Origin of the sequence: Agrobacterium sp. V1 (genome assembly GCF_030518355.1) — a bacterium.
In the GTDB taxonomy this organism is placed as follows: Bacteria; Pseudomonadota; Alphaproteobacteria; order Rhizobiales; family Rhizobiaceae; genus Agrobacterium; species Agrobacterium cucumeris.
In genome coordinates this window covers 911600-1026195 of the sequence record NZ_JAULSF010000001.1, presented here as the reverse complement: position 1 = coordinate 1026195, position 114596 = coordinate 911600, and the positions used below count along the sequence as shown (strand labels likewise).

Sequence of the window (114596 nt, the reverse complement as noted above, 5' to 3'; positions counted from 1 at the left end):
GGTGTGAGGTAGCTTACGCCTTCCTGACCCAGTCGCATCAACTCACGCCCGTAGGCAGGGTCGACAGCCAATGGAATTGTCTGGGCAACCCACTGCGGCAACTCATGATAGGCTTTGGCACCATAGGTCGGGAAAAATATCCAGAAGGTGATGCTGGCCATCGCGCCAATCACGCCTGTGATGAGAAAATGGTGCAGCATCCTGTCCTTACCGGTGAAACCCAGCGTGATGATGATCAGCAGGAGTTGCGGTAAGGAGGTGGCGTAAACCATGAACAGCGTTTTGCCGATCCAGGGATATGTGGCTGCCCAAATAACGATATCCGGCCAGCTATAACCAAAAGCCGCATCCACGCGGAAAAGCGCCTGATCGATGACCGGAAAGGCGACCGGCAGAAACATGTAGTTGAAAACCGAGGCGACGAGCGAAAACAGGATGAATAACCCGCTCGAAATCAGGGCAGTGGCGATGCGAAGATCACGCCCGCTTTTGCGATAGAACTGACCAAGGACGAAAACGCCCGAGCCCGCCAGCGCACATAAAAAATATCCGGCATAGTCGACGCTGACGCCTTTGACGGCGATCAATGTCGCATCGATGACGAATAATATGGCTATAACGCCAAGTACAAAACGTTCTGCCGCAAATAGTCGCATGGAATTGCCGCCCCGGTTCCAGTCAGCGGCAAAGTAGGGCAGTGGGCTTAATATTCGGATAAGGCGTGTATTAAAAATCGAGTACAAAAAGCCCGCCGGCCAGAAGCACGATCGGGACAGCCACGCCGACGATGACACGCTGGCCGGCCAGCAGGAATGCGATGAAACCGAGGGCCGCCGCACCGATGCGCAGCCACATGGGTGTGGCTTCCAGCGTTCCGGTTGGAAAGACGATCAGCTTGGCGGTAACGGCCATGACCAGCGAGGTAGCGACCGCCCTCACCCAATAAAGCGCCTCGGAATCTTCCTTCAGGCGGTTGCCGGCGAGAACGCCGAGCCAGCGCCACAGATCGGTCGCCAGCCAGCCGGCGATTGCAATGAACAGATAGGGCGCCCACCAGTTTTCGGTCATCATGGCTCACTCTCCGGCGACACGGGTTTGATCTTTCGGCGGAAGACGAAGCGGTCGATCATATAGGCAAGCGTGCCTCCGCCGATGCCGGCATAGAGAATATCGAATTCGGGAGCGATAACCGCAAAGGCTGGCCCGGCGATCACGCCGATGACAAAAGCCACCTTGACGACGGAATGGCGGGCTGACGCCCAGATCGATGCCACAAAATAGACCGGTGTCAGGAAAAACAGCACACCGGCAACCAGCGGCGGAAAGGCGGCGACGACGCCATAACACAGGCCGACAATGATGGCGTTGATGACGGTAAGCGTGATGCCGAAACCGGCAAACCAGGCGGCGCGTGCCTCACGCGGCACTTTCGAGAGGTTTTGCGTGGCGAAAACCCAGGCCGTGATCGCGACGAAATGCGAGAGAAACAGCAATATCCATGTCGGCGTCTTCGCACCGCGCATCTCCGGCACAATGGAGGCGACCATCGGCATCATTCGGACCGACGATAACGTGACCGCCAGAAAACAGGCGGCGAGATTGGCGCCGCCAACCATGGAGCCGATAAGGATCATCTTGGCCGGCAGAGCCCAGATCACCAGCGTCATGAACACCGCCTCGCCGCGTGGCACGCCGGATTCCAGCGCGAAGGCGCTGAAACCGACAAAGGATGTCATGAGAATGAGCGAGGGCAGCGAGAATATGCCCCGCATTCCCCTGAAGAACCAGCCACGCAGGGGGATGGTATTGCTATCGGCCGTTTGCATTCACGATCCACTACACATGAAAATGCCGGGCTTTCGCCCGGCATCGGTTTATCGGTCGTGTCACCGCATCATTTCTTCTTCGGCACCTTTGGCACCGTATTGGCCTTGCGGCGCGGTTTGTTCTCTTCGCCGGGCTTGTCCGCCTCAGCGACCAGAACATCCGCCTCCTCATTGACTGTCGCCGCCTTCGAGGCGGGTTTCGCCTTGGCCTTCGACGCCTTGCCTGGCGACTTTGCAGCCTTCAGTTCCGCTTCCGGCTTCGGCTTTACGGGCGCAGTTTCCGGCAGAACCTCGAGCATGAGGCCATCGGAACCGTCGTCCTTCTTTCCAACGGTGACGCTGACGACGCCACCCTTCTTGAGCTTGCCGAAGAGGATTTCATTGGCGAGCGGCTTCTTGATGTGTTCCTGGATGACGCGCGACAGCGGGCGAGCACCCATCTTTTCGTCGTAACCCTTGTCCGCCAGCCAGGAGATCGCATCCTCATGCAGATCGAAGGTGACATTGCGTTCGGACAGCTGGGTTTCCAGCTGCATGACGAACTTCTGCACGACCTTGTGGATGACGGCAGTCGGCAGCGGCGAGAACGGAATGATCGCATCCAGACGGTTGCGGAATTCCGGCGTGAACAGGCGGTTGATCGCCTCTTCATCCTCACCGGTGCGGCGTGAAGAACCGAAACCGATGGCCGACTTGGCCATTTCGGACGCACCCGCATTGGTCGTCATGATGAGGATGACGTTGCGGAAGTCGATCTTCTTGCCGTTATGGTCGGTCAGCGAGCCATGGTCCATCACCTGCAACAGAATGTTGTAGATGTCGGGATGCGCCTTTTCGATTTCGTCCAGCAGCACCACGGAATGCGGATGCTGATCGACGCCATCGGTCAAGAGACCGCCCTGATCGAAGCCGACATAACCGGGAGGTGCGCCGAGCAGGCGCGACACGGTATGGCGCTCCATATACTCCGACATGTCGAAACGCAGCATCTCGACACCGAGCGAGGCGGCAAGCTGCTTGGCCACTTCCGTCTTGCCCACGCCCGTCGGGCCGGAGAAGACATAGGAGCCAATCGGTTTGTTCGGTTCACGCAGGCCTGCACGGGCGAGCTTGATGGCCGTTGCCAGCGCCTCGATGGCGATGTCCTGACCATAAACGACCGAGCGAAGTTCCTTTTCGAGATTGGCGAGAACCATCTCGTCGTCCTTGGACACCGTCTTCGGAGGAATGCGGGCCATCGTTGCGATGGTGGCCTCGATCTCTTTTTCGGTGATCAGCTTGCGGCGCTTGGAAGCGGGCAGCAGCATCTGCGCGGCACCGGTTTCGTCGATCACGTCGATCGCCTTGTCCGGCAGCTTGCGGTCGGAGATGTAGCGGGCCGACAGTTCAACGGCAGCCTTGATCGCCTCATTGGAATATCTGAGGTGATGATAATCCTCGAAATAGGGCTTCAGACCCTTCATGATCGCGATGGTGTCGTCAATCGACGGCTCGTTGACGTCGATCTTCTGGAAACGACGCACCAGTGCGCGGTCCTTTTCGAAGAACTGCCGATATTCCTTGTAGGTCGTCGAACCGATGCAGCGGATCGCACCCGAAGACAGCGCCGGCTTCAACAGGTTCGATGCATCCATCGCGCCGCCTGAAGTGGCGCCAGCGCCGATGACGGTGTGGATTTCGTCGATGAACAGCACCGCGCCCGGAAACTCTTCGAGTTCCTTGACGACCTGCTTCAGACGCTCCTCGAAATCACCGCGATAACGGGTGCCAGCAAGCAGCGTACCCATGTCGAGCGAGAAGATCGTGTCGTTGGCGAGCGCTTCCGGCACCTTGCCTTCAACGATGCGCTTGGCCAAGCCTTCGGCGATCGCCGTCTTGCCCACGCCGGGATCCCCCACATAAAGCGGGTTGTTCTTGGAACGGCGGCAGAGGATCTGGATGGTGCGGTTGACCTCTTCATGGCGGCCGATCAGCGGGTCGATCTTGCCGTTGCGCGCCTTGTCATTGAGGTTGACGCAATAGGCCTTTAGCGCGTCCTGCTGCTTTTTGGCGGACGGACCCTCTTCCTCGGGATTGCTGCGGCTTGCCTTGTTGTCGCTTTCCGGCTCATCGGCACCACGCGGCGCACGTGTCTGCGACGTGCCCGGACGCTTGCCAATACCGTGGGAGATGTAATTGACCGCGTCGTAACGGGTCATTTCCTGCTCCTGCAGGAAATAGGCGGCATGGCTTTCGCGCTCGGCGAAAATCGCCACAAGCACGTTGGCGCCGGTCACTTCCTCGCGGCCGGACGATTGTACATGAATAACGGCCCGCTGGATTACCCGTTGGAAGCCGGATGTGGGTTTGGAATCCTCGTCGTAACCGGTCACGAGGTTGGTCAGTTCATTGTCTACATAATCGCTGACGGTCTTGCGCAGCGCATCGAGATCGACGTTGCAGGCGCCCATCACGGCGGCGGCATCCGCGTCGTCGATCAGCGCCAGAAGGAGATGTTCAAGCGTCGCATATTCGTGGTGACGCTCATTTGCAAAGGTCAGTGCCTGGTGCAGCGCCTTCTCGAGACTCGGGGAAAAAGTTGGCACGTTGCGATCCTCATTTCTTTTCCATGACGCACTGCAGCGGATGCTGGTGCTGTCGGGCGAAATCCATGACCTGGCTTACTTTCGTCTCTGCGACCTCATATGTAAACACCCCGCATTCTCCCACGCCGTGCTGGTGCACGTGCAGCATGATACGGGTTGCCGCTTCGCGATCCTTCTGGAAAAAACGCTCCAGAATGTGGATGACGAACTCCATGGGAGTGTAGTCGTCATTCAGTAAAAGAACACGGTACAAATTCGGTCTTTTCGTCTTTGCCTTGACGCGGGTGATAACGGAGGTGCCGCGGTTGTTGCCGCCTTCTTCCCCGTCGCCCTCGCCCTGCATGTAGATCGGCCTAGCGATCATCTTTCATCATTCTCCACACTATTCTCGAACCGACAGCTCATCGCCAGCAGGGAGAACTTCGCCTCTTCATATCTAGGTCGTCGTGACGTGATTTTAAGCCCCTTGCGCAACGGCGCAATCACTATTGCGTTTGGGACGGGGCAAACCTCGGGAAAAGTAGGGATGTGACGGCTTCCTGAGGGTGGGCGCAGACAAACCGGCGATGGCGGCGAGTTTTCGGCCCATCGGAAAGGGCAACAGTGACCAACAGTGGAAGCGAATCTCTGTCGCACCCCCCCTGCCGTTACTCCCTCTTACCCGGCGTTGTCACCCGGCATTGTCATCCAGCATTTCGCGCACGGCGATCGCCAGCTGCTTCAGGGAGAACGGCTTCGGCAGGAATCCGAATTTGGCATCTGCCGGCAGGTTTTTCGCAAAGGCGTCCTCCGCATAACCGGACACGAAGATGAACTTCAGGTCGGGATAGGACTTGCGCAGTTCCCGCAGCAACGAAGGGCCGTCCATTTCAGGCATCACCACATCGGAAACGACGATATCGACCTTGCCCTCCAGCTCCTCCATCACCTCCAGCGCCTCGGTGCCGGAGCCTGCCTCATGCACGGTGTAGCCACGGGTTTCCAGCATGCGCTTGCCGCCGCGTCGCACCGCCTCCTCGTCCTCCACCAGAAGCACGACAGCGGAGTTGCCGGTGAGGTCTAGCGGTTCTTCCTTTACCGGTTCAGGTGTCGCGACCGGGGCGAGCGCTGCTTCACCGGGCTGCTGGCCCGCAACGGCTTCCACCACATGGCGCGGCAGGTAGATGCGGAACGCAGTGCCCTTGCCCACTTCCGATTCGGGATAGATGTAACCGCCGGACTGCTTGACGATGCCATAGACCATCGACAGGCCGAGACCTGTGCCCTTGCCGACTTCCTTGGTCGTGAAGAAGGGTTCGAAAATCTTGTCCATGATTTCAGGCGGAATGCCGGTGCCGTTATCGCCGACCTCGACCATGACCATGTCTTCCGCCGGAACTTCCGGACGGCCAAGCGCAGCCGCCTCCTTCGCATCCACATTGCGGGTGCGGATGGTGATCTTGCCACCATCAGGCATGGCATCACGCGCATTGACGCAGAGATTGATCAGCACCTGCTCGAATTGCGACAGGTCGGTCTTTACCGGCCAGAGATCGCGGCCATAATCCACCTCGAGCTTGACATTGGTGCCGGAAATCAAACGGTCGACCAGCATGCGCAGATCGCCGATCACGTCGGTCAGGTTCAGCACCGCCGGGCGCATGGTCTGCTTGCGCGAGAAGGCCAGCAGCTGGCGCACCAGAACCGCCGCGCGGTTGGCGTTGCGCTTGATCTCCATGAGGTCGGCAAAGCTCGGATCGGCGGGCCGCGCCTGCAGCAGCAGATGGTCGGACGACAGCAGGATGGCAGTCAGCACATTGTTGAAATCATGGGCGATGCCACCCGCCAGCGTGCCGACGGCGTTCATCTTCTGCGTCTGCGCCATCTGGGTTTCGAGCGCCTTCTGCTCCGTCACCTCGATGGCATAAACGATCGCCACTTCTTCCGGCGCCTCGTCGTCCTGATCGATGACGGCGTTGACGTAGAAACGGAAATGCCTGGTCTCGTCGCTCGGGTGGCGCGAATCGAACGGCGCGATATCGCCCTGACGATCCTTCGCCTCGGCGAGAGCCTGTTCCAGCCGCGGCTTCTCATTGTCGTGAAGGACGGTTTCGAGCGCCACACCGCGGTCGATATCGTCACGTCCGACAACGCCGGAAAACAGCTTGAGGAAGGGTGCGTTGATGCGCAGAATGCGGCCTTCGCCATCCAGCGAAGCGATCGCCATCGGCGTATTGTTGAAAAAGCGCGTGAAACGCATGGCGGAGGAGGATTCCGTATCCTCCTGTCCCTTGGGGCGCATCAGAACGATCGTCCGGCTCTCGCCCGGTGCACCGTCCTTGGAACTGACCTGATGCACAAGGCGGGCCGGCATGCTCTGGCCGTTCACCCGGCGCATGTCGAGATCAAGGATTTCGGTGCGCTTGGCGCTGCCCTGCGGATGGACGGATTCGATCAGCGCCATGCCTTCGCCAGCGACGATGTCGGACACAGTCATCGAACCGGGCGAAAACTGCGCCAGATCGATGCCCAGCCATTCCGACAGGGTGGCGTTCAGATAAACGATCTCACCCTTGCGTCCGGCGGAAAAGAAACCGGCCGGCGCGTGGTCGAGATAATCGATGGCATTCTGCAATTCGCGGAAGAACCGTTCCTGATCCTCACGCTCCGGCGTGATGTCGGCGATCTGGAAAACGTGCAGCCCCTCACCGCCCGCATCCTTCAGCACACGGCCTTTAAGCCTGTACCAGTGCGGCCCGGCGCTCGCTTCCTCGCCAAGCGGCTTCTGCAGCCGGAACTCCTCGTAACCGTCACGGCCTTCCCGCAGCACATTGATGAGCCGGTAAAGCGCCTCGGTCGATTCCCGGCTGCGCGACAAAAGCGTTTCAAGGCTCTGTATATCGCTCGCCCTGGTGGTGCCGCTCATGCGGCAATAGGTGGCGTTGGCATAAACCATATGCCCCTTGGCATCGGTGATCAGTGTGCCTTCGGGATGGGCCGACAGGAAACGGCGGGCAAGCCCGTCCGACTGCGACTGCGGCATGACCTCGATGAAACCGATGATCGACGAAACCAGAAAAAAGATGCCCATCATCGCCAGCACGCCAAGAATGCCGAGCACGATTTCGTTTTCCAAAGAGTTCTTGAAATACACGAAGGCGGCGGCAGCGGCGATCAGTACCAGCGCCAGAAGCAGGATGCGCAAAACCGTGCCGGAACGGGCACGCCTGTCCACCAGCGGAAGGTCGTTGTCGCTTGTCTCGCGCACCCGTGTCATCTTGGCCTCGCAGTCGTGCAGGTCGTCATTCGGTCAGCCACGGTCCTCGACGGAATCGGGCGTTAAAATTTCTTGTAGCAACTCGCTTGAGTATCAAAAAGCTCCGCCGGGCCACAAAGGCTTAAAAACGCACAGGGAAAACGGCCTGAGAGGCGCAATACACAGGCGTTTCAGTCGACGAGGGAACCGAAAGCCACACCAACCGGTTTTGTGTTCCAGGGGGACGGTGGCGGATAAACCTTGTATCGCGTCCAAAAAAATCGTCTTTTCCTGCTTGACGTTCACACTATAAGAACCACGGCAATATTAATTGCTCGAAAAAATCTGAAGGGATGATCTCCATGATGGATGATTTTATCGGCACCTATGGAAACAATCTCATCGTCGCCGTCGTCGGTGTGGGTGTGGCGCTTCTCGTTCTGGCGATCGCTTTATGGCTTCTGCGCAGGCGCAGCGGCTCGTCGCCGTTTATCCGTGGTGGGCGCAACCGGCAGCCGCGCCTGCAGGTTCTCGACGCGACGGCCGTTGATGCGCGCCGCCGTCTGGTGCTGGTTCGCCGCGACAATGTCGAACATCTGGTGATGATCGGCGGGCCGACAGATATCGTCATCGAAAGCGGTATCGGCGCAATCCCGATCGTCAGGGACGTGCAGGAGCCGGAACTGAAGGCACTGCCGCGTCAGGAAAGCGAGCCGAAGAGAGCCGAGCCGTCCATTCCCCAGGAACGCCGCGCCGCCCTGCCGCAACAGCAGCCCGTCGCAGCACCAGCCGCAGCCACAGCACCAGCCCCGGCTCCCGTGTCACAGGAACCGGTAAGGCCGCCGCAGCAACGGCCGGAGCCCACCGCACCTGCTCCTCGCCCCCCACAACCGGCCGCAACAACGTCGCTATTGCCGCCGCGTCCATCGACACCGCCGCAACCCGTATCGCCGCCGCCGGTCGCAGTTCGCGAGCCCGCTCCGCCGGCGAGACAGGCCGCGCCCGAGAGGGAGATCCCTCGCCCAACGCCGCAGCCGTCAGCAGTGGCTGCGGCTGTTCCTGCAGCCACCATTGTGCCAGCCGTCGCCGCATCGCTCGACACGGCCGGCGAACGCAGCGAACCGCGTCGTGCGGAACCCTTCACGCCCGCTCCGGTACAAACACCGATACCGGTCGTTGCGCCGGCTCCCGTGCAGGTGACGCAGGCAAAGGTGGAGGAAGAACGGCCAACGGTCATCGCTCCATCGGTTTTTGCCGCGCGTGAGCCGGTGCTCGATCAATCCAGCGCCGCAGATTTTCTCGACGCGGCGCGCGAGCGGGTTCTTCCCGGCCTCAAGTCCGAGCAGAATGCCCCGCCGGCCCCTTTCCCGCCGAAACCGGAAACTCCAGCTTTTGCGTCCAATGACGCCGAGCCGAAATTTTCCGACGAGTTGGCCAGCGATTTCGAGAGTTTTCTCGAAGCCGAGATAGCCAAGAGCCGGGATGCGGACAATGAACCGTCCATTGCTGCTACCCCGGAAAAGCAGCAGAAAAACGAACCCGTTTCGCCACCAGTTACCGGAGCGTCGCCAGATGGTGACGTGCAGAAAGAAATGGCGCGTATTTTCGGTGAGCTTTCCGTTACCCGCGACCGCTGAGGCGGCGCGCATGAAGCTTCAATGCAAAAGGGCACGGAATAATTCCGTGCCCTTTTTGTATGTCCGGTGCTTGAGATGGCCGGTTCGCGGTAGCGTCCGGCACAGCAGCCTTGTTATTCGTCGCGATAAACTTTTTCGCGACGCTCGTGACGTTCCTGCGCCTCGATGGAAAGTGTCGCTATCGGGCGGGCGTCAAGACGCTTGAGGCCGATAGGTTCACCCGTTTCCTCACAGAAACCGTAGGTGCCGTCTTCGATCCGCTGAAGAGCCGCATCGATTTTGGAAATCAGCTTGCGCTGACGATCGCGGGCGCGAAGTTCGATCGCCCGGTCTGTTTCGGATGAAGCCCGGTCAGCGAGATCGGGGTGATTGGCGCTTTCTTCGGCGAGATGTCCGAGGGTCTCGCGCGCTTCTCTCAGGATGTCATTTTTCCAGGCGACCAGCTTCGCGCGGAAGTAGGCCCGCTGGCTGGCATTCATGAACTCGTCGTCTTCCGAGAGTACATATTTGCTAAGATCGATCTTCTCACTCAACGCGATTCTCCTCGAAGAACATCTCAATGCGGCGGTGTATACTCCAATGATATAGGCCGGTTCAAGTCTACAGATCAGTTTTCAGGCATTTTTAAAACTGACACAAAAATCATCTAAATGACTAATTTTTATCCTTTATTGGCGTCGAGGCGATCTGTTCTTCGATCACTTCAATGCGACTTGCCAACAGGAAAGAGGACTTGCGGTCCCTTGATCCTATCCTGTAGCATCCGGCTGTACCCAGAGTTTCGAACGCCGGTTCCTGCCCTTGACAGATTCTCATCCGAAGCGAGTTTATCTTTTGCGCCACGCCAAAGCCGCCTGGGCGGCGCCGGGGGAACGCGATTTCGACCGTGGATTGAACGAAGCAGGTTTTGCCGAGGCGGAGATCGTTGCCGACCTTGCCGCCGACCGGCGTTACCGCCCCGACGTGCTCTTATCCTCCACCGCCGCACGCTGCCGGCAGACCACGCAGGCCTGGCAGCGCGCCTTCAACGAAGGCATCGAAATCGCCTATGTCGATGAGATGTATAATGCGCGCAGCGAAACCTATCTCTCCCTCATCGCAGCGCAGACGGATGCTGGTTCGGTGATGCTGGTGGGTCATAACCCCACCATGGAGGCGACACTGGAAGCGATGATCGGCGAAGATCTGCTGCACGCCGCCCTGCCCTCCGGTTTCCCGACAGCAGGGCTTGCCGTACTCGATCACGATGGCAGTGCCGCAAATGGCGCGGATCGCTGGCGACTGGTCGATTTTCTCTCACCCGGCAAGTAGCCGCCCATTACATCATGGCGCTATCGCCGACGATATCACTCGTGAAAATCCACCAGAGCGCTTCTTTTTTGGTCAGCCGCGACTTCCTATATTGCAGCCGTGATCATGAACCACAGCCGGGAAACTGCCATTGCCGCCTTCTCTGACGTCCCTGACAGACAGTGCGCTTATCGCGCTCGATAATCTGGCCGACCGTGCGAGCAACCTTACCCATCCGACATTGCGGCTTGGCGTTACAGGCCTTTCGCGGGCGGGAAAGACGGTTTTCATTTCCTCCCTCGTCCACAACCTCCTGAATGGCGGCCGCCTGCCCTTATTCGAGGCCATGCGGTCAGGCCGCGTCTCGAATGTGCGCCTCGAGCCGCAGCCGGACGATGCCATTCCCCGTTTCCAGTACGAAGACCATATTCAGGCGCTGGTGCGCGACAGGCTGTGGCCGGATTCGACGCGGGCAATCTCGGAACTCAGGATCACGCTGGATTACCAGAGCGCCAGCGGCTGGGGCCGGTGGTTCTCTGCCGGCAAGCTATCCATCGATATCGTTGATTATCCCGGCGAATGGCTGCTCGACCTGCCGCTTCTGTCGCAGGATTATAAACAGTTCAGCGACGCGACCATCGCACTTGCCGGGAGCGGCATCCGCGCCGAGCTGGCGCAGGAATGGCTGGCGATAGCCTCTTCGCTGGATATCAATGCACCTGCCGATGAGATGACGGCGCGGCGGCTGGCGGAAAGTTTCGCGGCCTATCTGAAAGCCTGCAAGTCCGACGAGAGATCGCTCTCCACCCTGCCGCCCGGCCGTTTCCTGATGCCGGGCGATCTGGAAGGTTCTCCGGCGCTGACCTTTGCGCCCCTGCCGGGGCTGACCGGCGAAAAAGCGCCAAAGGGTTCGCTGCGGGCGATGATGGAGCGGCGTTACGACGCCTATAAGTCGATAGTGGTCAAACCTTTCTTCCGTGAGCATTTCGCCCGTCTCGACCGTCAGATCGTGCTGATCGACACGCTGCAGGCCGTCAATCGCGGACCGGAGGCCGTTCAGGATCTGGAACGGGCGCTGGGCGATGTGCTTGCCTGTTTCCGCCCCGGCACCAATAGTCTGTTATCCTCGCTGATCGGCCGGCGCATCGACAAGGTGCTGATTGCCGCCACCAAGGCCGACCATCTGCATCACGAAAGCCATGACCGGCTGGAGCGGCTGACCCGTCGTCTGGTGGACCGCGCCATCACCACCATCGGCATGAATGGTGCCGGCATCGAGGTCATGGCACTGGCCTCCGTGCGCGCCACCAGAGAGGCAAGCGTGCGTCAGGACGGCCACGAGCTTCCGGTTATCGTCGGTACGCCGATGGCTGGAGAAACCATCAATGGCGAGACCTTCGACGGCAATCGCAAAACGGCGATCTTTCCCGGCGACCTGCCCGAAGACCCGGAGCCGTTGTTTCGCAGCATAGACGAGGATGGCGACAAGGCGACGCTGCCGGATGTCAATGTCGTGCGCTTCCGCCCGCCCAATGTGGACGAGCCGGGCAGCGGCGGCATCCGGCTTTCCGTTCCCCATATCAGGCTCGACCGCGCCATGCAGTTCCTGTTCGGAGACAAGCTCGCATGAAGGCTCCCACACCAAACGATCCGCAGGCCCGCCGCCCGGCGGCTTTCACGCTCGAGACAGAGGAGACGGCACGGCCGTCGCCGGCGCAAAAACGTGCCCCGCGCAGCTTCGATACCGAGATTTCATTGACGCCTGACGAGGACGATCCGTTTCTGGCACCTGAAGAGATCGATGCGGCCGCATTGCCGGTGGCCTCGCCGAAGAAAAACCGCTTCTCTTTCGGCAAGCTCGCGCTCGGCGCGCTTGGCGTCCTGTTCTCGCTGGCCTTCGGGCTTTGGGCGGACCAGCTTATCCGCAACCTGTTCTCCCGCTCCGACTGGCTGGGTTACACGGCGAGTATCGCCCTTATCGTCGCGCTCTTCGCCGTTCTCGTCCTTGTCGGGCGGGAAGTCTTCGGCATCATGCGGCTCAACGCCGTGCAGTCGCTCAAGGCCGATGCCGAGACGGCGAGCCTCGACAAGAGCCCGAAACCTGCCCGCGCCGTCATCACCCGTCTCAATGCCGTTCTCTCCCACCGGGCCGAAACGGCCAAGGGCCGGGCGGCGCTGAAAGATACGGAAAACGATGTGATTGACGGCCCGCATCTCATCGAGCTTGCTGAGCGTGAATTGCTGGCGCCGCTCGACCGGCAGGCACGGGCGTTGATTCTCAATTCCTCCAAGCGTGTCTCCGTGGTCACCGCCGTCAGCCCGCGTGCAATCGTCGATCTCGCTTATGTGCTTTTCGAAGTGACGCGACTGGTTCGGGGCATGGCGGAGCTTTATGGCGGCCGCCCCGGTACGCTCGGCATGCTGCGGCTGCTGCGCGATGTCGTCGCCCATCTGGCCGTCACGGGTTCGATCGCGGTTGGAGATGGTCTCGCCCAGCAGGTGCTCGGACACGGGCTTGCCTCGAAGCTTTCCGCCCGCCTCGGCGAAGGCGTCATCAACGGCCTGATGACGGCGCGAATCGGTATTGCGGCGATGGACCTTTGCCGCCCGCTGCCGTTTCGTGCGGTGAAGCGGCCGGGGATCGGTGATTTCATGTCCGACCTCACGCCCGATTTAAGCGGCGGAAAAAACGGTGAAAAAGCCTGATCGGCCGGACAAGCGCGGTTCAAAAGGTTACGAACGAAACCGCAAATGCGGGTGAAATAAACCAAGCATTAACCATTCCGCCGGTAGATTGCCGCCTATCGAACAGGCTTCTTCGCCGGGGAAAGTATCATGTATTCGCGCTTCTTTTCGCTTGTGGGCGGACTTGCCGCCATATTGTCCGTCAGCGGCGGTTTCGGCCTGTCTGACGTCCATGCCGCATCGCGTGATCGCGACGACGTGTTCTTCCGCTCGGTGGCCGGCGTCTGGAAAGGTCCGGGCGAAATCGTCGCGGGCAAATACAAGGGCACCAAATTCACCTGCGATCTGACGGGCGAACCGCTTGATGACAAAAAGACCGGCATCAAGCTTGGCGGCACCTGCCGCGTCGGCGTCTTCAGCCAGCCCATGTCCGCCATCATCAGCCAGAAGGGCAGCAGCTACGAAGGCAAGTTCCTCGACGGCGCCGAAGGCAAGGGACTGGACATCACCTCCGGACAGGTCAACGGCGACAAGGTCGTCGTCGGCATCAACCGTTCCAAGCTCAATGGCGCCATGGTTGCCCGCGTCTCGAGTGACAACTCGATGAACATCACCATTTCCGTCAAGGTCGCCGACCAGATGATCCCCGTCATCGGTGTGACGCTGGCGCGCGATATCGATCAGCTCGCCGTCGGTTCGATCAAGCCCTAAGCGCGATAATCCTATCAGTCATTGCCGAGCAGGAGTGTCCACCACTCCCGCTTTTCGTTTGTGCGGACAATACCGCTTCTATCCGCCTGCTGAAGCCATTCCCGCACCGGCTTTCCCTTCACCTCGATATCCGGGGCAATCTCGGCGAGCGGCATCAGCACGAAAGCCCGCCCCGTCATGCGCGGATGCGGCACTTCGATGCTTTCCGTTACGATAGATTCATTGCCGTAGGTCAGCACATCGATATCGATGGTGCGCGGGCCCCAGCGTTCCGTGCGTACCCGCTTCATGCCCCTTTCAATGTCGAGGCATAATTGCAGCAGCGCGGGCGCCGTAAGCGAGGTTTCGACCAGCGCGCAGCAATTGAAGAAATCCGCCTGATCCGTCTTGCCCCAGGGAGGCGTGCGATAAAGACCGGAGACGGCCAGCAGGCGGCAATTTTCATGCATATCCAGTTCGTGCAAGGCCTTGGCCATCGCGGCGGCGGGATCGCCGATATTGCCGCCAAGACCCAATGCGGCGACGGTCATCTTTTCAGGCACGGTGTTCAACACTCACCTGCGCGTAGTCGAGAATGCCGGGAACGGGAGCGGATGGTTTACGCACCGTGATGCGCAACCAGACGATCTGCGGGTACCGGGCGCGTAGCGCCTTGGCGATGTCGTTCGCCAGCGCCTCGATGAGATAACGGCGCTGCCCGACGACTATTTTTTCGATGACGGCGAAGGCCACACCATAATCGACGGTATTTTCGATTTCGTCGGTTTCCAGCGCGTCACCCGCCTCGACCTCCATCTCGGCATCGACGAAAAAGCGCTGGCCCAGCACCTCCTCCTGCTCGAGAAGGCCATGACGGGCGAAAAAGGAACAGTTTTTCAGGATGATGGTATAGCGGCTCATCGCATCGCCTCCATGGCAGGAATGTTTCGCCCGAAAGCCGCGCCTTCATGGGGACACGGCGCTCCGGCACTCGTTGATCTACGCATCGGCCTTTGCCGACGCTTTGGCAAGAACCGCATCGGCAATTGCCAGTGCATCGCGTGTGGCAATGACATTGTGCACGCGAAAAATCGAAGCACCAGAAAGGCGCAGGATCGCTGTCGTCGCAGCCGTTCCGATATCGCGTTCGTGGGCCGCATCCCGGCCCGTCAGCGACCCGATGAAACGCTTGCGCGACGTGCCGGCCAGAACCGGCAGGCCGAAAGCGGCAAGCTCACCGAATCGCGCCATAAGCTCGACATTTTCGCGCTCGTCCTTGGCAAATCCGAAACCGGGATCGAGCACGACGGCATCTCGGGCAACACCCGCATCCTGCGCAATCTCGAGCGAGTGATTGAGGAATTCAAACTGGTCCTCGATGACATCGGCGAGCTTCTGTCTGTCGCGGCCGGTATGCATGATGCAGACGCCGGCGCGTGTGGCGGCGATCACGCCGGCCATTTCCGCATCCTTCTGCAAGCCGAAGACATCATTGACGATATGCGCGCCCGCTTCGATCGAAAGCCTTGCCGTCGACGCACGATAGGTATCGACGGAAATCAGAACGTCCGTCTCGTGGCGCAGCCTCTCGATGACCGGCAGTACTCGATCCTGCTCCTGCGCCTCCGTTACCTCCGCCGCACCCGGCCGGGTGGATTCGCCGCCGATATCGATGATGTCAGCCCCCTGTTCCACACAGCTCAACGCATGGGAAAAAGCCGCATCGACGGCGAGAAAACGGCCGCCATCGGAAAATGAATCGGGCGTGGCGTTGACGATGGCCATAATACGGCCACGCCCATCAAGTTTCAGGGAGCGGCCATGGGCCGCTTGCCACACGTTGCTGCCGGCTGTTATCACGTAACACGCGCCTTTCGGAAATAACGGAATGTTATGCCAATTCTTATAGGTTCCGCTCCGCCTATGCAGCAAACGATTTTCAAGTTCAACCGGAAGGCCGGGTCATGACCAAATCATCACGTGCTCTTTGCGCCGCCCTTGCGGGCGCGCTGGCACTTTCTTCGGCCGGGCCAGCTTTTTCCGACACCATCGTCCGCAAGACCTATTCCTATTTTTCGATCACCGGCAAAACCGCCGCCGATCTCGACCAGCAGCTTTCCAAGCATGGCCCGCTGACGCGCAACACCGGCGCGCGCCATCCCGGCGCGACCGAGATTAAATTCGGCGGCGAACTCACCTATGTGGAAAAAAACGGCCAGTGTAGCGTTGGAACGGCCAAGGTTCTTTTGAACACCCGTATCCTTTTGCCGCGATGGAAAAACCGCCGCCGCACCACGGCGGAGCTGGCCTTCATCTGGGATACGCTGCTGGCCGATATCAAGCGCCACGAGGAACGGCACGCGGAAATCGCCCGCACCCATGCCCGTTCGCTCGAAAGGCAGCTGGCAGCCCTTCATCCGCAGAAAAATTGCGAGACGCTTCAGGAAATGGTCGGCAAGATCACCCAGACGGTGATGGATGAGCATGACAGGGACCAGCTGCGTTTCGATGTAGTGGAATCGAAAAATTTCGACGCCCGCATGACCCGGCTTTTGAAAAACCGGCTCGAACAGGGGCAGAACAGGCGGTAAACCGCCTTCGCCGCACCTCCCATTAAAGGCGCAACGCAACGGAAACATGACGTTACGTCATGTCCGATCTCACCCGTGACTTCTCGTCATGGTGCCGCCGCCGAGACTCATTGTAGCTTGTTCATGTGGTTTTTAACGGTTGTGGCCCGCAGCGGGTCCGGCGCTTGAAACCCTCTCCGGTTCTCCCGGTGCGCACTTGAGGGCTCGCAGGTGTTTCCTCCCTCGCCTGCATGCTGCGTACCCGCCTCGCCCCGCTCTCCTCTATCTGGTGAGCGGGGCTTTTTCTGCGGCCGACAAAGTGGAGAGCCTTCAGCCCTGGCGTTCGGGAATGTGAACGACAAGACCGTCAAGCTCGTCATTCATCTTGATCTGACAGGAGAGACGCGAGGTGGGGCGCACTTCGAAGGCGAAATCCAGCATGTCCTCTTCCATCGGCTCCGGCCCGCCGACACGCTCCGCCCAGGCGTCATCAACATAGACATGACAGGTCGCGCAGGCACAGGCGCCGCCACATTCCGCATCGATGCCCGGAATGGAGTTGCGCACGGCGTTCTCCATGACGGTGGAACCGTTGCTCACATCGAGTTCATGGGGCGTGCCGTCAAAGGCAACGATGGTCAGTTTTGTCATGCCGGAATCCAAAATGGTGATCTAAGAACTGTTCTAAACACATAGAAAGGCCGGTTCGCCTTGGCAACCCGCTTCAAGGGTGCACAGGCGGAACCGGCCTTGTAAAATGACAAATTTGATGAACTCCGCCTCAGCGGCAGAGCTTGAGGATGAAGTTTTCCGCCTCGACGATGGTTACCGCGAGTTTCGCAATCGCGGCGCTGTCCTTGCCCTGGTCCTCCACAGCAGCTGCGGCGGCGGAAACGGCCGGAGCGCCGACGGCCTGTGCAGCGCCCTTCAGGCGGTGGGCGGTTGCCCTCACGGCCTTGTCGTCAGCATCGGCAATTTCATGCAATGCGGCGCGGGCGTTGCGGCTGAACAGTTGCAGGACTTCGATTTCCAGATCCTTGTCACCCATCGTCTGACGGGCAAGATGATCGAAATCGATCGGCTTTTTCGTAAAGGCCGGCGCACCGCCGCAATTATCCGGAGCTTCGAAAGCAATACTGACCGCTGCCATGGCTGGAATTCCTTGTCTCGCCGTTTCCTGTTTCGTGTCACATCTGTGTCGTATTTACGCATCCAAACCGGTGCTATCGGCTTAAATTACGGCGTGACGCGGGCGAAAATCTTCTGCTATGGTTAATTTATGTTAAACTTATGCGAAACAAGGCGTTCAGAGCGAAACTCAGGTTTAAAAACTGTTAAAAAGCCGACACTTCGCTGCTGCCGTAAATCCGCATTAATTGTTTCGAACACCTAAATGTGTCACTACGGTACTGCCGTTAAGACGAGGCTTAAGTGCAAGCTTTGTTATTACGGCACAGTGATGTAATTTCGCCCGAAAGCTGGACCACCAGCAATTCGGGATTTGGTAAATGGCGGAATTGTTCCCTTTAACGGGATAATGTTCCGCCGGCATGATGGCGGCAGTCCGCTTGCAGGTTGCAAGTGGTCCAACGGCATGAAGCCGGGCGTATGTGTAACGAGGCGTAACCGCATGGCGAATAACAAGATCAGCGACTCTGTCGACGAGACTGCATTTCAGGCGTTGGAAGACGCCCTGCAGCTCGGTGCTTTCGAAGAAAAGCCGGAATCGCGGAAGACCGCAGCGCCAAAGCAGCCGGAGGCCAGATTGAAGGAAGCAAGCAGACAGACCCCTGCTCCCGAGGCCGCGCGCGCGCCTGCCGAACAGGCACCCAAATCCCCCAATCTGGAAGCCGCCAATGACGGCTCCAAGCGCAGCCCGGCGATGATCCTGAAATCGCTCGAAGGCGGCTCCATCGGCGGCGCACTCAGAAATGCGACGATCATGTCGGTGATCTGGGCGCTGGGTGGTCTCGGTGTGGCACACCTGCTTTACGGCAATGCGCTCTGGAACATCGCCTCGCTGGCCGACCTCACCGCAATTCCCGGCCTGATGGCGATCGTCGTCGGCATCCTTGTTCCCGTCATGCTGTTCTTCGCCTTCGCGATCATGATGGCGCGTGCCCGCGATCTGCGTAACGCCGCCCGCTCGATGGCCGAAGTCGCTCTTCGCCTTGCCGAGCCTGAAACCGTTGCCTCCGATCGCATCATGTCCGTGGGCCAGGCGGTTCGCCGTGAAGTTTCGGCCATGAATGACGGTATCGAGCGCACCATTGCACGTGCGACGGAACTGGAAACGCTGGTCCATTCCGAAGTCAACGCGCTTGAGCGCAGCTATGCCGACAATGAACTGCGCGTCCGCAGCCTTGTGCAGGAACTGACCGCCGAGCGCGACGCCATCGTCAACCATGCCGAGCGCATCCGCTCGTCCATCGTTGGCGCACAGGAACAGATCAAGGAAGAGCTTTCCATCGTTGGCGAAGAGCTTTCGATGCGGCTTGCCACGACAGGCGAAGCCTTCGCCTCGATGATCGATACGCGCTCCGCCGCCCTGCTTGAAAAATCGCGCGCTTCCACCGAAGCCATGGGCAGCCTGATCGCCGCCAAGACCGAAAACCTGCTTCAGGCATTGAATTCCTCAGGTTCGACCCTGTCGAACGAATTCGACATGCGCCTGCACAATCTTGCCTCGACGCTGGATGAGCGCGGCGAAGTGCTGCTTGAGCGGTTCGCAATCCATGCTTCGACGCTGGATAGCGGTGCCGAAAGCCTCAACAGCGCGCTTGAGGAGCGCACCCGCCAGCTCAACGAAACGCTGTCCACGCGCACGCTGGAACTCAACCGCAATATTGATCGCGGCCAGCAGATCATCGGCGGATCGCTGGATACCGTGCTCGACAAGCTTTCGACGACGCTTGAGGAAAAGGGTCTCTCCTTCCGCCAGAGCCTGCAGAGCACGGCTGATGATGCGATCATGGATCTCGATCTGCGTTCCGGCCTCTATGAAGAGCGGCTGCAGGCGACGGTTGGCCAGGTCAACTCGGCCTTCGACGAGCATGTGGCGGAATTTGCCAGCGCCTTCGACCAGCGCGCCGGCAGCCTCGACAGCAAGTTGATGGAAAGCCTCGCCCGCATCAACGAAACCGTTGCCGGCGGCTCCGAAGCCCTCGATACCATGCTGAACAGCGGTCTTGAGCGCATCGGCAATACCATGACCGATCAGTCTCTGGCGCTTGCAACCGCGCTGGGCACCGGCCAGGAAATGCTTGAAAGCGCGCTGGAAACCCGCACCCGCGAGTTCAGCGACGCGATTGGCCAGCGCACTGCCGAAATCACCAATGCCTTCGCCAATTCGCACGAGAAGATCGACAACGTGCTGGCGGAACGCAGCAATGCCCTGTTCGGCGCACTTTCGGCCAGCCAGGATCGTTTTGACGAAGCGCTTGCCAGCCGTTCGCTGGCCATTACCGGCTCTGTTTCCGGCACGGCCGAACGCCTCGCAGCGATGCTTGACGAACGTGCAGCCGCAATCAACAGCGTTGTCGCCGATGTCGAACGCCGTCTGTCGGAAACGCTCGAAACCCGGGCCGCCGCCATCACCGGTGCCGTCTCCGGTATCGAGGACCGTATTTCCGACACGCTGGAAAGCCGCACGGCTGCCCTGCACGACGTTGTCTCCGGCGCGGAGAGCCGTATCGCCGAGACGCTTGACGGTCGCACGGCTGCTCTTTCCAGCACGATTTCCGGTGTCGAGGAACGCATCGCCGACACGATGGACAGCCGTACCCTGTCGCTCGACATGACCTTCGCCAATGTAGAGGAAAGGCTTTCCGAAACACTCGACAGCCGCACATCCGCCCTTACCGGCATTGTCGCCAGTGCCGAAGAGAAGATCGCCGGCGCGCTCGACAGCCGCACGACCACCTTCGGCGACGTTGTTGCCGGCGCCGAGACCCGTATCGCCGAAACGCTTGACGGTCGTACCGCTGCGCTTAACGCCGTGGTTTCGGGTGCGGAAGAACGCATTGCCGATACGCTTGACAGCCGCACCATGGCGCTCGACATGGCATTTTCCGGGGCAGAAGAGAAAATCGCCGATGCGCTCGATACGCGCACCGCAGCTCTTGGCGAGCTGGTGGCAAGCGCCGAGACCCGTATTGCCGGCGCGCTCGACAGCCGCACGGATTCGTTGAAAAACGTCGTTTCCGGCGCGGAAGAGCGGATCACAGACGTACTCGACAGCCGGACCATGGCGCTCGACATGAGCTTCTCCGGCGTCGAGGAAAAGATTGCCGATATTCTCGACAGCCGTACCGCCGCCCTGCACGGCGCCGTTTCCGGCGTAGAGGACCGTATTGCCGGCGCGCTGGACAGCCGGACGGCTGCCCTTTCCGGCATCGTTTCCGGCGCGGAAGAACGCATCGCCGATGCACTCGACAGCCGGACCATGGCGCTCGACATGACGATTTCGGGTGTCGAGGAGCGGATTGCCGAGGCAATGGATGCGAGAACATCGTCGCTTTCGCTTGCGGCGGCCGGTGTCGGCCAGCGCCTCGAAGCCACGGCGTTTACACTTGAAAACGCCCTTGCCAGCGGCCATGAGCGGCTGGAAACCATGCTCGGCTCACAGGCGGAACGCATTGCCGGTTCGCTGGAGCGCAATAGCGGCCTGATCGAGCAGAGCGTTTCTGGCGCGGCCAACCGCATCGAAACCGTTGTGGAAGATGGCAGCAGCCGTTTTGCACAGACGGTGGAAGAAGGGGTTTCCCGCCTCGAAAGCAATCTGTCGCAATCGCATGAGGATATCCGCACCGCGCTCGACCAGCGCCACGCGGATATGGCTGCGACGCTGAGCTCGGCCACCACCCAGATGGGTGACATGCTCTCCGAGCAGGCAATGATGATCGGCACCACTGTCGCTTCCAGCGCCAGCATGCTCGAACTGTCGCTCGAAACCCAGCAGGACACGCTGCAGAAGGCAATCGACGGAAGCGCTGCAACGCTCGAAGAACGTCTTCGCAACAGCGCCGGCGACATCGCCGTCAAGATCGGCGAAGCCGCCCGCGAAATCGGCGGCGCGACAGACGCCCTCTCCTCCCGCATCGAAACCTCGATCGGCAACGTCACCACCCGTCTCGATGAGACCGGTGCGCGTATCGAAACGTCGCTCGATACGTTGCAGGCCCGCGTTGGCGGTGATCTGGCCAATGTGAACACTTCGATCGAAGATGCCGGCCGCCGCTTCGCAGAGGCGCTTGAGGACAAGACTGCGGTCTTTGCCCGCACCAGCGACGAAGCTGCCGAGCGCATCACCGGCATTCTGGACGAGCAGACGACACGTGTTACCGACACGTTCGAAAGCCGCACCACCCGTCTGGCCGAAACATTCGATACCGGCACGGCCCGTATCGACGAACGCCTCGGCACCATGGACCGGGCGCTGACGATCGGCCTCGAAAACGTCAACCGTACCATCGAAGGCAAGGCGAGCGATCTCGCAGTCAGCCTGCGCGGCGCGGTCGTCTCCGCCACCCAGAGCATCGGCGATGAAGCCGTTCGCTCATCTGCCCTGCTCGCCAAGTCCGGTTCGGAATTTGCCGACCAGGTCCAGGCGCAGAACGAGGCCTTCACCAAGGCCATCGAGGAACGCTCCGGCGAGATCGTCAACCGCATTTCGGATGCGCAGACGCGTCTTTCCGGCCAGGCCGCAGCCGTTGCCCAGACCTTCTCGGAAGCCGGCAACATCATCGTCAACAAGGTGGCCGAGGCTGAAGCCGTCGTCCGCTCTCAGGTCGGTGTCATTTCCGAGACGCTGACGGGTGTCGAATCGGCCCTCGACGCGCGCGGCGAATCCATCCGCTCGGCGCTGGATAACCGCACCCGCGAACTCAACTCGATGCTGGCCAGCCGTTCTGCCGAACTGTCGCGCCTGATCGAGGAAAAAGCCAAGCCGGTGGTCGACGAATACGCCACCATTGGCCGTGAAGCCGCCGAAAAGATCGTTTCCGCTGCCCAGCAGAGCGCAGAACTTCTGTCACAAAGCAACAGTGGCATGGTCGGCATGGTGGAACAGGCGATCAGCGATTACGCCAATGCCGGCACGGATGCGGCAAGCAAGCTTGTCGCCGCCACCCGCCAGAGCACCGACATGCTGTCGCAGACCCACACCGCCATGGCGGATGCCGTCGAACAGGGTATCGACAAATATGCCCGCTCGGGCAGCGATGCCGCCAACAAGCTGGTCGCCGCCACCCGCCAGAGCACGGATATGCTGTCGCAGACCCATAACAGCATGGCCGAAATCGTCGAAAAGTCGGCTTCCAACTTCAACTCCGCCGTCGAGCGGGCGGCACAGGAATTCGGCACGGCCGATGAGGCCCTGAATGCCTCTGCGACCCGCTTCTCCGATAGCGCTTCGCAGGCCGCCGACATGGTGTCCAGTTCCAGCCGTCTGCTCGAAGGAAAGATCGACCGCCTGTCGAATATTTCCGGCCAGACGCTGGCACAGGTTGCCGGCATCGTCGGCCGCTTCGAGGAACATTCGAAGGTGCTGAGCCAGGCCTCCGAACTGCTCAATGCGGCGCAATCGAGCCTCGTTGGCACGCTGGAAGAGCGTCAGGACGCACTTCGCAGCCTGTCGGTCGGCCTCGTCAAACGCTCCGAGGAAATCGAAAGCGCCATGCGCAACGTCGTCGGCGTGGTGGAAACCACGCTCAACGAAGCCGAGGAGCGTTCGCAAAACGTCGCCGGCAATCTGCGCGACAACCTGCAGGCGTCCTTTACCGATATCGGCCGCTCGCTGGATGAGACCGAACAACGCGCCCGCTCGGCGGCACAGACCATGCGGGGCGCCCTGCTCTCCGCCGGCCAGGATGCCAGCCGCTCGATCGAAAGCACGCTGTCCGACGCCCAGAAATATTCCGACGAGCTGGTCAACCGCCTGCGCGGCGGTGTCGAATCCTCGCTCTCGGAAGTCGACAATCTCTTGGGCAGCGCCTCGGAAAAATCCAATGCCGCCGCCGCCAACCTCAAGGAGACGCTGCGTCAGGCCGTCGAAGAGGCCGTCAGCCGCTTTGCCGGTGCGACCGACGAGATCCGCCGCTCCAGCCACGATATCCGCCGCGAGCTGGATGCGACCCGTGCCGAACTGAAGCGTGGCGCATTCGACCTGCCGGAAGAAGCCAAGGAAAGTGCGGCCGCCATGCGTCGCGCCGTTTCCGAGCAGATCAAGGCCCTGCAGGATATTTCCCAGCTTGTTGGCCGTTCGGCCCACCAGATGGAAGTCTCCGAACCCGTCGCCCGCGCCATTGCCGCTACCCAGCCTGCCGCCGAGCGCCGTGTCGAGACACGCGCGCAGCCGGCAGCAGCCGCTCCGGTGCCGCAGCGCCCGGCGCAGCCGCAGCCTGCTCCCACGCCGGCCGCACTGCGCGGTTCCCTGCCACTTGAGAATCGTCAGGTCGAAAACCGGCAAACCGAAAACCGTCAGGCACCCGCCCCCGCTCAACCGGTTGCGGCAAACCCTGCCGGACGTCGTGAAGAAGGCGGGGGCTGGATCAGCGATCTGCTGCGCGGCGCCTCGCGTGACGGTCAGGAAACCTCTGCGGCTTCCGCTCCCCGCGCCAGCGCCGAACAGCAGCCGACCCGTGCGGCCGACACCCGCAACCCGCGGCACATGGTCGAATCGCTGAACTCGCTCTCGGTCGATATCGCCCGTGCCATCGACCACGATGCCTCGGTGGAACTGTGGCGCCGTTACCAGCGCGGCGAGCGCGACGTCTTCACCCGTCGCCTCTACACGCTGAAGGGCCAGACGACGTTTGACGAGATCAAGCGCAAATACGAGCGGGAAGCCGAATTCCGCACCGCCGTGGATCGCTACATTACCGATTTCGAAAAGCTGCTCGCCGACGTCGCTCGCACGGACCGCGACCGGAGCGTCACCCAGTCCTATCTCACGTCCGATACCGGCAAGGTCTATACGATGCTTGCCCATGCGGCAGGCCGGTTCAACTGATCTGGCTGACGCAGACATAATAAAACCCCGGTCGAGAGACCGGGGTTTTTCTTTGGATTGCTGGCTGTTTCGTCGTTCTTAAACGACGTGAACTTACCGGCTCGCTGACATCAAATATCGAACACACCCGATGCAACGCGCACCGCGTGGCCGCCGATGCGGGCGCGGGCGATTTCACCGTCCTTGATGTCCATGCGCAGGTGGATGTGGGACGGCCGTTCCATTTCCACGCCCTGCTCGATGAGGAGCGGATAATGTCCGTCGGTCAGGCCATCAAAATGGTGAATGGCGCCGGAAAGGGCGGCAGCCGCCGAACCGGTGGCCGGATCTTCCGAAATGCCCATATCCGGAGAGAACATGCGGGCATGGAACTTTGCCGCGTGGTTGACGCCGCCGCGACAGTAGATATAGGCCGCCGTCAGCAGCCCTTCGACGAGCGGTGCGGTGCGCAGCCACAGATTGGCGTCGAAATCCATGTCACGCACGGCGGCGATATTGTGGAGGGGCACGAGCAGAAACGGCACACCGGCCGTCCAGATCGACGGCACGTGATTTTCAAAACCCAGATGGCCTTCGCTGACGCCCAGCGCATCGGCAAGTGCCGCATGATCGAGCGGCAGCTCGACACGGGATGATTTGCGCGGCAGATCGAATTCGGCGAAGCTGACGGCGCCGGCGCGCATCTTTACCGCACAACGGACAGGGCCCACCTTCTCTTCAAGCACACAGACCATATCGACATCATCATCGCCATCCTTGCGATTGCGCTCGGCGATGGCGACAGCGGCACCAACGGTCGGGTGTCCCGCAAAAGGCAATTCACCTGATGGCGTGAAGATACGCAGCGAAGCCGCATGTGCCGGGTTGCCCGAACGATTGACGAAGACCGTCTCGGAAAGGTTCATTTCCCTGGCGATTGCCTGCATCGTCGCCTGATCGAGGTCGTCGGCGTCATACATGACCGCCAGAGGGTTTCCCGCCATTCTGGTTTCGGTAAAGACATCATAGATATTGTAGTTCAGCACCAAATCCGTCTCCTGCCATTCATCCTGCAGCCTGCTTTGCAGCAAACTGCATCAGGCCGCCCTGCATCGCAACCCTTGTCGGAGAGTGGAAATCAAGAAGCTGTGGAACGGTGCGGCGCAATGGCGCGGTGGGGGAACGCCTCGCTGCCCGAAAGGCCTTGTCGCCAACCGTCGTCTTCATGTACCAAGGATGCGTCTGGTGGCTTGTGATCGACCGTTTTCATCGACGTTTGAAGATTGCGAGCCGCTTCAACAGGTTACAGCACCGTTAGCAAGCCTTCTCAGGTCTGCGCCGTTGTCGAGGGAAGCGGATGTCGCATTCTAACTGTTCACTGTCCTTCGTCGCCTCCGCAACCGAGGAGGCGCAGACGGCGATGGAGGCGCTGAAGGGCGTTTACGGCAATACGCCGTTTGAAGAGGCGGAAGTCATCGTCGCGCTCGGTGGCGACGGCTTCATGCTGCAAATCCTCAACGAAACGATGAATTCCGGCAAACGTGTCTACGGCATGAACCGGGGATCGGTCGGCTTCCTGATGAATGATTATCGGGTGGAGGGTCTGCTTGAGCGTATCGCGGTTGCAACCGGCAATGATTTTCATCCGCTGCGCATGACAACGACGGATTCGGATGGTGATGAGTTCACCGCCCTTGCCATGAACGAGGTCAGCCTTTTCCGCCAATCCCATCAGGCCGCCAAGCTGCGTGTCGAGGTGGATGGCAAGGTGCGGCTGGAGGAGCTGATCTGCGATGGCATGATGGTGGCGACGCCTGCAGGGTCCACCGCCTACAACTTTTCCGCCCATGGGCCGATCCTGCCGCTGGAATCACCGCTTCTGGCGCTCACCCCCGTCAGCGCGTTTCGTCCGCGGCGCTGGCGCGGCGCGCTTTTGCCGAATAAGGTGACGGTCGACATTCATGTTCTGGAACGGGATAAACGCCCGGTGAATGCGGTGGCTGACCATACGGAGGTGAAATCCGTTCGTCACGTTCGGATCGCACAATCGCAGGACAGGACCGCGAGGATTCTCTCGGATCCGGACCGTTCGTGGTCCGACCGGGTTCTTGCCGAACAGTTCAACAATTGACGCTAACCATTCATAACGGCCATGAAACTTAGACAATCGATCCTCGCTGCCCTCATTCTCGCCAACGCCGTGTTGCCCGCACGGGCGCAGACAGACCCGATCGATACGCTGCCTGTTTCCGCGATCTTCGTTGTCAGCAGCGGCATGTGGGAAGACCGAAACCTCGAGCCGCGGGAGGGCGCTGACGGCCAGTTGCGGCCACCGCCGGCATCGCCCACGCGTGGCTATTACAAGGTGATTGCAATCCGCCAGGGCGACGGGACGGCCAAGATTTACCTGCAGCGCATCGCCTTTACGGCGGAGGGACCAAATCTCCTCGAAAATGTCGAGCTGGAGGAGTTCAACCAGATGAAATCCTATGTGACGGATGTTCGTCCGGAAAGCTCGAACGGCGCATCGGATTCGCCCGGCCTGTTCGTCACCGTCTATCTGAAAACAGACCCGATGGCCAAGGAAGCCGAAAGCTGGACGATCCTGATCGACGAGCTTGGCGAGATGAAGATAGAAAAAGCCTCAAACTGACGGCTGGATATCAAGCTCATGCGGCCCGGCCAGAACCGCGCCGAAATGGTGCTTCCATAATCTCGCGCCCAGTTCACCGCTACGGTCTAGGCTGGAGCCCACCGTCAGCCACGGCAACAGCGTTGGGTGCAGTCCCGCATCGAACAGGGCAAAACCAGCCGCCAGTACGCAGGTATCAGCCTGAATGCCGCAGACCAGCACCCTGCCGGGGTTGAGAGACCGTAGGTGGTCTATCGCCGCCTTTGGGGGCGCATAACCGTGCTTGATGAATATTCGGTCCGCGGCGACAAGCGACTCATCATCCCTGCCCGGCTTCCAGCCGAGCTGCCGCTCGAAAGGCGTGACGCTTTCATCATGGCGCTCGACGGTGGCAATGCTGGGCACCGTAGTTGCGAGGGCCGATATCTCCGCCACCAGCGCAGCCGGTGGATTGAAGCTCGGCTGGACGTCGACGATGTAGAGCACCTGTTTCACGCATATCCTCCAACGAAAAACCCCTCGCAATGGACCTGCGAGGGGCAATTTCTCGATCGACGCATCTGGCGCCTTAGTCGATATCCGACACTTCCACGTCCGCGCCACCGCTGATGCGATGCGCCAGAGCAGCTTCCATGAATTCGTTCAGATCACCGTCCAGCACGTTGCCGGGCGCGGTGCTTTCAACGCCCGTGCGCAGATCCTTGACCAGCTGGTAAGGCTGCAGAACATAGGAACGGATCTGGTGACCCCAGCCGATATCGGTCTTGGAAGCAGCCTGTGCGTTGGCCGCATCTTCCCGCTTTTGCAGTTCCACTTCATAGAGGCGGGCGCGCAGCATGTCCCACGCCTTGGCGCGGTTCTTGTGCTGCGACCGTTCCTGCTGGCAGGCAACCGCAATACCGGTCGGGATGTGCGTGATGCGCACGGCCGAATCCGTCGTGTTGACGTGCTGGCCACCAGCACCGGACGAACGATAGGTATCGATACGGCAATCGCTTTCGTTGATGTCGATCTGGATCGAATCGTCGACGACCGGATAGACCCAGACGGAAGAGAACGATGTGTGGCGACGCGCATTGCTGTCATAGGGTGAAATACGAACGAGGCGGTGTACGCCCGATTCCGTCTTCAGCCAGCCGAAGGCATTGTGGCCCTTGACGAGGATCGTTGCGGACTTGATGCCGGCCTCTTCGCCATCGTGAACTTCCAGCACCTCGACCTTGAAGCCTTCGCGGTCCGCCCAGCGGGTATACATGCGCAACAGCATGTTCGCCCAATCCTGGCTTTCCGTACCGCCGGCGCCGGAATGCACTTCGAGATAGGTGTCATTGCCGTCAGCTTCGCCCGACAGCATGGCTTCCACCTGACGGCGGTTCGCCTCGCTCTTCAGCGCCTTCAGCGAGTCTTCGGCGTCCTTGACGATCTCGTCGTCGCCTTCCATCTCGCCGAGTTCGATCAGCTCGATATTGTCCTTCAGCTGCTGCTCCAGCGCCTTGACGCCGCTGATGCTGTCATCCAGCTGCTGGCGCTCACGCATCAGCTTCTGGGCCTCGGAGGCATCGTTCCAGAGGGTCGGGTCCTCTGCCTTGTTATTCAACCAGTCCAGTCGTCTTATCGCCTGGTCCCAGTCAAAGATGCCTCCTCAGCAGGCTTATGGCCTGCTTGATTTCGTCGACTACGTTCACGATTTCATTGCGCATTTCGCTGGTTCTTCGCCTTCATTGAAACTTGTTGCTCAAATAAATGCGGGGGGCGCGGATGTAAAGACCCGCGCCCCCCGATGATCCCGGAACTGGTGTCAATAAAGACCGCCGCCACCGCCGGTGATGGCCTGCTGCGCCTGCGGCGAGGTCTTCAGAATATCTTCCTGAGACATGTAGTTTTCCGCGCCGATCACCGAGAAGCTGTCGGCCGGGCCGGTGCCTGGCTTGAAGGCTTCCATGATGGTGTCCGGCTCACCCTCAACCGCCGCCATGCCCGTCTTGCGGTTGACGGCGACGAAGTTCATGCCGGCAGGCACGATGAACTTGCTCGGCTCCAGATGCTTGGCCGCATCGGCGATGAACTCACCGAAGATCGGTGCCGACAGCGAACCGCCCGTGCCGCCGCGACCGAGCGGTGCGGGTGAATCGAAGCCGATATAGAGGCCGGCAACCATGTCCGGCGTATAACCGACGAACCAGGCGTCCTTTTCATCATTGGTGGTGCCCGTCTTGCCGGCAACCGGCAGATTGACCTTGATCTTGCCCGCCGCCGTGCCGCGCTGCACCACACCTTCCAGCATGGACGTCGTCTGGTAAGCGGTCATCGGGTCAAGAACCTGCTCGCGATTGTCGACGATGACAGGCTCATCCTGGTTCTGCCAGCTGGTGGCATTGCAGCCTTCACAGGCACGCTCCTCATGACGGAAGATCGTCTTGCCGTAACGGTCCTGAATGCGGTCGATCAGCGTCGGCTTGATCTGCTTGCCGCCATTGGCAATGACCGAATAGGCCGAGACCATACGCATGACGGTGGTTTCACCCGAACCGAGCGACATGGCGAGAAGCGGCGGCATCTTGTCATAGATACCGAAACGTTCGGCATATTCCGCCACCAGGTTCATGCCCATGTCCTGCGCCAGGCGCACGGTCATGAGGTTACGGGATTTTTCGATGCCGAGACGCAGGGTAGACGGACCGGCGGAGCCCCCGCCGTAATTCTGCGGCTTCCAGACCTGACCGCCGGAAACCACCTCGATCGGCGCGTCGAGAATGACCGATGCCGGTGTATAACCATTGTCGAGGGCCGCCGCGTAGATGAACGGCTTGAAGGAGGAACCCGGCTGGCGCATGGCCTGCGTGGAGCGGTTGAATTCCGACTGCGCGTAGGAGAAACCGCCCACCATGGCCAGAACACGGCCGGTATGCGGATCCATCACCACCATGCCGCCCTGCACTTTCGGCGGCTGACGCAGACGATATTCATTGCCGGAATTGGCAAGCGGCTGCGCATAAATCACATCGCCTGCCGCAACGACACCTACCGGCGACTTGGCAGTTGCCTTTTTGCCGGTCGCATCACGATAGGCCCAGCGCATGTTTTCAGCGGAGATATGGCCGCGCGTGCGCTTGTCGCCATCTTCGGTTTCCGTGTCCGGCTGCACACCGATATCGACACCATCGGCCGCAACGGCGAGGACCACGGCGACCTTCCATTCGGGAACGTCGCGCAGGCCCTTGACCTTGGCGAGCGCCGCCGTCCAGTCACCGGTCGTTTCGATTTTTTCGACGGGTCCGCGGAAACCGCGACGCTCGTCATATTGCACCAGACCATCCTGAAGCGCCTTGCGCGCCTCCGCCTGGATCTGCGGATCGAAAGAGGTGCGGACCGACAGCCCGCCTTCGAGAAGCGCTTCCTCACCGTATTTCTCGACGATCTGGCGGCGGACTTCCTCCGCAAAATAGTCGGATGCGAAGATATGCGCGCCGCCGCGGCGCAGATTGACACCGAGCGGCTGTTTTTTGGCGTCGGTCGCGTCTGCAACGGTGATGTAGCCGTTTTCGGCCATGCGGTCGATTACCCAGTCGCGGCGCTCGAGAGCTGCCTTTTCGCGGCGGATCGGATGGTAATTGGCCGGGCCCTTCGGCAGCGATGCGAGATAGGCGGTCTCGGCAATCGTCAGTTCCGTCACCGATTTATTGAAATAGGTGAGAGCCGCGCCGGCAATGCCGTAGGAATTCAGGCCGAAGAAAATCTCGTTGAGATAAAGCTCGAGAATCTTGTCCTTGGAATAGGTCTGCTCGATACGGAAGGAGAGAATGGCTTCCTTGAGCTTGCGGTCAATGGTCTGGTCGTTGGTCAGCAGGAAGTTTTTCGCCACCTGCTGGGTGATGGTGGAAGCGCCGACCGGACGACGGCCCGAGCCTAAGTTCTGGATATTGACGAGAATGGCGCGGCCAAGACCGAAGATATCAACGCCCGGATGGTTGTAGAAATTCTTATCTTCCGCCGAAAGGAAGGCCGCCTTCACCCGGTCGGGGATGGCCTGGATTGGCAGGAACAGGCGTTTTTCATGGGCATATTCCGCCATCAACGCACCGTTGCCGGCGTGCACGCGGGTCGTTACCGGCGGCTCATAGGTGCTCAGAACTGCGTAATCCGGCAGGTCCTTCGTCACGCCGTGCAAATAAATCGCACCGACGACGGCGGCGCACAGGAAGAGCACGCTGGCCAAGCCGAAAAAATATCCAATCAGTCTGATCATACCAAGCTACCGATAATTCGAATCGTAACCATCAACGCCCGACGATTTACGGGCGTATCCTTGCATATCGCGTGCCGTTTTGCACACCATACCTTCGATGACAAGCCGGATACGGCAGCATTCGCTGATATGTTACCGGGTCAACCGCCGCATATCGCGTTTCTGTCGCTGTGCGGATCGCCACCGAATCCGCTCCCGAGTAACGCGGGGAATGTGAGTAAAATAGGGCTTCGGGCAGTTAATAATCCGCAAGGCCCAAGAATTGAACAGCTTTTTGGCTGCAATCGGCACGGCGGCAACAGTGCTTTTACGGCGCCGCCCGGTGTTTCAGCCGCCGTTTGCCATGGCCTTGGCGCGGTATCGCCCCACTGCGGTCGCCAGCCTGTCGGAGACCTTATTGCGCCATTCGGCATCGAGGAGCAGCTTTTCATCCTCCGGATTGGAGAGGAAACCCAGTTCCAGCAGCACCGATGGCACATCATGGGCGCGCAACACCATGAAACCGGCGTAACGATGCGGATTGTTGATGAGGCCGACCTGCCCCTCGAAGGAGGACACGATGTTTTCCGCCAGTGTCACAGAAAAGGCCTGGGTTTCACGACGGGTGAAATCAAGCAGGATATCGGCGACTTCCGGCGGCTCGGTGGAGACAGCCACACCGGCGATCTGATCGGACTTGTTTTCACGCTCCGCCAATTCCTGCGCCATGCGGTCAGAGGCGCGGTCCGACAATGTATAGACGGTAGCGCCACGGATACCCTTCTGCTTCAGGGTGTCGGCGTGGACGGAAATGAACAGGTTGGCATTGTTCTGCCGGGCGATCGTCACGCGCTCAGACAAGGCAAGAAACGTATCGGAATCACGGGTCAGGAACGCCTTGATGCCCGGTTCCCGGTTCAGCCGTTCAACGAGTTCCCTGGCAAAGGTCAATGTGATGACCTTCTCTTCCGTACCGGTCGCCCCGCCTGTCGCACCGGCATCGATGCCGCCATGACCGGCATCGACCGCGATAACGAACTCCGCCTGCCGCGCCGTCTTGTCGCCGGGTGTGATCGCCGCGGTGGTAACCGGTGCCGGCGTCTGCCATTGCTGGGTCTTCACCAGTTCGGCGAATTTTGCTTTGGTGGTGATTTCCGTATCCAGCACGAAACGGAAAGCTGCGCCGTCCTCGCCCTTTTTCGTTTCGGCCACCGCCACCTGCACCGGTTTTTTCGCGGTCAGCACGATACGGGCGCTGTTCTGGCCCATGCTGCCAAAGCGGATATCTGAAAAAAGGCCTGTCGGTTTGAGGTCGGATACCGGAAAGGCGAAATTCACCGCCGGAAAATCAACGACGATGCGGGCCGGCGAATCGAGATAGTGAACATCGAATTCCGGCTCTTCCGCGAAATCGAGAACGATGCGGGTGCGCGCCTCGTCGCCGATGATGCGCGCCTGATTGGCGACAAGCGGTTCAAGCGCAAAGGCCTGCGGGACGCCACAGAGGACTGTGACGACCGAAAGGAAGACCGGAACGACGAAGGCACGCGCAAGCCGCGCGATTCGCACGCCAAGCGGCCCTGCCCCACCTGATATCTCTGCGCTGCGCGTGAAATTCATGGTCTTCAAGAAATTCCGTATTTCAGTCATTTTCGATAAATGGAGCGGAAAAGCACCGGGAACGGCACCGTTTCGACCACGCCGGACGTTTGTTTGCGCGTTTGCGCCCCACAATCGCAGGCCTTGGTGAACCAATTGTTAACCCGGAAATTCCACCAACAATATGGCATATTTAGCCACCCTATTGCTATTATGACAGAGAAAACATACAACAAGGATGAGGGTTAAAAGTGTTGACGGGATAGATGCCCGCCGGCTGCCAATCGAAAAAGACGCTGGCGCTGCAAAACGGGCAATCATCTGCCGTCGTTACATTTATCCTGAAACTGGATCAATTCCGGCCGTGGCCGGAGACCTACCCGGTGGCCCTACCACCGCTGCTCTGAGGAGAGCAAATTCATCGGACCCCAAGGGGTCTATATATTATTGTCGTTCCGCCTGGCCAATGATGTCGCAGCAGTTTTCACATGAACCGGATACCAGGAGCAGGCCATGTGCCTCGCCGTCGGTCCGGATGCTGCCAGTTTACAGACGCCCGGCAGGAGACTTCATTTCCGGCACATCCTTGCACTCATATGAAAGGCCCGTCCGTATGGCGGGCCTGTTCTCGTATAAAACAAGGCTGCGCCGAGGAGCACAGCTTACATGGCAGACAAAATGCTTATCGACGCCTCCCACGAAGAGGAGACACGCGTAGTCGTTGTCCGTGGGAACCGGATCGAAGAATTCGATTTTGAATCGGAGCACAAGAAACAGATCCGCGGCAATATCTACCTTGCCAAGGTGACGAGGGTTGAACCCTCGCTTCAGGCGGCCTTCGTCGATTACGGTGGAAATCGCCACGGCTTTCTCGCCTTTGCGGAAATCCATCCGGATTATTACCAGATCCCGCTTGCCGACCGTCAGGCTCTGCTGAGGGCCGAAGCCGAAGATCATCGCCGCAGCGACGACTTCGAATCGGCAGATGCGCCCGAGCCCGGTGCGCCGGCAATCGATCTTTCGCAGGTTGATCAGCCCGATGTCGGCATCGTATCGGCAAGCGAAACCGTTGAAGTCGTGGTGACGGAAGAGGCTGCGCCAGCGACTGCAGCCGAGGAAGTCTCCGAAGAGACTGCGGTTGCAGCCGTCGAGACCGTTGCGGAAGAAGCACCGGCCGAGGAAGAAAAGCCGAAGAAGCGCGTTCGCCGCCCCCGCGCCAAGAAGAAGACGGAAGAAGAACTCGCAGCCGAAGCCGCTGAGGCCTCTTCCGACGAAGACGGCAGCACAGGCGGCGAAATGGCCGCAATGGTCGATACCGATACGATTTCCGAAGAAGTCGAAGGCCTTCGCCGTGGCAATGACGATGATGACGACGACGATGACGACGATCATCACGAAAAGGAAGTGATCGAATCCGTCGGCGCCGAAGACGCGATGGAGGAAGTTCCCGATCGCGTTGCCCGCAAGCCGCGCAAGCAGTATCGCATCCAGGAAGTCATCAAGCGCCGCCAGATCCTTCTGGTGCAGGTGGCCAAGGAAGAACGTGGCAACAAGGGTGCTGCACTCACCACCTATCTGTCGCTTGCCGGCCGTTATTCCGTGCTGATGCCGAATACGGCGCGTGGCGGTGGCATTTCCCGCAAGATCACCCAGCCAACCGACCGCAAGCGCCTGAAGGAAATCGCGCGTGATCTGGAGGTTCCGCAGGGCATGGGCGTCATTCTGCGTACCGCAGGCGCCAACCGCACCCGCGTCGAAATCAAGCGCGACTTCGAATATCTGATGCGCCTGTGGGAAAACGTCCGCACGCTGACGCTGAATTCCACCGCCCCCTGCCTCGTTTACGAGGAAGGCTCGCTGATCAAGCGCTCGATCCGCGATCTCTATAACAAGGATATCGGCGAGATCATCGTTTCCGGCGAAGAAGGCTATCGTGAAGCGAAAGACTTCATGAAGATGCTGATGCCGAGCCATGCCAAGGTGGTTCAGCCTTACCGCGACATTCACCCGATCTTCTCGCGCTCCGGCATCGAAGCCCAGCTCGACCGGATGCTGCAGCCGCAGGTGACGCTGAAATCCGGCGGTTACCTCATCATCAACCAGACGGAAGCGCTGGTTTCGATCGACGTCAACTCCGGCCGTTCGACCCGCGAGCATTCCATCGAGGAAACCGCGCTGACGACCAACCTCGAGGCGGCGGAAGAAGTGGCGCGCCAGCTGCGCCTGCGTGACCTTGCCGGTCTTGTCGTCATCGACTTCATCGACATGGAAGAAAAGCGCAACAACCGCGCTGTCGAAAAGAAGCTCAAGGATTGCCTGAAGAACGACCGCGCCCGCATCCAGGTCGGCCGCATCTCGCATTTCGGCCTTCTGGAAATGTCGCGCCAGCGCATCCGCGCTTCGGTGCTGGAATCGACCACCCAGGTCTGCCAGCATTGTGGCGGCACGGGCCATGTACGTTCGGAATCCTCCATCGCGCTGCATGTTCTGCGCGGCGTCGAGGAATATCTGCTGCGTAACACCACCCACAACATCACGGTGCGCTGCACGCCGGAAACGGCGCTTTACCTGCTTAACCACAAGCGTGGCACGATCGTCGATTATGAAGGCCGCTTTGGCGTGTCGATCATCATTGCCGCCGATTCCAGCGTCGGTGCACAGCATTTCGCCATCGATCGCGGCGAAGCCGTCGAAAATCCGGTGAAGATCGAAAGCCTCATCCAGATGCTTCCGAACTTCGTCGAAGAGGAAGACGATATCGTCATCGAGGCGGAAGAGGACGAGGAAGAGGAAGAAATCGTCAAGGCGCAGGCTGGCGAGCCGCGTCAGCAGCAGCAGGGCGAAAACGGTGAAGATGGCAAGCGCAAGCGCAAGCGTCGTCGCCGCCGTCGTGGCAAGGGCGGACAGAACGACCAGAACGGCGCTCTTGACGCACAGGCCGGCGATGATGCCGATGATGCTGAAGGTGACGACGACAGCGCCGAAGCCGATGACACCGATGGTGATGCCGACGAAAACGGCGTGAACGAAGCCGCAAACTCCGACGAAGACGGCAAGCGCAAGCGCCGCCGTCGCGGCAAGCGTGGCGGCCGCCGCAACCGTGACGAGGCTCTCGATGCTGCAGGCACGGAAGCCGGCGACGAAGGCGAGACGGAAGGCGAAGAGGTTTCCGCCGCAGCGCCCGTAACCGAAGAGCCCACCGCCGCCGACGTGATGGAAGGCGTGGTTGCCGACGTTGTGGCTGAAGAAGCGCCGAAGAAGCCGCGCCGCACCCGCAAGGCGAAAGCCAAGACCGAGGCTGAAGACGCACCGAAGGCTGAAACCGTTGAAACGGTCGAGCCGGTGGTCATTGAGCCGGCAGTCGTTGAAGCGACCGTCGTCGATGTCGCCATCGAAGAAATCGGTGAAGCTTCGGCCGATCTGGCGCCTGAAGCAGACGCACCCGCGACGGAAGAAAAGACCCGCGCGAACCGGGGCAGCAATGTCTCCAGTTCGGAGCCGGTCGTGACCTCTTCCGGTTCGTCCGCGAACAATCCCGACGGCGATGAGCCGAAGCCGCGCAAGGGCGGCTGGTGGCAGCGCAAGGGCTTCTTCTGATAGAAGCGACTGAAACGAAAAGCCCGCAACCATGTTGCGGGCTTTTTGCTTTTGACGAACACTGCTCTCGCGTCATCCCCGCCCTTGAGGCGAGGACGATGAATGCGGAGAGAAGCTGCGCATCTGCCCGCAATGCAGGCGCCATATAAGGGCATCTTTACCCCAGGCTAAAGCACCGCTTGTTATGCCTGAACCGTCAGACAGACCGCGTCAGCCCACCATCGACACGGATGTTCTGGCCGGTGATGTACCCTGCCCCCTCGGATGCGAGGAACGCCACGGTGGCCGCTATCTCCTCGCTTTTCCCGTAACGCTGCATCGGCACGCTCTCCCGGCGTTCTTCCGTGCCCGGCAGGCTGTCGATCCAGCCGGGCAGGACGTTGTTCATGCGCACATTGTCGGCTGCATAGGTATCGGAAAAAATCTTGCTGTAGGAGGCAAGGCCGGCGCGGAAGACGGCCGATGTCGGGAACATGCTGCTCGGCTCGAAGGCCCAGGCGGTGGAGATGTTGATGATCGCGCCCGCCTTCTGCTTGACCATGACCGGGGCAATGATCCTTGTCGGGCGGATGACGTTCATGAGATAGACGTCGAGACCCGTATGCCATTGCTCGTCGGTAATATCGAGGATGGAGGCGCGCGGGCCATGTCCGGCGCTGTTGACCAGCACATCGATACGGCCGAATTTTTCGAGCGTCAGATCCGTGAGGCGCTGGAGATCGTCATTGGACTGGTTGGAGCCGGTGATGCCGATGCCGCCCAGTTCCTGCGCCAGGGCTTCCCCCTTGCCCGAAGACGACAGGATCGCGAGCTTGTAGCCGTCCGCAGCCAGCCGTTTCGCCACGGCGGCACCCATGCCGCTACCACCCGCCGTTACAACAGCCACTTTTTCTGCCGACATCGATTTCTCCATTTCCAATCCGGTGAACCGCCGCGTGGCGATCCTTCTCCATCCTTGAACCGCCTCATCTATAGCGGGTTTCGGAAATAAGTTCGAACCAGAAAGCCTTGGGCCGGCATGAAGAAAAACTGATGCTCGCGGCGTCTCAGCAAGGCACTTCCCCCTCCGCGGAATGAGCGTATCTGCTGTCCGGCGGAGCCTCCTCCCTCTCCCGCAGACCGTAGTCCCGCATCACGCAAGCGATACGCAGGCGGTAATTGGCAAAGACGCCGGAGCGTCCCATGGCCTGCGCTGCGCGATGCGGCGCGGTGTTGCGCCACGCCTTCACCGCCTCCTCATCCCGGAAGAACGACAGAGAAAGCATCTTGTCGGGATTACTGATGCTCTGAAACCGCTCGACGGATATGAAGCCGTCAATGGTTTCCAGTTCAGAGCGCAGGCTGGCAGCGATATCGAGATAATGCTGTTTCTCGCCCTGGGCCGGAAAGACCTCGAAGATGACGGCGATCATCGCTCACCTCCGGCATGGGGAGCGGAGGCAAGCCGCAGGAAAAGCCTGTCTTCCCGGCGGATGAATTGCTCGCGGCGGGCGAATTCATAATTCTCGCGCCCTGCCGGATCGGCGGCAAGCCGTGCCCTGTAGGCCTCGTAGGCTGCGAGGTTTTCAATATTATAGACACCGTAAGCGATCGTGCTCGATCCCTCCTTCGGTGCGTAATAACCGATGAGATCGGCCCCACAGCGCGGTATCGCCTCTCCCCAGTTGCGGGCATATCTGTCGAAGGCATCGACCTTGAAAGGGTCGATCTCATAACGGATGAAACAGGTCAACATCATCTTTCTCCTCGTCTTCTGCCTCTCCTGTCTAAGCCATTGCCTCGCATCAATGCTTCGGCTATCATCGAACTATGAAAGACGGACCCCTGATCGCCAATGTCGCCGCCCTGATTGGCGACCCTGCCCGCGCGAACATCTTGACGGCGCTGATGGATGGACGTGCGCTGACGGCAAGCGAGCTTGCCGAAGCCGCCGGCGTGACCCTGCAGACTGCCAGCGGGCACTTGTCAAAACTCTCCGATGCCCAGCTGCTGAAAGCGGAAAAACAGGGGCGTCATCGTTATTTCCGTCTTTCCGACGAGGATGTCGCGCAGGTTCTGGAAGCATTGATGGGGCTTGCCCAGCGCACCGGCGCGGTGCGCGTGCGCACCGGACCGAAGGACAAGGCGCTGCGCGAAGCGCGCATCTGTTATGATCATCTGGCCGGGGAAAGCGGCGTGGCGCTGCTTGCGGCCATCACCGCGAATGGACTCGTGACGCAGGGTGACGATCCCACGCTGACGGATAGCGGGCGCGACTTTTTCTCAAGCTTCGGTATTGATCTTTCGCCGCTCGAAAAAGCCCGCCGCCCGGTCTGCCTGCATTGCCTGGACTGGAGCGAGCGCCGGCATCACCTCGGCGGCGGGCTTGGCGCATCGCTGCTCGATGCCATGCAGCAGCGCGACTGGCTGCGGCGCGGAAATGGCCGCGTGCTGACCTTCACGACAAAGGGTGAAAAGGCGTTCAACAGCACCTTCGGCTGCACGCCCGCCTGATAACCTCTCGGCGGTCGATCGGTTCTTATTTCAGCCAACCGGCGATACGGCCCACGGCCTCGGCGATATCAGAGACCGAACCGGCATAGGAAATGCGCAGTGCTCGATGGCCTTCCTCGGGATCGAAATCCATGCCCGGTGTCGCCGCCACATCGATTTCCGCCAGCATGCGCCTGGCAAAATCCATGCTGTCATTGGAAAAACGGCTGGTATCGACATAGGCGTAAAAAGCCCCGTCCATGGGCGATGCAAGCGGCAGGCCGATTTCCGGCAGGCGCGCCATCAGGAAATCGCGGTTGGTGCGATAGCTTTCCCTGTAGACATCCAGTTCCTCCGCTGCCGAAAAGGCTGCGGTTGCTGCAAGCTGTGACAGTTCCGGCGGTGAGATATAAAGGCTCTGGGCAAGGCACTCGACCGGGCGGACAAGATTTTCCGGCAGGACCATCCAGCCGATACGCCAGCCGGTCATGCAGTAATATTTCGAGAAGGAATTGATGATCACCGCACTGTCGGTGATTTCAAGCGCGCTCGTTTCTTCACCGACAAAGGTAAGGCCGTGATAGATCTCGTCGGAGATGAAGGCCATGTCGCGGCTTTCGCAATAGTTCGCCAGCCGCTTCAGCGCCTCGCGGCCGGTGACGGTGCCGGTCGGATTGGCCGGGCTTGCCAGAAGCACGCCTTTCAGCTTGCAGCCAGCTTTGGCCTCCGCCCGCTCCAGACTGGCGGGCGTCAGCGTATAGCCGGTTTCGGCCGTAACCGGCACTTCGACCACATTCAGGCCAAGTGCCTTCAAAATATTGCGATAGGCCGGATAGCCGGGCCTTGCGATCGCGAGATGATCACCGGCATCGAAGAGGCTGAGGAAGGCAAGATTGAAGGCGGCGGAAGACCCTGTTGTTACGGCAATGCGCGCCGGATCGATGGCCACCTGATGGCGCAGCCGGTAATGGCCGGCAATCGCTTCGCGCAACTCACGCAGGCCCAGCGCGTCGGTATAACCGATGCGCCCGTGCTTCAGCGCCTCCTGCGCCGCTTCCAGCGAGGCCTTCGGTGCTGGATGGGAGGGCTGCCCGACAGCCATGGAAATGACGGGGCGTCCCGCCTGCCTGCGCCGGTTCGCTTCCGCCAGGATATCCATGGCGTGAAAGGGTTCGACTGCGCTTCGCTTCGACATCGTAATCAAGGGCATGCTCTTTCCTGAACCGTATTTCGCAGACTTGCCGCAGAATCACAATCTTCACAATCATGCGACCATAATGCGGACAACTATTTTTGCCGTATGGCATTTGGCTTAAAGTAAGGTAATTGCCATCATGATATTCATGAAGCACTGACCGCACAGTAATGAGGACCGATATGGCGCATCTTCTCCGTTCAACCCTTCTCGCCAGCGTGACGGCCCTTTCGACGGTTTTCGCGTCTCTGCCCGCCCATGCCCTGGATGCCGAGCAGAAGAAGGAAATGGGCGAATTCATCAAGCAATATCTAATCGAAAACCCCGAGATCATGCTTGAGGTTCAGGACGCGCTGGAACGCAAGCAATATGCAGCCCGTAACGCCAAGGCGGCGGAGGCCGTTGCCGACAACAAGAAGACCATCTTCGAATCGAAATACGATCTGGCGCTCGGCAACCCGGATGGCGATGTGACGCTGGTCGAGTTCTTCGACTATAATTGCGGTTACTGCAAACGCGCCATGGGCGATATGGACGCGATTTTGAAGGGCGACAAGAAAGTACGCGTCGTCCTCAAGGAATTTCCGATCCTCGGGCCGGAATCGGTGGCCGCCCATCGCGTTTCCAATGCCGTGAAGCTGCTCGCTCCGGCCAAATACGCGGAATTCCAGCGTACCCTGCTTGGTGGTCGCGGGCGGGCGAATGAGGACAGCGCCATGGAAGTGGCAACCTCGCTCGGCCTCAAGGAGGCAGACATCCGCAAGTCGATGGCGGAAAACCCCAATGACGCGCAGGTGCAGGAAACCTACAAGCTGGCCAACAGCCTCGGCATCACCGGTACGCCGTCCTATATTGTCGGCGATGAGGCGGTTTTCGGTGCTGTCGGTGCGGACCCGCTGAAGGAAAAAATCGCCAATATGCGCAGCTGTGGAAAAGCCACCTGCTCGTGAATTTTGGAGCGGCGGGGATAAATCGGAACCGGTCCTGCCGCTCAAATTTTTTGTTCGAGCATCGGATTGTCTGAAAACCGCAAGACACTTTTCGGTCGGATGCTTAAAAAAGCCCCTGCATTCCCTGTGAGATGCCGGGCGAGCCGGCGCTTTCCGGCTTGCGGGGGCTTTTCCTTGGCGGCTGCGCAGTCTATAGCTGTCGCTGATTTTCTTATGGAAACTTGAATGAGCAATATCATCATCGTCATCAACGGCCCCAATCTCAACATGCTGGGAAAAAGGGAACCGGGTATCTATGGTGGCAAGACGCTGAAAGACATCGAGAATGATTGTCTTCAAGCTGGTGCCGATCTCGGTTTCGCAGTGGAATTCCGCCAGTCCAACCACGAAGGCGTGCTTGTGGACTGGTTGCATGAGGCGGGTGAGCGGGCGGCAGGCGTCGTCATCAATCCCGGCGCTTACAGCCACACCTCTATCGCGTTGCATGACGCCATTCGTGCGATTTCCACGCCCGTCGTGGAAGTGCATATTTCCAACATCCACGCCCGCGAAGAGTTCCGTCACAAATCGATGGTATCACCTGCAGCGAAGGGCATGGTCTGCGGTTTTGGACCATACGGATATATCATGGCGCTTCACGCGCTGAAAAACATCACGGCATAAAAAGAAACAAAGAATAGGGTTTGTCATGTCTGAAAAGAAACAGGGTATCGACAAGGAACTGATCCGCGAACTCGCGAATATCCTCAACGACACCGACCTTTCGGAAATTGAAGTGGAGCAGGACGACCTGCGCATTCGCGTTTCCCGCGCTGCGCCGCCCGCCCCGGTTTACGCGGCGCCCGCCCCCTACGCAGTGCCGGCAGCAGCGCCTGCTGCGGTACCGACAATCGTTGCGCCGGCAGCACCTGCGGCTGCCGGAGCACCGGCCCGCAACCCGGCCAACACCGTTTCCTCGCCGATGGTCGGCACGGTTTACCTGTCGCCTGCTCCGGGCGCCCGTCCCTTCATCGAAGTGGGCGCGACCGTCAAGGAAGGCCAGACCATCCTCATCGTCGAAGCCATGAAGACCATGAACCAGATCCCGGCACCCAAGTCCGGCAAGGTCGTGGAAATCGTCGTCAACGACGCACAGCCCGTGGAGTATGGCGAAGCCCTCGTGGTCATCGAATAAAGGCGGTTCAGCATGGTTTCGAAGATCCTCATAGCCAACCGTGGCGAGATCGCGCTGCGCGTCCTGCGCGCAGCAAAAGAGCTTGGCATTCCGACTGTCGCCGTGCACTCCACGGCCGACGCGGATGCGATGCATGTGCGCCTTGCCGACGAAAGCGTGTGCATCGGCCCGCCGCCCTCGCGTGACAGCTACCTCAACATCCATCAGATCGTTGCGGCCTGCGAAATCACCGGTGCGGACGCCGTTCACCCCGGTTACGGCTTCCTGTCGGAAAATGCCAAGTTCGCCGATATTCTCGACGCGCACGGCATCACCTTCATTGGGCCGACCGCGGAACATATCCGCATCATGGGCGACAAGATCACCGCCAAGCAGACGGCGCAGGAACTCGGCATTCCCGTCGTTCCCGGCTCCGACGGTGAAGTGAAGCCCGAAAACGCGATGGAAATCGCCCGGACGATCGGCTTCCCGGTCCTCATCAAGGCGACGGCAGGCGGTGGCGGCCGCGGCATGAAAGTGGCGAAGACCGAAGCCGATCTGGAAGAGGCAGTAGCGACTGCCCGTTCCGAAGCGGCAGCAGCCTTCGGCAACGACGCCGTTTACATGGAAAAATACCTCGGCAAGCCGCGCCATATCGAAGTGCAGGTTTTCGGCGATGGCGAAGGCAATGCAGTTCACCTTGGCGAACGCGATTGCTCGCTGCAGCGCCGTCACCAGAAGGTGCTGGAAGAAGCCAATTCACCGGCACTGACAGTCGAACAGCGCATGAAGATCGGCGAAATTTGCGCCGACGCCATGCGCAAGCTGAAATATCGCGGCGCCGGCACCATCGAGTTCCTGTATGAAAACGGCGAGTTCTATTTCATCGAAATGAACACCCGTCTGCAGGTGGAGCATCCGGTAACGGAAGCCATCACCGGCATGGATCTCGTGCAGGAACAGATCAGGGTCGCTTCGGGCCAGGGCCTGTCGGTCACGCAGGCGGATATCGAATTCCATGGCCATGCCATCGAATGCCGTATCAATGCCGAAGACCCGCGCACCTTCGTTCCCTCCCCGGGCACGCTGACCTATTTCCACACGCCGGGCGGCCTTGGTGTGCGCGTCGATTCGGGCGCCTATCAGGGCTACAAGATCCCGCCCTATTACGACAGCATGATCGGCAAGCTGATCGTTCACGGTCGCGACCGTGACGAGTGCATCCGCCGCCTGCGTCGGGCGCTGGACGAATTCGTCGTTGATGGCATCAAGACCACGCTGCCGCTTTTCCAGGATCTTCTCCAGAATGAGGATATTCTGAACGGCGATTACGATATTCACTGGCTGGAAAAATATCTGGCCGGTGACGCGTCTCACTAAGACGATATGGCTGGGCGGCGCAGCAGAAATAACGGCATAACGGTCGATATTCTGCTGCGCGCCTATTCCGCCGGCCTGTTTCCCATGGCCGATTCGGCTGATGATCCGGAGCTTTTCTGGGTCGAGCCGGAGATACGCGGCATCATCCCGCTCAATGATTTTCACGTTTCCAAAAGCCTTGCCAAGGCGATGCGCAAGAAGCCGTTCGACATACGCTTCAACACCGCCTTCGAAGCTGTCATGGCGGGATGTGCGGCGGAAGCGCCGGACAGGCCCAGCACCTGGATCAACGCCACCATTCGCAGGCTTTATACCGAGCTTCACCAGATCGGCCATGCCCACAGCGTTGAGGCGTGGGAGGGCAAGGAACTTGTCGGCGGTCTTTATGGCGTCTCGCTGGGGGCCGCGTTCTTTGGCGAAAGCATGTTTTCCCGCCGCACCAACGCCTCGAAGATTTGCCTCGTGCATCTGGTGGAGCGGTTGCGGCAGCAGGGGTTTACCCTGCTCGACACACAATTCACGACCGAGCACCTGAAAACATTCGGTGCAATCGACATTCCAAAATCGGAATATGCGACGATACTGGAAGCCGCCGTCGACCGGCCGGATGTGCCCTTTGATAAATTGATCGCCCAAGAAAATCCGCGCTGAAAACAAGCTTAGATTTTTCTTGCAACCCGCAAAAACTTGACTTATCCGATCATGATATTTCATTTATTGGGGGATGATCATGCGCTGGATCGCGGCCTTCTTGTTAACACTGGCACTGGTAGCAACGGCGACTGCGGCTGAACAACGCCCCAACCCGCAAGCCGCCTGGCGACACGAAGTTTCACGCGCCCTGGCGGGCGCAACCGGCCGACCCGAATTCAAGGTCGTGCGGACGAAAAATCAGCAGGTGCTCCTTGTCAGTTTTCGCGTTGACCAGACGGGGAAAATGCAGGCCGTACAGGTCAAAAACATCAGGAACAGCACTTACCAAGCCCGAGCGGCTGTAAAGAAGGTATTTTCCGAGGTCCGATTCCCCTCGCCTCCTGCCAGCGATCGGCCCCACAAATTCAGCGTTCCAATCGTGATCGGGCCCGAACTGACGCGGGAGGAAATGATCGAACAACTCGAAAGCAGAAGCAAAGCCTTGGCCGCTATGGCCGAGAAGCTGAAGCGCCAGCGGTAATTATCGATCAGACGGTGATTATTTGCTGGCCGTAGAAGGGGCAGGAACTTCCGAGTCCTGCTTGCAGCCCGTCAACCACACGTCGTAGATCGGGTGCTCAACGGCGTTGAGGCCCGGGCTGTCGGCGAACATCCAGCCCGTGAAGATTCGCTTGATCTTGCGGTCGAGGGTGATTTCATCGACCTCGACAAAAGCGTCGATCTTCTGGGTTTCCGTCTGGTCGCGGGAATAACAGACCTTTGGCGTCACCTGAAGCGCGCCGAATTGCACCGTCTCGTCGATATAAACATCAAAGGATGTGATGCGGCCGGTGATCTTGTCGATGCCGGAAAACACCGCAACGCGGTTTTCCAGACGGGCGGCAGAGACGGGTGAAATGAGGATGGCAGCAGAGACCGCAGCAAACAGCGACACTGTCAGCGCACGCAAAGAACGATCCCGCGTGATTTTCCTCATACGATATGTCTCCAAATATTTGCCTGTGTCGAGACGCCGACCGGATCAACGCGTAAGGGCGGAATGTGGCAAAAACCGGTGAGGCCGGATGCAAGCGCGGCGTTTTGCACAACACCGCGCATCACAAGATGCTTAGTTGCCGGGGGTCCAGGCGTCGTAGTCGCCGGTCACGCGCGGGCGCTCGCCGGCAACAGCCAGCGACCCTTGGGGACGATAGGCCTTGGACGTGCCGGTGTGGTTCGGCTGATGCGGCTTCTGCCAGTCACGTGCGACGTAGCTTTCCTGGCTCGGCGGCACATCAGTGCGGTAATGCATCCAGCCATGCCAGCCCGGCGGAATGGCCGAGGCTTCCGCATAACCATTATAGATCACCCAGCGGCGCGGCATGCCCCAGGAGGTGGTGCCGCCTTCGTAATAGGTATTGCCCAACTCATCCTGTCCGACTTTCTTGCCAAAACGCCAGGTATGAAACCGCGTTCCGATCGTCTGGCCGTTCCACCAGGTGAAGATTTGCGTCAGGAGAGTCTTCATTATCCGTTCCTCGGGCTTGAATGCGCTGCAGCGATTTTAAATCGCACGGCACAAGACATGCTTATGCCGCCCCTCACGGCAATTGTCCAGCATTTCGAGATATATCGGCGCTATTTCAGCTTCATCCTGAAGCCTAGATGCCGCTTCTCGAAACCCAGTCGCTCATAGAAGCGATGTGCGTCCAGCCGGGCCATGTTGGAGGTGAGCTGGGCGGCATTCATGCCCTGACGACGGGCTTCCTCAAGGCAATAATTGATCATCACCGCGCCGATACCCTGTCCGCGCATGTCAGACCGTGTCTGCACCGCCTCGATCACCATGGATTTGGCCCCTCGCCCCACGAGCTTGGTGAGGATGGCCGTCTGGAAAGTACCGACCACTTCGCCATCCAGTTCCGCCACATAAAGCGTTTCGCTGGGCGATGCGGCAATGGCGCGGAAGGCAGCGAGATAATCGGGCTGCGCCGATTCGTCGGTGGTGTCACCGTGGCCGCCGATCTCGTCGGCGGCAAAAATGGCGGCGAGCGCCGGAAGATCATCTTCGCGCGCCGTGCGGATTATCAGCTTCTGTAATGTCGCATTCATCGGGTCAGGCTCTTTTCCATAACGATGCCGGGTAAACCCTCGATGCCGGCCATGCGCTCGATTCGGTCTACCTCGACAAATCCGACGCCTTCATAAAAGGCGATTGCGACAGTATTTTTAGGCTCGACTTCAAGACGCATGATTTCTGCATCCGGAAAGCAGGTTTCCAGCTCGGCGAAGAGATCACGGCCCACGCCCTGCCGCTGAAGATCGGGCGCCACATAGAGCTGGTGCAACAGGGCCGTCTTCGCCATCTTGGTGGACATGGAGCCATAGGCCATGCCACCGATCCGCTTGCCGTCATCAGCAACGAGAAACTCGCCGCCCTTTTTCTCGACACGGTCCTTCATGGCCTGCGGCGAATGCCATGCGGCAATCAGCTCGTTCACCTTGTCTGCGCCGTAGATCGCGTCATAGGTGGCGTGCCATGTCGTCGCGAGCAGCGCCCGGACCGGCTCGATGTCACGCAGGCTGGCTGTGCGGATGAAAAACATGATCTGGCTCCGTCTTGAAACAGAAATGCCGGGCTTTGATCCCGGCAGAAGTGATGTCAGTCCCTCGTACTCGACGTCATCCTCGGGCTTGTCCCGAGGATCTGAGCACGTTTGACCTTGTGGGTCGTTAGATCCTCGGGACAAGCCCGAGGATGACGGATGAGAGCTGTCGGCTTCAATGCTTCTACGGCATAAGGCAGCCGCCGCTTATTCGTCCTCGATACCGAGCTTGGCCTTCACCAGCGCCTGCACGGCCTGCGGGTTGGCCTTACCGCCCGTCGCCTTCATGACCTGACCTACGAACCAGCCGGCAAGCGTTGGCTTTGCCTTGACCTTCTCGACCTGATCCGGATTGGCGGCGATGATATCATCCACGGCCTTTTCGATGGCGCCGGTGTCCGTCACCTGCTTCATACCGCGGGCCTCGACGATCTCAGCCGGATTGCCGCCTTCGTTCCAGACGATCTCGAACAGATCCTTGGCGATCTTGCCGGAAATGGTCTCGGCCTTGATGAGATCGATGATGCCGCCGAGCTGTTCCGGGGAAACCGGCGTCGTCTCGATATCCTTGCCTGATTTATTGAGCGCGCCGAGCAGATCATTGATGACCCAGTTGGCGGCAGCCTTCGGATCGCGGCCGGCGGCGACGGCTTCATAATAATCGGCGATTGCCTTTTCCGAAACGAGGATCGAAGCGTCATAGACCGACAGGCCGAGATCGGCCACGAAACGGGCCTTCTTGTCGTCAGGCAGTTCCGGCAGATCGACCTTCAGCGCCTCGACGAAAGCATCGTCGAATTCGAGCGGCAGCAGGTCCGGATCGGGGAAATAACGATAGTCATGCGCGTCTTCCTTGGAGCGCATGGAACGCGTTTCGCCCTTGCCGGGATCGAACAGGCGGGTTTCCTGATCGATGGCGCCGCCGTCCTCCAGAATGGCGATCTGGCGGCGTGCCTCATATTCGATGGCCTGACCAACGAAGCGGATGGAGTTGACGTTCTTGATTTCGCAGCGCGTGCCGAAACCTTCGCCCGGGCGGCGCACGGAAACGTTGACGTCGGCGCGCATCGAGCCTTCGTCCATGTTGCCGTCGCAGGTGCCGAGATAACGCACGATGGAGCGCAGCTTGGTGAGGTAACCCTTGGCCTCATCCGACGAGCGCATGTCCGGCTTGGAGACGATTTCCATCAGCGCCACGCCCGAACGGTTGAGATCCACGAAGGACATGGTCGGGTGCTGGTCGTGCATGGACTTGCCGGCGTCCTGCTCCAGATGCAGGCGCTCGATGCCAATCTCGATATCCTCGAAATTGCCCTGACGGTCGGGACCAAGCGAAATGGTGATGGTGCCCTCACCGACGATCGGGTCCTTGAACTGCGAAATCTGGTAGCCCTGCGGCAGATCCGGATAGAAATAGTTCTTGCGGTCGAAGATCGAACGGTTGTTGATCTTCGCCTTCAGCCCAAGACCGGTACGCACCGCCTGCTTGACGCATTCCTCGTTGATGACGGGAAGCATGCCGGGCATGGCGGCATCAACAAGCGACACGTTGGAATTCGGCGCATTTCCGAAGGTGGTGGAGGCACCGGAAAAAAGCTTGGAATTGGAGAGAACCTGCGCATGGACTTCCAGTCCGATCACGATTTCCCAATCGCCGGTGGCGCCGGGAATGAAGCGTTTCGGGTCAGGGGTGCGCACGTCTACAAGGGTCATCTGAAGCTCACGATATACGGGTTCTTTGGCTCTGGTGGGTAGAACATATGGCGCGCGGGCGCAAGACATCTTGCGCCCTGTCGCACGAAGCGCCGAATTTTCGGCACTCTGCATACGTAATTTTTACGCGTCTGATTTTCAATTCAAATCATGACGATGATTGCCCTGTATTTCATGATCTTTGTCGCCTTCAATCTAGTCGTCTTTCTTGTCTATTGGTGGGACAAGGAAGCGGCGAGGAATGGTGGCTGGCGCATTCGCGAAAGCACATTGCTGGGGCTCGCCTTTGTGGGCGGCAGCGTGGGCGCAATTTCGGCTCAACGCCTGCTGCGGCACAAAACCCGCAAGGAACCCTTTCGCAGCATTCTGCTCTCCATCGTGATTTTACAGGCGGGCCTTGTTGTGTCAGTGGCAATCATGCCGGACTGGCCGGTGCGGCTTGTGAACAGCCTGATAAGGCTCAGTCAGAATTCCGTGCCATAAAGACCGCTCTCGATCTCGACAAGCTGCTTTTGCAGGCCGATCGACTGTACATCGCGATCGAGCTTCGGCGCGTAGGAAACTGAGAGCCAGCGGACGCTGTAGCCATGGTGGCGGAAAAATGCGACGGCCGGTTCGTTCTGGGCGTGTGTTTCAAGCTGGATGGTTTCAAAACCCCTGTCCGCTATCAGCCGTTCAATATCGGCCAGCAGGAGGCTGCCGACCTGCCGGCGCTGAAAATCCGGATCGATCCAGAAATCTGAAATCGTCTCGTCAAAATGTTCCCGCGCCGCCCATCCGGCAACCGTGCCGCCAAATTCCGCCACGCGAATGGCAAGCCATGATGACCGGGTGAAATTGGAAAAGGCGCTGGCCGCGTTGTCGTAAAGCGTCGCGGTGATGCCGAGTGAGGCGGTTGCCTGACGCCATGCCCTGAGGCCGATAGCCGCTAAGGCCTCCGCTTCCTGCTCATGCGCATTGCGAATGACGATCAAGCCGCGCCCTCCATGGCCATCACAAGTAAAACATCGGTGGCGCGATTCGGCCACATGGTTTTTCCAGACGCGCCCTGGACTTGACCACACCTGCTTTGCCCGCTAACCAGAACGGGCAAGAACGGAGTTTTTATGTTCGCTCAATCGGAGTCCTGGTAAAGGCCCTGCCCGCAAGTTTCTTGCGCGCCGGGCCAGATGAAACCGAGCCGGATGCCCCAACGGCACCCGGGTTTGCTTTCACGCGTCTAGATGACGCTGACCGGATTTCCAAAAAATGGACATTTCCCGCGCCGAACAGCGCATTCTACATCTGCTCGCCCAAGGCGGCAGAATTGAACTCGTTCGAGACGATACCCGCAAAATCGAAAAAATCGCGCTCTATACGCGCGACGGCTGGATTTTCAGCGGTCTCAATCTCCTCACCTTCCGCAAGCTGAAACAGAAGAGAGCGATCGCCTCTTCCGGCGGCAAGCCTTACCGCATCACCACCCGCGGTCTGGAACTCGTACGGGGTGAGCTGGACAATCGATGACGAAACGGGCGGCGGCTCACTTGCCGCCGCCCGTCACGACGCAAAGCGGCAAACGCGGCGCAATCAACCGGATTATAGCGCGAGCCCGCGCTCCAGCTTCACCTTTTCAAGCTCGACCTTCATGATGTCCGACCATTCCATGCCACGCCATACGATATTGAAACCACAACGCTCATAAAGACCGATGGCAGCACGGTTTCTGGCGTGGGTATCGATCGTGGCAAGCGGCAGGCCCTGCGCGCGCATCCGGTCGAGAAAATTAAGGATAAGCGCCTTGCCGATCCCCTTGCCCTGCCAGTTCGGGTCCACCCAGAGATCGGAAATATGATGCGGCGCCGTATCGCACGCACCCCAGCCGACGACAATGCCGTCGATTTCGGCGACGACAACATCACCGGTCGGAGACTTGGCGAAATTTTCAAATTCGCCGCTCACCCGCTCGATGACGTCAGGATCGAGATAGCTGTCGTCGAAGGCTTCACCGGAACGCCAGGCCGCAAAACCGACAAAGCCGACCGCGTCGCGGTCGGCTTTGTTCATTTGTCTGAGCTTGAGGCTGCTCACCACCACTTGGCGGGGGTGAACTTGCCCGCTGCCTGCTCGATGGCGTGCGCCGTCTTGAACAGCGTTTCTTCCTCGAAAGGCTTGCCGATGAGCTGCAGGCCGAGCGGCAGGCCCTTGCCGTCAAGGCCGGCTGGCACCGAGAGGCCCGGAAGACCGGCCATGTTGACCGTGATGGTGAAGACGTCCTGCAGGTACATCTTCACCGGATCGGAGGCGAGTTCCTCGTCACCGACAGCAAAGGCGGAAGACGGGGTGATCGGCGCCAGAATGGCGTCGACGCCCTCATGAAAGACGTTTTCGAAGTCACGCTTGATGAGGGTGCGGACCTTCTGCGCCTTCAGATAATAGGCGTCGTAATAACCGGCCGAGAGCACATAGGTGCCGACCATGATACGGCGCTGCACTTCCTTGCCGAAACCGGCGGCGCGGCTCTTCTCGTACATGTCGGCAATGTCCTTGCCGTCGACGCGCAGGCCGTAGCGCACGCCATCATAACGGGCAAGGTTGGACGAGGCTTCCGCCGGTGCGACGATGTAATAGGCGGGCAGCGCGTATTTGGTGTGCGGAAGCGAAATATCGACCACTTCCGCGCCGGCATCGCGAAGCCATTCGACACCCTTGGCCCAGAGCTTTTCAATCTTTTCCGGCATGCCGTCGACGCGGTATTCCTTGGGGATACCGATCTTAAGGCCCTTGAGCGACTGACCGATGGCCTTTTCATAATCCGGCACCGGCAGATCGACAGAGGTGGTGTCTTTCGCATCCACGCTTGCCATGGTCTTCAACAGGATGGCGGCGTCGCGCACATCACGGGCGATCGGGCCTGCCTGATCAAGCGAGGAAGCATAAGCGACGATGCCGAAGCGCGAGCAGCGGCCATAGGTGGGCTTGATGCCAACGGTGCCGGTGAAGGCCGCCGGCTGGCGGATGGAGCCGCCGGTGTCGGTTGCTGTAGCGCCGGCGCAGAGATGCGCGGCGACGGCTGCTGCCGAACCGCCGGAAGAACCGCCCGGCACCAGCTTCTGGTCGGAACCATTGGCGCGCCACGGATTGATGGCCGGGCCGTACCAGGAGCTTTCATTGGACGAGCCCATGGCGAATTCGTCCATGTTGAGCTTGCCGAGCATGACGGCGCCCTGATCCCAGAGGTTCTGGGTGACGGTGGATTCATATTTCGGCTTGAAGCCATCGAGAACATGCGAACACGCCTGCGTGTGCACGTCACGGGTGGCGAAAAGGTCCTTCACGCCAAGCGGAACGCCTTCCAGTTCGCCAGCCTTGCCGGCGGCGATGCGTTCGTCGGAGGCTTTCGCCATGTCGCGCGCCTTTTCAGGCGTCAAGGCGACATAGGCGTTCAGCGCGCCGTTCGCCGCATCGATGGCGGAGAGATAGGCGTCGGTCAGCTCGAGGGCGGAAAATTCTTTGCCCTTCAGCTTTTCGCGGGCTTCGGCAATGGTCAGGCTCGTCAGGTCGGTCATGGTCGGCAACGGCTTTCGAAAATCTCGGAAAAATCAGGCGGCAAACGGCGGTCGCTTATTCGACCACTTTCGGGACCATGAAGAAGTCCCGGTCGGTCGCAGGCGCATTGGCGACAATGTCTTCCGCCTTGTTGCCGTCGGTCACCACGTCGGCGCGTTTTTTCATGTCCACCGGGGTGACTGACGTCATCGGCTCGACGCCGTCGACATTCACTTCCGAAAGCTGCTCCACGAAACCGAGTATGCCGTTCAGCTGACCGAGCATATTCTGTGCTTCTTCTTCGCTGACAGCGATACGGGCAAGGCGCGCAACGCGCTTCACGGTGGCGAGATCGACGGACATGGTTCTACTCCGATGGGATATTTCCCATTCGCTATAATCACCATGTCCGCCATTCGCAACGGTAGAAAGCATGTCGCGCCAAACTGTATGGCGGTTTTGCAGTCGCGACATGTGCCGGAAAAACGTCAGAAGGACAGCGTATCGCCGGCCTTCGGCGTGTGAACACGCGCTTCAGACCCTTCCATGCCGGCCACGAATTTCTCCGGTGTCTGGTCGATGATCGGGAAGGAACCATAGTGGCAGGGAAGCACATGCTCAAACTTGAAGAAGCGCTGGCAGGCAAGCGCCGCCACCGCCCCACCCATGGTAAACCGGTCGCCGATCGGCACGAGGCCGATATCCGGCTGATGCAGCTCGTTGATGAGTTTCATGTCTGAGAAGATATCGGTGTCGCCCATGTGATAGACGGCCGGGCCATCCTCGAAATGCAGCATCAGGCCATTGGCATTGCCGAGCGAATGGGAGACGCCGTCTTCGGTGATCTGGGCCGAGGAATGCAGCGCATTGGTGAAGGTGACGGAAAAACCGTCGAAATGCACCGTGCCGCCGGTATTGCCCATATCAACCTTCGCGACGCCCTTGGCGGAAAGCCAGGCGGCAAGATCGGCATTGGCCAGCACGGTAGCGCCCGTTTCGCGGGCGAGCTGAACGGTGTCACCGACATGGTCGCCATGGCCGTGGGTCAGGAGAATATGGGTGATGCCCTCGGCTGCCGATTTGCCATCCTGTCCGGCAAAACCGGGGTTGCCGGTGAAGAACGGATCGATGAGGATCTTCGCGCTACCGTTTTCGAGGCGGAAGGCGGAATGGCCGAGCCAGGTGATTTTCATGGGAACTTCTCCTTTGTATTGCCGGTGTAGTATGACATAGAGCATTTCCAGTAAAAGTACGTAGCGGTTTTGCGTCTGGAAAATGCGTAAAATCAAAGGTCTAGAGCGGGTCTCGCGTTTCCGTTGAAACTGATGTTTTCTGGAAACAGCCTGAAGAACCGCACTATCGATATTTCAGAGAGGCGACAATGGCCGCAGATAATGACGATTACGTGTATGACGAGGCAACCGGCGAATGGCGGCCGGCTTCCGAGCTGGCAGCAGAGGCGGCGCGCGCCAATGAGGTGCGCGATGCGGCAGGCAATGTGCTCGAAGATGGCGATTCCGTAACGCTGATCAAGGATTTGAAGGTCAAGGGCACCAGCACTGTCATCAAGCAGGGCACCGTCATCAAGTCCATCCGGCTCACCGGAAATCCGGAAGAGATCGATTGCAAGCATGATGCGGTCAAGGGTCTGGTGCTGCGCACTGAATTCGTCCGTAAACGATAAGGGCAGCACACGACATGGCGACACTCACCATCGAGGAACTGGCGGAAACCCTTCAGCCCGCACAGGCGATTGCCGGTCTCGACCTCGGCACGAAGACCATCGGCCTTGCCATGTCGGATTTGTCGCGGCGTTTCGCGACGCCGCGCCCCGTCATCAAGCGGGTAAAATTCACGCAGGACGCCGAAGTGCTGCTGGCCTTCGCCGAAAAGGAGAAGGTGACCGCCTTCATCATCGGGTTGCCGATGAACATGGACGGTTCGGCCGGCCCCCGCGTGCAGGCAACACGCGCCTTCGTGCGCACCATGGGCGAAAAAACCGCCCTGCCCTTCATTTTCTGGGATGAGCGACTTTCGACGGTCGCAGCCGAGCGCGCACTTCTGGAGATGGATGTCTCACGTGCCAAGCGGGCCGAACGCATCGATTCGGCCGCCGCGAGCTTCATTCTTCAGGGCGCGCTGGACAGGCTTTCGGCACTCGCCCGCGCCGTCGACTGACGGCCCGTCCACCAGGCGGCAATCTGCTTCCTCTTGCGGAATGCGAGGATCGCAAACACGATCAGGCTGTCCACCACAATGGCGCGTGCCACCAGCGGCGGCAGGCTTTCCGGTGGCAGGCCGAGAATATTGCCGTAAATCTGGAATACCAGATCATGCGTCTGGCGCGTGAGCATATAGAAGCCGAAGCTCATGTCGTAATAGGAAAGCCAGTACCAGCTGCCCAGCAGCGCGACAGGACCGGCCCACAGGATCAGAAACCACTTCATGCCGCCTGCCCCCGCGCAAAAACCGTATCGGGAACGCCGGCAAGCACCGCCCAGCGCACCGCTGCCATCAGGCAGAGGTTCAGCGCCGGCGCGTCGATATCCAACGGCAGCATCACAAAAAACGTCATCATGACGCCCAAAGCTGTCCAGCGGCTCACTTGCGGCTCCCTTATGCGCAGTCATTGCGCATGGTTAACATTTCGTTAATTCACACTGGACCCGCAGCTATGATGACGCAAATGAAAGCTGCCATTATGGTTAACGGCGGGCGGGTGGCATGTGGAAAAACTGTATCTGCATGAACGGGCAGATGCGGCGGGCGGTTGCCGGCCCGGTGAAAACATCACTTGTTTTTCTTTAATACGGCGCTTGCACGGGGATTGCAGTCTCCCCCACCCCCGGCAGCGGGTTCAGCCGTAAACGCCGCGCACCAGCCTTTTGACGGCCGTGGTGATCTTCTCCCAGTCCCGCTCGGATTTTAGCGGTACACCGACGAATTGCCCGCTGGTGGCAGCGGAAATGACGAGGTGCTGGATAGCGGCAAACAGCACGGCGTTAACAGCGGCGATATCAACGCCCTTGGGAGCCGCCAGCGAACCACGCATGCGCTCCAGCCATTTGCCCAGCGACTTGGCGCGGGCTTCGGCAAGCTGACGGACCTGTGGCGATCCGTCCGACACTTCCCAGGCGATGATCTTGCAGACGAGCGGGTCGCTGCGCAGCGCATCCATGAAATAAAGCGCCAGCTTTTCCATGAGATCGCCATAGGTCAGAAGGAACATGCCGCCGGTGTCTTCGGGAATACGATCCTTTACCCAGGACCCCAGATCCTCGCCAATCGCCTCGATCAAACCGTCAAGGCCGCCGAAGTAACGATAGATCAGCTGCTTGTCGCAACCGGCGCGGCGGGCAACCGCATTGATGCCAAAGCCCTGAAAGCCTTCCTCGGCAAGCAGCGACCGCGCGGCGTTGAAGATCGCCTTCTCAGTCGCAGCGCGATCCTTGATACGCTTTTCCGGTCCGTCGGCTGAAATCGCCTCTGCGCTCGCCAGCATGGTTGTCTTCCCGTGTTCTAAAGGCCTGACTACAGGAGTTAACAAAGCATGAAGGGATGGACAATGTGGTGGGGCGGATGGGAGAAAGGTTCCTGTGGATGAAGCGTTCTCCAGGTGAACAATCCCAAGCCCATGCGCCGTGGAATCCGCCGGCCTACTCCAGCCCCATGCCGAACCACACACTTCCGGGCGTTTCGTGGCTTTCCAGGCGTTTGAAGCCCCGGGTTTCCCAAAAACGCATGCCGGCATGGTTGCGTTCGCTGGCGCCGAGATGGATGCCGTAGACGTTGTTCTGTCTTGCCATGTCCAGCCAGCGCGACAGAAGCCGGGTGCCGCCGCCCTTGCCCTGGGTGCGCGGCAGTAGGTTCATGTGGATATGGGCCGGAAACGGGTCGGTAAGCCAGGTGGGCGTGCGGCGCGGATGGTGGATGAAATGCGCCCGGCGCTGGTCGGCGTCCCAAGTCTGCTGGTCGCCGTCGGGATCGGGGTAAAGGGCACGCAGATGCGGCCACCATTCTTGCTCCAGCCGCTCTTCGTGCACGGCCGTATCGAGCGCACCGGCAATGTAACCGCAGACACCCTGCTCGTCCTCGGCCACAAAAACGGCATCGGGCCACAGATGCAGATAGGGCACGGAATAGATATGCCCGACCATGCGGCCATCGTTGTAAAGCGGGGTGGCATCCTGCCCGGCATCGCCGGTGGCAAGGCTTATGGCATAGAGCGCGTCTTCATCCTCGGCGCGGGCGGAACGGAAGGTCAGCATTGGCAGCCGCCTTCCCCTGCCGCGCATCGACACGCGGAAGTGTCACGACAGATCGGAACACACCTAACGCCATTGCTGTTTTTCAAATCCGAGACCCCTCCCGCCGGGACTGTAAAACCTTCATCCGTCTACGTCGATCAGGACGCAGGCGGATAAAGGAGATCGATTATATAGTTCGGATCGAAGCGGGAATCGAGCATGCCGTAAGTGTGCCGCCAGCCGCCCGCAAGACGGGTTTCGAGGAAGGCATCGGCGATCTTGCCGGCGCCCAGGCGGCAAAGCTCGGCGGCAGCGGCCGCAAGAGCGAACTGCTCCACCAGCAGACGGGCCGCTCCTTCGTCGCGTTCGGCAAGGGCGATCGCGGCGCGCAGCACGTCGGTGGTCTTCTTGCCGGCAGGCCCGAGGTCGCGTTCCAGCGTCTGGAAGACGAGATCGAACAGGTCCTTGCCGCGCTGGAGAACCCGCAGCACATCCAGCGCCATGACGTTGCCGGATCCTTCCCAGATGGCGTTAACAGGCGCTTCGCGGTAGTGGCGGGCAATCGGCCGCTCTTCCACGTAACCGTTGCCGCCAAGGCATTCCATGGCCTCGTAAATAAGCGCTGGCGCGATCTTGCAGCACCAGTATTTCACGATCGGCGTCATCACCCGCGCATAAGCGGCTTCTGCCGGGTTGTTGCGGGCGGCATCGAAGGCCGTCGCCAGCCGGAAGGAAAGTGCCGTTGCCGCAGCCACATCCAGCGCCATGTCGGCGAGAACGCGGGTCATGATCGGCTGGCTGACCAGCATCTTGCCGAAGACCGAGCGTCCGCGGGCGAAATGGACGGCTTCGGCAAGCGAAGCGCGCATCATGCCAGATGATGCCAGCGCACAATCGAGCCGCGTCAACGTCACCATGTCGAGAATGGTGCGGATACCGCTGCCGGGATCCCCCAGCAGATAACCGAAGGCATCGGTGAACTCGACTTCGGCTGACGCATTGGAACGATTGCCGAGCTTGTCCTTGAGCCGCTGGAAATGCAGGCCGTTCTTCGAACCGTCTTCCAGATAACGCGGCACCAGGAAGCAGCCCATGCCGTCGCCCATCTGGGCCAGCATGACGAAACCGTCGCTCATCGGTGCGGAGAGAAACCACTTGTGGCCGGACAGGCGGTAGATGCCCTCGCCCACCCGCTCGGCCGTCGTGCGGTTGGCGCGCACATCCGTGCCGCCCTGCTTTTCCGTCATGCCCATGCCAATGGTGACGGCGGTTTTCTGCAGGGCCGGTTTCTGCGCAGAATCATATTTGCGCGACAGGATTTTCGGCATCCATTCCTTCTGCACCCGCGGCGAGGTCATGATGGCGGCGACGGAAGCGCTGGTCATGGTCAGCGGGCAGAGATGCCCCGCCTCGAGCTGAGACGTCAGGTAGAATTTCGTAGCGCGGGCCTTGTGTTCATTGCCGCGCGTATCGGGAGAGTTTTCCCAGACGCTGGAATGCAGGCCTGACGACATGGAACGGCGCATCAGCGCGTGCCAGGCGGGGTGGAACTCCACCTGATCCAGACGTTCGCCACGCGGGCCGTGAGTATGAAGCTGCGGCACGCCCTGATTGGCCATGCGCGCCAGTTCCTGCGCCTCATGCGAGGTGACGTAGCGGCCGAGCTGATCGAACTCATCCCTCAGGTTACGTGACAGGCCAGAGGTGAGGTCGACGATCAGCGGATCGGAACGATAGGCATTGATGCCGGACCAGAGGCTTGGCTGGTTCAGTTCGGCGAGCGATTCTTCTGTCCGGGAATTCTGGGTCATCCGCTGCTTCTAGCTGTTTTATACTGGAATTGCATAGTGGGGTGATATTGCATAATTCCACCCACAGGAAGCGATTGAGACGATTAAACCCCCGCTTTCAATATTTTTCGGGCGTATCCTGATTTAGGTATCCGACCTAGAGAATGCCAAACACGTTTCCGGCAAGACCGAGCGACAGCACCAGCAGGAAGCCGGAGGCGGTGCCGCGCACCAGCCGTGGCGAAGACTGACCCGCATGACGAATGAGAAGCGCGCCTGCCGATAACCACGCAAGGGCTGCAAACGCCACCAGCACCGAAAACAGCAGGATAAGCGGCCAGATTTCCGTGAGCGGCGCCTGCGGCAACAGAACGAGGCCGACGATCAGCCCTTTCGGGTTGAGGCAGGTGGTAACGAAGACCCGGCGCAAGGTGATCGCCTCGCCGATCGGCGCGGAGGATGGCAGGGTCCACAGCCGCACCGCCAGAAACGCAACCCAGATCGCGGCGCAGAGCTTGATCGCTTGCGCTAGGCCGGCATGGGTTTGCAGAAAGTCGGAAAACAATGCGGTGAGCGCAAGGATGACGAGCAGATAACCGGCAATTTCGCCCAGCATCAGCGGGAGCGATGCACGAATACCGCGCCCGGCACCGGAAAGGGCAAGAAGCGTATTGGTCGGACCGGGCGTCAAAAGCAGGGCGAGAACGGCAAGGGCGAAAACAGAATAGGAATGCATTGCGATATGTCCGATCAACCGCGTCGCAGGCCGGGTTTGGCCGCGAATTCCATCCGAAACTGACCGATGCCACCGGGTTGCGCCTTGATGTAACGCAAGTGACGGAACATTCCCAGCCCCTGACCTTGCGGGACTTGGTTCTCCTAACGGCATGAGCGGCGGACGACCAATCTCATTCGCAGGTTCTTCGGCTTACGCGATTGCTGAAGGATGTTATCCTTGCAGGAAAGTGAAAACCGGGCTGCCAGGGGAGGAAACCATGGAAGCCAGCATCAGGAAATTCTTTGAGCGATACGAACGCTTTTTCAACCAGTCCCTTGGTGGCGACATGGATATGAAAGAGGCTGCGTCTCTCTACGCTTCGGATTTCATCGCCGCCTCACCGGCCGGTGTAATCACCGGAAAGAACGATGACCACCTGCGGCAGGTGATGGCGCAGGGCTACGAGCGCTATCGGGCGATGGGCACGAGGGAGATGCGCATACGCGATATCAGCCTTTCGCCCATCGATGACCATCATTGCACGGCCCACGTTGCCTGGACGGCAACCTATGCCCGCCAGGACCAAGCTGATGTCGTGATCGATTTTGATGTTCACTACTTCGTCCAGACGCTGAATGGCGAGCCGAAAGTTTTCGGCTGGGTCTCAGGTGATGAGCAGGCGCTCCTGAGGAAACACGGCATTCTCTGACGCCGGCTCAGGACGGAACCACGGCTTGCCCAGTTCCCTCATCTGTCGAGACTGGGGGAAACATTGCCGTGTTTTCATTTCAGGGGTTGCGGACGCTTGCCCCGCGACCATGCAGTCTCTATAGAGCGCAGGACCGAATTCCGCGGCGCTCCTGAGGCGTGTTTACGGCGAATGGCAGCGCACGGATCAGCATTCGGGCGTTCCGGGCATTTTCACGGGAAAATGCGACGCCCGTCAGGAGGCAAACCGCATGGTCTTCTTCCCCCATCGCCATCTCCTCGGCATCAAGGGGCTTTCCCATCAGGATATCACCCTGCTTCTCGACAAGGCTGACGAGGCGGTGAAAATCAGCCGCCAGCGCGAGAAAAAGACCTCGACGCTTCGGGGCCTGACGCAGATCAACCTGTTCTTCGAAGCCTCGACGCGCACACAATCCTCCTTCGAGCTGGCCGGAAAACGTCTCGGCGCAGATGTGATGAACATGTCGGTCGGCAATTCATCGGTGAAGAAGGGCGAAACGCTGATCGATACGGCGATGACGCTGAACGCCATGCGCCCGGATGTGCTGGTGGTTCGCCACTCCTCTGCCGGCGCCGCAGCCCTTCTGGCGCAAAAGGTCGCCTGCTCCGTGGTCAATGCCGGCGACGGCCAGCACGAGCACCCGACACAGGCGCTGCTCGATGCGCTGACCATCCGCCGCGCCAAGGGCGAACTATCAGGTATTACCGTGGCGATCTGCGGCGACGTACTGCATTCGCGCGTTGCCCGCTCAAACATCATCCTGCTCAACCAGATGGGCGCGCGCGTTCGCGTCGTCGCACCCGCCACACTTCTTCCTTCAGGCATTCGCGACATGAGCGTGGAAGTCTTCCACGACATGAAGGAAGGGCTGAAGAACGCCGATGTGGTGATGATGCTGCGCCTGCAGCGCGAGCGCATGTCCGGCTCCTTCGTGCCTTCGGTGCGCGAATATTTCCATTATTACGGTCTGGATGCCGAAAAGCTGAAGGCGGCAAAGGAAGATGCATTGGTCATGCATCCCGGCCCGATGAACCGCGGCGTGGAAATCGCCTCCGAAGTGGCCGACGGTCCGCAGAGCGTGATCGAAAGTCAGGTGGAAATGGGGGTTGCCGTGCGCATGGCTGTGATGGAAACCCTGCTTGTCTCGCAAAATCAGGGTGAGCGCGTATGAGTGCCGTGACCGTTCTCAAGAACCTTCGCATCGTCGATCCTTCCCGTGGTGTCGACGAGACCGGCAGCATAATCATCGGTGCTGATGGTACCATTCTCGCAGCCGGCAAGGATGCACACAATCAAGGCGCGCCTGATGGTGCGACGGTGCGCGACTGCAAGGGGCTGTTGGCCGTTCCCGGTCTGGTGGATGCCCGTGTTTTCGTGGGTGAGCCGGGTGCTGAACACCGCGAAACCATTGAATCCGCATCGCGTGCGGCAGCGGCCGGCGGCGTCACCAGTATCATCATGATGCCTGACACCGATCCTGTGATCGACGACATCGCGCTGGTCGAATATGTGAAAAAGACGGCGCGTGACAAGGCGATCGTCAATGTGCATCCCGCAGCCGCTCTGACCAAAGGTCTGCGGGGCGAGGAAATGACCGAATTCGGCATGCTGAAGGAGGCCGGTGCGGTGGCCTTCACCAATGGCCGCAAGGCGCTTTCCGACACGCTGGTGCTGCGCCGCGCCATGACCTATGCCCGCGAACTGGGTGCTGTCATCGCGCTGGAGACCCGCGACAAATATATCGGCGGCGGTGACATGAACGAGGGGCTTTTTGCCAGCTGGCTCGGGCTGTCAGGCGTCCCGAAGGAAGCCGAGATCATCCCGCTGGAGCGTGACCTGCGCATTGCCGGGCTGACACAGGCGATCTACCACGCCGCCAAGATTTCCGTGCCGGAATCGGCAGAGGCGATCCGTGTCGCCCGGCAGCGGGGCGTGAAGGCCACCTGCGGCATCTCGATCAATCATCTGACGCTCAACGAGAACGATATCGGCGAATACCGCACCTTCTTCAAGCTTTCCCCACCGCTGCGCGCCGAAGACGACCGCAAGGCCATGGTGGAAGCGCTGAAGGACGGCACCATCGATATCATTGTCTCCTCGCACGACCCGCAGGATGTCGACACCAAGCGCCTGCCGTTTTCGGATGCGGCGAGCGGCGCAGTGGGGCTGGAGACCATGCTGGCGGCGGCATTGCGCCTCTACCACAGCGGCGAGGTTCCGCTGATGCGGCTGATCGATGCGCTCTCCACCCGTCCGGCAAAGATATTCGGTCTGGACGCAGGAACGCTCAAAGTCGGTGCGAAGGCCGATATTACCCTGATCGATCTTGACGAGCCATGGCTGGTTACGCGCGACCAGCTGGTGTCGAAATCCAAGAATACGCCGTTCGAAGATGCCCGTTTCAGCGGCCGCGCTGTCGCCACTTATGTGGCTGGCAAAGCCGTTCATTCCTTGGCATAAGATCACGGCAAGAGATCACGCGGCAGGCGCGACAGAGGGGACATCTGAATGAGTGCTTTGACTGACTGGCAGACGGCGCCTGCCCTTTTCGCGCTTGCGGCGCTGATCGGCTATCTGCTCGGTTCCATCCCCTTCGGTCTCGTTCTCACCCGCATGGCGGGGCTGGGCGACGTGCGCAAGATCGGTTCGGGCAATATTGGCGCCACCAACGTGCTGCGCACCGGTAACAAGAAGCTCGCCGCGGCGACCCTGCTGCTGGACGCGCTGAAGGGCACGGCGGCGGTTCTGGTTGCCAATGCGCTCTGGGGTTACGAGGCCTCGCTGGTGGCCGGTTTCTTCGCTTTTCTCGGCCATCTGTTTCCGGTGTGGCTCGGCTTCAAGGGCGGCAAGGGCGTGGCCGTCTATATCGGCGTGCTTCTCGGCGCAGCACCGCTGATGATGCTGGCCTTCGCGCTGATCTGGCTCGCAACTGCCTTCATCACCCGCTACTCTTCGCTGTCGGCGCTTCTGGCCATGCTGGTCATTCCCGTGGCTCTCTGGGTAGTCGGCCCTGAAAAGACGGCAATGCTGGTAACGCTGCTGAGCGTGATTTCATGGTGGAAGCACCGCGAGAATATTGCGCGGCTCCTGGCCGGCACCGAAAGCAGGATCGGTCAAAAGGGCTGAACCCCATCTTGAGGATACGCCATGCCGCATGAGGAAACGATACGGCAGGGCATAGAGCTTTCTGCGCGGCAGCGGGTTGCCTGGCTGCGGCTGATCCGCAGCGACAATATCGGCCCCGTTACCTTTCGCGAACTCATCAATCATTTCGGCAGTGCTGAAAAGGCGCTGGATGCCCTGCCCGAGCTTTCAAGGCGCGGCGGGTCATCGCGCAGTCCGCGCATCGCCACGCCGGCGGAAGCGGAAGGTGAAATCGAGACTGCGGAGAAATTCGGGGCGCGTTTCGTCGGCATTGGCGAGCCTGATTATCCGCCCGCTTTGCGGCACCTGGACGGCGCACCGCCGCTGATCGCCATGAAGGGATCGGCAGCCACCGCAACACGCCCCTGCATCGGTATCGTCGGCTCGCGCAATGCTTCCATCAACGGCGCGAAATTCGCCGCCATGCTGGCACGCGATTGCGGCAGGGCCGGGTATACGATCGCATCGGGGCTGGCGCGCGGCATTGATGCGGCAGCGCACCGGGCAAGCCTCGCGAGTGGTACGGTGGCGATGCTGGCGGGTGGTCTCGATCGTCCCTACCCGCAGGAAAATTTCGGGCTTTTGCAGGATATATATGATCAAGGCGGCGCGACGATCAGCGAGATGCCCTTTGGATGGGAACCGCGCGCCCGGGACTTTCCCCGCCGTAACCGCCTGATATCAGGCGTCTCGCTTGGCGTTGTCATCGTGGAGGCGGCAGAGCGTTCCGGTTCGCTGATTACGGCCCGGCTTGCCGGTGAAGCGGGGCGACTGGTTTTCGCCGTACCCGGCTCCCCGCTCGATCCGCGCTGCGAAGGCACCAACCGGCTGATCAAGGAAGGCGCGATGTTGACCACGGGCGCTGACGACATTCTCGAAGCGCTGCGACCACTCATGGAGCCGCAATTGGCCTATGACCGCAAGATCGAGGAACCGCGATCAGATGAAGAAATGTCACCACCCGGGGATGATGAGCGCAGCATCATTGCCGCCGCACTCGGCCCCTCGCCCGTCGAGACAGACGACATCATCCGCCACACGGGTTTTTCCGCCGCCACCGTTCATATGGTGCTTTTGGAACTCGATATCGCCGGCAGACTAAACCGGCATGCCGGGGGACGGGTTTCGCTCCTCGCGGATTGACAGCTTGCGCCGCCCGCTCTGGATATCGCCGACTTCGACATAGGCCATCTCAATCAGATAACACAGCATATCGGCGCCCTCGCGGTTCGCGACCTGCCGCAGCTCTGCCAGCATCTGGCGAATGTAAGCCAAGTTCTCTCTGGTCCCTTCGTTGTCGGCATTATTGTTTGTCGCGTTCGGGACCATATATTTATCCTGAGAATTTCGTCTGAAACGAAGAGCAATACGTAGATTCAAATGATGTTGGTCATCATAACCAATTTACCAAAGATTGCAATACAACAATAGATTATCCATAGGTTGCAATCGACCGGAAGCGATAAAATCGGGCTTGCCTCTTGACCCGCGGGCATTACCTGTCCATGTCGAATTATAAAGAAGCCTTGTTGCGGCCTTCCTCCGTGATCCGGCTATGTTAACGGACCAGTTCCAGAGAAAAACAATATGAATGTCGTTGTCGTAGAATCTCCTGCCAAAGCCAAGACAATCAACAAGTATCTTGGTTCGGGCTACAAGGTTCTTGCATCCTTTGGCCACGTCAGAGACCTTCCTGCCAAGGACGGATCGGTGCTGCCCGACCAGGATTTCGAAATGTCCTGGGAGGTCGACAGCGCATCCGCCAAGCGCATGAAGGATATTGCCGACGCGGTAAAAGCCTCCGACGGTCTCATTCTCGCAACCGACCCGGATCGCGAAGGTGAAGCCATTTCCTGGCACGTTCTCGATCTTTTGAAGAAGAAGCGCGTTCTCGGCGACAAGCCGGTGAAGCGCGTGGTCTTCAACGCCATCACCAAAAAGGCGGTGCTGGACGCCATGGCGAACCCGCGCGACATCGACGTGCCGCTGGTCGACGCCTATCTCGCCCGCCGCGCGCTCGACTATCTCGTCGGTTTCAACCTGTCGCCGGTGCTGTGGCGCAAGCTGCCGGGCGCGCGCTCTGCCGGCCGCGTTCAGTCGGTTGCGCTGCGTCTCGTCTGCGACCGCGAGTCCGAGATCGAACGCTTCATTTCCGAGGAATACTGGAACATCAGCGCGCTGTTGAAGACACCGCGCGGTGACGAGTTCGAAGCTAAGCTAGTTTCCGCCGACGGCAAGCGGCTGCAAAGCCGCGGGATCAAGACCGGAGACGATGCGAACCGGCTGAAGACGCTGCTGGAAGGTGCGACCTATGTTGTCGATACGGTCGAGGCGAAACCCGTCAAGCGCAATCCTGGTCCGCCCTTCACCACCTCGACGCTGCAGCAGGCGGCCTCCTCGCGCATGGGCTTTGGCGCTTCGCGGACGATGCAGGTGGCGCAGAAGCTTTATGAGGGCATCGACATCGGTGGGGAAACCGTCGGTCTGATCACCTATATGCGTACTGACGGCGTGCAGATGGCACCGGAAGCCATCGATGCTGCCCGCCAGGCCATTGGCGAGCAGTTCGGCGACCGCTATGTGCCGGAAAAGGCACGCTTCTATTCCACCAAGGCCAAGAACGCCCAGGAAGCGCACGAGGCGATCCGCCCGACCGATTTCAACCGCACGCCGGATCAGGTGAAGCGTTATCTCGATGCCGATCAGCTGCGTCTTTACGACCTGATCTGGAAGCGCGGTATCGCCAGCCAGATGGCGTCCGCTGAAATCGAGCGTACGACGGTCGAAATCCTCGCGGACAAGAACGGCGAAAAGGCCGGGCTTCGTGCCGTCGGCTCGGTGATCCGTTTTGACGGTTTCATCGCCGCCTATACCGACCAGAAGGAAGATGGCGAGCAGAGCGACGACGGTGACGACGAAGGCCGTCTGCCGCAGATCAATGCGCGCGAGAACCTCGCCAAGCAGAAGATCAATGCCAGCCAGCACTTCACCGAACCGCCGCCGCGCTATTCGGAAGCCTCGCTCATCAAGAAGATGGAAGAACTCGGCATCGGCCGCCCTTCCACCTATGCGGCGACGCTGAAGACGCTGAGCGACCGTGAATATATCATCGTCGACAAGCGCAAGCTGATCCCGCATTCACGCGGACGGCTGGTGACGGCTTTCCTCGAAAGCTTCTTCTCCAAATATGTCGAATACGACTTCACCGCTGCTCTCGAAGAAAAGCTCGACCGGATTTCCGCTGGTGAGTTGGACTGGAAGCAGGTGCTGCGTGATTTCTGGAAGGATTTCTTCGCGCAGATCGAAGATACCAAGGAATTGCGCGTCACCAACGTGCTGGATGCGCTGAACGAGGTTCTGGCGCCGCTGGTATTCCCCAAGCGTGAGGATGGTTCGGATCCGCGCATCTGTCAGGTTTGCGGCACCGGCAATCTCTCGCTGAAGCTCGGCAAATACGGCGCTTTCGTCGGTTGCTCCAACTATCCGGAATGCAACTACACCCGTCAGCTCACCTCTGACGGTTCGGAAGCCGAAGCTGCAGCCTCGAACGAGCCGAAGGCGCTCGGCGCCGATCCGATGACCGGTGAAGAGTTGACGCTGCGCTCCGGCCGCTTCGGACCCTATATCCAGCGTGGCGATGGCAAGGAAGCCAAGCGTTCTTCGCTGCCGAAGGGCTGGAAGCCTGAGGATATCGACCACGAGAAGGCATTGGCGCTCATCAACCTGCCGCGCGATATCGGCAAACATCCGGAAACCGGCAAGATGATATCGGCCGGGCTTGGCCGCTACGGACCGTTCCTTCTGCATGACGGTTCCTATGCGAACCTTGAAAGCATCGAGGACGTGTTCTCGATCGGTCTCAACCGCGCCGTCACGGTCATTGCCGAAAAGCAGAGCAAGGGACCGGGACGCGGCCGCAGCGGCACGCCGGCAGCGCTGAAGGAGCTGGGCGACCACCCCGATGGCGGGCCGATCACCGTGCGTGACGGGCGTTATGGCGCTTACGTCAACTGGGGCAAGGTCAACGCCACCATTCCAAAGGGTCAGGACCCGGCTTCGGTGACGCTGGACGAGTCTCTGGTGCTGATTGCCGAGCGCATTGCCAAGACCGGTACCGGCGGCAAGCCCGCCAAGGCCAAGAAACCTGCCGCCAAGAAAGCCGATGGTGCCGCTGCAAAACCGAAGGCGACGAAAGCCAAGGCAGCAACCAAGACCAAGGCGGCCGCCAAGCCGAAGGCAGCGGCCAAACCCAAGAAGGCAGCAGAGTGAGCAAGACGCCGCGTCAGAGACAGGGTTCCGCCAGCGACGGTTTCGGACGCACCGGGCGCGGCAAGCGAGTGAGCGAAGGTGAAGGCATCATCCATGGGGAGGTGCCTTCCCGCGAAGTGCTGCTGAAATTCATCGCCGACCATCCGCAGCAGGCTTCCAAGCGTGAAATCGCCAAGGCTTTCGGGCTGAAGGGTGAAAACCGCATCGTTCTGAAAGCGCTGCTGAAGGAACTGGAAGTCGATGGCATGGTGCACAAGAGCCGCAAGTCGCTGACGCGGCCGGGCGGTCTGCCGCCTGTCACGGTTCTCGACATCACCACCCGCGACAAGGACGGCGAATTGATCGGCCGGCCGGCGGAATGGCCGGAGGATATGGGCGCTGCACCCGCCGTGCTCATCCGCCAGTCCTCGCAGGACCGTGGCAAGAAAGCGCCGGCAGCCGGTCTCGGCGACCGCATTCTGGCAAAGATTTTCCCTTCCAAGGACAGTGTCGGCCCGGCCTACACGGCCCGCGTCGTCAAGCTGATCGACCGCCGCCAGAACGCGCTGCTCGGCGTGTTCAAGCAGACGGAAGGCGGCGGCGGACGGCTGATGCCGATCGACCGGCGCGGCGAAGAAATGGTCATCGACCCCGATGGCGTCGGCGATGCCAAGGACGGCGATCTGATCGAGGTGGAAACCTCGCGCAATAGCGGCCGTTACGGCCTGACGCGCGCGAAGGTTCTGTCCGTCGTTGGTTCCGTCGCATCGGAAAAGGCGATCTCGATGATCGCCATTTATGCGCATGGTATTCCGCATATCTTCCCGCCGAATGTGCTGGCGGAAGCGGATGCGGCCAAGGCAGCGACCATGTCGCACCGCGAGGACTGGCGCGACCTGCCGCTCATCACCATCGATCCGGCCGACGCCAAGGATCATGACGACGCGGTCTATGCCGAGCCCGACACCTCGCCAGACAATCCTGACGGTGTCATCGTCACCGTCGCCATTGCCGATGTCTCCTGGTATGTGCGCCCCGGCGCGCCGCTTGACCGCGAGGCGCTGAAGCGCGGCAACTCGGTCTATTTCCCCGACCGGGTTGTGCCGATGCTGCCGGAGCGCATTTCCAATGATCTCTGCTCGCTGAAGGAAGGCGTCGACCGCCCCGCACTCGCGGTGCGGATGACCTTCTCCAAGGAAGGCCGCAAGGCGGGCCATACTTTCCATCGCATCATGATGAAGAGTGCCGCCAAACTCTCCTACCAGCAGGCGCAGGCCGCGATCGACGGCCGTCCTGACGACAAAACCGGGACGCTGCTGGAGCCGATCCTTAAGCCGCTGTGGCATGCATACGAGGTGATGAAGCGTGGCCGCGACCGCCGCCAGCCGCTGGAACTCGACATGCCGGAGCGCAAGATCCAGCTGCGGCCAGACGGCACGGTGGACAAGGTCGTCATTCCCGAACGTCTCGATGCGCATAAGCTCATCGAAGAAATGATGATCCAGGCCAATGTCGCCGCCGCCGAGACGCTGGAAAAGAAAAAGCAGCCGTTGGTCTATCGTGTGCATGACGCGCCGACGCTCTCCAAGCAGGAGGTGCTGCGCGAATTCCTCGGCACGATCGGCATTTCCATGGCCAAGGGCGTGGCCATGCGCGCCAATTCCTTCAACGGCATTCTGGCGCGCGCCCTTGATACGCCGCACCAGATCATGGTCAACGAGATGGTGCTGCGCAGCCAGAGCCAGGCGATCTACAGCCCGGAGAATATCGGCCATTTCGGCCTCAACCTGATGAAATACGCGCATTTCACCTCGCCGATCCGCCGTTATGCCGATCTGATCGTGCATCGGGCGCTGGTGGGGTCGCTGGGGCTCGGCGAAGGCGGCATCACCCCGCAGGAAGAGGCGACGCTTGACGATATCGCCGCCGAAATCTCCACCTTCGAGCGCCGCGCCATGGCGGCCGAGCGCGACACCGTCAACCGGCTGATCGCGCATCATCTTTCCGAACGGGTGGGTGAAGAATTCGAGGGCCGCGTCGGCGGTGTCACCAAGGCGGGACTATTTGTCGCGCTTCCGCAGTTTGGCGCTGATGGCTTTGTTCCTATATCTACACTCGGAACCGACTATTTCTTCTATGATGAGGCGCATCAGGCTCTGACGGGGGAAAAGACCGGTCTCGGTTATCAGCTTGGCGACACGGTTCAGGTACGGCTTGCGGAAGCAGTGCCTCTGGCGGGCGCGCTGCGTTTCGAAATGCTGAGCCCCGGCCGCAAGATGCCGGTCGGCTCGCGGTCGTTCCACAAGGCAGGCCGGCGGACATCGCGTCCGGGCGCTAAGCCCGGAACAAGGCCGCCCAGAGGACGACGTTAACAACACCGCGATAGGCGGTTGAAAGAACGGAAGAAGGACTTAAGGATGAGTGCACATCAGGGCTCGGAAACAGTTACCTTCGGAGACAATAGCGCCGAGCGGCCGCTTGGCCGTTCGATCATGCGCGGCATGGCGAACCGCTGCCCCGCCTGTGGCGGCGGCCGTCTGTTTCGTGCCTTTCTGAAGCCGGTGGACAATTGTGCCGCCTGCGGCGCGGAAATGCACCACCACCGGTCGGATGACCTGCCGCCTTATATTTCCATCGTCATTATCGGCCATATCGCCGTCGGCGGCTTCATGATGACGGATATGGTGTTCTCCGTTCCCATGTGGGTGCATTTCGCCATCTGGGTGCCGATCACCATTCTGGCTGCGCTGTTGACGCTACAGCCGATCAAGGGCGGCGTCATCGGCCTGCAATGGGCTCTGCGCATGCATGGCTTTGATGGAAAGCAGCCAACAGTGCAGATAGACGGCTCCTCCCACTGACGACAGGCGACAACGTGCGCGTGACCGAACCCCGCAAGAGCGCCGAGGTTGCGAGCCCGCCCCTGCGGCCGCGGGATGCCGCCTCCATCATCCTGTTCGACCGTTCCGGCCCGGCGACCCGCGTCTTAATGGGCCAGCGCAGCCATGCCCATATTTTCATGCCCGGCGCTTACGTATTTCCCGGCGGCAAACGTGATCCACGCGATCACGCGCTGCCCTTTTCCGGCGACCTGCACCCCGCAGTCCTCGACCGCCTCAGCGCCTCCGCCCCGCGGCGCATGAGCGTTGCCGGCGCAAGAGCGCTGGCGCTCGCCGCTGCGCGCGAGCTTGTCGAGGAAACCGGGGTGGATATGGGACTGAGTGCAGGTGGTCCGGACCTTTCCTGTTTCCGTTATGTGGCGCGGGCCATCACCCCGCCGGGCAATATCAGGCGCTACGACACGCGATTCTTTTGCTGTTATGCCGACGAATTGCGGCTGGATACCCGGCTAATCCGGGATTCGGACGAGTTGCACGATGTGCAATGGCTTGACATAAAAGACCTTTCCAGTCTGAACATGCCGAAAATCACACGCACGGTTCTCGAAGATGTCACAAAATTCATGATAGGTGATCCGTCATTGCCCTTTGAAAGCCCCGCGCGGCTCTATGTCACGCGCCACGGCCGATTCATTCGAGACTTTGTATAAAGGCCGTCATGTCACAAATGAAATGCGAAGAAGCGGACGCCATTCACTGGCCCTCTCTGATCGCCGCCATTTCCGCCATCAGTGCGGTCGGTGTCGCCATCGGCCTTGGCCTGCCGCTGCTATCGATCATCCTTGAGAAGCGTGGCATCTCCTCCACCATGATCGGGGTGAATTCGGCCATGGCCGGCGTCGCGGCGATGATGGCCGCCCCCGTGACCTCCAAGATCGCCCATGATTTCGGCGTGGCGCGAACCATGCTGTTTGCGGTGGTTATTTCAGCGGTGAGCGCGCTCGGCTTTTATTTCGCCGACGCCTTCTGGATGTGGTTTCCACTGCGAATCGTTTTCCATGGCGCCACCACCACGCTGTTCATCCTGTCCGAGTACTGGATCAACATGACTGCGCCGCCGAAAAAACGCGGCATGGTTCTCGGCATCTACGCCACCGGCCTTGCGGTCGGCTTTGCAGTCGGCCCGCTGCTGTTTTCCGTGGTTGGCAGCGAGGGTATCCTGCCGTTTATCGTCGGAGCGGCAATCATCCTTCTGGCCGCAATCCCAATCTTCATGGCGCGCGGTGAGAGTCCTGAGCTGGACGAGCGGCCCAACCACCATTTCGCCCGTTATGTCTGGCTGGTGCCGATGGCATCGGCGGCGGCTTTCGTGTTCGGTTCGGTGCAGGCCGGTGGCCTGTCGCTCTTTCCCATCTATGCCACGCGTGAGGGCTTCAACGAATCGCAGGCTGCATTGCTGCTGACCGTGATGGGCATCGGCAACATGGTCTTCCAGATACCGATCGGCCTGTTATCGGACCGGATGAAGGATCGGCGCACCATGCTCGCGCTGATGGCCTTTGCGGGCGTTTGCGGCACGCTGGCGCTGCCTCTGCTGGTGGACAGCTGGATCCTCGTGGCGGCGCTGCTGCTGTTCTGGGGCGGCCTCGTCTCCGGCATGTATACGGTCGGCCTCACTCACCTTGGATCACGCCTGAAAGGCGCCGATCTGGTCTCCGCCAATGCCGCCTTTATCTTCTGTTACGCCATGGGCACGATTGCGGGACCGCAGGCCGTCGGCATTTCCATGGATGTCGCGGGCACCGATGGTTTCGCCTGGGCGCTTGCCGTATTTTTCGGGCTTTACGTGGTGCTTTATGGGTTCCGTTTTGTTTTCCGGGCAAAACAGACTTGACTTTTCAGGCGCGATACGTAGTTTCGCGCCAGATTTAGCCGAGGTGAGAAGCGCCTGCGGCTTCTCTTTTGTTTAAAGGCAGGACGACCATGGCGAAAGCTACAACAATCAAGATCAAGCTGCTGTCGACAGCCGACACCGGTACCTTCTACGTCACCACCAAGAACAGCCGTACGTTCACGGACAAGATGACGAAGACGAAGTACGACCCGGTTGTACGCAAGCACGTTGAATTCAAGGAAACCAAGATCAAGTAATTTCTTGATCGGGTTCTCCGGCAAAAGCGCGCCCAATGGGCGCGTTTTTTGTTTGTATCGATGAGTCTTTGCTCTTGTGGATGGCAAGGACATTTCCATGGGAAATGCGCAGCGCTTCCGCGTCGCGAAAGTCGGTAAGCAGGGATGTGGAGGGCAGCCGAAAGGCTGTTCAAATCCGGCAAAGCTTCTTGCAGAGCGCCCCGGCGGCTCACCCCTCCTCCCCACAAGAAACGTGGCCGTGAATGGCATGGAGCCACTACACGGGCCCGCTGGGTAAACCTGTTTCTCAGTCAGACACGTTTTCGGGAGAAGGCGGTCGGCCAACGATGTGACTACGGCACGAGGAACCGATTCGAACATCGTCAGCCGACCGACCCCACGATTCAGGAGATGCGGCGGACCTGAGCATCATGGGGCATTCGAACTACGCAATACCAGCCCCTGACGAGCGAAACCGCAGCGGCATGAGCCGCCATCATTCCATCATCACAAGACGGAAAAACCGCCGGAAGAACTGTTATTCTCGATAATGAGTGTGCGCAGAAGTAAAATAAAAATCAACAAATTCTTAAGCCAGCGATACATAACCCGGAAAACATGGTTAAATATACAACGCTGGCACACTATAGTTTCCCGCGAGATTGAATTCAATATATTTTTCAACTTGAACTGTATTAAAGCCGCTGAATCTCGCCTATTCATTGCAATAAGATAAAATACAGGCAAGGTCAGGGGCTTGAGCCTCTCAAGGTGGCTTTTCAGCTCCCCGAACGACGACAAACCCGAAAAGACGACATGGTTTTCGGCCTCAGACGCCTGCGGGCCGTTTTCAGGCGGCGGCAGCCACCACCCGGTTGCGCCCGGCGTGTTTCGCCTCATAGAGCGCCCTGTCGGCCTGTTTCAACAGCTCGTCCGGCATCCCGAAAGCGCCGCTGCTGGTGGCAATACCAAGCGAAGCGGTGATGCTCAGTTCACGATCGATGGAGCGGACGTAGAAGGGCTTGTCTTCGATGATCGCCCGCAGGCGCTCGGCGACGCTTGCGGCAATCTCTATCGGCGTGTCGGGCATGACCACGACGAATTCTTCGCCACCATAACGGCAGGCAAGATCAGCGCCGCGCACCGTGCTGCGGATGCGCGCTGCAAATTCCCGCAGGACTTCATCGCCCACATCATGGCCATAGGTATCATTGACCAGCTTGAACCGGTCTATGTCGGTCATGCAGATGGAAATCGGGCGGCCCCGCACGGCGGCGCGGTCAAAGAGTATCTTGAGATGATTGTCGAGATAACGGCGATTATTGAGGCCGGTCAGCGCGTCGACAATCGCAAGCTCCATCGTGTGCTGCATGTTGAGCCGAAGGTGCTCGTTGTAACGCTTGCGCCTGATCTGTGTCAGCGAGCGGGCCACAAGTTCGTTGGGATCGATCGGGCGCAGAATATAGTCATTGACGCCGAGATCGAGCGCACGCGCCACCATATCGTCCGCCCCCTGCTCCGCCACCAGAAGCAGCGGCAGGAAACGGGTGCGCTCCAGCGAGCGAAGCTGCGAACACAATCGTAGCGGATCGTAATCCTCGAAATTGGAATTGACGATGACAAGCTCAAAGGAGCTGCTTGCCGCTTTCAGCAACGCCGCCTGCGGATCGGTGACGGCATCGACCTCGGCGACCGGCTTCAGGGCCCTGACAATACGTTCCTGCGAGCTGGCGCGGCCATCCGCGACCAGCACGCGGCCGGGCGTCTGCATCAGGCCATCGGCGCGCAGCATCTCCTCTATGCCGATCTGCCTTGCGGTTTCAGCGCGCAGCCGCAATTCGTCGCTGACGGCCTTCAGGCGCACGAGGCTTTTGACACGGGCAATCAGTTGCAGGTCGTTGACCGGTTTGGTCAGAAAATCATCGGCGCCGGCCTTCAGGCCGCGCACCCGGTCGGAAGGCTGATCGAGCGCGGTCACCATGACGACGGGAATATGCGCCGTCTTCGGGTTGGCCTTCAGCCTCTCGCAGACCTCGAAACCATCCATGCCCGGCATCATGATGTCGAGCAGGATAATATCGACCTGTTCCTCGTCGCAGATCGCCAGCGCCTTAAAACCATCCTCGGCGGTCACGACATCGAAATATTCCGCCACAAGCCGCGCTTCGAGAAGCTTCACATTGGCAGGAATGTCGTCAACAACCAGAACTCTCGCCGTCATAACCGTTCCCCAGCCGCCTTAGGCGTCGCCCAGATAAGTCTTGATGATTTCGATGAATTTCGGGACGGAAATCGGCTTCGACACATAGGCCTCGCATCCGCCCTGACGAATCCGTTCCTCATCGCCCTTCATGGCAAAGGCCGTGACGGCGATGACCGGGATGACGTGCAGTTCGTCGTCTTCCTTCAGCCACTTCGTCACCTCCAGCCCCGATACTTCCGGCAGCTGAATATCCATGAGAATGAGGTCCGGGCGGTGCTTGCGGGCAAGGTCCAGCGCTTCCATGCCGTTGCGTGTCTGGATCGTCGTATAACCAGACGCCTCGATCAGGTCGCGAAAGAGCTTCATGTTCAGCTCGTTGTCTTCGACTATCATGACCTGTTTGGGCATGGTGGGCAGTCCCCGTTTCGCTTTGAAACCTTCACCCAGACATATAAGTTGCCAGAGAACCGATTCCATCGTCCATTTGTTGCGCAAGGCTAGAGGGATTTGGTTTCAAAATAGGTAACTTCGGGGAAGAAATGCTGCGCGATACGAAAAACAAAGGCAATGCCGGCAAAGATCCGCAAGAAACGGCGGCCGCCATACTTGGCTGGCTGGCAAACGAACCGGACATGCTGGCGCGTTTCCTGGCGCTGAGCGGCCTGCAGGCCAATATGCTGCGCCAGGCCGTCAACGATCCCGGCTTTCTGGCCGGCCTCACCGATTTTCTGATGAGCCACGAGCCGGACCTTATGGCGTTTTGCACGGCAACCGATACCTCACCCGAAACGGTGGCCGCCGCCTGGCATCATTTTTCCGGTCCGGGGCTGGATTCAGGGGAGTATTGACGGGTCACCCCTTGAGCCGTGGTCGCGGCCGGAGTAAGGTCGGCAACGTTCTGGTTTTGTTTTCGCTCCATGTCCACGTCGCACCGCTATGATCCCGGTTTCTGCCGCGACTGTCTGGCTGGCCAGCCAGCGGGTTTGCGGCGTTGCCGCGCCTGTGGCAGCCCGCGTCTCGTCTATCATGACGAGCTTTACGATCTGAACATCGCCCATATCGATTGTGACGCCTTTTATGCGTCCGTTGAAAAGCGCGACAATCCGGAGCTGGCCGACAAGCCTGTCATCGTCGGCGGTGGCAAGCGGGGCGTGGTTTCGACCGCCTGCTATATTGCCCGCATTCAGGGCGTGCGTTCCGCCATGCCGATGTTCAAGGCGCTGGAGGCCTGTCCGGACGCGGTGGTCATCAAACCCGACATGGAAAAATACAGCCGTGTCGGACGCGAAATCCGCGCGATGATGCAGGAATTGACGCCGCTGGTGCAGCCGCTTTCCGTCGACGAAGCCTTTCTTGATCTCGCCGGCACAGAGAGGCTGCATCATGACCCGCCGGCGCGCGTGCTGGCGAAATTTGCAAAGCGCGTGGAAAAGGAAGTCGGCGTAACCGTCTCGGCCGGACTTTCCTACTGCAAGTTTCTGGCCAAGGTTGCATCCGACCTCAACAAGCCGCGCGGTTTTTCGGTGATTGGCGAGGCGGAGGCGCTTGCCTTTCTGGCGACGCGGCCCGTAACCACGATCTGGGGCGTGGGCAAAGCCTTTGCTGCGACGCTGGAGGCGGACGGTATCCGCATGATCGCACAGCTGCAGGAGATGGAAGAAGGCGATCTGATGCGCCGTTACGGCGTGATGGGCCAGCGGCTTTTCCGGCTTTCGCGCGGCATCGACGAGCGGCATGTGCACAATAACGACCCGGTCAAAAGCGTGTCTTCCGAAACCACCTTCTTCAACGACATTTCCCGCCATGAGGACCTCGTGCCGATCCTGCGCTCGCTTTCCGAAAAGGTCGCATGGCGGTTGAAGAAGAACGGCATTGCCGGCCAGACCGTAGTGCTGAAGATGAAGACGGCCGATTTTAAGATCCGCACCCGCAACCGCAAGCTTGATGACCCCACCCAGCTTGCTGACCGGATTTTCCGCACTGGTCTCTCGATGCTGGAAAAGGAAACCGACGGCACGAAATTCCGCCTGCTCGGCATCGGCGTCAGCGATCTGCGCGATGCGGGCCTTGCCGATCCTCCTGATCTCGTCGACAGGCAGGCCGGGCGGCGAGCGGCGGCGGAAGCGGCGATGGACAAGCTGCGCGACAAGTTCGGCAAGGGCAGCGTCGAAACCGGCTACACATTTGGCACGCGCAAATAGCGATTTGATCTAGGGCCCTGGGAACTGCGCATCGGCCGCGTTACGCCGCTTCATGACAATGTATTTTAGATTTTACACAAATTAGTGATGTTGCGGCCGCACCGTCCTTAAGCTTCCTTAAACTTCGCATGGTTGAGTGGAGCAAGTTTTGTGCATGTGGTGTATTGCGTCATGTCCCTCCGCCTCCGCCTTCTGACCGGCATGCTGTCGGCCAGCATTCTCGCCTTCCCGGCGCTTGCCGCCGATAGCAGGTCGCTGCAGATCCTCGTTTCGAAAAGCGACCAGTCGCTCTCGCTTTACGAAAACGGTGAAATCATCGCCACTTCGAAAGTCTCAACCGGCAAGGCCGGGCATGAGACGCCGAGCGGCATATTTTCCATTCTGGAAAAACGGAAATACCACGAGTCGAATATCTATTCGGCCGCACCCATGCCCTTCATGCAGCGGCTGACATGGTCTGGCATTGCGCTGCACGAAGGCAAGGTGCCGAATTACGCGGCTTCACATGGCTGCGTGCGCCTGCCTTCGAAATTCGCCAAGTCACTTTTTGGAGACACCGCGACCGGGGTGCATGTCATCATCACCGACCGCCCGGTTTCCCTGCGTTTCGTGCAGCATCCGGCGTTGTTTGAACCGCGTGACGATAGTGATGACGGCAAGCTGCTTTTATCGGATGTTGAACTGCGCCCCGCAACCTTCGATGCGGCTTTGGGTACCGTCGAAGTTGCCGTCAATGAAAAGACGCAAGCGCTTAAACCGGCGGTGAAGGCCAAGGCCGCCTCGCCCCTGCGCATTCTCATCACCCGGCGTGGCGAGCGGGAAAAGGTGATGGATATTCAGGCCGTATTGACCCGTCTTGGTTTCGACGCCGGCGCAGCGGATGGTTATGCCGGAGAGATGACGGTGAGCGCCGTGAACGGTTTCAAGCGCTGGAAGGGGCTGAAAACTACCGGACCACTTCTGACTGACGCCTTCGTAGCGGCGCTTTACGAATCCGCCGGCGAAAACCATCCACCGAATGGCCAGATCATGGTGCGGCAGGATTTCAAACCGCTATTTGAGGCGGCCATTGACATCAGGGATCCAGAAGTTGCGCTCGGAACGCATTTCTTCGAAGCTGTTGCGGTGGATCGCGCCGCCGGGACCGCCGAATGGAACGGCGTGACGCTCGAAAACCATCTGCCGAACGCAGCCCGCAAGCGGCTTGGCATTACCGTTGCCGAAGCACCCGGCGGTTTCGACCAATTGAGCGCCGTACTTGGCCGTCTCGACATACCGGCGGACATTCGCTCCCGCATTGAACAGGAGCTTTCAACCGGCAGCTCGATCACCGTTTCCGATATCAGTCACCAGCTGGAGACAGGAGCCGGAACCGACTTCATTACCGTGACGAAGGAAGGGCCGGTTTAAGGGGACGCGTGAGCGTCTGAACCCTTAAACCAGTTCCACATCAACGACGCCGGGGGCGGCGCGAAGTGCTGCGGCGATCTCAGGTGAAATGCGGTATTTCTCCGTCAGTTCCACTTCGATCTCGCGGCTGCCCTCATCCTTGATGACGATGAAGTAGACCGACCCGTCGCCCTTGGTATTGAGGTGGCGGGCGACGGTTTTCAATGGGCCGGAATCGCGCACATAAACGCGCAGCGCCTTCTGCATCTGCACCGACTTCTCCTCCAGCGACTGAGCCGTCTGGATGCGCAGACCGATGCCTTCCGGGCGTTCTTCCGCCTGAACGGTGATGACAAGCGATTTGCCGACCTCCAGCAGCTCACGGAACTGAGCGAGCCCTTCGGAAAACAGCACGGCCTCATATTGCCCCGACGCATCCGAGAAGGTGACGATGCCCATCTTGTTGCCGGTACGGGTCTTGCGCTCCTGCTTGCCGGTGACGGTGCCGGCCAGACGCCCGGCGGTCGCGCCCTGTTTCACGGCGGCGGAAAAATCGGCGATATTCTGCACACGCAACTTTTCCAGCACGGGACGATAGGTGTCGAGCGGATGGGCGGTGAGGTAAAAACCGAGTACCTGATATTCACGCAACAGCTTTTCCGAGGCAAGCCAGGGCTGGAAGGCCGGCAGCACCAGCTTTTCCGGGCCGTTACCACCACCGGAGCCGAACATGTCCGACTGGCCGATGGTGCGGTTGTTCTGCGCCATCTGCGCATAACCGATGATGCGGTCGAGCCCGCCAATCAGTTCGGCGCGATCGCGGCCGAAACAGTCGAAGCCGCCGGCATTGATGAGGCTTTCCAGCACACGCCGGTTGATCTGTTTGGGATCGATACGCAGGCAGAAATCCTCAAGGCTCGTGAACGGCTTGTCGCCGCGCACTTCGACAATATGTTCGACCGCGCCCTCACCGACGCCCTTGATGGCGGCCAGCGAATAATAGATGCGGTTTTCACCGGTCTCGAACTGGCGGAAAGACGTCTGCACCGAAGGCGCTACGACCTCGATGCCGAGGCGGCTGGCATCCTGGCGGAAATCGTTGAGCTTTTCCGTGTTCGCCATATCGAGCGTCATGGAGGCCGCCAGGAACTCCACTGGATAATGCGCCTTCATATAGGCGGTCTGGTAAGAAACGATGGCGTAAGCGGCGGCATGGCTCTTGTTGAAGCCGTAATTGGCGAACTTCGCCAGAAGGTCGAAGATGGTGTCGGCCTGCGGTTTCGACACGCCGTTCTTGATGGCGCCATCGACGAAACGCTCGCGCTGCTTGTCCATCTCCTCCTTGATCTTCTTGCCCATGGCGCGGCGCAGAAGATCTGCTTCACCAAGCGAATAACCTGACAGGACCTGGGCGATCTGCATCACCTGTTCCTGGTAGACGATAACGCCCTGCGTTTCCTTGAGCAGATGGTCGATGGTGGGGTGGATGGACTCCAGCTCCTCCTCGCCATGTTTGCGGGCATTATAGACCGGGATGTTTTCCATCGGGCCCGGACGATAAAGCGCCACCAGCGCGATGATATCCTCGATGCAGTCGGGGCGCATGCCGATCAGCGCTTTGCGCATGCCCGCACTTTCCACCTGGAACACGCCGATGGTCTCGCCACGCGACAACATCTCGTAGGTTTTCGTGTCGTCCAGCGGAATGGCGGCAAGATCGACCTTGATGCCGCGCTTGGCGACAAAATCCACGGCGACCTTCAATACCGTCAGCGTCTTCAGGCCGAGGAAGTCGAATTTGACGAGACCGGCGCTTTCCACCCATTTCATGTTGAACTGGGTGACCGGCATGTCGGAGCGCGGATCGCGATACATCGGCACCAGCTTCGACAGCGGCCGGTCGCCGATGACGATACCGGCGGCGTGGGTGGAAGCGTGGCGGTAAAGCCCTTCGATCTTCTGGGCGATATCCAGGAGGCGGGCGACGACGGGTTCCTTGTCCGCCTCTTCCTGCAGGCGTGGTTCTTCCTCGATGGCCTTTGACAGCGGCGTCGGGTTGGCCGGGTTATTGGGTACCAGCTTGCAGATCTTGTCCACCTGCCCATAGGGCATTTCCAGCACGCGGCCAACATCGCGCAATGCCGCACGCGCCTGCAGCGAACCGAAGGTGATGATCTGCGCCACCTGCTCGCGGCCATATTTGCGCTGCACATAACGGATCACCTCTTCGCGGCGATCCTGGCAGAAGTCGATGTCGAAGTCCGGCATCGAGACACGCTCGGGATTGAGGAAGCGCTCGAACAGCAACGAGAAGCGCAGCGGATCGACATCGGTGATGGTCAGCGCATAAGCCACAAGCGAGCCGGCGCCCGAACCACGGCCGGGACCGACAGGGATGTCCTGCTGCTTGGCCCATTTGATGAAGTCGGCAACGATCAGGAAGTAACCGGGGAACTTCATGCGCGAGATGACGCCGAGTTCGAAATCCAGTCTCTCGCGATAATCCTGTTCCGTATAGCCGGGCGACATGCCGAGAGCCGCAAGCCGCTGGTCCAGCCCCTCCACCGCCTGGCGGCGAAGCTCCTCTGTTTCGGCATGTTCGGCCGCTTCCGGGTCTTCGCTGGCGCCGGTGAAACGTGGCAGGATGGGGCCGCGCTTTTTCAGCACATAGGAGCAGCGCAGCGCAATCTCGACGGTATTTTCCAGCGCCTCGGGAAGGTCGGCAAACAGCGCCGTCATTTCCTGCCGGCTTTTCAGATAATGATCGGGTGTCAGGCGGAAGCGGCTGTCATCGGAAACGATGGCATTATGCGCCACCGCCATCAGGGCGTCATGCGCCTCATAGTCTGCCTTGGAAGGGAAAAACGCCTCGTTGGTGGCAACCAGCGGAATATCATGTTCATAGGCAAGGCCGATCATGCGTCGCTCGTGGGAGCGGTCATAACCGGACTGGCGCTGCAATTCGATGTAGAGCCTGTCACCAAAGAGCGACTTCAGCGTCAGCAGCCGCTCTTTGGCCTGTGCGGCATGGCCTTCCTTCAACACCATATCGACAGGACCGCCAGTGGCGCCCGTCAGTGCGATGAGCCCGGCATTGGAGGCCTCTTCCAGCCAAGCGCGGGTAACATGCACGGAATGTCCGCCACTGCCCTCGCCTTCCAGATAGGCGCGGCTGATCAGGTCCACCAGCCGCTCGTAACCTTCGGCATTGGCAGCCAGAAGCACGATGGCTGGGAGCTTGGCGAGGTGGCTGTTGTGATTGCGGCGATCCTCCGCCGCATCCTGCATGTCGATAGACACCTGGCAACCGATGATCGGCTGCAGACCTTCGTCACGCGCTTTTTCGGAAAACTCCAGCGCAACGAAAAGATTGTTGGTGTCGGTGATGGCAATTGCCGGCTGGCCATCTGCAACGGCCTTGGACATGATTTTCTTGAGGGGTAATGCCCCCTCAAGCAGGGAGTAAGCGGAATGAACCCGCAAATGGACGAAACCAGGCGTTTTCAGCGTTTCGTCAGAGTTTTCTCCACGCACAACCGTATCGCCCATATCGTCGTCCTGTCATTCTGAATCGAGGGGGCGATTTTCCGATTTCCGGCGCTTAAAGTCCACAGCCTTGCGGCCTCCATACAGGCTTCTGCGCCGGTGTTTCCTTCACAGGGCAGTGAGGATTACCGAAAAGCTGGCAACAAAGACAGCGATGGAAGCGAAAGCGGCAACGTCACGGATGAAATCAGTCATTGGTCTCTCCTTACTCGTTATGTTCCAACTTTGTTCTCATTTTGTTCGATTGTCAACAGGGTTTTACTGATATTCCCCTTGCTAACGCGGCAGAATCGGCTGCGGTTCCGTTCTCATGATCGGCAAGCCCCTGACTCCAAAGCGAAAAAACCCGGAGGTTAAAACACCTCCGGGTTCGGAAAAAATTCAATTGTGGAAGAAGGAGCTGGCCCATGGAGGAGCCGCAGCGAAGCGACTCAGCCGCGTCGGCGATATCGCCGGCTCAGACCGTGATGATCAGAAATCGACGATCTTGCCGTCTGCAAGCGTGACGCGTCGGTCCATGCGGGCAGCGAGGTCGTGGTTATGTGTGGCGATCATCGCCGCAAGGCCGGACTGGCGCACTAAGGCCTCCAGCGCATCGAAAACATAATGCGCGGTCTCGGGATCTAGGTTACCGGTCGGCTCATCCGCAAGCAGCAGAAGCGGCGCATTGGCAACCGCGCGCGCAATCGCCACACGCTGCTGCTCGCCACCGGAAAGTTCGGCCGGGCGATGTTCGCCGCGATGGCCGACGCGCATGTAGTCCAGCAGGGCGCTGGCACGCTTGCGCGCTTCGGCCTGTGTGAGACCGGCGATAAGCTGCGGCATCATCACATTTTCCACCGCCGAAAACTCCGGCAGGAGGTGATGGAACTGATAGACAAAACCAATGTCGCTGCGGCGGATCGCGGTGCGGGTTTCATCTGGCAGACCGTTGCATGGCGCGCCATTGATGAAAACCTCACCCGCGTCAGGGTGTTCCAGAAGCCCCGCCAGATGCAGCAGTGTGGATTTTCCGGTACCGGAGGGGGCGACGAGCGCCACCATCTCACCGCTCCTCAATTCAAGATCGGCCTTGCGCAGAATGGAAAGCGACGTTTCACCCTGACCATAGGTCCGTTCCACGCCGGTAAGCCGCAGCACTGTTTTTTTTGCCATATTGCGAAGCGGTCCTTATTCGTAACGCAGGGCCTGCACCGGATCGAGCTTGGAGGCCCGCCATGCCGGAAAGATCGTTGCCAGGAAAGAAAGCGTCAGAGCCATGATGACGACGGTGATGGTCTCGCTGATATCCATTTCGGCCGGCAGCTGGCTGAGGAAATAAAGCTGCGGGTCAAACAGCACCGTACCGGATATCCAGGAAAAGAACTGCCGGATGGATTCCACGTTGAGGCAGACGATGACGCCGAGCGCCACGCCGGCAAAGGTGCCGACCGTGCCGATGGCCGCTCCGGTCATGAAGAAGATACGCATGACCGCGCCGGAACTGGCGCCCATGGTGCGCAGGATGGCGATATCGCTGCCCTTGTCCTTCACCAGCATGATGAGGCCGGAAATGATGTTCAGCGCCGCCACCAGAACGATGAGGGTGAGGATCATGAACATCACGTTTCTTTCCACCTGCAGGGCGGAGAAGAAGGTCTGGTTCCGCTGTCGCCAGTCGGTGATATAGATCTGCCGTTCGGCGGCCTGCTCCACCAGCGGCCGGATGCCGTCAACGTCATCGGGGCGGCTGACATAAAGCTCGATGGATTGCACGATACCGTCGGCATTGAAATAAAGCTGGGCTTCAGACAGCGGCATGTAGATCATCGACGCGTCATATTCTGACATGCCGATCTCGAAGACGCCTGATATCTTGTAGGATTTGACGCGCGGATTGACGCCCATCGGCGTCACGTCGCCTTCCGGCGAAATGAGGGTGATATCATCACCCGCCGTTACGCCAAGCTGTGCGGCAAGCCGCGAGCCGACCAGAACGCCGTCGCCCGCCATGAAGCCGACGAGATCGCCGGTCTTGATGTTGCCGGCAACTTCCTTGATCTTGTCGATATCCTCCTGGCGCACGCCACGCACCAGCGCGCCGGAGCCTGCACCGCCACGGCCGGAGGCCAATGTCTGGCCTTCCACCAGCGGCAGGGCCATGGTGACGCCCGGCACGGCTGAAAACTTCTTCGCCAGCTCATCATAATTATTGAAGGGCTGGTCGATCGGCTGGACGATCATATGGCCGTTAATGCCGAGAATGCGCGAAATCAGCTCGGTACGAAAACCGTTCATGACAGCCATGACGATGATAAGCGTTGCAACGCCCAGCATGATGCCGACAAAAGAAAAACCGGCGATGACGGAAATGAACGCTTCCTTGCGCCGCGACCGCAGATAGCGCCAGGCCACCATGCGTTCAAAAGCGGAAAAAGGCCGGGCGGTCTTTTCCCGGGCGGAAGGAGCCGCACCCTTGTCAGCATCGGCTTTTGCCATGTCGTCTCCCTGATCTCAATCTGCAGGATCGGTCTTTTCCAAAGATCGGTCCCAATCGTAACGGCGCCTGCGCCATAAAACCGGAGCGGTCTTCGCATGAAGGCCGCTCCCATCTTTCCGTTCGTGCTTAGGCAAGCGCCTTGTTCATTGCCGCCTCGATTGTGACGGTTTCACGTTCACCGGTCTTGCGGTCCTTCACTTCGACTTCGCCATTCGCAACAGAACGCGGGCCGACGATGATCTGCATCGGCACACCGATCAGATCGGCGGTGGCAAACTTCTGGCCCGCACGGTCGTCGGTATCGTCGTAAAGAACATCCTTGCCGGCGTTGGAGAGCTGATAATACAGCTTTTCGCAAGCCGCATCACAGGCCGCATCGCCAGCCTTCATGTTGATGACAACGACATCAAAAGGCGCGACGGAGGCCGGCCAGATGATTCCGTTCTCATCATGCGATGCTTCAATGATGGCGGGAACAAGGCGTGTCGGGCCAATGCCATAGGAACCCATGTGGACAGGATGTTCCTTGCCGTCCTTGCCCTGCACTTTCGCGCCCATCGGCTCGGAATATTTGGTGCCGAAATAGAAGATGTGGCCAACTTCGATACCGCGTGCCGAAAGACGCTCACCATCCGGAATGGCATCATAGGCTGCTTCGTCATGCATTTCGGAGGTGGCGGCATAATCGGCAGTCCACTCGTCAAATACGCCCTGAAGGGCTGCGACATCGTCAAAGTCGGTATTTTCGGCCGGGATGGCACGGTCGAGGAAGCTCTTGTGGCAGAAGACCTCGGATTCACCGGTGTCGGCCAGAATGATGAATTCATGGCTGTGATTGCCGCCGATCGGGCCGGTATCGGCGCGCATGGGAATGGCGCGCAGGCCAAGGCGCTCGAAGGTACGCAGGTAAGCCACGAACATCTTGTTATAGGAGTGGATCGCGTCTTCCTTGGTCAGGTCGAAGGAATAGGCATCCTTCATCAGGAACTCACGCGAACGCATGGTGCCGAAACGCGGACGCACTTCGTCGCGGAACTTCAGCTGGATATGGTAAAGGTTCAGCGGCAGGTTCTTGTAGGACTTCACATAGGAACGGAAGATGTCGGTGATCATCTCCTCATTGGTGGGGCCATACAGCATCTGGCGGTCCTGGCGGTCCTTGATGCGCAGCATCTCCTTGCCGTAGTCGTCATAACGGCCACTTTCCTGCCAGAGCTCGGCGGTCTGCAGCGTCGGCATCAGAAGCTCGATGGCGCCGGAACGGTCCTGCTCCTGGCGGATGATCCTGTTGACCTTGTCCAACACGCGCTTGCCGAGCGGCAGCCAGGAATAAATGCCAGCCGATTGCTGCCGGATCATGCCTGCGCGCAACATCAGGCGGTGGGAGACGATCTCCGCTTCCTTGGGATTTTCCTTCAGGATGGGCATGAAATAACGGCTGAGACGCATGACGGCTTCCATTGATGTGGACGACGGCGCGCAAAGGCGCGGGAATCGCCCCGAATAAAGGGATATTGGCGCCGGATATAGCCGTTTCCCGCCAAGAAGAAAACCCGCCATGAAAAGAGCGTTGAAGGCGATTTCGTGGCATTTTCGAGATAGCTAATTCGCGTCAAAACGCTTTGACCGGAATATTATTCTTGATCCGGTGCGACAAATTGCACCACAGAGAATTTTTTGCCGACTGTAACAAATATGCAAAAAATGAGATGACAAGCATGGGTGATTGAGCTAGCTTTAGCTTACAAAAGAGGCAAGAAGTTTAAATTCTTGTCATTTTCGCGGTCAGTCTTGGGAGGATCAGATCTTAGGCGCGCTCGTCGCTGCCCCGGCAACGGTTACAGATCACGCGAAACCTGGAAAACAAGGCTGAAAGGCCTTGTTTTTTTTTGATTCAACACATGGCAAAGCCCCGGCGGACTATTCCGGTGAAATTGTGACGGTGAATCAGCCGCCCAATATGCTTATGCTGTGTGCACGACAGAGATGACATCCATATGACAAGCCGCGGATACGCCTTGCAGCGACACGGATAGTGCTGCCCTATTCTCAGTCATCCCGGTTTTGAGGTAGACTGCATTCGCTACGTTGCAAACGTGACGGAGCCACGTTTTCCAGGTCACGAATGCAGTGGAATCAAGCTCTGATACTTCAGTCGTAAACCGGGACAATTCTCGGGAGATCATCAAGGCTGAAACCGAACCACCAGGATCCGCCGTACCACACACCACAGATCAGCGCCGATATCAGTGTTGTCCACAGGACGATGCGGCCGCCTCGGAAGCGGGATGGCGCGCTGGCAATGGTGCCAAGCGCCACATCGCCGTCTTCCGCCTGGGTGCGAAGTCCAATCGGCAACACAACAAAAAGCACCGTCCACCAGACGATGAAATAAACGGCGAAGACCGAAAGAAGCGGCATGTGATCCTCCTGCACAATGGGCTTCTTGTAACGCATTCATCCGTAAAGCGGAATCACTTCTCGGCAAGAAGCGCAAAAAGCCTTGGAAGCAGGAACAGAACCGGGCTGGCGACGTCGTCCAATGGGAAGAAAAGTCAGGCCAATTGTGCCGACGTCATCCTGGTGCCTGCCCCGAGGATCGGCCAACGTATTGATTTTATTCGGCGCCGTTAGATCCTCGGCACAGGGCCGAGGATGCCATTGAGTGAATGTCCACCCTTCACCACCGACTCCAAGGAGATTGCAGCCTGTCCGGAAATTCAAACCGGACAGCAATGGGACAAGCCCGGGGTGACGGAGTGCGGATGACACAGATCACCCGACACATCAGTCTTACGCGGCTCCGGCTCAAACCTTGGTGACGAAAACCGTTACGATCGGCTTCTTGCCCCAGGTCTGGTTGGCAGCAGCGCGAACGGCGCGGCGCACCGCTTCACGAAGCAGTTCCAGATCCTTGCGACGGGCGCGCGGAATGCTTTCCACAGCACCGAGAACCGCGTCGTAAAGCGTGTCCTCCATGTCCTCGCCTTCGTCATCGAATTCCGGCAGGCCGAAAGGCACGACATCGGGATCGCCGAGGAAGTCGTAACGGCTGTCCAGCACCACGTTGACGGAGACGTGACCGGCGAAGGACAGCTTGCGGCGATTGCTGATGCCCATCTCATCCATATCGCCGATGAGATTGCCGTCCTTGAAGACGCGGCCATGCGGCGCATCATCGATGACTTCCGCAGGACCGGGGGCCAGACGCAGAATATTACCGTTGCGCACCTTCGGCACCTGCGAAATGCCGGCCTGCTCGGCCAGTTCCTTCTGCGCCACCAGATGCGCCGCCTCGCCATGGACAGGCACAACGATCTGCGGCTTCGTCCACTCATACATCTTCAGAAGCTCGTTGCGGCGCGGATGGCCGGAAACGTGGACCAGAGCCTCATTGTCAGTGATGATATGGACGCCCTGCTCGATCAGACCGTTCTTGATATCGATGATGGCCTTTTCATTGCCGGGAATGGCGCGAGAGGAAAACACCACCGTATCACCGGAAGCGAGCGCCACATTGCGCATCTCGTCACGCGAGAGCTTGGCAAGCGCGGCACGCGGTTCCCCCTGCGAACCAGTCAGGATCAGCACCACCTTGTCGCGTGGAATATAGCCATATTCGTCTTCGGCCAGAAATGGCTGGATGCCTTCCATGATGCCGAGATCCTGCGAGACGTTGACAACGCGCTTCAGCGACGAGCCAAGCAGCAGCACCTCACGGCCCGCCGCCTCTGCCGCCTGGGCAATCGAGCGGATACGCCCGACATTGGAGGAGAAGGTGGTAACGGCGACACGACCCTCGGCATTTTCAATGATCTGGCGCAGGCCTTCGGAAACCTCGTGTTCGGAAGGCGACACGCCATCGCGTACCGAGTTGGTGCTGTCGCACATCAGCGCCAGCACGCCCTCTTCGCCGATGGCGCGGAAACGGGCTTCATCCGTCAACGGCCCGAGCGACGGAGCCTCATCGATTTTCCAGTCGCCGGTATGGATGAGATTGCCGAGAGGCGTGCGGATGACCAGCGACATCGGCTCCGGGATGGAGTGATTGACGCCGACAGCCTCGATTTCGAACGGACCAACATTGATGCGGTCGCCCGCCTTGAAGGGAGTGATCGGAATTTCGGCGCGGCTGCCCTCATAGGCGCGCTTGGCTTCCAGCATGCCGGCGGTGAAACCCGAAGCATAGACCGGTACATTGAGGCCCGGCCACAGATCGTTCAGCGCGCCGTAGTGATCCTCATGGGCATGGGTGATGATGATGCCTTTGAGGTTTTTCTTCTGCTCGGCAATATAGGTGATGTCAGGCAACACCAGATCGACACCCGGCAGATCGAGACCGGCAAAGGTCACGCCGCAATCCACCATGATCCATTCGCGCTTGCCTGCCGGACCGTATCCATAAAGCGCCAGATTCATGCCGATTTCACCGACGCCGCCAAGCGGCAGGAAGACCAGTTCGTCCTGTTTAGCCATTGTTCTTTTTATCCATTCACGAGCGCGTATAGACGACGGCACTTTGCCGCGCCCCGCGCATGTTTGCAGCATCGGACCTGTTGAACCATCTGATCGACCGGGCCGATGCGGAGCCGGTCTGTCATCCTGCTTTTTATGAGCTGCAGGAAAACTCCAACCTGTGGGATCGGGTTCGGCGCGGCGTTTTATAAAGCCGCACCGTTCACCTCATCCGAAAAACACGTCGCCGGCGGCAATGGAGCGCCTTGCGCCCTCGTCCTCGTCCAGCAGCAGATAACCATTATCATCAATTCCGACGAAACGCCCGCCGATCGAACGATCCGGGAAATTGACGGTGATATGTTCGCCGATACCGCAGGCAGCCGCCCGCCAGCCAGTCATGACACCGGCGACGCCCCTGCCCTCATCCCAATCTCGCAGCACATCCGCCGTTTCCCGAAAGAGATGCGCGAAAAGCTCATCGGCAGAGCAGGAAACGCCGTGTTCGGACAGCATGGTGACGGGATAAAGCGGATTATCAGGCTTATGGGCGATATTGATACCGATGCCGATGACGATTGCCCGCCGCCCATCCGGCAGAAGCTCCGCTTCCATCAAAATGCCGCAGGTCTTCTGACGGCCGATCAGCACGTCGTTCGGCCATTTGATCTCTAGCGGCGCTCCGCCTGTCGGCAAGACCACACGGATGGCGCGATAGACAGCCAGTGCAAAGGCAAGCGGCAAAGAGCCGATACGGTCCATCGGCGCAGGATCGATGAGCAAAAGCGAGGCGTAGAGATTACCGGGTTCGGAGACCCATGGCCGGCCGCGACGCCCGCGCCCACCGGTCTGGCGGATGGCGGTAATCCACAGATTGCCGCCATCGCCCGCCCTTGCACGGGCGAAACATTCGATGTTGGTCGATGGCGTTTCCGCCATCGCCTCGTGCCGGAAGTCATCGATGGACATCCGGCCCGTATGCCGCGGCGTGTCGATCAAAAGAACGTCTTTGCTGCAACCGTGACGGCATTGCCAAGCGCACCGCCGAAGACGACGAAAGCGACAACGAACAGACCCGAAAGCGCATAAACCACCTTCAGTTCGCCCGCCGGACGCTCGAAGCTGCCCTTGGCTTCATCAAACCACATGACCTTGACGATGCGGATATAATAATAAGCGCCGACGACCGAGCCGATCACACCGATGACGGCCAGCGGATAGAGCTTGGCTTCGATGGCGGCAAGGAAGACGTAATATTTGCCGAAGAAGCCGGCGAGCGGCGGAATGCCAGCAAGCGAGAACATCAGGATCGTCAGAACCACCGCCATGAAGGGGTTGGTGGACGAAAGCCCGGCCAGATCCTCGACATTTTCGACATTGCCGATTTCCTTGCGGCGCATGGAGAGAATGCAGGCGAAGGTGCCGAGCGTCATGACCATGTAGATGGTCATGTAGAGAATGACGCCCGAAATGCCTGCCTGCGTGCCGGCGGCAAGACCGACCAGCGCATAACCCATGTGACCGATGGAGGAATAGGCCATCAGGCGCTTGATGTTCTTCTGGCCGATCGCGGCAAACGAGCCGAGCAGCATCGAAGCGATGGAGATGAAGACGACGATCTGCTGCCAGTCGGCAAAGACCGGCTGGAAAGCGTCAACGACGATGCGCACGAAGATCGCCATGGCGCCGATCTTGGGTGCCGCCGAAAGGAAGGCGGTAACCGGGGTCGGTGCGCCTTCATAAACATCAGGCGTCCACATGTGGAACGGCACGGCCGAAATCTTGAATGCAAGGCCGGCGAGAACAAAGACCAGGCCGAAGACGAGGCCGAGCGAACGGGTTTCCGACGCCAGAACCTGGGCGATTTCACTAAAGCCGGTATTGCCGGTGAAACCATAGACCAGCGACATGCCGTAAAGCAGCATGCCGGAGGACAGCGCGCCGAGAACGAAGTACTTCAGGCCAGCTTCCGTGGAGCGCAGGCTTTCACGGTTGATGGCGCAGACGACGTAAAGCGCCAGCGACTGCAGTTCCAGCGCCATGTAGAGCGAGATCAGGTTGTTGGCCGAGATCATCAGCAGGATGCCCAGCGTCGCGAGAACCAGAAGCACCGGATATTCGAAACGACCGATCGGCTCGAAGCGGCCCTGGCCGACAGCGAGGATCATGGCGGTGATGGAGCCGATCAGCGCCAGCACCTTCATGAAATTGCCGAAGGAATCGGCGATGTAGACACCGCCGAAGGCAACGCCCGACGCCGGGGCGAAAATGATCCAGAGACCGACGACGAGCAGGAGGGCAACGGCAAGGCCGGTTACCGTCGTTGTCGACTTGTCGCCCGAGAAGACGCCAATCATGAGCAGCGCCAGCGCGCCGACCGCAAGGATCAGCTCGGGCGTCGCAATGTGCAGACTGGCAAAAAGGATTTCAGCGGTCATGTCCAACGGGTCCTGTCGTCAATTCATAGAGAGCGCAACATTTTGCGCCGCCTGCAATGCAGCCGAATAGTTGTTTACCAGAAGATCGACCGATGCGGCTGTCGCATCGAACACCGGTGCCGGATAGACACCGAAGAAGATCGTCAGCGCAACCAGCGGATAAAGGATAACCTTTTCGCGGGTTGACAGATCGAGCATCGACTTCAGGCTTTCCTTCTCGAGCGCACCGAAGATCACGCGGCGGTAAAGCCACAGCGCATAGGCTGCCGAGAGGATGACACCGGTTGCCGCAAACAGTGCGACCAGCGTGTTGGCACGGAAGACGCCGACCAGGGTCAGGAATTCACCAACGAAGCCGGAGGTGCCGGGCAGACCGACATTGGCCATGGTGAAGATCATGAAGGCGACGGCATATTTCGGCATATTGTTGACGAGACCACCATAGGCGGAAATCTCGCGGGTATGCAGCCGGTCATAGACAACGCCGACGCAGAGGAAGAGCGCGCCAGACACGATACCGTGCGACAGCATCTGGAAGATCGCGCCCTGCACGCCCTGAACGTTGGCAGCAAAGATGCCCATGGTCACGTAACCCATGTGGGCGACGGAGGAATAGGCGATCAGCTTTTTGATGTCGTCCTGCATCATCGCCACCAGCGAGGTGTAGATGATGGCGAGAACCGACAGCGTGAAGACGAAGGGAGCGAAATAATCCGAAGCCAGCGGGAACATCGACAGCGAGAAGCGGATGAAACCGTAACCGCCGAGCTTCAGCATGACGCCGGCAAGAATGACGGAGCCTGCTGTCGGCGCCTGAACGTGGGCGTCGGGCAGCCAGGTGTGTACCGGCCACATCGGCATCTTCACCGAGAAGGCCGCAAAACAGGCAAGCCAGAGCCAGGTCTGCATGCCGGCCGGGAAGCCGTATTTCAGCAGTTCCGTCATGTCGGTCGTACCGGACTGCCAGTACATTGCCATGATGGCGAGCATGGTCAGAACCGAGCCGAGCAGCGTGTAGAGGAAGAATTTGTAGGATGCGTAGACGCGATCCTTGCCGCCCCAGACGCCGATGATGATGAACATCGGGATCAGCGTCGCTTCGAAGAAGACGTAGAAGAGAACCGTATCCAGCGCCACGAAGACGCCGATCATGACGACTTCCAGAAGCAGGAAGGCGATCATGTATTCCTTGACGCGCTTCTCGATCGATTCCCAGCTTGCCAGCACGCAGAAGGGCATGAGGAAGGTGGTGAGGATGACGAACAGCATGGAGATGCCGTCGACACCCAGATGATAGGCGGCGATGTTGCCGAACCAGGCGTGTTTTTCGACCATCTGGAAACCGGGATTCGAATTGTCGAAACCGATCCAGATGAACAGCGACACGAGGAAGGTGAAAACGGTCGTCAGCAGCGAGACATTGAGAATGTTGCGACGACCATAAGGGCCGTTCTCATTTGTCAGCAGCAGGAGCACCACGCCGACGAGCGGCAGAAAGGTGACCGTTGAAAGAATAGGCCAATCGGTCATCAGAGGGCACTCCCGAGCATCATCCAGGTGACAAGCGCCGCGATGCCGATCAGCATCGCAAAGGCATAATGATAGAGGTAACCGGATTGCAGGCGGACCATGCGGTTGGTCACATCAACCACACGCGCTGCAATGCCGTTCGGTCCATAATGGTCGATGACGGCGACGTCGCCCTTCTTCCACAGGAAGCGGCCGAGCGCCTTTGCGGAACGAACGAAGAGGAAGTCGTAGAGTTCGTCGAAGTACCACTTGTTCAAGAGGAACTGGTAGAGGCCACGATGGGTCGCTGCCAGACGCTTCGGCGTTTCCGGCGACTTGATGTACATGTACCAGGCGGTCACGAAACCAAGGGCCATGGCGAAGAACGGGCTCCACTTCACCCACAGCGGCACGTGGTGGAACTCTTCGAGGATTTCATTTTCCGGAAGCGTGAACAGAGCGCCCTTCCAGAACTCGGCATATTCGTGGCCGAAGAAATAACCTTCGAAGGCAACACCGGCAAAGATCGCGCCAACCGTGAGGATGAAAAGCGGGATCAGCATGACCATCGGCGATTCATGCACATGGTGCATGACGTCGGCAGATGCGCGCGGCTTGCCGAAGAAGGTCATGAAAGCCAGACGCCAGGAATAGAAGCTGGTGAACAGCGCGGCGATGACCAGCAGCGTGAAGGCGAAACCGGACAGAACCGAATGGGACGCGTAAGCGGATTCGATGATGACGTCCTTCGAGAAGAAGCCGGCAAAACCGATCATCGTGCCCGGAATACCAACGCCGGTCAGCGCCAACGTGCCAACGGTCATGGTCCAGAAGGTGATGGGGATATGCTTGCGCAGGCCACCCATGTAACGCATGTCCTGCTCTCCATCGACGGCATGGATGACCGAGCCGGCGCACAAGAACAGCAGGGCCTTGAAGAAGGCGTGCGTGAAGAGGTGGAATACGGCAGCGCCATAAGCGCCGACGCCGAGCGCCACGAACATGTAACCGAGCTGCGAGCAGGTCGAATAGGCGATAACACGCTTGATGTCATTCTGCACGAGGCCGACGGTTGCCGCGAAGAAAGCGGTGATCGCACCGATCAGCGTCACGACGGTCAGCGCATCCGGTGACAGTTCAAACAGCGGCGACATGCGGGCGACGAGGAAGACGCCGGCCGTGACCATGGTTGCGGCGTGAATGAGGGCAGACACCGGGGTCGGGCCTTCCATCGCGTCCGGCAGCCAGGTGTGCAGCAGGAACTGCGCCGATTTACCCATGGCGCCCATGAAGAGCAGCAGGCAGACGCCCGTTATCGCATTGGCCTTGTCCAGCTGCATGCCGAACAGGTTGATGACGGTTTCGCTGGAAGCAGCACCTTCGGCCGGCAGATAGGTGCTGGCGGCAGCGAAGACGGTTTCGAGATTGATCGAGCCGAACAGCACGAAGACGCCGGAAATGCCGAGGATGAAGCCGAAGTCACCGACGCGGTTGACGATGAAGGCCTTCATGGCGGCTGCAGAAGCCGAAGGTTTCTTGAACCAGAAGCCGATCAGCAGATAGGACGCCAGACCCACGCCTTCCCAGCCGAAGAACATCTGCAGCAGGTTGTCAGAGGTCACCAGCATCAGCATGGCGAAGGTGAAGAGCGACAGATAGGCAAAGAAGCGCGGACGATGCGGATCGTGGTGCATGTATCCGATCGAATAAAGGTGCACGAGCGTCGAGACCGTGTTGACCACGACGAACATGACGGCCGTCAGCGTATCGATGCGGAAAGCCCATTCGACATCGATGCCGCCGGACTGGATCCAGCGCAGGACAGTAACCTTGATCACCTCGCCCGGCTCACCATGGGCGAGTGCCACGGTGAAGAAGACGATCCACGACAGGATGGCGACCACGATCATCAGACCGGTGGTGACATATTCCGACGCCTTGGCGCCGATCGAGCGGCCGAACAGGCCGGCGATCAGGAAGCCGATCAGTGGAAGAAAGACGATAGCCTTGTAGATCATAGCCTTATCAGCCCTTCATCATATTGACGTCTTCGACGGCGATCGATCCGCGGTTGCGGTAGAAGACAACGAGTATTGCAAGACCGATGGCCGCTTCGGCAGCTGCGACGGTCAGAATGAACAAAGCGAAGACCTGGCCGACGATATCGTTCAGGAAGGCCGAGAAGGCCACCATGTTGATGTTGACCGCCAGAAGGATAAGCTCGATCGACATGAGGATGACGATGACGTTCTTCCGGTTGAGGAAGATGCCGAACACGCCGATCGTGAAGAGGATGGCGCTGACCGTCAGGTAGTGGGAAAGACCGATTTCCATATTCTGTTTCCTTGGATCCGTTCGCCTTCAGATGCCCTGGCCCGGCTTGACCTTGACCGTGGTGACGGCGGTCTTCGGGTCGCGGCCGACCTGCGTGGAGATATCCTGCCGCTTGATGTCGGTGCGATGACGCAGGGTCAGCACGATGGCGCCGATCATGGCCACCAGCAGCACGAGACCGGCGAGCTGGAAGAAGTAGACATAATTCGTATAAAGCACATCACCGAGCGCGGCGGTATTGGTGCGCTCTGCGGCCGGCGGGATCGGCATGGTGATCGATTTTGCCGCGACCGGGTTCAGAACGCTGCCGCCGACCACGACGATCAGCTCGGCGGCCAGAATGACGCCGATCAGCGCACCGACAGGCGCATATTGCAGCACACCGGAGCGGAGCTCGGCAAAATCCACATCCAGCATCATGACGACGAAGAGGAAGAGCACCGCGACCGCGCCGACATAGACCACCAGCAGGATCATGGCGAGGAACTCGGCCCCCGTCAGCAGGAACAGCGCGGCTGCGTTGAAGAAGGTCAAAATCAGGAAGAGCACCGAATGAACAGGGTTCTTCGATGCGATGACCATGAACGCAGACGCCACGGCGACGAAAGCGAATATATAAAAGAATACAGCGTGCAGACCCATCTTGGTGCCTTCTTGTCCTCATCGGGAGAAGATGGCTTCAAGCCCCCTCACCCGTTTCGTCCCCGCCGGCGAAAACCGCGCAGGCATTTTACTTTTTCATCGCTTTCCGGGGTCTCCCCCGGAAAGACGGTTGCACCTTAGCGGTAAGGTGCATCCAGTGCGAGGTTGCGCGCGATTTCACGCTCCCAGCGGTCGCCATTGTCGAGAAGCCTCTGCTTGTCGAAATAAAGCTCCTCGCGGGTTTCCGTCGCGAATTCGAAGTTCGGGCCTTCGACGATCGCATCCACCGGGCAGGCTTCCTGGCAGAAGCCGCAATAGATGCACTTCACCATGTCGATATCGTAACGCACCGTGCGGCGGGTGCCGTCATTGCGGCGCGGCCCGGCTTCGATGGTGATCGCCTGAGCGGGACAGATGGCTTCACACAGCTTGCAGGCGATGCAGCGTTCTTCACCGTTCGGATAACGGCGCAGCGCATGTTCACCACGGAAGCGCGGAGAGACCGGGCCCTTTTCGAAAGGATAGTTCACCGTCGCCTTCTGCTTGAAGAAGTGGCGCATCGTCAGCAGGATCGCGCCGACGAACTCCTTGAGGAACAGTGAATTGACGGCTTGGGAGAGGCTTGCCATCTCAGTCTCCAGATCTTTGAGCGAGGAGTTTGGACATCAACCGGCCCACCCCGTCAGCTTCAATACGAATGCAACGATCACGACCATCGCGAGCGACAGCGGCAGGAAAACCTTCCAGCCAAGGCGCATGAGCTGGTCATAACGGTAACGCGGAACGAAGGCCTTGGTGAGCGCGATCATGAAGAAGACCATGCAGCCCTTCAGCGCGAACCAGACGATGCCCGGCACCCACTTCAGGAACCATACATCCACGATCGGCAGCCAGCCGCCAAGGAACAGGATCGTCGTCAGGCAGCAGATTAGAACGATCGCAGCATATTCGCCGAGCATGAACATCATGTAAGGCGTCGAGCCATATTCGACCATGTGACCGGCGACAAGCTCCGATTCCGCTTCCGGAAGATCGAAGGGCGGACGGTTGGTTTCGGCAAGGCCCGAAATGAAGAACACGATGAACATCGGGAACAGCGACAGCCAGTGCCAGTCGAGGAACGATGCCGGCAGGCCGATCATCGTGCCAAGCCCGGTGCGCTGGGCGAGAACGATATCCGTGAGGTTCAGCGAGCCGACGCAGAGCAGAACGGTGACGATGACGAGACCGATCGACACTTCATAGGACACCATCTGCGCCGCCGAACGCAGCGCGCCGAGGAACGGATATTTCGAGTTCGAAGCCCAGCCGCCCATGATGATGCCGTACACTTCAAGCGAAGAAATCGCGAAGATGTAGAGAATGCCGACATTGATATTGGCGACGACCCAGCCATCGGCGAAGGGAATGACCGCGTAGGTGGCAAGCGCCAGCGTCACGGCCACCAGCGGCGCCAGAAGGAAAACCGCCTTGTTGGCGCCGGCCGGAATGACCGGTTCCTTGAGGATGAACTTCAAAAGGTCGGCGAAGGACTGGAAGAGACCGAAGGGACCAACAACGTTCGGACCACGGCGCAGCTGCACGGCTGCCCAGACCTTGCGGTCGGCAAGCAGAAGGAAGGCGATGGCCACCAGAAGGCAAACGAGAAGCAGCAGGGACTGGCCGACCATGATCAGCGCGGGCCAGACGTAGCTCCAGAAAAACTGTTCCATAAATCCCCTACCCTTACTCTGCCGCAGCCTGGAAATTGTTGCGGGCCAATGCGGAACACTCGGCCATGACGGCGGATGCACGCGCAATCGGGTTCGTCAAATAAAAGTCTTTTACCGGCGAAGCAAACGCCGACTTGTTGAGCGAGCCGGTCTTGCCGGCCAAAGCCTCGATATCCTGGCCGTTGCCGGCGACGATCTCGTCGGTTTCCGCCAGATGCGGATGCGCGACATAGAGCTGACCGCGCAGCGCCGACAGCGAATCGAACGGCAGCTTCTTGCCGAGAACGTCGGACAGCGCACGCAGGATCGCCCAGTCTTCGCGAGCTTCGCCCGGTGCGAAACCGGCGCGGTTGCCCACCTGCACACGGCCTTCGGTGTTGACCCAGATACCGGATTTTTCGGTATAGGCCGCGCCCGGAAGGATGACGTCGGCGTTCATCGCGCCCTGATCGCCATGGCTGCCGATATAAACGGTGAACTTGGCGCCCTTGTTCGACAGATCGAGTTCATCGGCGCCGAGCAGGAAGAGAACATCCATGGAGGCGACCATTTCAGCGGCGGCAACACCGCCCTCGCCCGGCACGAAGCCGATATCGAGACCGCCAACGCGGGCAGCTGCGGTGTGCAGAACGGAGAAACCGTTCCACTCTTCGCTGACAGCACCGACCGAAACGGCGAGCTTGGCAGCGGCAGCAAGAACGGCGGCACCATCGGCGCGGGCAAGAGCACCCTGACCGATGATGATCAGCGGGTTCTTGGCGGACTTCAGCTTGTCAACGAAGCTGTGCGAGCCATTGGCCAGATCGGAGAGCGTTTCCGCACCCGAGCCGAGATATTCATAATTGTAGCGCAGTTCACCAGCTTCGCCGATCACGCCGATCGGGAAACCGCCACGACGCCAGCGCTTGCGGATACGGGCGTTGAGGACAGCCGCTTCGAAACGCGGGTTAGCGCCAACGATCAGCAGTGCGTCCGCCTGCTCGATGCCTTCAATGGTGGAATTGAAGATATAGCTTGCGCGACCCAAAGACGGATCAAGCGTTGCGCCATCCTGACGGCAATCGACATTGGCCGAGCCGAGCGAGGCAAGAAGCGACTTCAGCGCGAACATTTCTTCAACGGAAGACAGATCGCCGGCGATCGCGCCGATCTTGTTGCCGGATGTTGCGGCAACAGCCTGCTTGATCGCACCGAAGGCTTCGCCCCAGGTGGCGGGCTGCAGACGGCCATCCTTGCGGACGTAAGGCCGGTCTAGGCGCTGCGTCTTCAGGCCGTCCCAGATGAAGCGGCTCTTGTCGGAAATCCACTCTTCGTTGATCGCCTCGTTGACGCGCGGCATGACGCGCATGACTTCGCGGCCACGGGTATCGACGCGGATGGCCGAACCGAGCGCGTCCATCACGTCGATGGTTTCGGTCTTGTTCAGTTCCCACGGACGGGCGGTGAAGGCGAAAGGCTTGGAGGTGAGCGCGCCGACCGGGCAAAGGTCAACAACGTTGCCCTGCAGCTCCGAGGTCATGGCCTGCTCGAGATAGGTGGTGATTTCGGCATCTTCGCCGCGGCCGATAAGGCCCAGTTCGGCAATGCCGGCAACTTCCGTTGTGAAACGGACGCAGCGCGTGCAGTGGATGCAACGGTTCATGACCGTCTTGACGAGCGGTCCGATATATTTGTCTTCAACAGCGCGCTTGTTTTCCGCATAACGCGAACCGGCGATACCGAAGGCCATGGCCTGGTCCTGCAGGTCGCATTCGCCGCCCTGGTCGCAGATCGGGCAATCCAGCGGATGGTTGATGAGCAGGAACTCCATCACGCCTTCGCGGGCCTTCTTGACCATCGGCGTATTGGTGAAAACCTCAGGCAATTCGCCGTTCGGGCCGCCGCGAACATCGCGCACGCCCATGGCGCAGGAGGCGGCCGGCTTGGGCGGTCCGCCCTTCACCTCGATGAGACACATGCGGCAGTTACCCGCGACCGACAAGCGCTCATGAAAACAAAAGCGCGGAACTTCGGCACCAGCCTCCTCGCACGCCTGCAACAGCGTGAAATGATCCGGAACCTCGATCTCTTTACCGTCAACCTTGAGCTTTGCCATGGTTCTACTTACGTCCTGTTGCCTGTTCGTCCCATGTCTCACACGGTCCGCAACAAATCCTTAATCGCGCCCGGCATCCGAAGGTTTGCCAGACGTTTCATGGTGTTGCGGGGCCGGAAATTTCCGGCTCCGCTCGAAGCCTTCGATGCTTATTCAGCGGCTTCCAGAACAGCGCCATCATCCATGGCCCTGTAGGTATATTGGTCGATGCGCTTTTCGATTTCCGGACGGAAATTGCGGATCAGCGCCTGTACCGGCCATGCGGCGGCGTCGCCGAGCGCACAGATGGTATGGCCTTCGATCTGCTTGGTCACTTCAAACAGCATGTCGATTTCGCGCTTCTGCGCGTTACCCTTGACCATGCGCTCCAGCACGCGCCACATCCAGCCGGTGCCTTCGCGGCACGGCGTGCACTGGCCGCAGCTTTCATGCTTGAAGAAAGCCGCGATGCGGGCAATCGCCTTGATGACGTCGGTGGACTTGTCCATGACAATCATGCCGCCGGTGCCGAAGGAAGACTTCACTTCGCGCATGCCGTCAAAGTCCATGATGGCGTCCTTCATGTCCTCACCGCGCACGATGGGGCAGGATGCGCCGCCGGGGATGACGCCGAGCAGATTGTCCCAGCCGCCACGAATGCCACCGCAATGGTGTTCGATCAGCTCACGGAAGGACAGGCCCAGCGCATCTTCGAAGGTGCACGGACGCTCGACATGGCCTGACACCATGAACAGCTTGGTGCCGACATTGTTCGGACGGCCGATCCCCGAGAACCATGCAGCGCCACGGCGCAGGATGGTCGGCGCAACGGCGATCGATTCAACGTTGTTGACGGTCGTCGGGCAGCCGTAAAGACCCATATTGGCCGGGAACGGGGGCTTGAGGCGCGGCTGGCCCTTCTTGCCTTCAAGGCTTTCGAGCAGAGCCGTCTCTTCGCCGCAGATATAGGCACCCGCGCCGTGATGGACGTAGATGTCGAAATCCCAGCCGTTCTTGTTGTTCTTGCCGAGCAGGCCGGCATCGTAGCACTCGTCGATGGCCGCCTGAAGCGCTTCACGCTCGCGCATATATTCGCCGCGCACGTAGATATAGGCGGTATGCGCGCCCATGGCGAAACCGGCGATCACGCAGCCTTCGATCAGCGTATGCGGATCGTTGCGCAGGATTTCGCGGTCCTTGCAGGTGCCGGGTTCGGATTCGTCGGCGTTAACGACGAGATAATGCGGACGGCCGTCATTTTCCTTCGGCATGAAGGACCATTTGAGACCCGTCGGGAAGCCAGCGCCACCGCGACCACGAAGGCCGGAAGCCTTCATCTCGTTGATGATCCAGTCACGACCCTTTTCGATGATCTGCTTGGTGCCGTCCCAATGGCCGCGCGCTCTCACGCCCTTCAGGGACTTGTCCTTGAGGCCGTAGAGATTGGTAAAGATGCGATCCTGATCTTTTAACATGCTTCACCTCTTACCGCGGCTTCTTGCCGAAGACCCTGATATACTCGGCTTCGCCACCCTTGGCGAGCGCCTCGGCCTGCTTGATCCACTCGTCGCGTTCGATGCGGCCCTTGAAATTCAGATAACCGTCGACCCAGTCGCATTCGGCCTTCTTCCAGCCGGCGACCTGCGCAAAGGTGAAGATGCCGAGCTCGTGCAGCGTGCCTTCGATCTTCGGACCAACGCCGGAAATGAGCTTCAGGTCGTCAGGCGTCGCCGGGCGTTCGATGCCGGCCGGACGATCCTTGGAGTCGAGCGACGGCTTTGCCGCCGCAGCCGTTCCGGAAGCTTCCTTTTCGACGGTCTTTACATTGGCTTCCGCAGCCTTCGGCTCATTGGCCGGCGTCTTCAGCTTCGGATCGGTTTCCGGCGCGTCCGTCTTCGGCTTGGCGGCATTGGACGGCGGAACCGGTGCGGCATCCGCAGGCACTTCGGCCGGCTTGTCGAGATTGGAACGGTCAGGCTTGATCTCTTCCGTCAGCGTCGTCAGCCCGCCGACTGGAACCGACTCGTGACGGTCGATCTGCGGGCCGGTCTTGACCGTGTCGCCCTTGCCCGCCTCGAACGTGTCGATGATTTCTTCCAGGCGCTCGGGCGTCAGGTCCTCATAGGCATCCTTGAAGATAATGACCATCGGCGCGTTGACGCAGGCGCCCTGACATTCCACTTCTTCCCAGGACAGCGTGCCGCTCTCATTGGTGTGCAGCGGATCGTGGTGGATCTTCTTGCGGCAGACATCCATCAGCGCTTCGGAACCGCGCAACATGCAGGGCGTGGTGCCGCAGACCTGAACGTGGGCGCGCGTGCCGACCGGCTTCAGCTGGAACTGGGTATAGAAGGTCGCCACTTCCATGACACGGATATAGGCCATATCCAGCATGTCGGCGATCTTTTCGATGGCGGCGCGGGTAACCCAGCCGTCCTGCTCCTGCGCACGCATGAGCAGCGGGATGACAGCCGATTGCTGGCGTCCCTCGGGATATTTCTTGATCGTCTTTTCCGCCCATGCGGTATTATCCGCGTTGAAGGCAAACGCCACGGGCTGGAACTGATCTTCGGCTAGTCGACGAACGGACATACTTCCTCACGCCTTTTCAGTTTAACGTCTCACAACGCGATCTCGCCACCGTGACGAATTCGCAGGCGTAAGCCGCCTTGTCTTTTTGCATGAACACAATGAACTTGCTGCCATTCGGAACCGAGGCCTTGATCTCGTATCCCGACGACAGAAGCTGCTTGATGGTTGAACCGCCGCCGCTTGACAGCGACACGCCGCCCTCATCCGTCGCCGTCTGGGCGAGAACGGGGGCAGACATCGCAGCAAGAAGAGCCAATATGGCCAGCGGCAGACGCATCAGCGGTCGACCTCCCCGAACACGATGTCGAGGGAGCCGAGCACGGCTGTAACGTCGGCAAGCTGATGGCCCTTGCACAGGAAATCCATCGCCTGCAGATGCGCATAACCCGGAGCGCGGATCTTGCAGCGGTAAGGCTTGTTAGAGCCATCGGCGACCACATAGACGCCGAACTCGCCCTTCGGCGCTTCGACGGCGGCGTAAACTTCGCCGGCGGGAACGTGGTAACCTTCGGTGTAAAGCTTGAAGTGGTGGATCAAAGCTTCCATCGACCGCTTCATCTCGCCGCGCTTGGGCGGAACGACCTTGCCGTCAAGCGAGGAGACCGGGCCGATGCGATGCTTGCCGGACAGAAGATCAACGCACTGCTTCATGATCTTTACCGATTCGCGCATTTCCTGCATGCGGATCAGGTAGCGATCATAGCAATCGCCGTTCTTGCCGACGGGGATGTCGAATTCCAGATCGGAATAGCACTCGTAAGGCTGCGAACGACGCAAATCCCAGGCAGCGCCCGAGCCACGCACCATCACGCCCGTGAAACCCCAGGCAAAGGCGTCTTCAAGCGAGACGACGCCGATATCGACGTTACGCTGCTTGTAGATGCGGTTGTCGGTCAACAGGCCTTCGATATTGTCGAGAACGGTGAGGAACGGATCGCACCACTTGCCGATATCGTCCACCAGCTCCGGCGGCAGGTCCTGATGCACGCCGCCCGGACGAACGTAAGCCGAGTGCATGCGGGCGCCACAGGCGCGCTCGTAAAACACCATCAGCTTTTCGCGCTCTTCGAAACCCCAGACCGGCGGCGTCATGGCACCAACGTCCATGGCCTGCGTTGTGACGTTCATGATGTGCGACAGGATGCGGCCGATTTCCGAATAAAGCACGCGGATCAGCTGGCCGCGCATGGGGATTTCGAGGCCGAGCAGCTTTTCGACGGCGAGCGCGAAAGCGTGTTCCTGGTTCATCGGCGCGACATAGTCGAGACGGTCGAAATAGGGAACGGCCTGCAGATAGGTCTTGGTCTCGATCAGCTTTTCGGTGCCGCGATGCAGAAGACCGATATGCGGATCGACGCGCTCGACGATTTCGCCGTCCAGTTCCAGAACCAGACGCAGCACGCCGTGCGCGGACGGGTGTTCCGGACCGAAGTTGATCGTGAAATTGCGGACGTTATGCTCAGTCATTCTAGTGCTCCGCCGAGGTGATCATGGCGATGAATTCGGGGCCGGTCATGTTCTGCGTGGTTTCTGCGAAAGAATAGCTCGAAGGCTTTTCATCCGTGAAAATCTGCGACGCGAACGTGAAACTGGAAGGGTTGTCGAAAGCCTGCAGCGACACGGCCAGATGTTGGCCATCCTTGGAACGCCACATCAAGGTGCTGCCGCAATTCGTGCAGAAGCAACGCTCGCCCCATTCCGAGGAGGAAAAGACGCCAAGCTGTTCTTCGTTTTCAAAGGAAACGCCGGTGCATTCGACAGCCATGAACGCACCGCCGGACCAGCGGCGGCACATGGAGCAATGGCAAACGCCGAATTCGCGGGCGCCAATGCCGGCATTAAAGCCAACGGCGCCGCAAAGACATTGTCCATGCTCTGTCGCGGGGGCTTGGCTCATTGCTTGGCCTTTTCGTCACCCGGGAGAACATATTCGGTTCCTTCCCACGGGGAAAGGAAGTCGAAGTTACGGAATTCCTGCTTCAGTTCGACCGGTTCATAAAGAACCCGCTTCAGAACGTCATCGTAACGCACTTCCACAAAGCCGGTAACCGGAAAATCCTTGCGCAGCGGATGGCCTTCAAAACCGTAATCCGTGAGGATGCGGCGCAGGTCCTTATGGCCCTCGAAAGGAATGCCATACATATCCCAGGCTTCGCGCTCGAACCATTCCGCGCCCATGTAGACGGAGGTCGATGAAGGAACGCCCTCGTCTTCCGCCACCTGCAGCTTGATGCGCACGCGCAGATTCTGGCGCGGCGACAGAAGATGGTAGACGACATCGAAACGCTTTTCGCGCTGCGGCCAGTCAACGCCGCAAATATCGATGATGTTGACGAAACCGCACTGCACGTCGTCGCGCAGGAAGGTCAAAAGCGCAATCACGCTTTCAGTTGTCGTGTTCAGCGTCAGCTCGCCATAGGCGATATCGGCAGATACCACGAGAGAACCGCGCGCTTCCTTAACGTAAGCAGCAAGATCGTTGAGAGCTTCGCTCATTATCTATCCGTCCTTTGCCCTTAGCGCTCGATCGTACCGGTACGCCGGATCTTCTTCTGCAGCAGAAGAACGCCGTAAAGCAGCGCTTCCGCCGTGGGGGGACAGCCCGGAACGTAAATATCCACTGGCACGACACGGTCGCAACCGCGCACCACGGCGTAGGAATAGTGGTAATAACCACCGCCATTGGCGCAAGAGCCCATGGAAATGACGTAACGCGGCTCAGGCATCTGGTCATAGACCTTGCGCAGCGCCGGCGCCATCTTGTTGGTCAGCGTGCCGGCAACGATCATTACGTCAGACTGGCGCGGCGAAGCGCGCGGGGCGACACCGAAGCGCTCCATGTCATAACGCGGACCCGAAGCCTGCATCAGGCCTTCAACGGCGCAGCAGGCGAGACCGAACTGCATCCACATCAGGGAGCCGGTACGCGCCCAGGTGATCAGCTCGTCGGTCGAGGTGACGAGGAAGCCCTTGTCGGCCAACTCGTCATTGATTTCCGTGAAGTAGGCATCGTTGCTGCCAACCGGCTTGCCGGTCGAGGGATCGATGATCCCCTTCGGCTGCGGCGCAACGAGCGTGCTGTTGTTCTGGCTCATGCCCATTCCAGCGCTCCCTTCTTCCACTCATAGATAAAGCCAATGGTGAGGACGCCAAGAAACACCATCATCGACCAGAAACCGAACCAGCCCATGTCACCGAAGGACACCGCCCACGGGAACAGGAAGGCCACTTCCAGATCGAAGATGATGAAGAGGATCGACACCAGGTAAAAGCGGATATCAAACTTCATGCGGGCGTCGTCGAAGGCATTGAAACCGCACTCGAAAGCGGAAAGCTTTTCCGGGTCCGGCGCCTTGTAAGCGACAGCAAACGGCGCAATGAGAAGCGCCAGGCCAATGACAAGAGCGATACCGATGAATATTGCGATCGGAATGTAGGAACTGAGGAGTTCAGTCATGGTCTCTTCCTTGCCCGGCCGGGTGCCGGACCTGCCTTTGCGACTGATAAGTCTCAAGGCGCACAAATATGTTGCAACGCCAAAGTGGTTAGCGCAGCCGCGCCCTCTCTGCAAGAGTTTAGGCACCATTTCAAGACACCTGCCGCATTGATTGGCAACAATATTGCCCGAATTGACGCAAATTTGGGCCACAATTCCGACCTAAGCCCCTCAAATACAATAATAATCGATTGAAGGACGCAACCGCAAAAAAGTCACACGAATTTTATGTCAAAAAGGCACCGAAGTGACGATTTTCAGAAATCGAAACTTGAGTGAAAAAGGCAGGAAAAATCGTGCTTGCGCGGGGCGGAATCAGGCGGTGAAATCGCTCATGCAAAGGCGCCTGGCTGGCGCTTCAGATGGCTTTTTCTGGGAGTCATTTCAGGAAGAGAAATGGCGCGAGTGACGGGGCTCGAACCCGCGACCTCCGGCGTGACAGGCCGGCACTCTAACCGACTGAGCTACACCCGCGCATCGCAGATATTCATCTGCGTTTATTTCCGAGGAACAGGATGGCGCGAGTGACGGGGCTCGAACCCGCGACCTCCGGCGTGACAGGCCGGCACTCTAACCAACTGAGCTACACCCGCATCTCCTGACGGACAGGACCTTGTCCCGCCGTACGAACCAGCCTCGGCTGTTCGTTGAGCGGCTAACTACGGCGTTCGTGCGGGGGTGTCAAGCAGGTTTCACGACAAAAGAATAAGCTTCTGCATTTTGATCGGGAAAAACTGAGAGGCCTTTGACGGGCGCTGGCGCAAATGCCCTGTTCTGCAGGCTTTTCCCAACGAAAACAAAAAACTTGTCCACAGCCATGGGCGTCTCAGGCAAGATTTCCGCCTGCCTCTCAAGGTCGCTGCGGATTCGTTTTCACCGGAAAGCCCGCAGTTCCCGGCTTTTCGCCGCCAACCTTCGATGAAGGGAAAAGCTGTCGGCAAAAAAAACAAAAAAACTTCACAAAAGCCCTTGCGGTTTTTTTCCGATCCGAATACATCACGGCCACCGACGCGGCGGACATGATCCGAGACACGCGAAGGGCGATTAGCTCAGTTGGTAGAGCGCCTCGTTTACACCGAGGATGTCGGGAGTTCGAGTCTCTCATCGCCCACCATTCCCAAGCCTATCAAATTTTTGAGCTTGAAGCCGAATGTCATTCGGATGCGATTTCTATTTTCCGTAAATTCTTCCCAGAGGGAATCGCCCCCTGCCCCACTCATCAATGGATGTCGGGGCTGCGTTTCAGTCGGATGGAATCGTTTTGCGATTTTTCCCATGCCAAATCGGTACTGCTGTTTCAGATTCCGACAGCTTCTCCCAGTCCCTGTATCACCCCGCAACATACCGAAAAATAAGCAGATTCAGACTTTTTAAACAGATTTCGGGCATTGTTTTCGAGCCGTTTCATGATGAACGGTAGAAATAATGGATGAAACCATGATCGACGCGTTTGTAACACTCGCGCTTATTGCGCTGCCTGTTTATATTTTCTTCCGTTGGGTCCAGCAGGACTCGGAAAAAAGCGATACTCCGAAAAGCAAGAACTCCATGGGGCGGTGATCCTTTATCATCGGTCCGCAACTTTTCCCCCCAATAGCCCCCGACAAGTCTCTCTCTGAGCCATCCCCGACGCGACAACGCCAGCCTTGAGGGCCTGCGCTGCGACACGCCGTGCAAACCGCGCCGCCGCACCGGGGGCCTTCAGCGACAAAAAAAGCCGGGCTGTGCCCGGCTTTTCTCATTTGCGAAGCCAATCGGTACGATCAGTTGATTGCCTTCATATCAACCTTGAAGAACAGCGTCTCACCGGAAGAATCGTCCACGCCGTCATTGTCGGTCACGGCATAGGCCGTTCCGGCCTTGTCGAAGGTGAAGCCTTCCAGCTTGTCGACGACGTAACCGTTGGTCTGGGCCTTCAGGTCAGGCAGAAAGTCATGCGCTTCCTGCTTGGCCACCAGCGGCAGCTCGCCACCGATCTTGCCCGGCTTCAGATCTGCGATCGCCACGCGGTAGAGCTTCTTGATCTTGGCCTTGTCGCCGATCTGGTTGTCACGCTCGACGATATAGACATATTCGCCCTGGGCAGTGATTTCAGAAAGGCCGATCCAGCCTGCCTCGGTCTTGTCGAGCGGGTAACGCACGGCGCCCCATTCCTTGGACTTCGGATTATAGGAAACGAGCTTGACGAAGCCCTTCTCGTCCGTACCCCATTCGCGCTGCACAGCCATCCACAGCGTCGCGTCGTCGCCCTTGCCGATCATGGTCACGCCTTCGAAACCGAAGCGGGTGTCGCCGGCAAGCAGTACCTTCGGCAGGGCGATCTCAGCCTTGATTTCACCCTTGGCATTGACGTTGTAGAGCGCGTGCGGGACGAGCTTGGCGCTGTCGCCTTCCGAGGCCAGCCAGAAGCCGCCCTTGCCGTCCAGCGTGATACCTTCGATATCGAGTTTCTGGGCAGCGATACCGTCACGCTTGATGCGCAGCACGCTGGTGATGGTTGCGGGCTTCTTCGTTGCGTCGATCGTGTAGATCGACGGCTGGTTGCCATAAACCGAGTCGGAAACGGCATAAAGAATGCCGGGCTTCTCGGCATCGCCGACCAGGCCCGAAAGAGCGCCCCAGCCGATCGGTGCACCGTCGACAGTGGCGGAAACCAGCTGCGGATAGGCTGCTTCACCTTCAGCGCGCTCATAGATCATGACGTGCGAGCGGACGCCGCCGTCTTCGACCAGATCCACCTCGTTCGCCGTAACAAGAAGATTACGCGACGGGATGGCGACTGCGCCTTCCGGTGAAACGCCTGACGGCAGAAGTTGCGTCAGTTCCGGCTCCTTGCCGGTGTCCTTGTAGACAGCAACGACGGAGGCGCGCTCGGCAAGCACGAAGAAATACTTCTGATCGCCGAATGTTGCCGCTTCCAGACCTTCCGGCTCGATGCCCTTGGCCTTGGAGCGCTTTGCCGGATAGTGGCCGATGGCCGCAACCGCATGCTCGAGCGAAGCGCCAGCTTCATAGAGAAGCTTGCCGGTCTTGTCGAAGATGGTGAAGCCGCGCGAACCGCCCTGCCAGTCACCTTCATTGGCGATGACAATACGGTCATTGTCCAGCCACTTCACGGCATCCGGCTCGCGCTTGCGGCCTTCCTGCTTGTCGGTGAACTTCAGCTGGCCGTCCGACTTCGTGTCGATGCCTTCGAGGTCAACCGTGCCGGCGGAGAAATGCGTCTTCACCGTGCCGGTCTTGCCGTCGATTATAACGATATGGTTGTTTTCCTGCAGCGTGAGCGCGATTTCGCCATTGGCGTTGATCGAAACGAATTCCGGCTCCGGATCTTCCGGGGCGATTTCGGCCAGACCGGTGAGCTCGATCTTCTTCAGCGTCGCACAATCGGCAACGCCATTCTTCAGGCCAACCGTTACCAGATAACCGGCGGGCATCTGCGGCACGGCGCCTTCGTTCACCTCTTCGTCGCGCTCGTTCTCGATTGCGATGGCGGCAAAGGTCTTGTCCGGAGAGACGGCAACCGAATCGGGCTGGCCGCCGAGATCACAGCTTGCCTCGATCTTCTTGGTGGCGATATCGACCGTTACCAGCTTGCCTGACGGCTTGACGAAGCTTTCCGACGTGTTGACGCCGGCGAGAACCTTGACGCCGGCAACGGCGACCGAAGTCGGCTCGCCTTCAAGCAGCAGCGCACCGCCAGCCTTCGGGGCCTTGGCGTCGGTGATGTCGATGAAGCCGATGCCACCGAGCGGGCTGTCCGAATAGATCAGCGTCTTGCCATCTTCGCTGGCGGTGACGATTTCAGCCGACGTGACGGACTTGGCGTCCTTGCCTGCGGGCAGGTTTTTCGCCACCGGGAAAGATGCGATGCGGTTGAAAACCGGCTCGGCAGCGGCCGGGAAAGCTGCGGATGTCAGCAGCGCAGCAGTCAAGGCCATATGAGAAAATCGGAACGCCATTATAATCCCCCTTGGGTCCAGAAATACCCCATGGCTTCTGCGTCAAAGACATGACAGTGGGATGACATTTCCTGTCGGGAGAATCAAAAAGCCCGGCCATGAAGGCCGGGCTTTCGTGTTTATGCGCATCGTGTATCGAAACGCCGTGTGTCCGGATGGAAGCTACACAGCCACGCATCGACACTTTCAATCCACACCATACTGACCGAGAGACTGGCCTGTCCGAAAGAGACTTCCGAAAGGCTGCCCTCTTCATGCCTGCTGATGGTGTGAGCGCGTCAAAACATGCTTCCTCGTGAACCTGAAAAACCGTATGCCCGCCGCCGGGCATCACGACCTTCCGGAAACCTTACGAGTTAACAGCGTCCTTCAGGCCCTTGCCTGCGGAAAACTTCGGTACGTTGCGAGCCGGGATATCGACTTCAGCACCCGTGGAAGGGTTACGACCCTTGGAGGCTTCACGGCGGCTAACGGAGAAGCTGCCGAAGCCAGCGAGGCGGATGTCGCCACCGCTCTTCAGTTCGTTCTGTACGGTTTCGAATACGGCATCAACAGCGGAAGCAGCATCTGCCTTCGTGAGACCAGCCTTTTCGGCAACAGCAGAGACGAGCTCGTTCTTGTTCATGTTTCCACCCCTTTCAATGGTTTGAAACGACTAAAATTAAGCCGGCGCAGAATACATTCGCATCCGCGCGCAGCAACTCAAAAGCGCTGGAATCGCCTGAAAAACAAGGGGTCTACGGGTTTTTTCACAAAAAAGGCCGACATTTCTGCCGGCCTTCCCCATATTCGTGCCAATTTGGCATCACTTGCGCGGGCCGAAGCACCGCAGCTGTCTTCCGATACCTAACACATTGATTCTATGCACCGCGCTTTGCGAAAACCGATTCCGGCTTCCGCGCCAATACATGTATCAATGTGCGATCGTCTGACCGCCGTCGTCGACACCTTCGACCGTGGCGATCACGGGTGTCTCGATGCTGCCGTCCCACTCGATGGGCTCCGGCTTGCGAAGCAGCGCGTGTTCGATGACCTCGCCCATGCGCGAAACCGGGATGATTTCCATCTCGTTCTTCACATTGTCCGGAATCTCCGCCAGATCCTTGGCGTTTTCTTCCGGGATCAGCACCTTCTTGATGCCACCACGAAGCGCCGCAAGCAGCTTTTCCTTCAGGCCGCCGATCGGCAGCACGCGACCACGGAGTGTGATCTCGCCCGTCATCGCCACATCCTTCGAAACCGGAATACCGGTCATGATGGAGACGATGGCGGTGGCCATGGCAACACCGGCGGACGGTCCGTCCTTCGGGGTCGCACCTTCGGGAACGTGAACGTGGATGTCGCTCTTGTCGAAGCGCGGCGGCTCGATGCCGAAGTCCACGGCGCGCGAACGGACATAAGATGCCGCCGCCGAAATGGATTCCTTCATCACTTCCTTGAGGTTGCCGGTAACCGTCATGCGGCCCTTGCCCGGCATCATCACGCCTTCGATGGTGAGCAGCTCACCGCCGACTTCCGTCCAGGCAAGACCGGTGACGACACCGACCTGATCCTCACGCTCGGCCTCGCCGTGGCGGAACCGCGGAACGCCCAGATAATCCGGAACGTTGGCAGCGGTAACCTCGACGGACTTGACCTTGCCCTTGATGATCTCGGTGACAGCCTTACGCGCCAGCTTCATCAGCTCGCGTTCGAAGCTGCGCACGCCCGCCTCACGGGTGTACTGCTGGATGACGATCATCAGAGCGTCATCGGTAACCGAGAACTCTTCCGGACGCAGGGCATGTTCCTTTATCGCCTTCGGCAACAGGTGACGCTTGGCGATTTCGCGCTTCTCGTCTTCCGTATAACCGGCAATGCGGATCACTTCCATACGGTCCATCAGCGGGCCTGGAATGTTCAGCGTGTTGGCCGTGGTCACGAACATCACGTCGGACAGGTCATATTCCACTTCAAGGTAGTGATCCATGAAGGTGGAGTTCTGTTCCGGATCGAGAACCTCCAGCAGTGCGGATGACGGGTCGCCACGGAAATCCATGCCCATCTTGTCGATTTCGTCGAGCAGGAACAGCGGGTTCGCCTTCTTTGCTTTCTTCATCGACTGGACGATCTTGCCCGGCATGGAGCCGATATAGGTGCGGCGGTGACCGCGGATTTCCGCCTCGTCACGCACGCCGCCAAGCGCCATGCGCACATATTCGCGGCCGGTCGCCTTGGCGATCGACTTGGCGAGCGAGGTTTTGCCGACGCCGGGAGGACCAACGAGGCACAGGATGGGTCCGCGGATCTTGGTAGCACGCGCCTGCACGGCCAGATATTCGACGATGCGTTCCTTGACCTTGTCCAGACCGAAATGATCCTGATCGAGGATCGTCTCCGCGCTGTTGAGGTCGGTCTTGACCTTCGACTTCTTGCCCCAGGGCAGGCTCAACAGCCAGTCCAGATAGTTGCGCACGACGGTCGCTTCCGCGGACATCGGGCTCATCTGGCGAAGCTTCTTCATTTCCGCCTCGGCCTTTTCCTTGGCCTCCTTGGAAAGCTTGGTCTTGGCGATGCGCTCTTCCAGCTCGGCCATCTCGTCACGGCCATCTTCGCCGTCGCCAAGTTCCTTCTGGATCGCCTTCATCTGCTCGTTCAGATAATATTCGCGCTGGGTCTTTTCCATCTGGCGCTTGACGCGCGAGCGGATGCGCTTCTCGACCTGCAGCACCGAAATCTCGCCTTCCATGAAGCCGAGCGCCTTTTCAAGCCGCTGCTTCACGCTGACGGTTTCCAGCATTTCCTGCTTTTCGGTGATCTTGATCGACAGGTGCGAAGCGACCGTATCGGCAAGCTTCGAATAATCGTCGATCTGACCGGCAGCGCCGACAACCTCGGGCGAAATCTTCTTGTTGAGCTTCACATAGCTCTCGAATTCCGAAACGACGGAACGCGACAGCGCCTCGATCTCGACCGGGTCTTCCGCAGGCTCCTGCAACGGCGTCGCGGAGGCTTCGTAAAAATCCTCACGGCCGGTGTATTCGTCGATCTGGGCGCGGCCCTTGCCTTCCACCAGCACCTTCACGGTACCGTCCGGCAGCTTCAGAAGCTGGAGAACGTTGGCGACGGTGCCGACCTTGTGGATGGCATCCGGGGTCGGATCGTCATCGCTGGCATTGATCTGGGTGACGAGCATGATCTGCTTGTCCGAACCCATGACCTCTTCGAGCGCACGAATGGATTTTTCCCGCCCGACGAACAGGGGAACGATCATATGCGGGAAAACGACAATGTCGCGCAGGGGAAGTACCGGATAGGTACCGCCAGATGCCGCAGACGTGATGTTCGTCATATCATTTCCTTTCCATGGTCCCTTTCGGGACACTTTGCCGAACGTCTTGGGGGCGTCCGGCATATTCATTTCTCGAGACTGAAAGTGGAGTTTCGAAACACCGATTTCAAGTCGCCGGAAGAGACGGCCCCGCGCACCGGCAGAACCGTGAAATTCAACAAAACCCAGCGCCGGCTATTACTCCCGACATTTCCGGTTATCCCAAGGGATCAGGAACCGGGTCGCCGACGGCAATTCACATTTCCGTCACATCGCGCTGCAAATCAGTTGTAAGACTTTATCAGCAAAGCGCAATCCGCTCCAAACGCAAAATGGCAGACGAAGCTTTCCTCCACCTGATTGTCGGGATGCAAGGCAGGGACGCCTCAAGCGGCGAAGAGCGTTACGGCATATCCGCGGCCATGGGGCCGCGAACGCCGATACAGTTGCCCCAGGGGTCACGGAACTGGCACATCCAGAGTTCCTGATCGATTTTCATCGGGCCGCGATAAAGAACAGCGCCCGCGTCCCGCAGATGCGCGAGTGACCGGCCGAAATCATCCGTCCACCAATAGACGACAGACCCTGCCGCCCCGCTTGAAACCTTCTCATCAGCGGGAACGATTTCCAGCTGGATATCGCCGATCCGCAGATACTCGAAGCCGGAGGGAAGGCTGACCGATGCAACCGCCTCCGGAAACGCTTTCCCATACCAAAGCAACCCTTCGGCGGGATCGGACACGTGAATGAGGATTGCGGTTACAGGATTCATCAGGATACCCGATATTTCAGGGGCATATCCGCTTCTCCACGAAAAGCGAAGACGCGCCGCCTCCAAGTTTCTACTTATTATTCAGGTACAAGGCGCTTACGCTATCCCCGCAAATGCTTCGAATGCCGGGCAGGCATCGCACAAAGAAAAGCCCCCCGCAGCCGTTGCTGCGAGGGGCTTTATTCTTCTGGAACCGATCAGGCCGAAACGTTGGTCTTTTCTTCCTGGCGATCCGCGTAGATGTAGAGCGGACGGGCGACACCGCTGACGACGTCGTTGGAGATCACCACTTCGCGAACGCCTTCCAGCGTCGGCAGTTCGAACATGGTATCCAGCAGGATCTTTTCCATGATCGAACGCAGGCCGCGGGCACCGGTCTTGCGGGTGATCGCCTTGCGGGCAATCTCGCGCAGGGCGTCCTCGTGGAAGGTCAGTTCCACATCTTCCATCTCGAACAGGCGCTGATACTGCTTGACGAGCGCGTTCTTCGGCTCGGACAGGATCTGGATCAGCGCATCTTCATCAAGGTCTTCCAGCGTTGCCAGAACGGGCAGACGGCCGATGAATTCCGGGATGAGACCGAACTTCACCAGATCTTCCGGCTCCAGCTCGCGCAGCACCTCGCCCACACGGCGATCGTCTTCCGCCTTGACGGTCGCACCGAAGCCGATCGAGGTCTTCTCACCACGGGCCGAGATGATCTTGTCGAGGCCAGCAAACGCGCCGCCGCAGATGAACAGGATGTTGGTCGTATCCACCTGCAGGAATTCCTGCTGCGGATGCTTGCGGCCACCCTGCGGCGGAACGGAAGCGACCGTGCCTTCCATGATCTTCAGAAGCGCCTGCTGGACGCCCTCGCCCGACACGTCGCGCGTGATGGACGGGTTGTCCGACTTGCGGGAAATCTTGTCGACTTCGTCGATATAGACGATGCCGCGCTGGGCGCGCTCGACATTGTAATCCGCAGCCTGCAACAGCTTCAGGATGATGTTTTCCACGTCCTCACCGACATAACCGGCTTCGGTCAGCGTCGTTGCGTCCGCCATGGTGAAGGGAACGTCGATGATGCGAGCGAGCGTCTGGGCAAGATAGGTCTTGCCGCAACCCGTCGGACCGACGAGCATGATGTTCGACTTCGCCAGCTCGACATCGCCGTTCTTGGAAGCGTGCGCGAGGCGCTTGTAATGGTTGTGAACGGCCACAGACAGGATTTTCTTCGCCTGCTTCTGACCGATGACATATTCGTCGAGAATCTTGATGATATCCTGCGGGGTGGGAACACCCTCGCGAGACTTCACCATAGACGTCTTGTTCTCCTCGCGGATGATGTCCATGCACAATTCGACGCATTCATCGCAGATGAATACTGTCGGCCCGGCAATGAGTTTCCGGACTTCGTGCTGGCTCTTGCCGCAGAATGAACAATAGAGTGTATTTTTAGAGT

The 114596-nt window shown here is 59.4% G+C and carries 105 protein-coding genes and 3 tRNA genes (2 of these 108 running past the window's edge); 37 read left to right on the top strand and 71 right to left on the bottom strand.

Going from position 1 to position 114596, the window contains the following annotated elements; all coding sequences use genetic code 11:
- From QSV77_RS05030 to cckA, 6 genes are all read right to left on the bottom strand, one after another.
- On the bottom strand, window positions 1-656 hold the 5' portion of the coding sequence (locus QSV77_RS05030; protein WP_302732709.1) for a phosphatase PAP2 family protein. It extends 295 nt beyond the left edge of the window; the window shows 656 of its 951 coding nt (coding positions 1-656); it begins with the start codon at window positions 654-656; its stop codon lies off the left edge, out of view.
- A 70-nt stretch (window positions 657-726) separates the two neighbouring features.
- Complete coding sequence (locus tag QSV77_RS05025; protein ID WP_161991183.1) at window positions 727-1071, bottom strand: AzlD domain-containing protein; 345 nt, start codon at window positions 1069-1071, stop codon at window positions 727-729.
- Window positions 1068-1826: an AzlC family ABC transporter permease gene (locus QSV77_RS05020; RefSeq protein WP_142839680.1), complete on the bottom strand. Its 759-nt coding sequence runs from the start codon at window positions 1824-1826 to the stop codon at window positions 1068-1070. The genes QSV77_RS05025 and QSV77_RS05020 overlap by 4 nt, the downstream gene beginning before the upstream one ends.
- Before the next feature lie 68 nt (window positions 1827-1894).
- Complete coding sequence (gene clpA, locus QSV77_RS05015) at window positions 1895-4411, bottom strand: ATP-dependent Clp protease ATP-binding subunit ClpA (protein ID WP_142839679.1); 2517 nt, start codon at window positions 4409-4411, stop codon at window positions 1895-1897.
- 10 nt (window positions 4412-4421) lie between these two features.
- Window positions 4422-4775 (bottom strand): ATP-dependent Clp protease adapter ClpS, encoded by a 354-nt coding sequence (clpS, locus tag QSV77_RS05010; RefSeq protein ID WP_142839678.1) that lies wholly within the window; start codon window positions 4773-4775, stop codon window positions 4422-4424.
- Between the two features lie 306 nt (window positions 4776-5081).
- Complete coding sequence (gene cckA / locus QSV77_RS05005) at window positions 5082-7667, bottom strand: cell cycle histidine kinase CckA (RefSeq protein ID WP_302732708.1); 2586 nt, start codon at window positions 7665-7667, stop codon at window positions 5082-5084.
- Window positions 7668-7999: 332 nt separating this feature from the next.
- Between cckA and QSV77_RS05000 the strand changes: the two genes are divergently transcribed.
- Window positions 8000-9283, top strand: coding sequence for a flagellar biosynthetic protein FliO (locus QSV77_RS05000; RefSeq protein ID WP_302732707.1), 1284 nt, complete (start codon window positions 8000-8002; stop codon window positions 9281-9283).
- A 113-nt stretch (window positions 9284-9396) separates the two neighbouring features.
- Here QSV77_RS05000 and dksA read toward each other — a convergent pair whose 3' ends face one another.
- Entirely contained in the window at window positions 9397-9816 is a 420-nt protein-coding gene (gene dksA / locus QSV77_RS04995) for an RNA polymerase-binding protein DksA (RefSeq protein WP_046800250.1), read from the bottom strand.
- Window positions 9817-10117: 301 nt separating this feature from the next.
- On the opposite strand from dksA, the gene QSV77_RS04990 reads away from it, so the two are divergent.
- From QSV77_RS04990 to QSV77_RS04975, 4 genes are all read left to right on the top strand, one after another.
- Window positions 10118-10594, top strand: coding sequence for a histidine phosphatase family protein (locus QSV77_RS04990; protein ID WP_302732705.1), 477 nt, complete (start codon window positions 10118-10120; stop codon window positions 10592-10594).
- 130 nt (window positions 10595-10724) lie between these two features.
- Window positions 10725-12203, top strand: coding sequence for a YcjX family protein (locus QSV77_RS04985; RefSeq protein WP_302732704.1), 1479 nt, complete (start codon window positions 10725-10727; stop codon window positions 12201-12203).
- Entirely contained in the window at window positions 12200-13279 is a 1080-nt protein-coding gene (locus tag QSV77_RS04980) for a YcjF family protein (protein ID WP_302732703.1), read from the top strand. The genes QSV77_RS04985 and QSV77_RS04980 overlap by 4 nt, the downstream gene beginning before the upstream one ends.
- 129 nt (window positions 13280-13408) lie before the next feature.
- Window positions 13409-13969 (top strand): hypothetical protein, encoded by a 561-nt coding sequence (locus tag QSV77_RS04975; protein ID WP_142839672.1) that lies wholly within the window; start codon window positions 13409-13411, stop codon window positions 13967-13969.
- Between the two features lie 14 nt (window positions 13970-13983).
- Here the strand turns inward: QSV77_RS04975 and folK are convergent, their stop codons facing one another.
- From folK to folP, 3 genes are all read right to left on the bottom strand, one after another.
- Complete coding sequence (gene folK / locus QSV77_RS04970; RefSeq protein WP_302733887.1) at window positions 13984-14499, bottom strand: 2-amino-4-hydroxy-6-hydroxymethyldihydropteridine diphosphokinase; 516 nt, start codon at window positions 14497-14499, stop codon at window positions 13984-13986.
- A 4-nt stretch (window positions 14500-14503) separates the two neighbouring features.
- Complete coding sequence (gene folB, locus QSV77_RS04965; RefSeq protein WP_142839671.1) at window positions 14504-14869, bottom strand: dihydroneopterin aldolase; 366 nt, start codon at window positions 14867-14869, stop codon at window positions 14504-14506.
- Between the two features lie 78 nt (window positions 14870-14947).
- The gene (gene folP, locus QSV77_RS04960; RefSeq protein ID WP_302733886.1) at window positions 14948-15733 is read right to left on the bottom strand and encodes a dihydropteroate synthase; all 786 of its coding nucleotides are present in this window, start codon (window positions 15731-15733) and stop codon (window positions 14948-14950) included.
- 179 nt (window positions 15734-15912) lie between these two features.
- Between folP and QSV77_RS04955 the strand changes: the two genes are divergently transcribed.
- The gene (locus QSV77_RS04955; RefSeq protein ID WP_302732701.1) at window positions 15913-16539 is read left to right on the top strand and encodes a DUF922 domain-containing Zn-dependent protease; all 627 of its coding nucleotides are present in this window, start codon (window positions 15913-15915) and stop codon (window positions 16537-16539) included.
- A gap of 309 nt (window positions 16540-16848) precedes the next feature.
- Here the strand turns inward: QSV77_RS04955 and QSV77_RS04950 are convergent, their stop codons facing one another.
- Together QSV77_RS04950 and QSV77_RS04945 are read right to left on the bottom strand one after the other, a co-directional pair.
- Window positions 16849-17169, bottom strand: a complete 321-nt coding sequence (locus tag QSV77_RS04950) for a 2Fe-2S iron-sulfur cluster-binding protein (RefSeq protein WP_269697946.1) — start codon at window positions 17167-17169, stop codon at window positions 16849-16851.
- A 130-nt stretch (window positions 17170-17299) separates the two neighbouring features.
- Window positions 17300-17668, bottom strand: coding sequence for an Hpt domain-containing protein (locus QSV77_RS04945; protein WP_302732699.1), 369 nt, complete (start codon window positions 17666-17668; stop codon window positions 17300-17302).
- Between the two features lie 480 nt (window positions 17669-18148).
- Between QSV77_RS04945 and QSV77_RS04940 the strand changes: the two genes are divergently transcribed.
- Window positions 18149-24529 carry a hypothetical protein gene (locus QSV77_RS04940; protein ID WP_302732698.1) on the top strand — a complete coding sequence of 2127 codons (6381 nt, stop codon included), beginning with the start codon at window positions 18149-18151 and terminating at the stop codon, window positions 24527-24529.
- 110 nt (window positions 24530-24639) lie between these two features.
- Here QSV77_RS04940 and QSV77_RS04935 read toward each other — a convergent pair whose 3' ends face one another.
- Complete coding sequence (locus QSV77_RS04935) at window positions 24640-25557, bottom strand: PhzF family phenazine biosynthesis protein (RefSeq protein ID WP_269697950.1); 918 nt, start codon at window positions 25555-25557, stop codon at window positions 24640-24642.
- A 308-nt stretch (window positions 25558-25865) separates the two neighbouring features.
- Here QSV77_RS04935 and QSV77_RS04930 point away from each other — a divergent pair, with 308 nt between their 5' ends.
- Window positions 25866-26639, top strand: coding sequence for an NAD kinase (locus QSV77_RS04930; RefSeq protein WP_142839663.1), 774 nt, complete (start codon window positions 25866-25868; stop codon window positions 26637-26639).
- Window positions 26640-26660: 21 nt separating this feature from the next.
- Window positions 26661-27161 (top strand): hypothetical protein, encoded by a 501-nt coding sequence (locus tag QSV77_RS04925; RefSeq protein ID WP_142839661.1) that lies wholly within the window; start codon window positions 26661-26663, stop codon window positions 27159-27161.
- Here the strand turns inward: QSV77_RS04925 and QSV77_RS04920 are convergent.
- The 4 genes from QSV77_RS04920 to QSV77_RS04905 form a co-directional block, all read right to left on the bottom strand.
- Window positions 27153-27635, bottom strand: coding sequence for a cysteine hydrolase family protein (locus QSV77_RS04920; RefSeq protein WP_302732697.1), 483 nt, complete (start codon window positions 27633-27635; stop codon window positions 27153-27155). The two genes, QSV77_RS04925 and QSV77_RS04920, sit on opposite strands and share 9 nt — an antisense overlap.
- A gap of 73 nt (window positions 27636-27708) precedes the next feature.
- Window positions 27709-28840 (bottom strand): peptide chain release factor 2 gene (gene prfB / locus QSV77_RS04915; protein ID WP_142839658.1). Its coding sequence is split into 2 segments (ribosomal slippage): window positions 27709-28770 and window positions 28772-28840, totalling 1131 coding nucleotides; the frame shifts between segments, so codons are not numbered across the junction.
- A 98-nt stretch (window positions 28841-28938) separates the two neighbouring features.
- A complete protein-coding gene (locus tag QSV77_RS04910) occupies window positions 28939-31386 on the bottom strand; it encodes a penicillin-binding protein 1A (protein WP_142839657.1) in 2448 nt (815 codons plus the stop codon).
- Between the two features lie 327 nt (window positions 31387-31713).
- A complete protein-coding gene (locus tag QSV77_RS04905; protein WP_271361125.1) occupies window positions 31714-32985 on the bottom strand; it encodes an N-acetylmuramoyl-L-alanine amidase in 1272 nt (423 codons plus the stop codon).
- A gap of 645 nt (window positions 32986-33630) precedes the next feature.
- Between QSV77_RS04905 and QSV77_RS04900 the strand changes: the two genes are divergently transcribed.
- Complete coding sequence (locus tag QSV77_RS04900) at window positions 33631-36561, top strand: ribonuclease E/G (RefSeq protein ID WP_302732696.1); 2931 nt, start codon at window positions 33631-33633, stop codon at window positions 36559-36561.
- Between the two features lie 196 nt (window positions 36562-36757).
- Here QSV77_RS04900 and QSV77_RS04895 read toward each other — a convergent pair whose 3' ends face one another.
- The 3 genes from QSV77_RS04895 to QSV77_RS04885 all read right to left on the bottom strand — a co-directional run bounded on the left by QSV77_RS04895 (window position 36758) and on the right by QSV77_RS04885 (window position 38296).
- The gene (locus QSV77_RS04895) at window positions 36758-37462 is read right to left on the bottom strand and encodes an SDR family oxidoreductase (RefSeq protein WP_302732695.1); all 705 of its coding nucleotides are present in this window, start codon (window positions 37460-37462) and stop codon (window positions 36758-36760) included.
- Window positions 37463-37607: 145 nt separating this feature from the next.
- On the bottom strand, window positions 37608-37973 hold the full coding sequence (locus QSV77_RS04890) for an antibiotic biosynthesis monooxygenase (protein ID WP_302732693.1): 366 nt from the start codon (window positions 37971-37973) through the stop codon (window positions 37608-37610).
- Window positions 37970-38296, bottom strand: a complete 327-nt coding sequence (locus QSV77_RS04885) for an NIPSNAP family protein (RefSeq protein ID WP_271361120.1) — start codon at window positions 38294-38296, stop codon at window positions 37970-37972. Before QSV77_RS04885 ends, QSV77_RS04890 begins: the two co-directional genes overlap by 4 nt.
- Window positions 38297-38370: 74 nt before the next feature.
- On the opposite strand from QSV77_RS04885, the gene QSV77_RS04880 reads away from it, so the two are divergent.
- Window positions 38371-39054 (top strand): helix-turn-helix transcriptional regulator, encoded by a 684-nt coding sequence (locus QSV77_RS04880; protein WP_302732691.1) that lies wholly within the window; start codon window positions 38371-38373, stop codon window positions 39052-39054.
- Window positions 39055-39079: 25 nt separating this feature from the next.
- Here the strand turns inward: QSV77_RS04880 and QSV77_RS04875 are convergent, their stop codons facing one another.
- Window positions 39080-40237 carry a pyridoxal phosphate-dependent aminotransferase gene (locus tag QSV77_RS04875; RefSeq protein WP_302733885.1) on the bottom strand — a complete coding sequence of 386 codons (1158 nt, stop codon included), beginning with the start codon at window positions 40235-40237 and terminating at the stop codon, window positions 39080-39082.
- 173 nt (window positions 40238-40410) lie between these two features.
- Here QSV77_RS04875 and QSV77_RS04870 point away from each other — a divergent pair, with 173 nt between their 5' ends.
- The 6 genes from QSV77_RS04870 to QSV77_RS04845 all read left to right on the top strand — a co-directional run bounded on the left by QSV77_RS04870 (window position 40411) and on the right by QSV77_RS04845 (window position 44885).
- Entirely contained in the window at window positions 40411-41178 is a 768-nt protein-coding gene (locus QSV77_RS04870) for a DsbA family protein (RefSeq protein ID WP_142839648.1), read from the top strand.
- A gap of 225 nt (window positions 41179-41403) precedes the next feature.
- Entirely contained in the window at window positions 41404-41841 is a 438-nt protein-coding gene (gene aroQ / locus QSV77_RS04865; RefSeq protein WP_020012378.1) for a type II 3-dehydroquinate dehydratase, read from the top strand.
- Window positions 41842-41866: 25 nt separating this feature from the next.
- Window positions 41867-42352, top strand: coding sequence for an acetyl-CoA carboxylase biotin carboxyl carrier protein (accB, locus tag QSV77_RS04860; RefSeq protein ID WP_302732690.1), 486 nt, complete (start codon window positions 41867-41869; stop codon window positions 42350-42352).
- Window positions 42353-42364: 12 nt separating this feature from the next.
- Window positions 42365-43711 (top strand): acetyl-CoA carboxylase biotin carboxylase subunit, encoded by a 1347-nt coding sequence (gene accC, locus QSV77_RS04855; RefSeq protein ID WP_080834223.1) that lies wholly within the window; start codon window positions 42365-42367, stop codon window positions 43709-43711.
- A gap of 6 nt (window positions 43712-43717) precedes the next feature.
- Window positions 43718-44362 (top strand): leucyl/phenylalanyl-tRNA--protein transferase, encoded by a 645-nt coding sequence (gene aat / locus QSV77_RS04850; RefSeq protein WP_302732689.1) that lies wholly within the window; start codon window positions 43718-43720, stop codon window positions 44360-44362.
- A gap of 79 nt (window positions 44363-44441) precedes the next feature.
- Entirely contained in the window at window positions 44442-44885 is a 444-nt protein-coding gene (locus QSV77_RS04845; RefSeq protein ID WP_142839645.1) for a hypothetical protein, read from the top strand.
- 18 nt (window positions 44886-44903) lie between these two features.
- On the opposite strand, the gene QSV77_RS04840 is transcribed toward QSV77_RS04845, so the two are convergent.
- The 5 genes from QSV77_RS04840 to gatB all read right to left on the bottom strand — a co-directional run bounded on the left by QSV77_RS04840 (window position 44904) and on the right by gatB (window position 48663).
- Window positions 44904-45341, bottom strand: a complete 438-nt coding sequence (locus tag QSV77_RS04840) for a DUF2155 domain-containing protein (protein WP_046800274.1) — start codon at window positions 45339-45341, stop codon at window positions 44904-44906.
- A gap of 132 nt (window positions 45342-45473) precedes the next feature.
- A complete protein-coding gene (locus QSV77_RS04835; RefSeq protein WP_046800275.1) occupies window positions 45474-45872 on the bottom strand; it encodes an NADH:ubiquinone oxidoreductase subunit NDUFA12 in 399 nt (132 codons plus the stop codon).
- Window positions 45873-45982: 110 nt separating this feature from the next.
- Window positions 45983-46456, bottom strand: coding sequence for a GNAT family N-acetyltransferase (locus QSV77_RS04830; RefSeq protein WP_269697973.1), 474 nt, complete (start codon window positions 46454-46456; stop codon window positions 45983-45985).
- Complete coding sequence (locus QSV77_RS04825; RefSeq protein ID WP_302732688.1) at window positions 46453-46950, bottom strand: GNAT family N-acetyltransferase; 498 nt, start codon at window positions 46948-46950, stop codon at window positions 46453-46455. The genes QSV77_RS04830 and QSV77_RS04825 overlap by 4 nt, the downstream gene beginning before the upstream one ends.
- 207 nt (window positions 46951-47157) lie before the next feature.
- On the bottom strand, window positions 47158-48663 hold the full coding sequence (gatB, locus tag QSV77_RS04820) for an Asp-tRNA(Asn)/Glu-tRNA(Gln) amidotransferase subunit GatB (protein ID WP_142839642.1): 1506 nt from the start codon (window positions 48661-48663) through the stop codon (window positions 47158-47160).
- A gap of 150 nt (window positions 48664-48813) precedes the next feature.
- Here gatB and QSV77_RS04815 point away from each other — a divergent pair, with 150 nt between their 5' ends.
- Window positions 48814-49146: a DUF1294 domain-containing protein gene (locus QSV77_RS04815; protein WP_271361109.1), complete on the top strand. Its 333-nt coding sequence runs from the start codon at window positions 48814-48816 to the stop codon at window positions 49144-49146.
- On the opposite strand, the gene QSV77_RS04810 is transcribed toward QSV77_RS04815, so the two are convergent.
- Window positions 49128-49637: a GNAT family N-acetyltransferase gene (locus QSV77_RS04810; RefSeq protein WP_302732687.1), complete on the bottom strand. Its 510-nt coding sequence runs from the start codon at window positions 49635-49637 to the stop codon at window positions 49128-49130. The genes QSV77_RS04815 and QSV77_RS04810 overlap by 19 nt on opposite strands.
- A gap of 274 nt (window positions 49638-49911) precedes the next feature.
- On the opposite strand from QSV77_RS04810, the gene QSV77_RS04805 reads away from it, so the two are divergent.
- Window positions 49912-50169 (top strand): YjhX family toxin, encoded by a 258-nt coding sequence (locus QSV77_RS04805; RefSeq protein ID WP_142839639.1) that lies wholly within the window; start codon window positions 49912-49914, stop codon window positions 50167-50169.
- A gap of 72 nt (window positions 50170-50241) precedes the next feature.
- On the opposite strand, the gene QSV77_RS04800 is transcribed toward QSV77_RS04805, so the two are convergent.
- From QSV77_RS04800 to QSV77_RS04785, 4 genes are all read right to left on the bottom strand, one after another.
- Window positions 50242-50739: an N-acetyltransferase gene (locus QSV77_RS04800; RefSeq protein WP_302732686.1), complete on the bottom strand. Its 498-nt coding sequence runs from the start codon at window positions 50737-50739 to the stop codon at window positions 50242-50244.
- Window positions 50730-52211, bottom strand: a complete 1482-nt coding sequence (gene gatA / locus QSV77_RS04795) for an Asp-tRNA(Asn)/Glu-tRNA(Gln) amidotransferase subunit GatA (protein ID WP_302732685.1) — start codon at window positions 52209-52211, stop codon at window positions 50730-50732. The genes QSV77_RS04800 and gatA overlap by 10 nt, the downstream gene beginning before the upstream one ends.
- Before the next feature lie 55 nt (window positions 52212-52266).
- The gene (gene gatC, locus QSV77_RS04790; RefSeq protein WP_003521472.1) at window positions 52267-52554 is read right to left on the bottom strand and encodes an Asp-tRNA(Asn)/Glu-tRNA(Gln) amidotransferase subunit GatC; all 288 of its coding nucleotides are present in this window, start codon (window positions 52552-52554) and stop codon (window positions 52267-52269) included.
- 125 nt (window positions 52555-52679) lie between these two features.
- Entirely contained in the window at window positions 52680-53384 is a 705-nt protein-coding gene (locus tag QSV77_RS04785) for a metal-dependent hydrolase (protein ID WP_302732684.1), read from the bottom strand.
- Between the two features lie 188 nt (window positions 53385-53572).
- Between QSV77_RS04785 and QSV77_RS04780 the strand changes: the two genes are divergently transcribed.
- Together QSV77_RS04780 and ruvX are read left to right on the top strand one after the other, a co-directional pair.
- Window positions 53573-53875, top strand: a complete 303-nt coding sequence (locus tag QSV77_RS04780) for an alkylphosphonate utilization protein (RefSeq protein ID WP_142839634.1) — start codon at window positions 53573-53575, stop codon at window positions 53873-53875.
- A gap of 14 nt (window positions 53876-53889) precedes the next feature.
- Complete coding sequence (ruvX, locus tag QSV77_RS04775; protein WP_142839633.1) at window positions 53890-54369, top strand: Holliday junction resolvase RuvX; 480 nt, start codon at window positions 53890-53892, stop codon at window positions 54367-54369.
- Here the strand turns inward: ruvX and QSV77_RS04770 are convergent.
- From QSV77_RS04770 to QSV77_RS04745, 6 genes are all read right to left on the bottom strand, one after another.
- A complete protein-coding gene (locus QSV77_RS04770; protein WP_046800283.1) occupies window positions 54321-54638 on the bottom strand; it encodes a DUF6105 family protein in 318 nt (105 codons plus the stop codon). The genes ruvX and QSV77_RS04770 overlap by 49 nt on opposite strands.
- Window positions 54635-54796 (bottom strand): hypothetical protein, encoded by a 162-nt coding sequence (locus QSV77_RS04765; RefSeq protein WP_156393988.1) that lies wholly within the window; start codon window positions 54794-54796, stop codon window positions 54635-54637. The genes QSV77_RS04770 and QSV77_RS04765 overlap by 4 nt, the downstream gene beginning before the upstream one ends.
- A gap of 252 nt (window positions 54797-55048) precedes the next feature.
- Window positions 55049-55693 carry a TetR/AcrR family transcriptional regulator gene (locus QSV77_RS04760; protein ID WP_302732683.1) on the bottom strand — a complete coding sequence of 215 codons (645 nt, stop codon included), beginning with the start codon at window positions 55691-55693 and terminating at the stop codon, window positions 55049-55051.
- A 154-nt stretch (window positions 55694-55847) separates the two neighbouring features.
- Entirely contained in the window at window positions 55848-56459 is a 612-nt protein-coding gene (locus tag QSV77_RS04755; RefSeq protein WP_142839630.1) for a GNAT family N-acetyltransferase, read from the bottom strand.
- 137 nt (window positions 56460-56596) lie between these two features.
- Window positions 56597-58249 carry an acyl-CoA dehydrogenase family protein gene (locus tag QSV77_RS04750; RefSeq protein ID WP_046800287.1) on the bottom strand — a complete coding sequence of 551 codons (1653 nt, stop codon included), beginning with the start codon at window positions 58247-58249 and terminating at the stop codon, window positions 56597-56599.
- A 136-nt stretch (window positions 58250-58385) separates the two neighbouring features.
- Window positions 58386-58964 (bottom strand): LysE family translocator, encoded by a 579-nt coding sequence (locus QSV77_RS04745; RefSeq protein ID WP_237681347.1) that lies wholly within the window; start codon window positions 58962-58964, stop codon window positions 58386-58388.
- A gap of 259 nt (window positions 58965-59223) precedes the next feature.
- Between QSV77_RS04745 and QSV77_RS04740 the strand changes: the two genes are divergently transcribed.
- The 5 genes from QSV77_RS04740 (at window position 59224) to dprA (ending at window position 63963) form a co-directional block, all read left to right on the top strand.
- On the top strand, window positions 59224-59655 hold the full coding sequence (locus tag QSV77_RS04740) for a nuclear transport factor 2 family protein (RefSeq protein ID WP_302732682.1): 432 nt from the start codon (window positions 59224-59226) through the stop codon (window positions 59653-59655).
- 250 nt (window positions 59656-59905) lie between these two features.
- A complete protein-coding gene (locus QSV77_RS04735) occupies window positions 59906-60847 on the top strand; it encodes an aspartate carbamoyltransferase catalytic subunit (protein WP_003502441.1) in 942 nt (313 codons plus the stop codon).
- Complete coding sequence (locus QSV77_RS04730; RefSeq protein ID WP_302732680.1) at window positions 60844-62136, top strand: dihydroorotase; 1293 nt, start codon at window positions 60844-60846, stop codon at window positions 62134-62136. Before QSV77_RS04735 ends, QSV77_RS04730 begins: the two co-directional genes overlap by 4 nt.
- A 48-nt stretch (window positions 62137-62184) precedes the next feature.
- Entirely contained in the window at window positions 62185-62802 is a 618-nt protein-coding gene (plsY, locus tag QSV77_RS04725) for a glycerol-3-phosphate 1-O-acyltransferase PlsY (protein ID WP_302732679.1), read from the top strand.
- Between the two features lie 21 nt (window positions 62803-62823).
- On the top strand, window positions 62824-63963 hold the full coding sequence (gene dprA, locus QSV77_RS04720; protein WP_302732678.1) for a DNA-processing protein DprA: 1140 nt from the start codon (window positions 62824-62826) through the stop codon (window positions 63961-63963).
- On the opposite strand, the gene QSV77_RS04715 is transcribed toward dprA, so the two are convergent.
- Complete coding sequence (locus tag QSV77_RS04715; RefSeq protein ID WP_046800292.1) at window positions 63919-64149, bottom strand: hypothetical protein; 231 nt, start codon at window positions 64147-64149, stop codon at window positions 63919-63921. The genes dprA and QSV77_RS04715 overlap by 45 nt on opposite strands.
- Before the next feature lie 258 nt (window positions 64150-64407).
- Between QSV77_RS04715 and topA the strand changes: the two genes are divergently transcribed.
- The 6 genes from topA (at window position 64408) to rpmG (ending at window position 72059) form a co-directional block, all read left to right on the top strand.
- On the top strand, window positions 64408-67089 hold the full coding sequence (gene topA / locus QSV77_RS04710; RefSeq protein WP_302732677.1) for a type I DNA topoisomerase: 2682 nt from the start codon (window positions 64408-64410) through the stop codon (window positions 67087-67089).
- Complete coding sequence (rnr, locus tag QSV77_RS04705; RefSeq protein WP_142839624.1) at window positions 67086-69440, top strand: ribonuclease R; 2355 nt, start codon at window positions 67086-67088, stop codon at window positions 69438-69440. The genes topA and rnr overlap by 4 nt, the downstream gene beginning before the upstream one ends.
- Window positions 69441-69485: 45 nt before the next feature.
- Window positions 69486-69929: a DUF983 domain-containing protein gene (locus tag QSV77_RS04700; protein WP_046800295.1), complete on the top strand. Its 444-nt coding sequence runs from the start codon at window positions 69486-69488 to the stop codon at window positions 69927-69929.
- Window positions 69930-69949: 20 nt separating this feature from the next.
- Window positions 69950-70618, top strand: coding sequence for an NUDIX domain-containing protein (locus QSV77_RS04695; protein ID WP_302732676.1), 669 nt, complete (start codon window positions 69950-69952; stop codon window positions 70616-70618).
- 17 nt (window positions 70619-70635) lie between these two features.
- Window positions 70636-71802: an MFS transporter gene (locus QSV77_RS04690; protein WP_269698826.1), complete on the top strand. Its 1167-nt coding sequence runs from the start codon at window positions 70636-70638 to the stop codon at window positions 71800-71802.
- 89 nt (window positions 71803-71891) lie between these two features.
- A complete protein-coding gene (gene rpmG / locus QSV77_RS04685) occupies window positions 71892-72059 on the top strand; it encodes a 50S ribosomal protein L33 (RefSeq protein WP_003496403.1) in 168 nt (55 codons plus the stop codon).
- 829 nt (window positions 72060-72888) lie between these two features.
- Here rpmG and QSV77_RS04680 read toward each other — a convergent pair.
- Entirely contained in the window at window positions 72889-74259 is a 1371-nt protein-coding gene (locus QSV77_RS04680; RefSeq protein WP_302732673.1) for a PleD family two-component system response regulator, read from the bottom strand.
- Between the two features lie 18 nt (window positions 74260-74277).
- Complete coding sequence (locus tag QSV77_RS04675; RefSeq protein WP_003496409.1) at window positions 74278-74649, bottom strand: response regulator; 372 nt, start codon at window positions 74647-74649, stop codon at window positions 74278-74280.
- 131 nt (window positions 74650-74780) lie between these two features.
- On the opposite strand from QSV77_RS04675, the gene QSV77_RS04670 reads away from it, so the two are divergent.
- From QSV77_RS04670 to QSV77_RS04660, 3 genes are all read left to right on the top strand, one after another.
- The gene (locus QSV77_RS04670) at window positions 74781-75089 is read left to right on the top strand and encodes a DUF3572 domain-containing protein (protein ID WP_142839620.1); all 309 of its coding nucleotides are present in this window, start codon (window positions 74781-74783) and stop codon (window positions 75087-75089) included.
- Between the two features lie 69 nt (window positions 75090-75158).
- A complete protein-coding gene (locus tag QSV77_RS04665; RefSeq protein WP_302732668.1) occupies window positions 75159-76442 on the top strand; it encodes a DNA polymerase IV in 1284 nt (427 codons plus the stop codon).
- Window positions 76443-76613: 171 nt separating this feature from the next.
- Window positions 76614-77852: a L,D-transpeptidase family protein gene (locus tag QSV77_RS04660; RefSeq protein WP_302732667.1), complete on the top strand. Its 1239-nt coding sequence runs from the start codon at window positions 76614-76616 to the stop codon at window positions 77850-77852.
- Between the two features lie 24 nt (window positions 77853-77876).
- On the opposite strand, the gene dnaE is transcribed toward QSV77_RS04660, so the two are convergent.
- The 26 genes from dnaE to QSV77_RS04530 form a co-directional block, all read right to left on the bottom strand.
- A complete protein-coding gene (gene dnaE / locus QSV77_RS04655) occupies window positions 77877-81380 on the bottom strand; it encodes a DNA polymerase III subunit alpha (RefSeq protein WP_302732665.1) in 3504 nt (1167 codons plus the stop codon).
- 468 nt (window positions 81381-81848) lie between these two features.
- Window positions 81849-82532, bottom strand: a complete 684-nt coding sequence (locus QSV77_RS04650; RefSeq protein WP_046800302.1) for an ABC transporter ATP-binding protein — start codon at window positions 82530-82532, stop codon at window positions 81849-81851.
- A 15-nt stretch (window positions 82533-82547) separates the two neighbouring features.
- The gene (locus QSV77_RS04645) at window positions 82548-83855 is read right to left on the bottom strand and encodes a lipoprotein-releasing ABC transporter permease subunit (protein ID WP_302732663.1); all 1308 of its coding nucleotides are present in this window, start codon (window positions 83853-83855) and stop codon (window positions 82548-82550) included.
- 127 nt (window positions 83856-83982) lie between these two features.
- Window positions 83983-85305, bottom strand: a complete 1323-nt coding sequence (gene proS / locus QSV77_RS04640) for a proline--tRNA ligase (protein WP_142839615.1) — start codon at window positions 85303-85305, stop codon at window positions 83983-83985.
- 702 nt (window positions 85306-86007) lie between these two features.
- Window positions 86008-86313 carry a DUF1467 family protein gene (locus QSV77_RS04635; RefSeq protein WP_052818535.1) on the bottom strand — a complete coding sequence of 102 codons (306 nt, stop codon included), beginning with the start codon at window positions 86311-86313 and terminating at the stop codon, window positions 86008-86010.
- 351 nt (window positions 86314-86664) lie between these two features.
- Window positions 86665-88332, bottom strand: coding sequence for a ribonuclease J (locus QSV77_RS04630; RefSeq protein ID WP_142839614.1), 1668 nt, complete (start codon window positions 88330-88332; stop codon window positions 86665-86667).
- 207 nt (window positions 88333-88539) lie between these two features.
- Window positions 88540-89280, bottom strand: coding sequence for a biotin--[acetyl-CoA-carboxylase] ligase (locus QSV77_RS04625; RefSeq protein WP_302732662.1), 741 nt, complete (start codon window positions 89278-89280; stop codon window positions 88540-88542).
- Between the two features lie 26 nt (window positions 89281-89306).
- Complete coding sequence (gene nuoN, locus QSV77_RS04620; RefSeq protein WP_142839612.1) at window positions 89307-90749, bottom strand: NADH-quinone oxidoreductase subunit NuoN; 1443 nt, start codon at window positions 90747-90749, stop codon at window positions 89307-89309.
- Between the two features lie 18 nt (window positions 90750-90767).
- Window positions 90768-92279, bottom strand: coding sequence for an NADH-quinone oxidoreductase subunit M (locus QSV77_RS04615; protein ID WP_142839611.1), 1512 nt, complete (start codon window positions 92277-92279; stop codon window positions 90768-90770).
- Window positions 92279-94276 (bottom strand): NADH-quinone oxidoreductase subunit L, encoded by a 1998-nt coding sequence (nuoL, locus tag QSV77_RS04610; protein ID WP_142839610.1) that lies wholly within the window; start codon window positions 94274-94276, stop codon window positions 92279-92281. The genes QSV77_RS04615 and nuoL overlap by 1 nt, the downstream gene beginning before the upstream one ends.
- 7 nt (window positions 94277-94283) lie before the next feature.
- On the bottom strand, window positions 94284-94592 hold the full coding sequence (gene nuoK / locus QSV77_RS04605; protein WP_003521516.1) for an NADH-quinone oxidoreductase subunit NuoK: 309 nt from the start codon (window positions 94590-94592) through the stop codon (window positions 94284-94286).
- 27 nt (window positions 94593-94619) lie between these two features.
- Window positions 94620-95234, bottom strand: a complete 615-nt coding sequence (locus QSV77_RS04600; protein ID WP_052818538.1) for an NADH-quinone oxidoreductase subunit J — start codon at window positions 95232-95234, stop codon at window positions 94620-94622.
- Window positions 95235-95371: 137 nt separating this feature from the next.
- On the bottom strand, window positions 95372-95863 hold the full coding sequence (gene nuoI, locus QSV77_RS04595) for an NADH-quinone oxidoreductase subunit NuoI (protein ID WP_142839609.1): 492 nt from the start codon (window positions 95861-95863) through the stop codon (window positions 95372-95374).
- 36 nt (window positions 95864-95899) lie between these two features.
- The gene (nuoH, locus tag QSV77_RS04590) at window positions 95900-96946 is read right to left on the bottom strand and encodes an NADH-quinone oxidoreductase subunit NuoH (RefSeq protein WP_302732658.1); all 1047 of its coding nucleotides are present in this window, start codon (window positions 96944-96946) and stop codon (window positions 95900-95902) included.
- 13 nt (window positions 96947-96959) lie between these two features.
- Window positions 96960-99041 carry an NADH-quinone oxidoreductase subunit NuoG gene (nuoG, locus tag QSV77_RS04585; RefSeq protein ID WP_302732657.1) on the bottom strand — a complete coding sequence of 694 codons (2082 nt, stop codon included), beginning with the start codon at window positions 99039-99041 and terminating at the stop codon, window positions 96960-96962.
- Window positions 99042-99190: 149 nt separating this feature from the next.
- The gene (nuoF, locus tag QSV77_RS04580; protein ID WP_080817174.1) at window positions 99191-100495 is read right to left on the bottom strand and encodes an NADH-quinone oxidoreductase subunit NuoF; all 1305 of its coding nucleotides are present in this window, start codon (window positions 100493-100495) and stop codon (window positions 99191-99193) included.
- Between the two features lie 10 nt (window positions 100496-100505).
- A complete protein-coding gene (locus QSV77_RS04575; RefSeq protein ID WP_269710453.1) occupies window positions 100506-101612 on the bottom strand; it encodes an NADH-quinone oxidoreductase subunit E in 1107 nt (368 codons plus the stop codon).
- A gap of 16 nt (window positions 101613-101628) precedes the next feature.
- The gene (locus QSV77_RS04570) at window positions 101629-101889 is read right to left on the bottom strand and encodes a hypothetical protein (protein WP_020012327.1); all 261 of its coding nucleotides are present in this window, start codon (window positions 101887-101889) and stop codon (window positions 101629-101631) included.
- Window positions 101889-103079 (bottom strand): NADH-quinone oxidoreductase subunit D, encoded by a 1191-nt coding sequence (locus tag QSV77_RS04565; protein ID WP_020012326.1) that lies wholly within the window; start codon window positions 103077-103079, stop codon window positions 101889-101891. The genes QSV77_RS04570 and QSV77_RS04565 overlap by 1 nt, the downstream gene beginning before the upstream one ends.
- A gap of 1 nt (window position 103080) precedes the next feature.
- Window positions 103081-103509 carry a GFA family protein gene (locus tag QSV77_RS04560; RefSeq protein WP_269698065.1) on the bottom strand — a complete coding sequence of 143 codons (429 nt, stop codon included), beginning with the start codon at window positions 103507-103509 and terminating at the stop codon, window positions 103081-103083.
- Window positions 103506-104108 carry an NADH-quinone oxidoreductase subunit C gene (locus tag QSV77_RS04555; protein ID WP_046800314.1) on the bottom strand — a complete coding sequence of 201 codons (603 nt, stop codon included), beginning with the start codon at window positions 104106-104108 and terminating at the stop codon, window positions 103506-103508. The genes QSV77_RS04560 and QSV77_RS04555 overlap by 4 nt, the downstream gene beginning before the upstream one ends.
- Window positions 104109-104128: 20 nt before the next feature.
- Window positions 104129-104713 carry an NADH-quinone oxidoreductase subunit B family protein gene (locus QSV77_RS04550; RefSeq protein ID WP_003496467.1) on the bottom strand — a complete coding sequence of 195 codons (585 nt, stop codon included), beginning with the start codon at window positions 104711-104713 and terminating at the stop codon, window positions 104129-104131.
- Window positions 104704-105069 (bottom strand): NADH-quinone oxidoreductase subunit A, encoded by a 366-nt coding sequence (locus tag QSV77_RS04545; protein ID WP_046800315.1) that lies wholly within the window; start codon window positions 105067-105069, stop codon window positions 104704-104706. Before QSV77_RS04545 ends, QSV77_RS04550 begins: the two co-directional genes overlap by 10 nt.
- A gap of 436 nt (window positions 105070-105505) precedes the next feature.
- A tRNA-Asp gene (locus tag QSV77_RS04540) sits at window positions 105506-105582 on the bottom strand.
- 42 nt (window positions 105583-105624) lie between these two features.
- Window positions 105625-105701: transfer RNA gene (locus QSV77_RS04535), tRNA-Asp, on the bottom strand.
- A gap of 88 nt (window positions 105702-105789) precedes the next feature.
- Window positions 105790-105927: a hypothetical protein gene (locus QSV77_RS04530; RefSeq protein WP_269698069.1), complete on the bottom strand. Its 138-nt coding sequence runs from the start codon at window positions 105925-105927 to the stop codon at window positions 105790-105792.
- Window positions 105928-106146: 219 nt separating this feature from the next.
- Between QSV77_RS04530 and QSV77_RS04525 the strand changes: the two genes are divergently transcribed.
- Both QSV77_RS04525 and QSV77_RS04520 read left to right on the top strand, forming a co-directional pair.
- Window positions 106147-106222 (top strand) — tRNA-Val (locus QSV77_RS04525).
- Window positions 106223-106545: 323 nt separating this feature from the next.
- Entirely contained in the window at window positions 106546-106668 is a 123-nt protein-coding gene (locus QSV77_RS04520) for a hypothetical protein (protein WP_269698071.1), read from the top strand.
- Window positions 106669-106871: 203 nt separating this feature from the next.
- Here QSV77_RS04520 and QSV77_RS04515 read toward each other — a convergent pair whose 3' ends face one another.
- The 5 genes from QSV77_RS04515 to clpX all read right to left on the bottom strand — a co-directional run.
- Window positions 106872-109070, bottom strand: a complete 2199-nt coding sequence (locus QSV77_RS04515; protein ID WP_302732656.1) for an esterase-like activity of phytase family protein — start codon at window positions 109068-109070, stop codon at window positions 106872-106874.
- 349 nt (window positions 109071-109419) lie between these two features.
- On the bottom strand, window positions 109420-109695 hold the full coding sequence (gene hupB / locus QSV77_RS04510; RefSeq protein WP_003496481.1) for a DNA-binding protein HupB: 276 nt from the start codon (window positions 109693-109695) through the stop codon (window positions 109420-109422).
- Between the two features lie 288 nt (window positions 109696-109983).
- Window positions 109984-112401 carry an endopeptidase La gene (gene lon, locus QSV77_RS04505; protein ID WP_142839604.1) on the bottom strand — a complete coding sequence of 806 codons (2418 nt, stop codon included), beginning with the start codon at window positions 112399-112401 and terminating at the stop codon, window positions 109984-109986.
- A 382-nt stretch (window positions 112402-112783) separates the two neighbouring features.
- Entirely contained in the window at window positions 112784-113152 is a 369-nt protein-coding gene (locus QSV77_RS04500; RefSeq protein WP_142855636.1) for a VOC family protein, read from the bottom strand.
- Between the two features lie 197 nt (window positions 113153-113349).
- Window positions 113350-114596 carry the 3' portion of an ATP-dependent Clp protease ATP-binding subunit ClpX gene (clpX, locus tag QSV77_RS04495; protein ID WP_003521528.1) on the bottom strand. The gene runs 31 nt beyond the window's last position, so 1247 of the gene's 1278 nt are visible here — the last part of the coding sequence; its start codon lies off the right edge, out of view; its stop codon occupies window positions 113350-113352.

What these genes read in the sequence shown, in the direction of transcription:
- cckA (WP_302732708.1), bottom strand. Translation starts at nt 7,667, where the DNA reads ATGACACGGGTGCGCGAGACAAGCGACAACGACCTTCCGCTGGTGGAC.
- QSV77_RS04900 (WP_302732696.1), top strand. Translation starts at nt 33,631, where the DNA reads ATGGCAGACAAAATGCTTATCGACGCCTCCCACGAAGAGGAGACACGC.
- proS (WP_142839615.1), bottom strand. Translation starts at nt 85,305, where the DNA reads ATGCGTCTCAGCCGTTATTTCATGCCCATCCTGAAGGAAAATCCCAAG.
- QSV77_RS04835 (WP_046800275.1), bottom strand. Translation starts at nt 45,872, where the DNA reads ATGAAGACTCTCCTGACGCAAATCTTCACCTGGTGGAACGGCCAGACG.
- QSV77_RS04805 (WP_142839639.1), top strand. Translation starts at nt 49,912, where the DNA reads ATGGACATTTCCCGCGCCGAACAGCGCATTCTACATCTGCTCGCCCAA.
- dnaE (WP_302732665.1), bottom strand. Translation starts at nt 81,380, where the DNA reads ATGGGCGATACGGTTGTGCGTGGAGAAAACTCTGACGAAACGCTGAAA.
- QSV77_RS04635 (WP_052818535.1), bottom strand. Translation starts at nt 86,313, where the DNA reads ATGCGTTACAAGAAGCCCATTGTGCAGGAGGATCACATGCCGCTTCTT.
- dprA (WP_302732678.1), top strand. Translation starts at nt 62,824, where the DNA reads ATGCCGCATGAGGAAACGATACGGCAGGGCATAGAGCTTTCTGCGCGG.
- QSV77_RS04650 (WP_046800302.1), bottom strand. Translation starts at nt 82,532, where the DNA reads ATGGCAAAAAAAACAGTGCTGCGGCTTACCGGCGTGGAACGGACCTAT.
- QSV77_RS04870 (WP_142839648.1), top strand. Translation starts at nt 40,411, where the DNA reads ATGGCGCATCTTCTCCGTTCAACCCTTCTCGCCAGCGTGACGGCCCTT.
- QSV77_RS04670 (WP_142839620.1), top strand. Translation starts at nt 74,781, where the DNA reads ATGCTGCGCGATACGAAAAACAAAGGCAATGCCGGCAAAGATCCGCAA.
- QSV77_RS04515 (WP_302732656.1), bottom strand. Translation starts at nt 109,070, where the DNA reads ATGGCGTTCCGATTTTCTCATATGGCCTTGACTGCTGCGCTGCTGACA.
- QSV77_RS04785 (WP_302732684.1), bottom strand. Translation starts at nt 53,384, where the DNA reads ATGAAAATCACCTGGCTCGGCCATTCCGCCTTCCGCCTCGAAAACGGT.
- QSV77_RS04530 (WP_269698069.1), bottom strand. Translation starts at nt 105,927, where the DNA reads ATGGCTGTGGACAAGTTTTTTGTTTTCGTTGGGAAAAGCCTGCAGAAC.
- folP (WP_302733886.1), bottom strand. Translation starts at nt 15,733, where the DNA reads ATGGCCATCGTCAACGCCACGCCCGATTCATTTTCCGATGGCGGCCGT.
- QSV77_RS04815 (WP_271361109.1), top strand. Translation starts at nt 48,814, where the DNA reads ATGACGATGATTGCCCTGTATTTCATGATCTTTGTCGCCTTCAATCTA.
- QSV77_RS04735 (WP_003502441.1), top strand. Translation starts at nt 59,906, where the DNA reads ATGGTCTTCTTCCCCCATCGCCATCTCCTCGGCATCAAGGGGCTTTCC.
- nuoH (WP_302732658.1), bottom strand. Translation starts at nt 96,946, where the DNA reads ATGGAACAGTTTTTCTGGAGCTACGTCTGGCCCGCGCTGATCATGGTC.
- hupB (WP_003496481.1), bottom strand. Translation starts at nt 109,695, where the DNA reads ATGAACAAGAACGAGCTCGTCTCTGCTGTTGCCGAAAAGGCTGGTCTC.
- QSV77_RS04690 (WP_269698826.1), top strand. Translation starts at nt 70,636, where the DNA reads ATGAAATGCGAAGAAGCGGACGCCATTCACTGGCCCTCTCTGATCGCC.
- QSV77_RS04880 (WP_302732691.1), top strand. Translation starts at nt 38,371, where the DNA reads ATGAAAGACGGACCCCTGATCGCCAATGTCGCCGCCCTGATTGGCGAC.
- QSV77_RS04740 (WP_302732682.1), top strand. Translation starts at nt 59,224, where the DNA reads ATGGAAGCCAGCATCAGGAAATTCTTTGAGCGATACGAACGCTTTTTC.
- QSV77_RS04885 (WP_271361120.1), bottom strand. Translation starts at nt 38,296, where the DNA reads ATGTTGACCTGTTTCATCCGTTATGAGATCGACCCTTTCAAGGTCGAT.
- QSV77_RS04570 (WP_020012327.1), bottom strand. Translation starts at nt 101,889, where the DNA reads ATGCGTCTGCCGCTGGCCATATTGGCTCTTCTTGCTGCGATGTCTGCC.
- QSV77_RS04700 (WP_046800295.1), top strand. Translation starts at nt 69,486, where the DNA reads ATGAGTGCACATCAGGGCTCGGAAACAGTTACCTTCGGAGACAATAGC.
- ruvX (WP_142839633.1), top strand. Translation starts at nt 53,890, where the DNA reads ATGGCGACACTCACCATCGAGGAACTGGCGGAAACCCTTCAGCCCGCA.
- QSV77_RS04830 (WP_269697973.1), bottom strand. Translation starts at nt 46,456, where the DNA reads ATGAATGCGACATTACAGAAGCTGATAATCCGCACGGCGCGCGAAGAT.
- clpS (WP_142839678.1), bottom strand. Translation starts at nt 4,775, where the DNA reads ATGATCGCTAGGCCGATCTACATGCAGGGCGAGGGCGACGGGGAAGAA.
- rpmG (WP_003496403.1), top strand. Translation starts at nt 71,892, where the DNA reads ATGGCGAAAGCTACAACAATCAAGATCAAGCTGCTGTCGACAGCCGAC.
- QSV77_RS05020 (WP_142839680.1), bottom strand. Translation starts at nt 1,826, where the DNA reads ATGCAAACGGCCGATAGCAATACCATCCCCCTGCGTGGCTGGTTCTTC.
- nuoL (WP_142839610.1), bottom strand. Translation starts at nt 94,276, where the DNA reads ATGATCTACAAGGCTATCGTCTTTCTTCCACTGATCGGCTTCCTGATC.
- QSV77_RS04750 (WP_046800287.1), bottom strand. Translation starts at nt 58,249, where the DNA reads ATGACCCAGAATTCCCGGACAGAAGAATCGCTCGCCGAACTGAACCAG.
- QSV77_RS05025 (WP_161991183.1), bottom strand. Translation starts at nt 1,071, where the DNA reads ATGATGACCGAAAACTGGTGGGCGCCCTATCTGTTCATTGCAATCGCC.
- QSV77_RS04890 (WP_302732693.1), bottom strand. Translation starts at nt 37,973, where the DNA reads ATGATCGCCGTCATCTTCGAGGTCTTTCCGGCCCAGGGCGAGAAACAG.
- lon (WP_142839604.1), bottom strand. Translation starts at nt 112,401, where the DNA reads ATGACGAACATCACGTCTGCGGCATCTGGCGGTACCTATCCGGTACTT.
- QSV77_RS04665 (WP_302732668.1), top strand. Translation starts at nt 75,159, where the DNA reads ATGTCCACGTCGCACCGCTATGATCCCGGTTTCTGCCGCGACTGTCTG.
- QSV77_RS04780 (WP_142839634.1), top strand. Translation starts at nt 53,573, where the DNA reads ATGGCCGCAGATAATGACGATTACGTGTATGACGAGGCAACCGGCGAA.
- QSV77_RS04680 (WP_302732673.1), bottom strand. Translation starts at nt 74,259, where the DNA reads ATGACGGCGAGAGTTCTGGTTGTTGACGACATTCCTGCCAATGTGAAG.
- nuoF (WP_080817174.1), bottom strand. Translation starts at nt 100,495, where the DNA reads ATGTTAAAAGATCAGGATCGCATCTTTACCAATCTCTACGGCCTCAAG.
- QSV77_RS04615 (WP_142839611.1), bottom strand. Translation starts at nt 92,279, where the DNA reads ATGACCGATTGGCCTATTCTTTCAACGGTCACCTTTCTGCCGCTCGTC.
- QSV77_RS04905 (WP_271361125.1), bottom strand. Translation starts at nt 32,985, where the DNA reads ATGAATTTCACGCGCAGCGCAGAGATATCAGGTGGGGCAGGGCCGCTT.
- QSV77_RS04945 (WP_302732699.1), bottom strand. Translation starts at nt 17,668, where the DNA reads ATGGCAGCGGTCAGTATTGCTTTCGAAGCTCCGGATAATTGCGGCGGT.
- QSV77_RS04930 (WP_142839663.1), top strand. Translation starts at nt 25,866, where the DNA reads ATGTCGCATTCTAACTGTTCACTGTCCTTCGTCGCCTCCGCAACCGAG.
- QSV77_RS04565 (WP_020012326.1), bottom strand. Translation starts at nt 103,079, where the DNA reads ATGACTGAGCATAACGTCCGCAATTTCACGATCAACTTCGGTCCGGAA.
- QSV77_RS04630 (WP_142839614.1), bottom strand. Translation starts at nt 88,332, where the DNA reads ATGGCTAAACAGGACGAACTGGTCTTCCTGCCGCTTGGCGGCGTCGGT.
- QSV77_RS04715 (WP_046800292.1), bottom strand. Translation starts at nt 64,149, where the DNA reads ATGGTCCCGAACGCGACAAACAATAATGCCGACAACGAAGGGACCAGA.
- QSV77_RS04730 (WP_302732680.1), top strand. Translation starts at nt 60,844, where the DNA reads ATGAGTGCCGTGACCGTTCTCAAGAACCTTCGCATCGTCGATCCTTCC.
- QSV77_RS04745 (WP_237681347.1), bottom strand. Translation starts at nt 58,964, where the DNA reads ATGCATTCCTATTCTGTTTTCGCCCTTGCCGTTCTCGCCCTGCTTTTG.
- QSV77_RS04600 (WP_052818538.1), bottom strand. Translation starts at nt 95,234, where the DNA reads ATGGGTCTGCACGCTGTATTCTTTTATATATTCGCTTTCGTCGCCGTG.
- QSV77_RS04760 (WP_302732683.1), bottom strand. Translation starts at nt 55,693, where the DNA reads ATGCTGGCGAGCGCAGAGGCGATTTCAGCCGACGGACCGGAAAAGCGT.
- topA (WP_302732677.1), top strand. Translation starts at nt 64,408, where the DNA reads ATGAATGTCGTTGTCGTAGAATCTCCTGCCAAAGCCAAGACAATCAAC.
- QSV77_RS04675 (WP_003496409.1), bottom strand. Translation starts at nt 74,649, where the DNA reads ATGCCCAAACAGGTCATGATAGTCGAAGACAACGAGCTGAACATGAAG.
- QSV77_RS04550 (WP_003496467.1), bottom strand. Translation starts at nt 104,713, where the DNA reads ATGGGCATGAGCCAGAACAACAGCACGCTCGTTGCGCCGCAGCCGAAG.
- nuoN (WP_142839612.1), bottom strand. Translation starts at nt 90,749, where the DNA reads ATGACCGCTGAAATCCTTTTTGCCAGTCTGCACATTGCGACGCCCGAG.
- folK (WP_302733887.1), bottom strand. Translation starts at nt 14,499, where the DNA reads ATGACCGTCGCCGCATTGGGTCTTGGCGGCAATATCGGCGATCCCGCC.
- QSV77_RS04940 (WP_302732698.1), top strand. Translation starts at nt 18,149, where the DNA reads ATGGCGAATAACAAGATCAGCGACTCTGTCGACGAGACTGCATTTCAG.
- QSV77_RS04575 (WP_269710453.1), bottom strand. Translation starts at nt 101,612, where the DNA reads ATGTCCGTTCGTCGACTAGCCGAAGATCAGTTCCAGCCCGTGGCGTTT.
- QSV77_RS04955 (WP_302732701.1), top strand. Translation starts at nt 15,913, where the DNA reads ATGACCAAATCATCACGTGCTCTTTGCGCCGCCCTTGCGGGCGCGCTG.
- gatA (WP_302732685.1), bottom strand. Translation starts at nt 52,211, where the DNA reads ATGACCGACCTGACGAGCCTGACCATTGCCGAAGCCCGCGAAAAGCTG.
- aroQ (WP_020012378.1), top strand. Translation starts at nt 41,404, where the DNA reads ATGAGCAATATCATCATCGTCATCAACGGCCCCAATCTCAACATGCTG.
- QSV77_RS04895 (WP_302732695.1), bottom strand. Translation starts at nt 37,462, where the DNA reads ATGTCGGCAGAAAAAGTGGCTGTTGTAACGGCGGGTGGTAGCGGCATG.
- QSV77_RS04980 (WP_302732703.1), top strand. Translation starts at nt 12,200, where the DNA reads ATGAAGGCTCCCACACCAAACGATCCGCAGGCCCGCCGCCCGGCGGCT.
- QSV77_RS04555 (WP_046800314.1), bottom strand. Translation starts at nt 104,108, where the DNA reads ATGAGCGAAGCTCTCAACGATCTTGCTGCTTACGTTAAGGAAGCGCGC.
- QSV77_RS04755 (WP_142839630.1), bottom strand. Translation starts at nt 56,459, where the DNA reads ATGCTGACCTTCCGTTCCGCCCGCGCCGAGGATGAAGACGCGCTCTAT.
- QSV77_RS04660 (WP_302732667.1), top strand. Translation starts at nt 76,614, where the DNA reads ATGTCCCTCCGCCTCCGCCTTCTGACCGGCATGCTGTCGGCCAGCATT.
- QSV77_RS04950 (WP_269697946.1), bottom strand. Translation starts at nt 17,169, where the DNA reads ATGACAAAACTGACCATCGTTGCCTTTGACGGCACGCCCCATGAACTC.
- QSV77_RS04910 (WP_142839657.1), bottom strand. Translation starts at nt 31,386, where the DNA reads ATGATCAGACTGATTGGATATTTTTTCGGCTTGGCCAGCGTGCTCTTC.
- accC (WP_080834223.1), top strand. Translation starts at nt 42,365, where the DNA reads ATGGTTTCGAAGATCCTCATAGCCAACCGTGGCGAGATCGCGCTGCGC.
- QSV77_RS04625 (WP_302732662.1), bottom strand. Translation starts at nt 89,280, where the DNA reads ATGTCCATCGATGACTTCCGGCACGAGGCGATGGCGGAAACGCCATCG.
- plsY (WP_302732679.1), top strand. Translation starts at nt 62,185, where the DNA reads ATGAGTGCTTTGACTGACTGGCAGACGGCGCCTGCCCTTTTCGCGCTT.
- QSV77_RS04560 (WP_269698065.1), bottom strand. Translation starts at nt 103,509, where the DNA reads ATGAGCCAAGCCCCCGCGACAGAGCATGGACAATGTCTTTGCGGCGCC.
- folB (WP_142839671.1), bottom strand. Translation starts at nt 14,869, where the DNA reads ATGAGCCGCTATACCATCATCCTGAAAAACTGTTCCTTTTTCGCCCGT.
- aat (WP_302732689.1), top strand. Translation starts at nt 43,718, where the DNA reads ATGGCTGGGCGGCGCAGCAGAAATAACGGCATAACGGTCGATATTCTG.
- accB (WP_302732690.1), top strand. Translation starts at nt 41,867, where the DNA reads ATGTCTGAAAAGAAACAGGGTATCGACAAGGAACTGATCCGCGAACTC.
- QSV77_RS04545 (WP_046800315.1), bottom strand. Translation starts at nt 105,069, where the DNA reads ATGACTGAACTCCTCAGTTCCTACATTCCGATCGCAATATTCATCGGT.
- QSV77_RS04845 (WP_142839645.1), top strand. Translation starts at nt 44,442, where the DNA reads ATGCGCTGGATCGCGGCCTTCTTGTTAACACTGGCACTGGTAGCAACG.
- nuoK (WP_003521516.1), bottom strand. Translation starts at nt 94,592, where the DNA reads ATGGAAATCGGTCTTTCCCACTACCTGACGGTCAGCGCCATCCTCTTC.
- QSV77_RS05000 (WP_302732707.1), top strand. Translation starts at nt 8,000, where the DNA reads ATGATCTCCATGATGGATGATTTTATCGGCACCTATGGAAACAATCTC.
- QSV77_RS04825 (WP_302732688.1), bottom strand. Translation starts at nt 46,950, where the DNA reads ATGTTTTTCATCCGCACAGCCAGCCTGCGTGACATCGAGCCGGTCCGG.
- gatB (WP_142839642.1), bottom strand. Translation starts at nt 48,663, where the DNA reads ATGACCCTTGTAGACGTGCGCACCCCTGACCCGAAACGCTTCATTCCC.
- gatC (WP_003521472.1), bottom strand. Translation starts at nt 52,554, where the DNA reads ATGTCCGTCGATCTCGCCACCGTGAAGCGCGTTGCGCGCCTTGCCCGT.
- QSV77_RS04840 (WP_046800274.1), bottom strand. Translation starts at nt 45,341, where the DNA reads ATGAGGAAAATCACGCGGGATCGTTCTTTGCGTGCGCTGACAGTGTCG.
- QSV77_RS04925 (WP_142839661.1), top strand. Translation starts at nt 26,661, where the DNA reads ATGAAACTTAGACAATCGATCCTCGCTGCCCTCATTCTCGCCAACGCC.
- QSV77_RS04520 (WP_269698071.1), top strand. Translation starts at nt 106,546, where the DNA reads ATGATCGACGCGTTTGTAACACTCGCGCTTATTGCGCTGCCTGTTTAT.
- QSV77_RS04975 (WP_142839672.1), top strand. Translation starts at nt 13,409, where the DNA reads ATGTATTCGCGCTTCTTTTCGCTTGTGGGCGGACTTGCCGCCATATTG.
- QSV77_RS04500 (WP_142855636.1), bottom strand. Translation starts at nt 113,152, where the DNA reads ATGAATCCTGTAACCGCAATCCTCATTCACGTGTCCGATCCCGCCGAA.
- nuoI (WP_142839609.1), bottom strand. Translation starts at nt 95,863, where the DNA reads ATGGCAAGCCTCTCCCAAGCCGTCAATTCACTGTTCCTCAAGGAGTTC.
- QSV77_RS04645 (WP_302732663.1), bottom strand. Translation starts at nt 83,855, where the DNA reads ATGGCAAAAGCCGATGCTGACAAGGGTGCGGCTCCTTCCGCCCGGGAA.
- nuoG (WP_302732657.1), bottom strand. Translation starts at nt 99,041, where the DNA reads ATGGCAAAGCTCAAGGTTGACGGTAAAGAGATCGAGGTTCCGGATCAT.
- QSV77_RS04770 (WP_046800283.1), bottom strand. Translation starts at nt 54,638, where the DNA reads ATGAAGTGGTTTCTGATCCTGTGGGCCGGTCCTGTCGCGCTGCTGGGC.